This is a genomic window from Modestobacter italicus (genome assembly GCF_000306785.1).
In the GTDB taxonomy this organism is placed as follows: Bacteria; Actinomycetota; Actinomycetes; order Mycobacteriales; family Geodermatophilaceae; genus Modestobacter; species Modestobacter italicus.
Genome location: NC_017955.1, coordinates 4,092,126 through 4,207,468, shown reverse-complemented (window position 1 = coordinate 4,207,468; position 115,343 = coordinate 4,092,126). Strand labels below are relative to the sequence as shown.

The window sequence follows — 115,343 nt, the reverse complement described above, 5'->3', positions numbered from 1 at the left end:
GGGAGGGCCGCTCCGATCGCGAAGGTCGTGCCATGGACACGACCTCCCCTCCTCTCCCGGCCGGCTCACGGCTGACCCGCGCCCTGCACGGCCACTCTCGGCGCGCCCTGCTGGCCGTCCTGCTCTTCGTGCTCGTCGCCGGCGTCCTCGGCGGCCCGGTCGCCGGGTCCCTCGACGCCGACGGCGGCTTCGCACCCGCCGACTCCGACTCGGCCCTCGCCGTCCAGCGCCTCGAGGACGCCTCCGGCCGGACGCCGGACGCCGGGGTCGTCGCCGTCGTCGACACCGGCGACGGTCCGTCGGGCGTGGCCGACGTCGTCACCACCCTCGCCGGGCTCGACGGCGTGGCCGAGGCCGTGCCGGCCGGCGCCGCGCGGGACGGCAGCTCCGAGCTGGTCGTCGCCGTCCTCGATGCGGACGCCGACGACGAGGCCGTCGCCGGGGCCGCGGTCGCGGCGTTCGCGGACGACGACCGGGTGGCCCTCGGTGGCCCCGCCGTCACCGGCCTGCAGATCGGCGAGCGGGTCGGGGAGGACCTCGGCCGCGCCGAGCTGCTGGCCTTCCCGGTGCTCGTCCTGCTGTCCCTGCTGTTCTTCGGCGGCCGGGCCGCGGTGCTGCCGCTGGTGGTCGGCGTGACCACGGTGCTCGGCACGTTCCTGGCGATGGCCGGGATCAACGAGGTCTACGGGTTGAGCGTGTTCGCGCTCAACCTCGTCATCGGCCTGGGGCTGGGCCTGGCCATCGACTACACGCTGTTCCTGCTCAGCCGGTACCGCGAGGAGCTCGACCGGCAGGGGCCGACCCTGGGCGCCGTCGTCACCACGATGCGCACCGCCGGCCGGACCGTCGTCTTCTCGGCGGCCACCGTCGCGGTCGCCCTGGCCACCCTCATCGTCTTCCCGATGGGCTTCCTCAAGTCGATGGGCATCGCGGGCGCGGTCGTCGCCGTCGTGGCCGCCGCCGCCGCGCTGGTCGTCTCACCGGCGGTCTTCGCCCTGTGGGGCCCGAAGCTGGCCCGCCGCCGGCGCCGGGGTGCCGCCTCCGGAGGCGGCTGGTACCGCCTCTCGCACGCCGTGATGGCCCGGCCCGGCGCGGTCGCCGCCGTCACCGCGATCGTGATGCTCGTCCTGGCCGCACCCGCCCTGCGGGCCGAGTGGACCCCGGTCGACAGCAGCGTCGTGCCGACCGACCTCAGCTCCCGCGTGGTGGCCGACACCCTCGAGGCCGACTACGCCGGCGCCGGAACCACCCCGGTGCTCGCCGCCGTCCGGGCCGACGACCCGGGCGCCGCCCGCTCCTTCGCCGACGCGGCCTCGCAGCTGCCCGGCGTCCTGGCCCCCGCCGACGCCGTCGAGGTCGGACCCGGCACCTGGCAGGTCGACCTGGTCGTCGACGGCGGCCCCGAGGGCGACGTCGCCCAGCAGGTCGTCACCGAGGTCCGCGACCTGGCCGCCGACCGGGACGCCGACGTGCTGGTGGGCGGCGCCGCCGCGGAGTTCGTCGACCAGCAGGCCGCCATCGGGGACGCACTCCCGCTCGCCGCAGCGCTGCTCGTGCTGCTCACCGTGCTGGTGCTCTGGCTGATGACCGGCTCGGTGGTGCTGCCGGTCAAGGCGGTCGTGATGAACACCCTCACCGCGGGGGTGGCCCTCGGGGCACTCACCTTCGTCTACCAGGACGGCCGGCTCACCGGCCTGCTCGGCTACACGTCCAACGGCGGCGTCGAGCCGACCAACTTCCTGGTCGCCGCGGCCGTCGTGTTCGCCCTGTCCACCGACTACGGCGTCTTCCTGCTCGGCCGGATCAAGGAGGCCCGGGAGGCCGGTCTGGCCGAGCGCGAGGCGGTCGCGACCGGGCTGGGCCGCACCGGCAGCGTGGTCACCGCCGCCGCGATCCTGCTGGCCGTGGCGATCGGGGCGTTCAGCACCAGCTCGATCTCGTTCATCCAGCAGATCGGGATCGCGACCGCGGTCGGCGTGCTGGTCGACGCGTTCGTCGTCCGCTCGTTCCTCGTGCCGGCGCTGATGGGCCTGCTCGGCAAGTGGAACTGGTGGGCGCCGATGCCGCTGCGCCGGCTGCACGACCGGATCGGGCTCTCCGAGGGCGAGCCGGCCGGCACCGCGGAGGAGTTGCCGCGCGAGCTGGCGAGTACTCCCTGAGGACGACGACCGGCGGTCCCGCCGCCGCTACCGTCGTCGGCGTGACCCGCCTCCCGTCGCTGCCGCCGCGCGTCCTGGACGTCGTGGCGGCAGCGGCGTGCGTGGCCGCCATGGGCGTCGAGCTCGCCCGCAGCACGAAGGCGGAGCCGAGCGTGGCCGCCGTCGTCGCGATCGTGGTCGCCAGCCTCCCGGTGCTGCTGCGCCGCGACCGGCCGGTGCTGGCCATGGTGCTGGCGATGACCACCCTGCTGGGGGTCACCACCACCGCCGAGATCTACCAGACCATCCCGATCCCGGCCGTCCTGTGCGCCTACGCGCTCGCCGACCGGCTGGGCCGGACCGCGGCCCTCTGGACCGGGGCCGCGACGGCGCCGGTGGTGGTGGCGATCCTGCTGACCTACAGCCAGCACTCGATCCTCGACTGGGACACCGCCCGCAACCTCGGGTGGGTGGCGCTGCCCCTCGCCCTCGGCGTCGCCGCCCACGACCGCCGCGCCGCCACCGCCGCGCTCGTCGACCGCGCCGAGTCCGCCGAGCGGAACCGCGAGGAGGAGGCGCTGCGCCGGGTGGGGGAGGAGCGGCTGCGGATCGCCCGGGACGTCCACGACGTCGTCGCGCACGCCATGGTGGCCATCAACGTGCAGGCCGGGGTCGGCGCCCACCTCCTCGACCGGGACCCCGAGCAGGCCCGCGCCACCCTGCGCGACATCAAGCGGGTCAGCGGAGAGGCGCTCGGCGACCTGCGCTCCATGCTCGGCCTGCTCCGGGAGGACGAGCACGACAGCCCCGTCCGGCCGGTGCAGGGCCTCGCCGGGATCGACGACCTGCGCGACGGGCTCGGCTCGGCGGGGATCGACCTCGACGTCCGGATCGACCCCGACGTGTCGACGCTCCCGGTCGCGGTCGGGGCGACCGGTTACCGGATCGTGCAGGAGGCGCTGACCAACGTGCTGCGGCACGCCGGCCCGACGTCGGCGCGGGTGCACGTCAGCCGGGCGGCCGACGTCGTGCTCATCGAGGTCGAGGACGACGGCGGCGCGGCGCCACCGGCCCTCGACGGCACCGGGTCGGGCAGCGGACTGCGCGGCATGCGCGAGCGCGCGGCCGCAGCCGGGGGCTCGCTCGAGGCGGGTCCGCGGCCGGGAGGCGGCTGGCGGGTCGCGGCGTCGCTGCCCGTGTCCGTGCCGGTGAGCACCCCGTGAACGCTGGAGCCGCGCCGCCGGTCCGCGTGCTGCTCGTCGACGACCAGACGCTGGTGCGCGCCGGGTTCCGGGCACTGCTGGACTCCGAGCCCGGCATCGAGGTCGTCGGCGAGGCGGTCGACGGCGACCAGGCCGTGGCGCAGGCCGTGGCGACGGTGCCCGACGTCGTGCTGATGGACGTCCGGATGCCGCGCGTCGACGGCCTGGCGGCCACCGCCCGGATCACCGGCGACGCCCGGCTGAGCCGCACCCGGGTGGTCGTGCTGACGACGTTCGAGCTGGACGAGTACGTCTTCGGCGCGCTGCGGGCCGGGGCCTCGGGCTTCCTGCTCAAGGACATCGAGCCGGTGGCGCTGATCGAGGCGGTCCGGCTGGTGCACGACGGCCAGGCGCTGCTCGCACCGCAGGTGACCCGGCGGCTGATCGAGGCCTACGTCGCCACCGGCCCCGCACCGCCGGTACCGGCACCGCCGCCGGACGCCGCCCGGCTCGCCGACCTGACGCCGCGCGAGCGGGAGGTCCTCGGCCTGGTCGGGCGGGGCATGTCGAACCACGAGATCGCCGAGCACCTGGTGCTCTCGCCGCTCACGGCCAAGACCCACGTGTCCCGGTTGTTCCTCAAGCTGGGCGCGCGCGACCGCGCCCAGCTGGTGGTCACCGCCTACGAGACGGGCGTCGTCAGCGCATGACTGCGGACGATCCACGGCCGGCCGGCGGGCTAGGACGTCTGCGTGCGCACCGCGGCCGCCGGGGGTGAGGTCGTCGGGTGGTGGTCCAGCGCGGTGTCCCTGCCCAGGGCGACGGCCGCGGGCAGCCGCAGGGTGGCGGTGAGCCAGAGCAGCAGGTCGTGCAGCCGGAGCCGGGTCAGCCGGTGCCCGAGCAGCTCGGCTGCGGTGTCCTCGAGCGCACCGAAGGCCGCGGCGTTGGTGCGCAGTTCCCGGTGCACGACGGCGGCGACCCCGCTGTCGCCCTCCACCAGGTGCGGCACCAGCTGCAGCCAGGTGGTGCGGGTGACCAGGGGCACCAGCTCCGGACGGCGGTGGTGCAGGGCGGCGACGACGTAGCGGCCGTGCGGGTCGGGTGGCTCGCCCAGGGCCCGCAGCGCGGCGCCGACGGTGCCCGGCTCACCGAGCACGGAGACCTCGTCGTCCGGCAGGTCCCAGAACGGGAGGCCGGCGGCGCGGGCGGCCATCGCCGCGGCCGCCGGCCCGACGTCGTCCAGGGCCCGGCGCACCGTCTCCCAGGCCCCCGGGTCCAGCCGGCCGTGCAGGCCCTCGGCGACCAGCACGTCGTCGTCCCCGAGCGGGCCGGTCGGCACCGGCCGGCGGTCGAAGCGCTCGAAGCCGAAGGCCGGCACCAGCACCCAGCGCCCCTCCCGCTCGATGGGGGAGCGGTACCGCAGCGGCCGCCGCCCCCGGGCGTAGCCGAGGACGGCGGCGAGCGCGGTGTCCCACGGCAGCGGGTCGGGCCCCGCGCTGGGGAGGACGAACGCCGGCCGGTCGGGGGACATGGGAGGCCTCAGCCCGCGGGGCTGAGGTCCTCGACGTCGAAGCTGGCCATCGTCGCCCCGCCGGTGGCGAAGGTGCCGACGTCGGCGCCCGCGGCCCGGCCGGCCTCGGAGCTCATCCCGGCACCCATCGCCTCGGCGGACTCGAAGTCCAGCTCGGCGACCAGGTAGGGAGCCGGCGTGCTCGGGTCCAGCGAGGCCGCGTGGCCGATGGAGAACCCCTGCAGGCCGGGGATCGCGTGGACCAGCCCGACGTGCACGTCGCGGTAGTGCCGGTCGAACTCGGCCGGGTCGGTCGGCTGGCCGTACTGGACGACGAGACGGTGCACCATGCGGGCTCCTCTGCTCGGTCCGGGCCACGGTGCCCGGCTCCCCGGTGATCGAACCAGGCGCCGGGCCGCCGCGGACGACGTGGGTTCAGCGGTGGCCGATGCCCCCGGGGCCGTGCTCGGCCGGGACCTCCTCGCCCGCGGCCACCGGGCCGGGCGGCGTGCCGTCGCCGAACGGGCTCCCCGCCAGCTCCTCACGGCCGTGCGGGGTCAGCCAGCCCGACGTGTCCGGGCCCATCGGGATGATCTGCGTCGGGTTGATGTCGGCGTGCACCACGTAGTAGTGCTCCTTGATCTGCGGGAAGTCGGTGGTGTCGCCGAAGCCCGGGGTCTGGAACAGGTCGCGGGCGTAGGCCCACAGCACCGGCATCTCGGTCAGCTTCTGCCGGTTGGCCTTGAAGTGGCCGTGGTAGACCGCGTCGAACCGGGCCAGCGTGGTGAACAGCCGGACGTCGGCCTCGGTGATGGTGCCGCCCATCAGGAACCGCTGCGCCGACAGCCGCTCCTCCAGCCAGTCCAGCGCCGTCCACAGCCGGTCGTAGGCCGCGTCGTAGGCGCGCTGGGAGCCGGCGAACCCGCAGCGGTAGACCCCGTTGTTGACCTCGGTGTAGACGCGCTGCATCAACTCGTCCATCTCCTCGCGGAGCTGCTCGGGGTACAGCTCCGGGGCGCCGGGGCGGTGGAACTGGGTCCACTCGGTGGAGAAGTCGAGGGTCATCTGCCGGAAGTCGTTGGTCACGACCGCCTTGGTGGGCAGGTCGACCATCGCCGGCACGGTGATGCCGCGCGGGTACTCCGGGTCGCGGGCGAGGAACGCCTCCTGCAGCCGCTCGTAGCCCAGCACCGGGTCACGGCCGCCGGGGTCGAGGTCGAAGGTCCAGCTGCGCTCGTCGTGCGTGGGCCCGCAGATGCCCATCGAGATCACCGGCTCGAGGCCCAGCAGCCGCCGCACGATCGCGGCGCGGTTGGCCCACGGGCACGCCCGGGCGATCACCAGCCGGTAGCGGTCGGCCTCCACCGGCCAGCCGCTGGAACCGTCGGCGGTGATCCGGTCGGTGATGTAGTTCGAGTCGCGCTGGTACTCCTGGCCCGCCTCGACGTAACCGCTGCCGCTCTGCTCTGTGCTCACGTGCCCACCCTCCACGACGGCGGGACGGCGCGCCGGGTGACCCGTGCGTGAGCGGCGGGGAGCACAGGGTGGCACCCGCTGCCGGGGGCGTGTCGCGAGGGCGCCGCGCCTTCCCGCCCGGCCGCCGGGGCGGAGGCTGGTGCCCTCACCGGATGAGGAGGCCGTCATGGCCCGCAGCGACATCGACGCCCTGAACCAGACCTTCGAGCAGGGGTTGGAGAAGGGCGACGCCGACATGGTGGCCTCGGTCTACGCCCCGGACGCCCGGCTCTTCCCACCCGGCAGCGACGTGGTGGAGGGCTCGGCGATCCGCGACTTCTGGCAGGGGGCGATCGACTCCGGCATGGGCGGCGGGCTGGAGACCGAGTCCCTGGAGGAGCACGGCGACATCGCCGTCGAGCAGGGGCGCTACGTGCTGCGGGCGGCCGGGGACGTCGTCGAGCGCGGCAAGTACGTCGTGGTGCACCGCCAGCAGCCCGACGGCACGTGGCGCTTCGGTCTGGACATCTGGAACTCCAGCGACCCGTCGGCGTCCCCGGCGTGACGCCGCGGGTCGCCTAGCCTGGGTGCATGGCCGCCAACCCCGCCCGCCCTGCCTGGTTCGCCAACGTCGGGGTGCAGCTGCTCGCCGGGGCCGCGGCGGTCTACAACGCCGTGCAGCTGGTCCTGAAGGTGGTCGACGGCCGGTACGGCGACGCCTTCCTGAGCTTCGCCTGGACCGTGCTGTTCGGCTACGTGCTGCTGGAGTCGCTGCGCTTCCGGAAGCTGCAGCGGCAGGAGGAGGCCGCGGCCGGCGACGGCCCCGTGGAGCCCTCGCGCCCGGTCGAACCGACCGACTGACCGGAGCGGGCGCCGCACAGTTCACCTCGCGCCGTCACGGTGTGCTCACTTAGAGTCAGTTAGCCGTTCACAGCAGTTGCGCACGCTGTGCACGGTCCAGCCGACCGAGTCGCCCTCCGAGAGGACCGTTCGTGCCCCTCCCTCCAGGTACCGCCCGCACCGCCGCCCGCCGCGGAGCACTCGGCGTCGCGGCGGTGTCCGCCGCCGTCCTCGCCGCCGTCGCCGTCCCCGCGGTCGCGGCCGCCGCGCCGCCCAGCACGCCGTTCGTCTCCGAGCTCCACTACGACAACACCGGCACCGACGCCGGCGAGTTCGTCGAGGTCCAGGTCCCGGCCGGCACCAGCTCCGCCGGGCTGAGCGTCGTCCTCTACAACGGCGGCAACGGCGCCGTCTACGACACCGACGCGCTGCCGGAGGTGACCGCCCCCGCCGGCGCCCCGGCCGTGGCCGTCGTCGACTACCCGGCCAACGGCGTGCAGAACGGCCCCCCGGACGCGGTCGCCCTCGTCCGCGGCACCGAGGTGCTGGAGTTCCTCTCCTACGAGGGCACGGTCACCGCGTCCGGCGGTCCGGCAGCCGGCCTCACCAGCACCGACATCGGGGTGAGCGAGACCGGCACCGAGCCGGCCGGGCAGTCGCTGTCCCGCACCGTCGGCGCCGACGGCACCAGCACCTGGGCCGGACCCGCGGCCGCCACGAGGGGCGTGGTGAACGGCGGCGGGACCACGACGCCGCCGCCCGCCGCCGACGTCTGCGGCACCCCGGTCACGCACGAGGTGGGCGCCGTCCAGGGCACCGGCGCGACCACGCCGCTGGCCGGCCAGACGGTCACCGTGCGCGGCGTCGTCGTCGGCGACGAGCCCGGCCTGTCCGGCTTCTACCTGCAGGACGCCGACGGTGACGGCGACGCCGCCACCGCCGACGGCGTGTTCGTCTTCAGCCCGGTCGCGGTCGACCTCGGGGACACCGTCGCCGTGACCGGCCAGGCGCTGGAGTTCGGTGGCCAGACGCAGATCACCTCGCGCACCGACGTCGCCGTCTGCGCCGACGGCACCGCGGCCGACCTGCCGGCGCCCGCGCCGCTGGACCTGCCCGCCGACGACACCGCCCGCGAGCGCCTCGAGGGGATGCTCGTCGCACCCGTCGACCCGCTGACCGTCAGCGAGGTCTTCGACCTCACCAGCTACGGCGAGCTGACCCTCTCCGCCGGTGGGGTCCTCGTCCAGCCCACCGAGCTCGCCCGCCCGGGCACACCGGAGGCCGCCGCGGTCGCCGCCGGCAACGCGCTGCGCAGCATCACCCTCGACGACGGCGTCTCCGCCCGGGTCACCGTGGCCACCCGCCCGTACCTGACCCGGGACGCCCCCGTGCGGGTCGGTGACGAGCTGACGTTCACCGAGCCCGTCGTCCTCGGATACGGCTTCGACACCTGGCGGCTGCAGCCTGCTGACGGCTCCGCCGACGGCGTGTTCGCCCCGCAGGACACCCGCACGGCGGCGCCGGAGCCGGTGGGCGGCGACGTCCAGCTGGCCACCTTCAACGTGCTCAACTACTTCCTCACCATCGGCGGCGTGGGCCGCGGCGCCACCAGCGCGGCGGAGTTCGAGCAGCAGGCGGCCAAGGAGGTCGCCGCGATCACCGCGCTGGACGCCGACGTCGTCTCGCTGCTGGAGATCGAGGACACCGACTCCACCGGCCTCACCCCGGGGGACGCCGACACCGCGCTGGCCGACCTGGTGCGCCGGCTGAACGCGGCCGAGGGCGCTGCGGTCTGGTCCTACGTGCCGCTGCCGGCCGAGCTCTACACCGTCGACCGGGACGTCATCCGCAACGGGATCATCTACCGCAACGACGTCGTCCAGCCCGTCGGCGCCCCGGTCGGGCTGGTCGACGAGACGGTCTGGTCCAACGCCCGCGAGCCGCAGGCGCAGACGTTCGTCAAGGACGGTGACGCCTTCACCGTCGTCGCCAACCACCTCAAGTCCAAGAGCACCGGCGACGCGACCGGCGACAACGTCGACGCCGGCGACGGCCAGGGCCAGTGGAACGGCGACCGCGTCCGGCAGGCCCGGTCGCTGGCGGCCTTCACCGACCGGCTGCGCACGCAGACCGGCGACGACGACGTGGTGCTGATGGGCGACTTCAACGCCTACACGCAGGAGGACCCGATCGAGGCGCTGCGCCAGGCCGGGTACACCGACCTCGGGTCGGCCTTCGACGAGGGCCGGTACAGCTACGTGTTCGACGCGCTGTCCGGCTCGCTGGACCACGCGCTGGCCACGGCCGCGCTGGCCGCCAAGGTCACCGACGTCGTGCACTGGGACATCAACTCGGTGGAGTCCTCCGCCTACCAGTACACCGGCGCGGACGACCTGTACGCGCCCGACCCGTACCGCTCCAGTGACCACGACCCGCTGGTCATCGGTCTGGACCTGGAGGAGCGGTGCCAGGGTCTGCTCCCGACGATCCGCGGCACCGACGGCGACGACGTGCTGCGCGGCACCAACGGCGTGGACGTGGTCATGGGGCTGGGTGGCGACGACACCCTCGCCGGCGGCAACGGCGAGGACGTCCTCTGCGGCGGGGCCGGCGAGGACACGCTGACCGGTGACAACGGCGACGACGTGCTGCTCGGCGGGTTCGGCGCCGACCGGCTCGACGGCGCCAACGGGGACGACGTCCTGGTCGGTGGCCCGGGCACGGACGAGCTGGTGCAGGGCCGGGGCGCCGGCTCGGCCGAGCAGGAGGGCGCCGAGTCCTGACCGGCAGCTGAGCGACCAGGCGGCGGCGTCCCGGACCGGGGCGCCGCCGTCTGCGCGTCCGGGTTCAGGCGCGCTCGGCGTCCGGGGCTGGGGTCGCGTCGGCGGTGTCGGGCTCGTCCCGCAGGAACAGGTACCAGTACGACGTCGACACGAAGACGACCGCGCCCACCAGGTTGCCCAGCCCGGCGAAGAGCCAGTTGAGCAACGCGTCGCCCCAGGTCAGGTCCGGGACGCCGGCGAAGATGGCGGCGGGCAGGAAGAACATGTTGGCCACCACGTGGTCGAAGCCCATGGCCACGAACGCCATGATCGGGAAGAAGATCGCCAGGATCTTGCCGGAGACGTTCTTCGCCGCCAGCGACATCCACACCGCCAGGCAGACCAGCCAGTTGCAGCCGATGCCGCGCAGGAAGACCTGCCAGTGCGACTCCACCGTCGCCTTCGCCTGCGCGATCGAGGCCAGCCGGTCGAAGGTCAGCCCGGCGCTGCCCTCGGCCCCCGCGTGGCCGATGACGCCGGTCTGCACGGCGAGGAACCAGGCCACGAAGAGCGCGCCGAGCAGGTTCCCGACCAGCACCAGCGTCAGGTTGCGGACGACGTCGCCGACGCCGACCTTGCCGCGCATCGCGCTCAGCGGGACCAGCATCATGTTGCCGGTCGCCAGGTCGGACCCGGCGATGAGCACGAGCACCAGGCCGAGGGTGAAGGCGGCGCCGAGGAACAGGGTCGGCAGCGTGCCCCAGGTGGCGGGGTCCAGCCCCGAGGAGACGGTGATCGCGACCAGGCCGCCGAACGAGATGTAGGCGCCGGCCAGGAAGGCGCTGACCAGCACCCTGTCCCAGCTGCGGTGGGTCTTCTTGGCACCGGTCGCGACGGCGGCCTGGGCCATCTCCTGCGGTTCGCGGTCGCTCATCAGGGGCTCCTGGGCAGGGGTCCGGGCAGCCGTGGCTGAGCCGCCGGCACCAGGGTTCCCGTCCGCCGCCCGTCCTGCTCGGTGAACCCGCAGGACTGGCGGCCGGACGGCGGCGCCGACACCATCACCGTGCCGTCGCCCCTCAGGAGGTCCTGTGAAGATCGTGGTCGTCGTCGTCCTCGTGGTCGTCGTCCTGGTGCTGATCGGCCGGATGTCGAAGGCCTCGAGCGCGACCAGCCGGCGGGACGGCGGCTCGGGCTACGTCGACGGCGGTGGCTCGGGCACCGGCTGGTCGGACGGCCCGGGGCACGGCGGGTCGGGCCACGGTGGGTCGGACCACGGCGGGTCCGACGGGAGCGGTGGCTCCGACGGCGGCTCCGGGGGTGGCGACGGCGGAGGTGGCGGAGGCGGGAGCAGCGGGGACTGACCCCCCGCTGAGCCGGCCGCCGTCCGGGCGCAAGATGGTTGCCGGCGGCAACGACGTCGCCGCTGAGCTGGAGGTGCCGTGCCCGAGACCCACGCCCCGTTCGACACGAGCGGCACCGAGGTCGGCGCCGACGGGGTCCGCCGGTACCGCGGGCTGCACCGCAACGTCGTCGCCCTGCTCCGGGAGACCGTGCAGCGCTTCCCGGACCGCCAAGCCGTGGTCGAGCTCGACGGGCCGGCGGTCGGCTACGCCGAGCTGTGGGACCGCGCCGCCCGGGTGGCCGGCGGGCTCCGGGACGCCGGGGTGGGCCCCGGTGACCGGGTCGCCGTCCGGCTGGGCAACGGGCTGGACTGGCTGCTCGCCTTCTGGGGCACGCACCTGGCCGGCGGCATCGTCGTCCCGCTGAACACCCGGCTGGCCGAGGCGGAGGTCGAGTTCGTCCTGGCCGACTGCGGCGCCACCCACGTCGTCCGGCCGGGGGAGCCGCTGCCCGACGGGGAGCCCGGCGAGGTCGCCGACGTCGCGCACGGCGACGTGGCGGCGCTGTTCTACACCAGCGGCACGACCGGCCGGCCCAAGGGCGCCATGCTCACCCACGAGAACTTCCTGTCGACCATCGAGAGCGTCATCCGCTGCCGGGAGCTCTCGCGTGACCCCGGTGTCCGGAACGCGACGCTCATCTCGGTGCCGCTGTTCCACGTCACCGGCTGCTGCTCGCAGATGATGACCCAGGTCGCCCTCGGCGGGCTGTCCGTCGTCATGCCGCGGTTCGAGGCGGCGGCGTTCCTGGCGGCCGTGCCGCGCCACGGGATCACCCTGCTCACCAGCGTGCCGACGATCTACGAGCTGGTGCTGCGGCACCCGGCGTTCGCCACGACCGACGTCTCGACCGTGCGCACGCTCAGCTACGGCGGCGCGCCGATCGCCCCGGACCTGGTGCACCGGCTGCTCGAGGCGTTCCCGCAGGCCCGGCTGGGCAACGGGTTCGGGCTGTCGGAGACCTCGGCGCTGGCGACCTTCCTGCCGCACGAGTTCGCCGCCACGCACGCCGACGCGGTCGGCTTCCCGACGCCGGTGAACGACGTGCGGATCGACCGGCCGGACGACGAGACGGGCATCGGCGAGCTGCTGGTGCGCGGACCGAACGTGGTCGCCGGGTACTGGGGCGACCCGGCGCGGACGGCGGAGACCTTCGTCGACGGCTGGCTGCACACCGGCGACATGGCCACGCTCACCGACGGGATCGTGCGCATCGTCGACCGGGCCAAGGACATGATCAACCGCGGCGGGGAGAACGTGTACTCCGTCGAGGTGGAGAACGCGCTGGCCGCGCACCCCGACGTCGTGGAGGTCGCGGTCGTGGGCGTCGCGGACCCGGTGATGGGGGAGAAGGTCGGCGCGGTGGTGCTACCCCGCCCCGGGGTGGGCGCGGCGGAGCTCGTCCCGTCGCTCATCGCCTTCGCCCGCACCCGGCTCGCCGACTTCAAGGTGCCGCAGTTCGTCCGCGTGCTGGAGGCCCCGCTCCCGCGCAACGCCGGCGGCAAGGTGCTCAAGAGCCCGCTGCGCCGCCAGACGGAGTGGACCCCCGTCCCCCGCTGACATCCCCCAAGGCGCGCCTTCGGTGGGAGATCCCCCGGACGGGGGATCCAGTCCGGGACGCCGGCTGTCGATGCGACCGAACGGCCCGTCTCGGGTCGCGGCGTCGAACGAGGGCAGCAGATGAACGAGCACGGCCAGCACCGCAGCGGCAGCACGCCGTCCGTCCGCCGTCCGGAGAGCAGCACCTCCGGGCGGTCCCGCGGCGTGCTCGCCGGGACGCGCAGCTCCCGGCAGCGGGCGGTGGCCGTCGTGGCGACCGCCGCGCTGGGCTTCGGCGGCGCGGCCGCCCCCGAGGGGTTCGCGCTGGCGGCCCCGGCCCTCGCGCCGGCGGCCGACGCCGTGCCGGCCGGTGACGGGCTGACCCGGCTGGTGGTGTCCGCCCCCGCGGGCCGGGTCAGCGACGCCGAGCTCGCCGCGCTGCAGGCGCACGCCGGGGTGGCGACCGTGCAGCGGGTGTTCGACGGCTCGGCGCTGGTCGCGACCCGCGGCCTGGCCCCCGCCGACCTCGCCGGTGTCGTGGCCGGCGGCGACGTGCAGTTCTCCGCCACCGGGACGTTCTCCGGCGGCACCGTCAGCGACCCGTTCTGGGCCCGCTACGGCTACAACCTGGCCAACACCGGCAGCAACGCGCTCAACCAGCCGGCCGTCGCCGGCGCCGACGTCGACGCCCCGACCGGCTGGCGGGCCGGCACCGGCACCGGCATGGTGCTGGCGGTCACCGACAGCGGCATGGACACCAGCCACCCCGACCTGCAGGGCGCGCTGTGGACCAACCCCGACTGCGCCACCGACGCCGACGGCGACGGGCTGGTCGGCGACTGCCACGGCTGGAACTTCTACGGCGCGAACGCCGACGTGGTGAACGCCGGCGGCAACAGCCACGGCACCGGCGTCGCCGGGATCGCCGGTGCCCGCGCCGGCAACGGCGAGGGCTCGGCCGGGGTGGCCCCCGGCGTGCAGATCATGCCGCTGGTGGTCGGCTACGGCTCGTCGGTGGACGTCACCGCCGCGGCCGCGGCGATCCGCTACGCGGTCGACCACGGCGCCGACGTCGTCAACGCCAGCTGGGGCGGCCCGGGGCAGTCCCCGGTGCTGGCCGCCGCGATCGACTACGCCGCCGCCCACGGCGTGCTCGTGGTGGCCGCAGCCGGGAACGACTCCCTGGACCGCGACACCACCCCGACCTACCCGGCCAACTCGACCAGCCCCGCGGTGCTCACCGTCGGGTCCAGCACCGCCGCGGACACCATCAGCTCGTTCTCCGGCTACGGCGCCACGACCGTCGACCTGTTCGCCCCCGGTCAGGCGATCGTGTCCCCGGCGCCGGGTGGCGGCTACGTCGCGATGGACGGCACCTCGATGGCCGCCCCCGAGGTCGCCGCCGCGGTGGCGCTCTACCGGGCGCACTACCCGACCGCCTCCATGGCCCAGCTGCGCCAGCAGCTGCTCGACGACACCCAGCCGGTGGCCGCCTTCGCCCGCCGGTCGGTCAGCGGCGGCCGGCTGTCGCTGACCGCGCTGGGCAACACCGCGGCGGAGGTGCAGTACGGCTTCACCTCGATGGTCGCCGCGGCCGGCCCGGTCGCCCCGAAGGTCGTGGTGAGCGGGTCGACCCCGCCCGGCGGCTACGCCGTCCGCCTCGGCCTGGGCGAGGAGTACGGCAGTGAGCTGTTCGCCGTCTCCGGGCAGCCGATCACGATGAACGGCGTCACCGCCAGCACCGACGACAGCGGCGAGGCGTCCTTCGACCTCGGCCCCCGTGCCAGCGCCGGCCCGCTGGTGCTGTCCCCGACCACCGAGCTGCAGGCGGCGCGGTACGTGCTGACCGTCCAGCTCTACCGCGACGGCGCCCCGGTCGGCCTCCGGTTCGCCGCCCCGCTGCTGGTCGGCCAGCAGGTGGCCCCGACGGTGGCACCGGCACCCACCGGCTCGGCGTCCCCGACCCCGCGGGCGACCACCCCGACCACCCCCACCGCCGCCCCGACGAGCTCCCCGCGGACGACGATCGCGGCGCCGGGCGTGCCGAGCGTGGGTGCCCCCACCGGCCCCGCGACCGGCCCGGCCCCGACGTCCAGCGGCCCCCGCCCGGGGACGACGACCCCGGCCGCGCCGACGGCGGCTCCCCCCACGGCAGGGGTGCCCACGGCGGCAGCACCGACCACCTCCGCGCCGTCGACGACGCGGGCCGCCGGTCCGACGTCCACCCCGACCAGCGCACCGACGTCCGCTCCGACCAGCGCCGCGGCGACCCCGACCCGGGTGGCGACCCCGACGGCCGGCGTCCCGACCGCCAGCACGCCGCCGGCGGCCGGCACGACCGCGCCGACCTCGGCCGGGAGCACCGCCCCGACGTCGCCGGCACCCGGCGGCACCATCACCTACCCGCCCAGCGGGCCGTTCGGGCTGACCTCGATCAGCCCGACCCGGGTGGGCGTCGAGGGCGGCACCCGGGTCACCGTCACCGGCACCGCCATCCCGTCGAACGCCCAGGTGCGCATCGGCCTGACCAGCCCGGCCGTGGTCGCCTCGGTGTCCGCGACGCGGCTGGTGTTCACCACCCCGGCGCTGGTGGCCGGCACCTACGACGTCTACGTGTCGGTCCCCGGTGGCACCCCGACGGTGCTGGCCGGTGGGCTCACCTACCTGCCGTCGGCGAGCGCGCCGACGACCTCGGCGGCCGCGACGACCCCGCGGAGCACGCCGACCGCCGGCGCACCGGCGGCCAGCCCGACCACGGCCGCGCCGACGCCGGCACCGACGGCCGTCCCCGGGCCGCACGGGGAGCGGCTGGTCCGCTCGTCGGTGTTCCGCTCGCTCGCCCCGGCGATCTGGCGGGTGAACTGCACCTCCGCCTGCAGCGGCCTGGCCGTCTGACCGCGCCCCCCTCCACCGGGAGCGTGCTCTCGGTGGAGGGGGCCTTCAGCCGGCCTCCGAGACGGTGATCGCGGCGTTGACCAGCGCCAGGTGGGACAGCGCCTGGGGCAGGTTGCCGAGGAAGTCGCCGGTGGCCGGGTCGAGCATCTCGGCGAGCAGGCCGACGTCGTTGGCCGCCGACATCAGCTCGTCCATCAGGTCGCGCGCCTCGTCGACCCGCCCGCACAGCGTCAGCGCCGACACCATCCAGAACGAGCAGGCCAGGAAGACGCCCTCCTCCTTGTCCGCCCCGCTGTAGCGGTACAGGTGCGGGCCGGCGCCCAGGTCGGCGCGCAGCGCGTCCAGCGTCGAGCTCATCCGCTCGCCCCGGTCGAACCCGCTGATCGCGTGCAGCACGATCGAGGCGTCCAGCTGGTCGCTGCCCGGGTACCAGACGTAGGCGCCGCGCTCGGCGGACCAGCAGTGCTCCTCCACCCAGGAGCGGATCCGCGCCGCCTCGCTGCGCCAGCGGGCGTCGTCCCCCGGGATCTGCCCGGCGTCGGCCAGCTCCACCGCCTTGGTCAGCGCCATCCAGGCGCCGAGCTTGGACGTCGTGTAGTGCCGGGCCTCCGGCAGCTCCCACATCCCGGAGTCCTTGGCCTGCCACCGGTCGCAGGTGAGGTCGGCGACCTGCGCGAGCAGCCGGCCGGTCTCGGCGTCCAGCACGTTCCCGTTCTCCACGTACAGCGACACGATGGCGAACAGGTCGCCGAAGACGCCCAGCTGCAGCTGCGCGGCCGCCTGGTTCCCGCTGACCACCGGGCCGATGCCGCGCCAGCCGGGCACGTCGCGGTGCTCCGCGGCCGGCACCAGCCTGCCGTCGAGGGAGTAGACGACCTGGGGCTCGGGGCCGTGCCGGCGGATCGTGGACAGCAGCCAGCTGATCGCCCCGTGGGTCTCCTCCCGCAGCCCGAACCGGAACAGCGCGGTGAGCGCGTAGGCGGAGTCGCGCACCCAGGCGTAGCGGTAGTCCCAGTTCTTGCCACCGGCCGGGCTCTCCGGCAGCGAGCTGGTGGCCGCGGCGACCATCGACCCGCTGGCCGCGTGGATCAGCTGCTTGAGCAGCAGCGTGCTGCGCCGGACGGCGGTGTCCCAGGGGCCGTCCCAGGAGAAGGCGCCCATCCAGGCGACCCAGTTGTCGATCGTCCGGTCGACACCGGCGTCGACCGCCGCAGCCGGCGGGAGGAACAGCGGCTCCCGCTCGGTGGCCACCACGCCCAGCAGCTGGCGGGAGCCCGGCGTCGTGGTGAAGTCGACGTCGATCCGCCGGTCCCCGACGCGGACGTCGTCCTCGGCGATCGTCCGGACGGCGAGGGTGACCCCGTCGACCCGCAGCACCGGCCCGTGCGTGGTCTGGTGCACCCACGGTGCGACGGTGTTCAGGCAGGTGCCGGGCCGGACGGCGGCGCGCAGCCGCACCGACCCGGTCAGCCCCTCGATCCGGCGGGCCAGCTCCGACCACGGCAGCCGGCCGGCGATCCCGGAGTTCAGCGCGTCGGTGACCCGCACCGACCCGGACTCGGTGGTGAAGGTGGTGGCCAGCACGTTGGTGTGCTCGACGTAGCGCCGCTCGACGGTGAACGGCCCGACCGGGCAGAGCTCGATGCAGCCGCCGTTGTCGGCGTCGAGCAGCGCACCGAACACCGGGGCGCCGTCCATCTCCGGCAGCGGCAGCCAGTCGATCCGGCCGTCCCGGGCGATGAGCGCGACGGTGCGGCCGTCGCCGATCGCGGCGTAGGACCGCAGGTCGGCGTACCCGTCGTCGTCCCGCTCCGCGACGGGCGCCGGGGCGCCGCCCGCACCCCAGTGCAGGTGCGGGCGGCGCGCCACCGACGAGGTCACGGGGTCGGCATCCCACCGTTGACGTTGAGGGTCTCGCCGGTGACGTAGCTGGACTCGGGCGAGGCGAGGAAGACGTAGGCCGGGCCGAGCTCGGCCGGCTGGCCGGCGCGCCCCAGCGGGGTCTCCTGGCCGAACTCCGGCAGCGCCTCGGTGGGCTGGCCGCCGGTGGCCTGCAGCGGGGTCCAGAACGGGCCCGGCGCCACGACGTTGACCCGGATGCCCTTGGGTGCGAGCTGCTGGGCCAGCGCCTTGCTCATGGTGTTGATCGCGGCCTTGGTGGTCGCGTAGTCGACCAGGCCGGGGGCGGGGGAGTAGGCCTGGATCGAGCTGGTGTTGATGATCGTCGAGCCCGGCTGCAGGTGCGGGAGCGCCTCCTGCATGATCCAGAACAGCGCGTAGACGTTGGTCTTGAACGTCGCGTCGAACTGCTCGCTGCTGATGTCCGCGAGGTCGTCGACCCAGGTCTGCTTGCCGGCGACGTTGGCCACGATGTCCAGGCCGCCGAGGGCGTCGACGGCGGTGCGCACCAGGGCGCGGGCGGCGGTCTCGTCGGAGATGTCGGCGGGGGCCAGCACCGCCTTCCGGCCGGCCTCCTCGATCAGGGCGGCGACCTCCTTCGCGTCGGACTCCTCGCTCGGCAGGTAGTTCAGGACGACGTCGGCACCCTCGCGGGCGAACGCGATCGCGGCGGCCCGGCCGATGCCCGAGTCGGCGCCGGTGACCAGCGCCTTGCGGCCGGTCAGCCGGCCGGTGCCGCGGTAGCTCTGCTCACCGTGGTCCGCACCGGGCGTCAGGTCCTCGGCGAGACCGGGGGCGTCCTGGTGCTGCTCGGGGTATCCGTCGGTGCGGTAGAGCGTGGTGGGGTCGCTGAAGGTGAACTGGTCGGCCATGGACACGGTCGTGCCCCACCCGGCCGTGGGCGACACGTGAGGCTGCGGACACCGCCGAGACGGGCGCGAGACGCGGAGTTGACCTGCCGGCAACGAGCCACCGTTGACACACGCCAGATCTCGTTCAACATGATGAACAACCGTTCAGTGACCTGACCTCAGGAGCACCCGTTGACCTACTCCATCCTGGCTCGCGACCCCGAGACCGGGGCCTTCGGCATGGCCGTGCAGTCGCACTTCTTCGGCGTGGGCCGGCTGGTCGGCTGGCTGGAGCCGGGGCTGGGCGGGGTGGCGACGCAGGCCTTCGTCAACGTCGGGCTCGGCCCGAAGGGGCTGGAGCTGCTCCGCTCCGGCTCCGACGCGGAGACCACGCTGGACGCGCTGGTCGCCGGCGACGAGATGCCCGAGTTCCGGCAGGTCGCCGTCGTCGACGCCACCGGCCGGGTCGCGGTGTTCACCGGTGACCGGTGCGTGCCGGCCACCGGCAGCCGGACGGGCGAGCAGGTCGTGGCCCAGGGCAACATGCTGGTCTCCGACGCCGTCTACGATTCGATGATCGACGCCTACGAGCAGAGCACCGCGCCGTTCCCCGAGCGGTTGGTCGCCGCGCTGCGCGCCGCGGAGGACCACGGCGGGGACGCCCGGGGCTCCCAGTCGGCCGCCATCAAGGTGGTGGCCGGGGAGCCCTCGGACGCCCCGTGGGAGCAGACCCTGGTCGACCTGCGGGTCGACGACCACACCGACCCGGTCGGCGAGATCACCCGGCTGCTGGCCCTGCACCGCGCCTACGAGGACCTCGGCGCGGCGATGTTCACCCCCGGCCTGGTCATCGGCGACATCGCCGAGGTCTCCGAGGCCGACCTGGACAGCGCGCTCACCGCGCTGGAGGAGGCCCGGATCAGCCTGGGCGACAACCTCGAGGCCGGCTTCTGGAAGGCCGTCGTCCTCGCCCGGTCCGGGCGCACCGAGGCCGCCGAGGCGCTGTTCGAGGAGGTCTTCGCGGCCGGACCGCACTTCCGGGCCTACCGCAGCTCGGTGGAGCAGGCCGGCTTCCTCGGCGCCGTCCCGGCGGCCGCCGAGTGACGCTCACCGCGGTCCGCCTCCCCGGCCCGGCCGGCACGCTCGCCGGGTGGACGGCGGGCCCTGTTGCACCCACCGGCGCCCCGCTGGTGCTCATCCACCCGATCAACACCCGCGGCCTGGTGTGGGCCGACGTCGCCGAGCTCCTCGCCGCCGACCGCACCGTGCTGATGCCCGACCTGCGCGCGCACGGGGACTCCGACGCCACGGGCGACCTCGGGCTGGACCCGTGGACCGACGACGTCGAGGCGTTCATGGACGCCGCGGGCCTCGACGGTCCCTTCCACGTGGCCGGCGGCTCGCTGGGTGGCTCGCTGGCGGTCTGCCTCGCCGACCGCCGCCGCGGGTCGGTGCTGTCGGTGACCGGGATGGGCAGCGCGCTGCACTTCCCGGACCTCGACCCGGAGGGCAGCACCGCGATGTTCACCGAGCTCGGCGTGGCCGGTGCCTTCCGCGCGGCGTTCAGCGGTCCGGGGACCTTCGGGCCCGGCGTCGACCCCGAGCTGGTCGAGCGCGGCATCGCGCTGGCCAACCCCAACGACGTCGACACCGTCGTCCGGGTCTGGAAGGCCACGGTCACCTCCGACTCGCGGGACCGCGCCGCCGGCCTCGACGTCCCGGCGCTGGTGATCACCGGGGAGCACGACGCCACCTGCACGCCGGCGCTGGGCCTGGAGATGGCCCGCTCGCTCGGTACCGAGCAGGTGATCGTGCCCGGGGTGGGCCACCTGCCGATGCTGGAGCGGCCGCAGCGGATCGCGTTCCTGCTCGGTCGGCTGCTGGCCGAGGCCGAGGCGGCGGGCCGGCCCGGCCAGAGTTGACCGGATGGCAACCGGAGCGCAACGCCCGCGCACTCCGGACGCCGAGGATGGGCACAGCGCGACACCGAACCGACCTGCCAGGGAGAACCGCATGACGCTCATCGCCGGCCGGGAGGCCGCGACCACGACGCTGCCCGGCCACCCGCTGGAGCCGCTGGCGCCCGAGGAGCTGTCGGCCGCGTCCGCGCTGCTCCGCGCCGACGACCGGTTCCCCGCCGACGCCCGGTTCGTCTTCCTCGAGCTCGCCGAGCCCCCGAAGGACGTCGTCGCGACCTGGACGCCGGGCACCGGCTGGGACCGGCGGGCCGCGGCGGTGCTGCGCAGCCCGGGCCTGCGGGCGACGTTCGAGGCCACCGTGTCGCTGAGCGGCGGCGAGGTCGTCTCCTGGCGGCACGTCGAGGGGGTGCAGCCGCCGATGACCGCCGAGGAGTTCATGGCCTGCGAGGACGTCGTCCGGGCCGACCCCGACTGGCAGGCGGCCATGCGCGCCCGCGGCGTCGAGGACTTCTCGCTGGTCATGCTCGACCCGTGGGCGTCGGGCTACACCGGCCCCGACGACCACCCCAGCGGCCGGCGGCTGGCCCGGCCGCTGACGTTCGTGCGCAGCAAGCCCGACGACAACGGCTACGCCCGCCCGGTGGAGGGGCTGGTCGTGACCGTCGACATGGACACGATGACGGTGGTCGACGTCGCCGACCACGGCATCGTGCCGCTGCCCCCGCAGCCGGGGAACTACCTGCCCGAGATGCTCGCCGAGCCGGGCAACGTCGGCGGCTTCCCCGCCGTCCGCGAGCCGATGAAGCCGATCAGCATCACCCAGCCCGAGGGGCCCAGCTTCACCGTCGAGGGGCACGCGGTCGAGTGGGGGCCGTGGCGGCTGCGGATCGGCTTCACCCCGCGCGAGGGCCTGGTGCTGCACGACGTCGGCTACGTCGACAAGGGCGTGCTGCGCCCGGTGCTCTACCGCGCCTCGCTGTCGGAGATGTTCGTGCCCTACGGCGACCCGCGGCCCACCCACTGGAACAAGAACGTGTTCGACGAGGGCGAGTACGGGCTGGGCTGGCTGGCCAACCCGCTGGAGCTCGGCTGCGACTGCCTGGGCGAGATCCGCTACTTCGACGGGTACGTCAACGACCAGGACGGCGAACCGGTGCGGATCGGCAACGCCGTCTGCATGCACGAGGAGGACGCCTCGATCGGGTGGAAGCACACCGACTTCCGCACCGGCCGGGCCGAGGTCCGCCGCAACCGCCGGCTGGTCGTCTCGATGATCGCCACGGTCGGCAACTACGACTACGGCTTCTACTGGAACCTCTACCTCGACGGCTCCATCGAGTTCGAGGTCAAGCTCACCGGGATCCTGTCCACCGGTGCGCTGCCGGTGGGGGAGGACCCGGTCTGGGGAACCACCATCGCGCCCGGGCTCATGGCGCCCAACCACGAGCACTACTTCAGCGTCCGGCTGGACATGGCCGTCGACGGGCCGCGCAACAACCTGTTCGAGGTCGACTCGGTCTCCGACCCCGCCGGCCCGGAGAACCCGTACGGCAACGCCTGGCGCACCCGCAAGCGGCAGTTGACCAGCGAGTCCGAGGCCCAGCGGCTGCCCGACCCGCTGGCCGGCCGGTCCTGGCTGGTCAGCAGCGCCGACACCGAGTCCGCCCTGGGCGCGCGGCCGAGCTACAAGATCGAACCGGGCCCCTACACCGCCCCGCTGTGGCAGCAGGGCTCCGAGCAGGCCGAGCGCGGCGGCTTCGCGACCCGGCAGCTGTGGGCCACGCCGTACGACCCGGCGCAGCGGTTCGCCGCCGGCGACTACGTCGCGCAGAACCCCGGCCCCGACGGCCTGGTCGCCTACACGGCGGACGACCGCTCGCTCGTCGACTCGGACCTGGTGGTCTGGTACACCGTCGGCGCGCACCACGTCGTCCGTCCGGAGGACTGGCCGGTCATGCCGGTGACCAAGGTCGGCTTCCACCTCAAGCCGTTCGGCTTCTTCGACGGCAACCCGATGCTCGACCTGCCGGCCGAGGGCGGCCACTGCGCCCCCACCGTCGCCGGCGGCTGCGGCGACAGCTGCACCTGCGGCCACTGATGGAGGACCCCCGTGCCCCCCACCACTCGCAGGCTCGCGGCGGGACCCTGCACGGGGGCCGGACGTCTCGCTGAGGAAGTAGGCCCGAACGCCAAAGGCGCGCTTTCGGGGGTGCTGCTGACCACCGGGAGCGCGCCTTGGTGGTGTACCCGGGCGCGCTTTCGCGCGATCAAGCGCGCTCTCCGGGCGTCAGCGCTCCCGGGGTGTCAGGTGAGGGCGTCGAGGGACTCGGGGAGCACCTGGCCGCCGTCGACGACGAGGGTCTGGCCGGTGATGTAGCCGGCCTCCTCGGTGGCCAGGAACAGCGCGGCGTTGCCGATGTCGGCGACGGTGCCCAGCCGGCCGAGCGGGATCGACCGGGCCATGCCGGCCAGGTAGTCCTCGCCCATGCCCGCCAGCCCCTCGGTGAGGACGTTGCCGGGCAGCACCGCGTTGACGGTGATCCGGTGCGGGGCCAGCTCGATGGCCGCCGTCCGCAGGAAGCCGAGCTGGGCGGCCTTGCTGGCGCCGTAGTGCGACCAGCCCGGGAAGCCGGTGATCGGCCCGGTGATCGACGAGGTGAGCACCACCCGGCCCCGGCCGCTGGCGGTGAGCGCGGGCAGGCACGCCGTCACCGCGAAGAAGGTGCCCTTCACGTTGACCCCCAGCACCTGGTCGAGGTCGGCCTCGGTCATCTCCGCCAGCGGGCGCTCCGGGAAGATGCCGGCGTTGGCGCACAGCACGTCGATGCCGCCGAACCGGTCGACGGCGACCGCGGCCATCTCCGCGCACCCCTCCGGGCGGGACACGTCCACCGCGACGTGCGTGACGTCCCCGCCGGCGGCGCGCAGCTCGGCGGCGGTCGCGGCCAGCGTGGCCTCGTCGCGGGCCGCCAGCAGCACCCGCGCGCCCGCGCCCGCGAACGCCGCGGCGATGCCCCGGCCGATGCCCTTGCTGCCTCCGGTGACGACGACCGACGACCCGCTCAGTGGTGTGAACACCAGCGCTGTCTAGCCGGGCTGCTAGGCCCCGGTCAACCGTGTGACCAGCGGAAACATCCTCCTCACCCGACCGTTACCGGACGCGCGCACAGCCGACACAACTGCCCGGCACGCTCCCGCTGAGTCCCCGCCCAGAAGGAGTGCCAGATGGCCACCGACAACCTGTCCGCGGTCGCGCCCGCGGACGCCCCGCCCGCCACACCGTCCGGCGGGAGCACGCTCAAGGGCGGCGCGCTCGGCCTGGTCGGCGTGCTGTTCATGGCCGTCGCCAACGCCGCGCCGATCACCGCGATGACCGGCAACCTGCCGATCGCCGTCGGCTCGGGCAACGGCCTGGCCGCGCCGGCCGGGTTCCTGGTGGCCACCGTGGTGCTGACGTTGTTCTCCATCGGGTTCGTCGCGATGGCCCGGCACATCACCACCGCCGGCGGCTTCTACGGCTTCATCTCGCACGGCCTCGGCCCGGTGTGGGGGATGGCCTCGGGCGTGCTGGCCGCCGTCGCCTACGTGGTGTTCGAGGGCTCGCTCATCGGCATCTTCAGCTACTTCGCCAACGACGCCCTCGACCAGTGGTTCGGCTGGGACGTGAACTGGCTGCTCATCGCGGTGGTGGGCATCGCCGTCGTGGGGGTGCTGGGCTACTTCGACATCAGCGTCGCCGCCGTCGTCCTCGGGGTGTTCCTGGTGGGCGAGGTGCTGCTGCTGGGCGCGCTGGCCCTGTCCGTGCTGTTCCAGGGCGGTGGGCCCGACGGGATGGTCTGGTCGGCGCTCAACCCGGTCGACGCGTTCCGCAGCCTGCCCGCCGGCGGTGGCCTGGGCCTGGACGAGGTGGTCGCCGGCAGCGCCGCCATCGGGCTGTTCTTCGCCTTCTGGTCCTGGGTCGGCTTCGAGACGACGGCGACCTACGGCGAGGAGTCGCGCAACCCCAAGAAGATCGTCCCGCGCGCCACGCTGCTGGCCGTGATCGGGCTCGGGCTGTTCTACACCTTCGTCTCGTGGATGGTCATCGCCGGCAACGGCGAGGCCGCGTCCCTGCAGTTCGGCGCCGCCGCCGACGGGATCGGCATGTTCACCGGCCTGGCCGCGGACAACCTCGGCGGCGGCTGGATCGTCGACGTCTACCTGTTCCTCATCGTGTCCGGCTCCTTCGCCTGCGCCCTCGCCTTCCACAACGCCGCGTCCCGGTACCTGTTCGCCATCGGCCGTGAGCTCCCGGCGATGCGCCGGACACTGGGCGCTGCGCACCCCACGCACGGCTCCCCGCACATCGCCTCGCTGGTGCAGAGCGTGATCACCCTGGTCCTCACCGTGGCGTTCTACCTGCTCACCGTCGGCGGCGACGACCCGCTCACCGGCGCCTACGTCTACGAGTACGGGCTGCTCGCGCTCATGGGCACGATGGCGATCCTCATCGTGCAGGCGATCTGCTCGGTGGCCGTCATCTCCTACTTCCACGTGAAGAAGGTGCACCCAGGCAACATCTGGACCACCGGCGTGATCCCGGGGATCGCCTGCCTGGGCATGCTCTACGTGGTCTACCTGCTCTTCTCGAACCTGAGCTTCGCCGGTGGGCTGGCCTCGGGGTCGCCGTTCTTCCACGCGATGCCCTACATCGTCCTGGCGGTGTTCGTGCTCGCCGGGCTCGGCGCGCTCTGGCTGCGCAGCCGTCGCCCGGCGGTCTACGCCGAGATCGGGCGCACCGTGATGGCCGACGAGCACGAGCTGGTCTGATCTGCCCGTGCTGCGACACGACCCCGACCCCCAGGCCGACCCGTCCACGCTCGTCTACAGCTTCGGCGGCGCCCCGCCGGTGCTGCAGCTGCGACCCGGCGAGGTGGTCAGCACCTGGAGGCGGGACTGCTTCGCCGGCCGGGTCGGCTCCACCGCCGACCTGGTCAGCGAGGTCTGCGACCCGCGCCTCCTCAACCCGCAGACCGGGCCCTTCTTCATCGAGGGCGCCGAGCCCGGGGACACCGTGGCGGTGCACTTCCTGAGCATCGAGCCGCGGGAGACCCGGGGCTTCAGCTCGACGGTGCCGTTCTTCGGCTCGCTGACCGCCACCCCGGCGACGGCGATGCTGCACCCGGCGCTGCCCGAGCGGACCTGGGTCTACGAGTTGGACCGCGCCGAGCGGCTGGTGCGCTACCAGGCGCTGGACTCCGCGTTCACCGTCGACCTGCCGCTGGACCCGATGCACGGCACGGTCGGGGTGGCACCGCCGCTGGGGGAGGTGCGTTCCTCGCTCACCCCGGGCAGCTGGGGCGGCAACATGGACACCCCGGAGATGCGCGCGGGCACCACCTGCTACCTGGGCGTCAACGTGCCGGGCGCGCTGCTCAGCCTCGGCGACGGGCACGCGCGGCAGGGCGAGGGGGAGACCTGCGGCGTCGCCGTGGAGTGCGCCATGGACACCGTGTTCAGCGTCGACCTGGTCAAGGGCGCGCCCACGCCCTGGCCGCGGCTGGAGGACGACACCCACCTGATGACGACGGGCTCGGCCCGCCCGCTCGAGGACGCCTTCCGGATCGCGCACACCGAGCTCGTCCGGTGGACGGCGGAGCTGCTCGACCTCTCCGAGCTCGACGCCTACCAGCTGGTGTCCCAGGCGGCGCTGACCCCGGTGGCCAACGTCGTCGACACCAACTACACGGTGGTGGCGAAGCTGCCCAAGTACCTGCTCGGCGGCGCGGTCGCCATGGCCGGCACCCACGCCAAGCTCCGGGCGTCGTCCCGGGCCTAGCCGGTTTCGGCGCGGAACCCTGTGCCGGTTTCGGCGCGGAACCCTGACGACGGACCGGCTGGCGCCGCCCCAGGGGGAGGGCGGGCGCCAGCCGGCGTTCGATCAGCCCGCGGGCTGCAGCAGCGGCGCGGGCAGCTCGTCCCGGACGACGACGCCGTCCTTGGCGACCAGCACCACCCGGGCGACGGCGGTGATGTCGGCCGTCGGGTCGCCGTCGACCAGCAGCAGGTCGGCACGCTTGCCGACCTCGACCGTGCCGACGGCGTGCAGGACGTCGAGGTTCTCCGCCGCGTGCGCGGTGGCGGCGACGATCGCCTGCATCGGCGAGAGGCCGAGGGAGACCATCAGCGCCAGCTCGTCGGCGAGGTCCTCGTGCGGGTTGAAGGGCGTGCCCGCATCGGTGCCCGCGGCGATCTTCATGCCCGAGCGCACCGCGGCCACGAAGCTGTCCCGGCTGTGCTGGAGCTGCTCCTCGGCCTTCTCCACCACCCAGAGCGGCACGCCCCGGGCGACGCCGGCGTCGACGATCCGGGACACCGCGAGCAGCGTCGGTACCAGGAACGCGCCCCGGTCCAGCGCCAGCTCCAGCGTCGGGTCGTCGAGGTGCATGCCGTGCTCGATGGAGTCGATCCCGGCCAGCAGCGCGTTGCGGATGCCGGCGTTGCCGATGGCGTGGGTGGTGACCCGGCGGCCGGAGTTGTGCGCCTCCTGCGCGACGACGGCCAGCTCCTCCGGCAGCAGCGCGATGTTGTTCGGGTCGACGCCCGCGGTGAGGACGCCGCCGGTGGCCATCACCTTGATGAAGTCCGCGCCCTCCTTGATCTCCGCGCGCACCGCCCGGCGGACGGCGTCCACCCCGTCGGCCTCCCGGCCGATGAAGTGCCCGTGCCCGCCGGTCATGGTGATGACCCGCCCGGCCGCGACGACCCGCGGACCGGGGACCAGGCCGTCGTCGATGGCCTTGGCCAGGTCGATGACGATGCCGCTGGCCGCGCCGCAGTCGCGCACCGTCGTGACCCCGGTCTGCAGGGTCAGCTCGGCCATGGTCGCCGCGCGGAGCGTCGACATCGGCACCGTGTCGGCGGCCACCTGCGCGGCGAGGTCGGGGCCGGCGTCGCTGCTGAGGTGGACGTGCGCGTTGATCAGCCCGGGCAGCAGGCTGCGCCCGCCGCCGTGCACGACCGCGTGGTCCGGGACGTCGGGTGCCTGCTCGTCCGGGCCGATCCAGCGGATCCGGCCGCCGTCGGTGAGCACCGCGGTGCCCGGCCGGGACGCCGCCCCGGTGCCGTCGACCAGGGCGACGTCCCGGAAGAGCAGCGGCCCGGCGTCCGTCGTGGTGAGACCGCGCATCAGCCGGCGAGGAAGGCGCGGACGGCGGACACGAACTTCTCGTTCTCCTCGATGTGCGGCATGTGCCCGCTCTCGTCGAAGACGACCAGCGTCGAGTCCGGCAGCAGCTCGTCGATCAGCGTCGACTGGCTCAGCGGGGTCACCCAGTCCTTGGCGCCGGCGAGCACCAGGGTCGGGATCCGCACCTCGGGCAGCAGCGGCCGGACGTCGTACTTGGGGATCTCGTTGGCCATCATGTGGTTGGCGACCTCGTAGGCGCCGACCATCCGGCCCTCGACCTCCTCGATCTCCTGGCCCCAGCGGTCGGGGTGCTTGAAGTACAGCGGCATGCAGACGTCCCACCAGGCGTCGAACGCCTCCTGGGACTGGATCTCCCCGTTGAACAGCGCCGGGATGGCGGCCTGCTGTTCGGGGGTCGCCATCGCCGCGGCCTCGTCCTGGGCGGCGTCCCAGAACTGCATGGACGGCGTGGTGTTGGCCAGCAGCAGCTTGGTCACCGACTCCGGGTACCGGGTGGCGAAGACCTGGGCGACCATCCCGCCGAAGGACTGCCCGAGCAGCAGCACCGGGCCCAGGCCGAGGTACGTGCGCAGCGCCTCGACGTCGTCGGCCATCTGCTCGATCGTGTAGGTGGTCTCGTCGGTGCGGCTGGACCGGCCGTTGCCGCGGTGGTCGATGAAGACCAGCTGGGCCTGCTCGGCCAGCGGGTGCAGCCACGGCCGGAAGTAGGTGTGGTCGCAGCCGGGGCCGCCGTGCAGGACGAACATGACCGGCTTCTCCCGGTACGTCGTCCCCTCCGGGGCGAAGCCGCTGCCCTCGATGTCGAAGAACAGGTCGACCCCGTTGACGTGCGCGTACATGGCGTTCTCCTCGCAGCAGGTGGGCGGTCAGGGCTTGAGGTAGCGGTCGAACCAGTCGGTGAGGGCGGCCAGCCGCTCGGTGCGCCCGAAGAGGTCGGCGATGCCGTAGACGTCGACGTGGAACATCCCCGGCAGCCGGAGCATCTCGGTGGTGCAGCCGGAGAGCGTGAGCGCGTTGTAGAGGACGTCGCCCTGGCCGACCGGGCAGCGCAGGTCGCCCTCGTGCTCGATGACCAGCATCGGGGTGGTGCAGCTGGCGGCGTAGGTGATCGGCGACGTCCGGGCGTACTCGGCCATCTGCGCCGGGCCCTCGCCCGGGCCGTGCCCCAGCCAGCGGCCGACGACCTGCGGGATGTCCGAGCCGACCATCCCGCTCCAGTCGGTCACCGGGCACTCGGCGATGCCGGCGGCGAACCGGTCGCTGTGGGTGAGCAGCCAGGAGGTCATGTACCCGCCGCCGGACAGCCCGAAGGAGCCCAGCCGGTCGGGGTCGGCCAGCCCGAGGCCGATCACGTGGTCCAGCCCGGCCAGGCAGTCCCCGGCGTCGTGGTGGCCCCAGTCGCCGACCAGCGTCTTGGAGAACTCCTCGCCGTAGCCGGACGAGCCGCGGAAGTTCACCTTGAGCACGCCGTAGCCGGCCGAGGTGAGCAGGTGGTCGTCCATCGAGAAGCCGTAGCCGTGCGCGGCGAAGGGGCCGCCGTGCACGTGCAGCACGGTGGCGTAAGGCCCCTGGCCGATGACCGGCTCGAGGTACCAGCCCTCGACGGGAGTGCCGTCCTCGCCCGTGAAGTGCAGCTCGTGGACGGTGAACGGCAGCTCGGCGAGCCAGCCGCGGTCCAGCGTGGAGGCCGGCTGCTCGGTGCCGTCGGCCAGGTCGAGGACGACGAGCGAGGCGGGGTCGGCGAAGGTCGTCCGCGACAGCAGCACCTGCTGGCCGCGGACCGCCAGCGGGGCCACGCACGCGTCCCCGGTCCACAGCGTCGTGTCCGCGCCGTCGGTGGTGCTGATCCGGTGCAGCTCGGTGCGGCCGCCGACCTGCACGTACAGCAGGACGTCGTCATCGTCGTCGACGAGCAGCGCGGGCTGGTGCAGCGCGCTGTTCATCCCGAAGACCATCAGCCCGCCGATCTGCCCGGTGAGCGGCGAGCCCAGCGGGGTGTCGGTCCCGGTCGCCGGGTCGTGCACCACCAGGTCGAGCATGTTGTAGACGTTCCACGGCGTCGTCCGGACGATCCGGCCGTCGGACAGCCACGCCGCCATCGGCGGGTAGACCAGGTACTCGCTGGTCAGCACGGTGGTCACCGGGCCGCCGGTGGCGGGGACGGTGCGCAGCGCGACGGCGGCGGTGTCCGGCTCGGCGGTGGTCTCGTAGAGCAGCCGGCCGCCGTCGGGGGACCACGCGACGTTGGCGACGATGCCGCCGTGGTCGGTGAGCCGGGTCGGGCTGCCGCCGGCGGCCGGCACGGTCCACAGCTCGACGGCGACGTCGTCGACCAGGCCCATGCCGTCCCGCCGCCACACCGGCCGGGTGACCCGGTAGGGCCGCTTCGGGTCGCGCAGCGGGGCGTCGTTGCCGGTGACGGCGATCGTGGCGCCGTCGGGTGACCAGCGGGGGGTGCTCACGCCGCGCGGGAAGTCGGTGAGCACGGTGACCGAGCGGTCGCCGAGGTCGAGGACGGCGAGCTGGCCGTGGCCGTCCTCGTCGTCCTGCACGAAGGCGATCCGGCTGCCGTCGGGGGAGAAGGTGGGGGCGGACTGCGCGCCGTCGGAGGCGCTGAGCAGCTCGGCGGTGCCGCCGAGCTGCTGCAGCCACAGCTGCGGGCGCTCCAGGGTGGTGCTGCCGTCGGCGGTGGTGGCGGCGTAGACCGTCGACCCGCCGTCGGGCGCCAGGTCGGCGGCGACGATCTCGGGCAGGCGAGCCAGGTCGTCGGCGGTGAAGACAGTGCCCATCGGTCGATCTCCTCGGGGAGGGGTGGGTGGTCGCGTCACTCGGAGGAGCCGGCGCGGACGAGCGGGAAGTGGCAGGCGGCGGCCCGGCCGCCCCGGCCGGTCAGCGGGACCAGCGGCGGTGCCTTCTCGATGCACACCGACCGGCCCTCCACGACCCGCGGCCCCTGCGGGCAGCGGGGGTGGAACGCGCAGCCGGCCGGCGGGTCGGCCGGGTCACCGGGGTCGGCGGCCACCACGGGCGGTGGCTCGTTGGTGAACATCGCGCCGCTGGGGTCGGGCACGCTGGCCTGCAGCAGGTCGGTGTAGGGGTGCGCCGGGGCGTGCAGCAGCCCGATGTCGCCCTGCTCCACCAGGCTGCCCAGGTAGAGCACGCTGATCTCGTCGCACATGTACCGGGCGATCGACAGGTCGTGGGTGATGAAGACCAGCGCGAGGTCCTTCTCCCGCTGCAGCGACAGCAGCAGGTTGAGCACCTCCGCCTGCACCGAGGAGTCCAGCGCCGAGGTGACCTCGTCGGCGATGAGCACCTGCGGCTGCACGGCCAGCGCCCGGGCGATGACGATCCGCTGCCGCTGACCGCCGGAGAACTCGTGCGGCAGCCGGTCGGCGGCGTCGCCCTCCAGCGCCACGGTCTCCAGCAGCTCGGTGATCCGGGCCCGGTCGATCCGCCGCAGCGAGCCGCCGGGGTCGATCGCCTCGGCCAGCGCCCGGCCGACGGTCATCCGCGGGTTCAGCGAGGAGTACGGGTCCTGCGGCACGAGCTGGACGCTGCGGCGGGCGGCGCGCAGCTGCCCGCGCGCCATCCGGGCGGTGTCCTGGTCCGCCAGCAGCACCCGGCCCGACAGCGGGGCGAGCTCGCCGACGAGCACCTTGGCCAGCGTCGACTTGCCCGAGCCGGACTCCCCGACGATGCCCATGGTGCGACCGGGGGCCACCGCCAGCGAGACGTCCCGCAGCACCCGGGCCGACCGGGAGCCCGAGCCGTAGCCGGCGCTGACCTGGTCGACCCGGAGCACCGCAGCCGTCGTCGGTCCGGTCAGCTGCGCCGTCACCGGGCCACCGCCAGCTCGTGGTCGACGGCGTGGCAGGCGGCCTGGCCGCCGTCGGGGTCGGGCAGCAGCACGGGGTCCTCCTCGAGGCAGCGCGGCATCGCCAGCGGGCAGCGGGGCGCGAAGGAACAGGCGTTGCCGACCTCGCCCGGCTTGGGCGGCCGGCCGGCGAGCGGCTTCAGCGGTGCGGTGACCCGGTCGGCGTCCTCGCCGGGGGAGGCCGCCAGCAGCGCCTTGGTGTACGGGTGGTGCACCCGGCCGGCGCGCAGGTCGGCGACCGGGACCTCCTCGACGATCCGCCCGGCGTACATGACGCAGACCCGGTCGCAGAGCGCGGAGACGACGTTGATGTCGTGCGAGATGAGCAGCATCGCGGTGCCGCGTTCGGTGTTGATCTGGTGGAGCAACCGCAGCACGTCGGCCTGCACCGTGACGTCGAGCGCGGTGGTCGGTTCGTCGGCGACCAGCAGCCGGGGCTCGGACAGCAGCGCCATCGCGATCATGGCCCGCTGCCGCATGCCGCCGGAGAGCTCGTGCGGGTACTGGTGCATCCGGGCCTCGGGGGAGGAGACCCGCACCTCGCGCAGCCGGTCGACGGCCAGCTTCGCCGCGGCCTTGCGGGAGACGCCCTTGTGCACCCGGAGCACCTCGGTCAGCTGGGTGCCGATGTGCAGCGCCGGGTTGAAGCAGCTCGACGGGTCCTGGAAGACCACGCCGAGGTCGGTGGCCAGCCGGGTGGGCGCAGGCACGTCGGAGCGGTGCATGTCGGTGCCGGCGATCCGCAGCCGGTCGGCCGACCAGCTGAGCGAGGGGCTGAGCAGCCGGGCCAGCGCCATGGCGGTGACGCTCTTGCCCGAACCGGACTCACCGACCAGGCCGACGACCTCGCCCGCGGCGATGTCGAGGGAGACCCCGCGCACCAGCGGTGCGTCGCCGGCGGAGACCTGCAGCTCGCGCAGCGACGCCACCACCTCGCGCTCGCCGTCGGAGGCGACCGCGGTCAGCGGCGCGGTGAGCTGCTTGCCGCGGGAGCGGTTGATCCGGGGCGGCCGCACCGACTGGCGCGGCTCCCAGTACTTGGCCAGGCCGTCGCCGAAGAGCCCGGCACCGAGGCCGGTGAGCAGGATGGCCAGCGCCGGGCCGAGGGACTCCACCGGGTTGACCGACAGGTCGCGCAGGCCGGCGGCGAGCAGCGCGCCCCAGTCGTACTCGGGCTGCTGCACGCCCAGGCCCAGGAAGCTCAGCCCGGACAGCGACACGATGCTGGTGGCGAAGCCGACCGAGGTGAGCACCAGCACGGGGGCGGCGATGTTGGGCAGCACGTGCCGCTGCAGCAGCTTGGTCCGGCTGGTGCCGAGCAGCCGGGAGACCACGACGTACTGCCGGGTGCTCACCGAGTTGGCCAGCGTGTTGGTGAGCCGGGCGAACTGCGGGCAGAACGCCAGGCCGATCGCGACGACCACCGAGCCGACGCCCGGGGTGAAGATGGCGGTGACCGCCAGCGCGATGATGATCGGCGGGTAGGAGACGAGCAGGTCGATCGCCCGGGCGCCGGCGCCGCGGACGAACCGGCCGGCCAGCACCACCCCGGCGCCGAGCAGGATGCCGATCAGGACGGCGATGGCCGTCGCGCCCGCGGCCATCAGCAGGGTGAGCCGGGTGGCCACCAGGGTGCGCAGCAGGATGTCCCGGCCGAGCGCGTCGGTGCCCAGCAGGTGCTCCGCGGAGCTGCCCTGGCGGATGTCCGCGGTCAGCGCGTCGGCCTGCTCGCCCCAGATGATCGGCGCGAAGATCCCCAGCAGCACCATCACCGTGAGCAGGCTCGCGCCGCAGACCAGCATGGCCGGCAGCTTGCGGCGTCGGCGGGGGCTCACGAGGCCCTCCGGGAGAGCACCCGCGGGTCGAGCAGGCCCAGGGTGATGTCGACGGCGAGGTTGATGACCACCGCGATCAGGCCCAGGACGAGGATCACGCCCTGGACGGTGGGGTAGTCGCTGCGCAGGATCGCCTGGACGACGGCGGTCCCCACGCCGCTGATGTTGAAGACGTTCTCGGTGATGACGGTGCCTCCGAGCAGGGCGACCAGCAGCAGGCCACCGAGGGTGAGCGTGCTGGTCACGACGTTGGGCAGGACGTGCCGGACGAGCAGCCGGGCGCGGGAGAGCCGCTTGCTGGTCGCCGTCGTCATGTACTCCTGGTTGAGCACGGCGAGGGTCTCGTTGCGGACCAGCCGGGCCAGCACGGCGGCCGGGGGGAGCCCGACCGCCAGCGCCGGCAGGAACATCGAGTGGAAGCCCGGGCCGCCCTGGACCGGGAACCACTGCAGGCTCAGCGCGAAGACGTAGACCAGCAGCGTGCCGGTGATGTACTCCGGCAGCGCGCCGACCAGCGAGGTCACCGCGGTGAACGGCGAGGTGAACCAGCGGCCGCGGCCGTTGTGGTCCAGCACGCCGGCGGCGATCCCGAACAGGAAGCCGAGCACCAGCACGATGGCCAGCGCGCTCAGCGCCAGCTGCGCGGTGAGCGGCAACCGCTGGGAGATCATCTCGCTCACCGGCTGCTGGTTGACGAAGGAGTTCCCCAGGTCGCCGTGCAGCAGGCCGGAGACGTAGTGCCCGAACTGCACGAAGAACGGGTCGTTGAGCCCCAGCTCGTCCCGGACCTGCTCGACCTGGGCGGGGGTGGCGTTCAGCCCCACGATCAGCCGAGCCGGGTCACCCGGCACGAACCGGACGATCAGGAAGGTCAGCAGCACGATCGCCACCAGGACGGCGGCCACCCCGACGAGCCGGCGGCCGAGGTAGCCGGCCCACAGGGACGCCGCGTGGTGCTTGGCCGGTGCGCTGGTCTCCGGGACCTCGGTGCCCGGCCCGACGGCGGGGGCGGTCGCGGCCGCCCCCGCCGTCGCGTCGGTGGTGCGGACGGCCGTCTCCGGACCGGTCACGCGGAGATCCGGATGGTCGACGGCTGGGTGAAGCCCTTCACCACCGCACCACTGGTACCGCCGGCGAAGAGCACGTGCACCGGGACGGTGGACAGCGGGACGACGTCGAAGTTCTCCATCAGCGCGGACTGGAACTCGGTGGTCGACGCGCAGGCGGCGTCCTCGCTGGTGGCGGTGCCGGCCGCAGCCAGCGCGGTGGCCGCGGCGGCGTTGTCGACCGCGCCCAGGTTCTGGCCGTCCGGCGGGGCGGCGCCGACGAAGAACCCACCGGCGGCGAGCAGGCTGTTGAGCAGGTTGCCGTAGCCCAGGACGGCGACGTCCCAGTCGTTCTCGCCGCTGAAGAAGGCGTCGACGTAGGCGGAGTTGTCCAGGTTCTTCAGCGTCCCGTCGACACCCGCGGCCTCGAGCGCGGAGAGGATGTAGCTGTTGCCGTCACCGCCGGCGAAGACGTTGGCGCCCATCACGGTGAGCTTCTCGCCCTTGAGCACCTCGGCGGCCGCGGCCGCGTCGTACTCGGGGATCAGGTCGCCCAGCGAGGGGTCGGCGCACTGGTAGCTGTCCTGGCCGAGGTTGGTGATCAGGTCACCGGCGCCGTAGCTCTGCACCTCGTTGAGCCCCTCCCGGTTGACCGCCTGGGCGATCGCCTGGCGGACCTTCGGGTCGGTGGTGACCTTGCCCGGCGTCTCGTTGAAGATCAGGAAGGTGTCGGTCTGGTTGGAGATCTCGTTGCTGACGCTGGTGCTGTTCTCGAACCGCGTCCAGGCGTCGGACCCGAAGGCGCCGATCTGCAGCGCGCTGGTCTCCATCAGGTTGGCCCGGGTGTTGTCGTCGGTGATCACCTGCATGACGAGCGTGGTCGGCAGGTCGCCCTCGCCCTGGTCGGCGAACTCCGGACCCCAGGCGTAGTCCTCGCGGCGGGTGAAGGTGTAGCTGGAGCCGGCCACCTGGGTGTCGGCGACGAAGGCGCCGGTGCCGTTGGAGCCGGTCTGCAGCGTGGTCGGGTCGGCGACGCCGGCGGCGCAGACGATGCCGGTGAACGGCGAGGCCAGGCTGGGCAGCAGCGCCGACCAGGGCTTCTCCAGGGTGACCGTGACCTGGTCGGTGCCCGCGGTGGTGACGGTGGCCGGGTTGTCCCCGCCGGTGGTCTGGGACAGGAACGGGTAGCCGGTGGCCGGGTCGAGCAGCCGGGTGAGCGAGCCGGCGACGACCTCGGGGGTGAGCGGGGTGCCGTCGGAGCAGGTGACGTCCGGCTTGAGGGTGAAGGTCGCGCTGTTGGCCGTCGAGCTCCAGTCCGACGCGAGCCCGGCGATCTGGTTGCCGTCGGAGTCGGTGGTGATCAGCGAGTCGTAGAGCGCCCAGGCGACCTGGGCGTCCTGGAAGCCGCTGCCCTTGGCCGGGTCGTAGCTGGTGACCGGGCCGGCGAGGTCCATGTTGACCACGCCGTCGGACACGGCGTCGGGCTCGGCGCTGCCGCCGGAGCCCGAGCCGCCGTCCGACCCGCCGCCGCAGGCGGACAGGGTGAGGGCGGCGGTGGCGGCGAGCGCCACCGCCAGCCGGGTCGAGCGCGGACGGTTTCGTGCCATGAGAGGCTCCTTGCGTCGTCGAGCGGGCAGGCCGCATCACGGGCGCTGCCGCTTGCTCTCGGCGGCGGCGTCCGGGAGGACGGCGGGGGAGTGACCGGGGCGGACTGGGGCCGTGACCAGTGTCGTTCATTTGAGTGAACGACTTGGGGAATAGATTGACGATGCCTCTCCCGCATGTCAACGGATCGTCTGTAACGTTCGTATGACCCGGCGGTGGGACGCGTCCCCGCCGGGTACGGAGGAGGCCATCTCGTGGATGACGGCGCGGCACTCGCCGCCGATGGACGGTCGCTGCGGGCGGCGTTCCCGATCGACCCGGGCGAGGTCGAGGCCGCGATCGGCAACGGCGAGCCGGCCCAGACCACCCCGACCATGCAGGCCGTCGGTGCGCTGGTACGCCGGCTGCGGGACGAGGCGCGGCTGAGCCTGGCCTCGCTGGCCGCCGCGGCGGAGCTGAGCCCGGGGCTGCTCAGCCAGATCGAGCGCGGGATGGGCAACCCCTCGTTCACCACGCTGATCAAGCTGGCCCACGCGCTCGACGTCCCCGTCGGCCGGTTCTTCGTCAGCGAGACCAAGACCGGCGCGCTGGTCCGGGCCGGGGAGCACCCGCGGCTGCTGCTCGCCGAGGACAACCTGGTCTACGAGCTGCTCACCCCGCACATGAACGGCCGGCTCGGCATGATCCGGGCCCGGATCGCGGCGGGCTGGAGCAACGAGGCCGAGCCCTTCCTGCACGAGGGCGAGGAGTGCGTGATGGTCACCCGCGGCGAGCTGTGGATCACCATCGCCGGCGACCAGTACGAGCTCACCGAGGGCGACTCGCTGACCTACGACGCCGGCCTGCCGCACTGGTACCACAACCCCCGCGACCAGGACGCCGAGCTGATCGGGGCGATGTCGCCGCCGTCGTTCTGACGGCTCGGCGCGGGGCGGTCGGCCCCGCCGGGGGCAGGACGTGATGTGGCCCGCGAGCTCGGCCGGTTCATCCGGGGTGCAGCTGCCGACGGGGCCGCCACCTGGTCGGTAGCGGCCCCGTCTTCGTGCACGTGCAGTCAGCTGGCCATCGCCGGCTGCCTGGTCGGCTCGGGCTCGTGGCTGTCCAGTGAGTGTCCCTCGACGTCGACGTCGGGGATGATCTCGTCCAGCCAGCGGGGGATCCACCACGCGGACCTGCCGAGCAGGGACAGCAGGGCCGGCATCAGCACCATCCGGACGATGAAGGCGTCAGCGGCCACACCGACCATCAGGCCGAAGGCGATGGAGGCGCCGACCGCGAAGGAACTGGTCGCGAAGCCGGCGAAGACGACGACCATGATCGATGCAGCGGCGACGAGCACCGGGGCGGACCGCCCGAAGCCCTCGCGGATGGCGGTCCTGGAGTCCACGCCCGTGCGGTACATCTCCTGGATCCGGGAGACGAGGAAGACCTGGTAGTCCATGGCCAGGCCGAACAGGACGCCGACCAGCAGCAGGGGGAGCAGGCTCAGCATCGGGTCGCCCTGCGGGGCGGCGATGAGCGGGTCGAGCCAGCCCCACTGGAACACGGCCACGCTGGCGCCGAAGGACGCGCCGACCGACAGCAGGAACCCCAGCGTGGCGATCACCGGGATCAGCAGTGACCGGAAGAGCACGATCAGCAGGATGATCGAGATGACCACGATCACGATGACGTACTTGATCAGCGCGGACATGAGCTGCGCGTCCTGATCGATCCCGATCGCGGTCTCGCCGGTGACCTCCAGGTGCACACCGGACACGCTGTCGGCGTTGTCGCGGATCTGGTGGACCAGGTCCTCGGTGGAGTCGTCGATCGGCCCGCCGGAGGGGATCACGATGAGGCGGGCGGTGTCACCGTCGGCACTGATCTCTGCCGGGGCCACGCTCTGCACACCGGTGAGTCCGGTGAGCTGGGTCTGGACGGTGGCGGCCTGGGTGGCGACCTGGTCGCCCTCGGCGAGCACGATCAGCGGGCTCTGGATGCCGCCGAACTCATCGACGATGAGGTCGTAGGCCGTGCGTTCGGTCGACGTCGGGTCGGCGCCGCCGGGCACGCTGAACGCGGTCTTCATGCTCAGCAGCGGCACGGCCATCACGATCATCACGAGCACCCCGCCGACCAGGGCGATGAGCGGCCGCTCGACGACGAAGCCGCCCCAGCGGCTCATGATCCCGCGCCGCTGGGACTGCTCCTCGTTCCACAGCTCGCCCCGGGCGATGGCCTTCCGGTGCTTCTTGGACAGGGCGCGCATCCCGAGGAACCGCATCACCGCAGGCAGCAGCGTCAGTGCCAGGAGGACCGCGATGAGGACGCCGAAGGCGCCGGCGAGGCCCATCTGGGTGATGAAGCTCAGGCCCGCGACCATGAAGGCGGCGAGGGCGACGATGACGGTGAGGCCGGCGAAGACGACAGCCGTACCGGCGGTTCCCGTGGCGCGGGCGATGGCGTCATCGACGGTCCGCCCGGCGCGGAGCTCGTTCCGGAACCGGAAGAGGATGAAGAGGCTGTAGTCGATCCCGACGGCCAGGCCGAGCATCGCGGTGAGGACGATGCTGTTCCCGTCGATGGGGGTCAGTGAGCCGTAGGCCAGCACGCCGACGAGCCCGACGCCGACGCCGAACGCCGCGATCAGCAGGTTCACCCCGGCCGTGACCAGGGAGCCGAAGGTCAGGGCCAGCACGAGGAACGCCACGATCACCCCGACGGCCTCGCCGGCTCCCTGCTCCGGAGCCCCGAAGGGGACGAGGTTGCCGCCGAGCTCGGTCCCCAACGTCGGGGGAGCGTTCTCCTGCAGCGCGAGTGCGGCGTCGTAGAACTCGACCTGCTGGTCCTCGGTCAGCTCACCGTAGGTGAGCGTCGCGACGGCGAGGGTGCCGTCGGGGGCGAGGTAGGGGCTGGCCGGATCGAGGGGGTCACTGACCGCCTGCACGCCCGGCAGGTCCTGGGCCTGGGTGATGACCCCGGCGATCTCCTGCGCGACGGCCGGGTCCGTGACGTCACCGGCGGCGGGATGGAACACCAGCTGCAGGTCCGCACCGGTGTCGGGGGCGGCCGGGAACTCCACGTCCAGCCGTTCCAGTGCCAGCGACGCCTGCGACTCGGGGATCGACACCTCTGCGTCGCCCGCAGGATCGCCGCTGCTCCCCACCACGAGGACGCCGATGAACGCGGCGAAGACGACGATCCAGGCACCGACCACCGCCCATCGGAACCGGGCGCTGAGACGCCCCACACGGGACAAGAACGTGGACATGGATTCCTTCTCTGGCTGGGGAGCGGGTCGTCCCCAAGACTTCTGCGGCGTCGCTGCGGTGGAATCGTCTGGCGAGATCGACTTCTCCTGCTGCGTCCGCAGTACGTGCGTCGGCCGGCCCCGGCCAGCTCGGGTGAGACCGGCGCGTCGTGGTCGGTCTGGTCCGATCTGTCGTCGGCGCACGGTCCGGCCGGCTGGTCCTGACCACCGGTGGCCGCATCTCGTGTGGACCCTGTCGGGCTCCCGTCCCGGTCGAGACAGCAGTGGTGTCCGGTCTTCTCGATCACGTGTCGTACTGCGAGCGCAGTAGCCGGACCCGGTCCGCCGGGATGACGACGGGCCGTGGTCCCAGCCGGGAGGCTGTGAGCAGCACTCGGGCCGGTGCGCTCGCGACCGGCGTTCGCCTCGGTCGATCGACGCACCGCGGGTGGCCGGTCCTCGTGACCGCGGCTGCTGCGGACAGGCGGCTCAGGCCGATGACCGCTGCCCGACCGATGGGGAGGACCGGACGCGAGATGCCCGTCGAGCCTGTGCAGGACCACCGCATGGACGGTCCAGGCCAGTGGACCGGTGTGAGGATGACGTGGTGACGAGGTTCCCCGCCCGGCTGCCGGAGCTGCCCGCCCCGCCGCTGTGGATGCGCAGGCCGCGACTGCTGGAGAGGGCCACCCCGGTCGTCATCGCCGCCACCGTGACCGCCGGTGTGGCGACGGCGCCCTCCAGCGCCCACCCGGTGGGTGCGTTGCTGGCGTTGTCGGTGAGCGCTGCGGGGGTGCTCCTGGGCCATCGCCGGCCCGTGGCGGGTCTGGGTCTCCTGGCCGCCGGACCGCTGGTCGCCGGCTTCGTCGGTGTCGACCCCATCGTGATGTGGCAGGTGTCGATGTTCGGAGCGTTCCTGCTCTGCCTGCGCGGGCTGTCCGGGATCTCGTGCGCGGTGGTCATCGGCGCGGCTGACTTCCTGGCCATGGGTGTTGCCGCGGGGACCTTCGGCTTCGACGACCCGATCGCCTGGATCGCCGGCACGACCGCGATCGCCGCCGCCGTCGCCGGCAGCGCGGTCCGCGGTCAGCAGCAGTACTGGGCGGCACTGCAGGAACGCACCCACGAGGCGATCGCCGGACGGGACGCCGCTGTCCAGCGCAGCGTCGCCGAGGAGCGGCTGCGCATCGCCCACGACCTGCACGACACCCTCGGACACGAGATAGCCGTGATGGGCATGCACCTGGGCGCCGCCGAGGTGAACCTGCCGGCCACAGCCGCGGCGGCCCGCGAACACCTGCTCGCAGCGCGCGGCAGCGTGAAGTCGCTGCTGGCGGAGACCCAGGAGATCCTGGAGGTGCTGCACACCGGCTCGGGCGGTGCACCGCCGGGGCCGGTCGCCAGCCACCACGACATCCCTGACCTGGTGGACAAGGTCCGTGCCGCGGGCATGGACGTGGACGCCTGCATCGGCGACCTGTCCCGCGAGCTCCCGCCGCAGACCAGTGCGGCCGCCTACCGGATCACCCAGGAGGCGTTGACCAACGCCCAGAGGTACGGACGCGGGCAGGTGCGGCTGACGATCCAGGCGACCGGATCCGCCGTGACCGTCGAGGCGGTCAACGACGTCGCATCGCCGGCCCCGGACGTCGACCGGGTGGGCCAGGGGCTCATCGGCATGCGGGAGCGGGCCGCCGCTGCCGGCGGGCGGCTCGAGGTGTCGACCGACAGCGGCGTGTTCCGGCTCCGAGCGGCACTGCCCGTCATCGAGGAGGTCCTGCGGTGATCCGCGTGATGCTGGTCGACGACCAGGAGATGATCCGGGTGGGGCTGCGCTCGATCATCGGCGCCCATGCCGACCTGGAGGTGGTGGCCGAGGCCGGTGACGGGCTGGCCGTGCTCCGGCAGGTGGACGACGTCCGGCCCGACGTCGTCCTCATGGACATCCGGATGCCCGGCATCGACGGCGTGGAGGCCACCCGCCGCATCCGGCTCACCCACTCTCCTGAGCAGCTGCGCATCCTGGTGCTCACCACCTTCGACCAGGACGAGAACGTGCTGCGCGCGCTGCGCGCCGGCGCCGACGGGTTCCTCAGCAAGGGCGCCGGACCCACCGAGCTCACCGGGGCGATCCTGGCGGTCGCCGCGGGCAGCCGAGCGCTGTCACCGACCGCGGTCAGCGCCGTGGTCGATCACGTCGTGCAGCAGCGAGCGGTGGACCTGGACCCCGAGCTGACCGCCCGCTTCGCCGACCTCACACCGCGCGAGCGGGAGGTCGTCACCGCGATCGTCTCCGGGCTGGACAACGCCGAGATCGCTGAGCGGTTGTTCCTCTCCCCGTTCACCGTCAAGACCCACGCCAACCGGGCCATGACCAAGGTCGGCGCACGGGACCGCGGCCAACTGGTCGGCATGGCCGTCCGCGCAGGCATCCAGCCCGCCTGATCGGGGCGATGTCGCCGCCGTCGTCCTGACGGCTCAGCGCGGGGCGGTCAGCCCCCGCTGCAGCAGCTGCCCGCGGCCCGGGCCGGCCACGACCGCGCCGCCGGAGACGACGAGCTCGCCGCGGCTGAGCACCTCGCGCGGCCAGCCGGTGACCACCGTGCCGTCGTAGGGGGAGTAGCCGGCCCGGCTCTGCATCCGGCTGCCGTCGACCACCCGCGTCTCGGCCGGGTCCCAGACCACCAGGTCGGCGTCCGAGCCCGGCGCGATCACGCCCTTGCGCGGGTACACGCCGAACAGCCGCGCCGGGTTGGTGGCGGTGAGCTCGACGAACCGGGCCAGCGAGATCCGGCCGGTGAGCACGCCGGCGGAGAACAGCATCGGCCGGACGGTCTCCAGGTCCGCGACCCCGGGGCGCAGCTCGTCGAGCTGGTCGCCGGCGGCGAGCTTCTCCGCCAGCGTCCACGGGGCGTGGTCGGTGGCCACCGTGTCGACGGTGCCGAACCGCAGGCCGGCCCAGAGCGCGTCGACGTCCGCGGCCCGGCGCAGCGGCGGCTGGCCGATGTACTTCGCGCCGTCCTCTGCCTGCAGCAGCTCCTCGGTGAGGTGCAGGTACAGCGGCCGGGTCTCCACGTACACCGGCACGCCGCGGGACCGGGCCGCCGCGCAGGCCGCCAGCGCCCGGGCGCTGGACAGGTGGACGACGTAGACCGGCGTCCCCGAGGTCTCGGCGAAGGCGATCAGCTGGGCGACCGCGGCCTCCTCGGCGGTGTCGGGCCGGCTCTCCCCGTAGGCGCGGAAGTCCGCCCGGCCCTGCTCCGCCAGGTGCGCGGTGGACCACCCGATGAGCTCGGCGTCCTCGCAGTGCACGACGGTCAGGAAGCCCTGCCGCCCGGCCTCGGCCATGAACGCGTAGAAGCGCTGCCGGTGCGCGGAGTACGCGTCGATGACGGTGAACACCTTGATGCTGGTCTGGCCGAGCTCGCGCAGCACGGCCAGTTGCGCCGGGTCGAGGTGCTGCTCGCCGGCGACCACCGGGTGCAGCAGCACGTCGACCAGCGACTGCGCGGCCACGTCGGCGCCCACCCGTCGGACGGCGTCGGTCAGCGACTCGCCCTCCCGCGGGACGGTCATGTTGCCGACCGTGGTGACCCCGCCGGCCGCGGCCGCCCGGGTGCCGCTCTCCCAGTCGTCGGCCCAGGTCGGGGCCCCCTCCGGCCCACCGCCACCGGAGAGGTGCACGTGCGCGTCGACGCCGCCGGGCAGCACCAGGCAGCCGGTGGCGTCGACGACCGTGGCGGCGTCGACCGGCTCGCGGGTGATCGCGGTGACCACCCCGCCGGTGACCGCCACGTCGGCGCGCACCGCGGCGCCCTCGAGCACGACGTCGCCGCCGCGGACGACCAGGTCGGCCTTCATCGATGCGCTCCTGAGGTGGGGCGGGGGGGGGGGGGGGGGGGGGGGGCACAGGCATAGGAAGCTCTGCACCCGGTCTGCGCGCGCGGACCGGGTGCACAGCTTCCTATGCCTGGGTGATCAGGGCACCAGCGAGGCGTAGACGACGACGTTGTCCTGGTAGCTGTCGGCGTCGGTGTCGAAGTCGCCGCCGCAGGTGATCAGCCGCAGCCCCGCCTCGTCGATGTCGCCGTAGACCGACCCGGCCGGGAACTCGTCCTTGGCGTACTGCGCCACCCGGTCGACGGCGAAGGTCGCGGTGCTGCCGTCGGCGCGGTCGACGAGCACCCGGTCGCCGCGGTGCAGCCGGTGCAGGCCCCCGAAGACGCCGGTCTCGCCGTCCCAGTCGACGTGCCCGGCCAGCACCGCCGGTCCGAGCTCGCCGGGCGTCGGGCCGCGGTCGAACCAGCCGGCCGGGTAGGCGCCGGGCGGCACCTCCATCGCGCCGTCCTCGCCGATCCCGAGCGCCATCACCGCGCTGCGCACCCCCAGCTCCGGGATGGTCACCCGCACCGGCGCGCTGCGCGGCAGCGTCACCGGCACGACCGGCGCGGGTATCGCCACCCGCGCGCCGGCCCGCAGCGGCGCGGGTTCCAGGGCGTCGACGTCCACGGTCACCAGCGCGCCGGCGACGGTGACCGGCGCGGACCCGCCCGCCGGCAGCAGGCACACCGCGGCCACCCCCACCGCGGACAGCAGCACCGCCGTCGCCGTCCAGACGCGAGCGGCAAGGGGGCGGCGGGCCGTGCGGCGGGACACCGGGTCAGCCGCGGGACGCCCGGCGGGCGGCCAGCGCGGCGCCACCGGCGGCGGCGAACGCCAGCCCACCGGCGACGTAGGGCAGCGGGCTGCCGCTCCCGCCGGCCACCTGACCGGCCGAGCTGCCGTCGCCCGCGGCGACCCCGCCGGTCGGCTGCACCGCGACCTGGCCGGCGGTGCTCGCGACCGACGTGTAGCCGTAGGCCTCGCAGGCGACGCCGTTGCCGTTGGAGTCCAGCCCGTTCGGGTCGGCCGGGTCCGCGTCGAGGACCACCTGCGCGGCCCCCTGGTTCGGGAAGTCGGCGCAGTCCAGGTCGACGGCCGAGGCGGTGCCGGTGAGGGGCAGCGAGACGGCGGCGGTCAGGACGACGACGGCTGCGGCGCGCGGCAGGCGCATGGGTGCTCCTCGAGGACGGCGGTGAAGCGCCGGACGTTATCGAGACGCCACCGTCCGTGACAGGAGTGACCGGCGTGTCGGGTGGGGACCGCGACCGTGTCGTGACCTCGGTCGGGTCAGCCGTTGCCGCCGCGGCCGTTGCCGCGCCCGTTGCCCCAGCCGTTCCCGTCCCCGTTGCCGTCGCCCGGGAGCTGCTGCTCCGGCTCGGTCTCCTCGGGCTCGGTCTCCGCCGGCTCGGACTCGTCCGCGCCGGGGTCCTCGACGGTCGGGGTCGGCGTCGGGGTGGGCGTCGGTGGCGGGGGCGGCGGGGCGACGGCGTAGCTGACGGTCACCGGGCTGTTGGGGGTGAGCGGGCCGTCCGGGGTGACCCCGGTGACCAGCCCGTCGGCGACGTCGCTGGTCTCCTGGGCGGCCAGCGTGACGACCAGCCCGCGCCCGGTCAGCTCTGCCTGGACGTCGCCCACGGGGCGCCCGACGTAGTCGGTCGAGGTGAGGTCGACCAGCTGCACGGTGGGCTGCGCGGGGGCGCTGGAGGTCGGGGCGCTGCTCGTCGCCGAGGTGGTCGGCGCGGTCGCCGTCCGGTCGTCGTCCCCGCCGCTGGTGAGCATCTGCCACCCGCCGAGGGCGACGGCGGCGACCACGAGCAGTGCGAGCAGCGGCACGAGCAGGCGCCGCCGGCGGGAGTCCTCGCGGTCCTCCTCGGCCGGTTCCGGGCTCCAGTCCTGCGCGGCTTCGCTGCTCCAGGCGCCGCGCGGCTGAGTGGCCGGGAACTCGGCGGTCGGCGCGGCCACCACCGGCATCACGGTGGTGGCGGCCGGGCCGGCGGCGGCGACCGGGCCGGAGAAGCCCCGGCCGGCCATGACCTGGTCGATCGCGTCGCGGAAGGCGGCGCCGTCGGGGAACCGGTCGGCCGGGTCCTTGACCATGGCCGCCTCGACCAGCGCGCGCACCGGCGCGGGGACGTCGTCCGGCAGCGGCTCGGGGTTGTCCCGGATGTGCATCAGCGCGACCTGCACCGAGCTCTCCGCGTCGAAGGCGCGGTGTCCGGAGAGGCACTCGTAGCCGACCACCCCGAGGGCGTAGACGTCGCTGGCCGCGGACGCGCGGTGGCCCTGGGCCTGCTCGGGGGAGAGGTAGTGCGCGGTGCCGATGACCTGGCCGGTGCGGGTGAGCGGCACGCTGGCGGCGGAGACGGCGACGCCGAAGTCGGTGATCTTGACCGAGCCGTCGTTGCCGAGCAGCACGTTGCCCGGTTTGACGTCGCGGTGCACCACGCCGGCGGCGTGCGCGGCGGCCAGCCCGGCGGCGCTCTGCCGCAGGATCGCCAGGGTGCGCTCGGGCGGCAGCCGGCGCTGGCGGCGGAGCAGCGCGGACAGCGACTCGCCGCGCACCAGCTCCATCACCAGGTAGGCCAGGTGCTCTCCGCGCGGGTCGGCCGGGGCGACCTCGCCGTAGTCGAACAGCGTGGCGATGTTCGGGTGCACCAGCCCCGCCGCCAGCTGCGCCTCGGCGCGGAAGCGGGCCAGGAAGGTCGGGTCGCCGGTGTACTCGTCGCGGAGCACCTTCACCGCGACGTCCCGGTTGAGCACCGTGTCGCGGCCCTGCCACACCTGCCCCATGCCACCCGTGGCGATGAGCGCGGTGAGTTCGTAGCGCCCGCCGAGGAGTCGGCCGTTCGGTTCCAACTCAGCTCCCCCCGCTGGTCGACCTCCCCCGGGTGCGGGGCGACGTCCCCCACCATCCCACCAAGCAGCCGGTCGGCACAGGGCCGGGACCACCCCCGATGCCTCCGGGCGCGCCGCGTCGTCCGCCAAAGGCGCGCTCTAGGTGGGACGACGGTCCGCCGAAAGGGCGCTTTCGGTGGGGGTCAGGCGGGGCGGAGGAGGGTGGGGAGCAGCTCGCCGACCGCCGTCCGCAGGCCGTCGGCGGCCGTCGGGTCGCCGGCGAGCTGGCGGAGCAGCGCCTGCTGGAACAGCCCGTCCAGGACGGCGTACAGCGTCGCCGGGCCGGGCAGCGGGGTGCTGCCGGTGAGCTCGGCGTAGCGGCTGACGATCCGCCAGACCATCCGCTCGAGGCTGCGGTCGATCGCGGCCACGTCGTCGCGGAAGCCGGACTCGAACATCGACTGGCCGCGCAGGTCGTACCAGAGCCGGTGCAGCGCGGCGTCCTCGACGAGGGTCTCGCCGAGCTTGCCCAGGAACCCCGCCGCCAGCTCCTCGGCCGTCGCGGCGGTGGCGACCACGGTGTCGTACCGGGTGACGCACTGCGCGTTGTACTCCCGCACGCAGTGGGTGATCAGGTCGACCTTGTCGCGGAAGTAGTAGTGCAGGACGCCGTGCGAGAACTCCGAGTTCTGCGCGATCTCGCGCAGGCTGGTGCGCGCGTAGCCCAGCTCGGACAGCGTCTTCAGCGCGGCGGCGGCCAGCTCGCTGCGACGGGCGGCCACCTTGTCGGCCGGCGGGACGGCGGCGGCGCGGCGCGGCGACCGCGCGGGCGCCCGGGTCTCGACGTCGGTCATGCGCACCTCCTCGTCCGGTCTGCCTCCGGATCGTAACCGCTGGCCGGGCCGGTGTCTGGACGGTCGTCCAACGTTCTCTTGACAGTCGTCAAGACGGGTGAGCAGCATGACCGGCATCACATCCCCGGCCCGGCCGGGCAGCGGGACGGGGTTCAGCGACGAGCACCCAGGAGAAGCGATGTCGGCATTCGACCTGCACGGCCGGAGAGCACTGGTCACCGGAGGAGCACAGGGGCTGGGGCAGGGGATGGCCGAGGCGTTGGCCGCCGCGGGCGCCGCCGTCGTCATCGGCGACGTGAACGACGAGCTGGGCCGGGAGACCGCCCAGCTGATCGGTAAGACCGGCGCCACCACCGGGTTCGTGCACCTCGACGTCACCGACGAGTCCAGCTGGGCGGCCGCGGTGACGGCGACCGTGGCCGAGCTCGGCGGCCTCGACGTCCTGGTCAACAACGCCGGGGTGGAGATCACCTCGCTCGTCGTCGACATCGACCCGCGCGACCTGCGCCGGATGCTCGAGGTCAACGTCGTCGGCACCGCGCTGGGCATGAAGCACGGGCTGCGCGCCATGCGGCCGGGCGGTGAGGCGGGAGCCGGGGGCGCGATCGTCAACGTCTCCAGCGTCGCGGCCACCATCGCCTTCCCCGGCATCGCCGGGTACTCCGGCACCAAGTCCGCCGTCGACCGGATGACCCGGATCGCCGCCGCGGAGGCCGGCCGGCTGGGCTACGGGGTGCGGGTCAACTGCATCTACCCGGGGCTGGTGCCGACGGCGATGGGCATGCAGCTCGCCGTCGACTGCGCCGAGCTGGGGCTGTTCGAGAGCCCGGAGGCCGCGGTGGGCGCGGTCGTCGGCCTGACGCCGTCCGGTCGGCTGGGCGAGGTGGCCGACATGGCCGACGCCGTCGTCTTCCTCGCCTCCGACGCCGCCCGCTTCGTCAACGGCACCGGCCTCTCGGTGGACGGGGGCATGGGCTCATGAGCACCAAGCCCGTCGTCGTCTACGGCGCCTCCGGCTACACCGGCCGGCTGATCTGCGAGTACCTGCGCGAGCTCAACGTGCCCTTCGTCGCCGCCGGCCGGGACAAGGACCGCTGCCAGGACGTGGTCGGCCGGATCCCGGGCATCGAGACCGCCGACCACGACATCGTCGAGGTGGAGCACACCGTCGAGGCGCTGACCGAGCTGTTCGCCGGCGCGAGCGTCGTCTGCAACACCGTCGGCCCGTTCATCAAGTACGGGCCGGAGGTGGTCGAGGCGTGCCTGGCCACCGGCGTCCACTACCTGGACACCACCGGCGAGCAGGACTGGGTGCTCGACGCCCAGCAGCGGTGGGGCGCGGCGTTCGCCGAGAAGGGGCTGCTGCTCTCGCCCGGGATCGCGCAGATGTACACGACCGGTGAGATCGCGGCGAACATCGCGCTGGAGACCCCGGGCCTGGACACCCTCGACGTCCTGGTGCTGTGGAAGGGGTTCCCGACCAACGCCTCCACCGAGACGATCTTCACCATCCTCAAGGCCGACTGGTTCCACCTGACGGAGAACCAGTACGTCAAGCTCGACCCCTTGTCCAAGTGGGACGTGGTCGTCCCGGGCCAGCACGAGCTCGGGTTGACCGTGCCGTGGGGCGGTACCTCGCACCCGGTGTGGTTCAAGGACGACCCGCGGGTGGCCAACGTGAAGGTCCAGGGCGGGGTGCTCAACCGGCCGGTGATGGAGGCGGTCGTCGCGACCACCGCGATGGTGGAGAGCGACATCAAGACGCTGCCGCGCGACCAGTGGGACGACAAGCTCGCCGAGATCGCGAAGGCCTGGTCGTCGGGGATGCCACCGCGGGAGAACCCGCGGCTGAACACCTCCGTCGACTCGGTGCACGCCTCCGGGCCGCTGGGCCGCAAGCACGTGGTCATCCACGGCAACTCCAACTACAAGCAGACCGGGCTGATGCAGGCGTGGGCGGCGATGTCGCTGCTGCAGCAGCCGCCGCGGCGGGCCGGCTTCGCGTCGGGCTGCCAGGCGTTCGGGCACCGGCAACTGCTCGGGGTGCTGCGCCAGTTCGGTCTCGTGCTCGACCCGGTGGTGACCGAGCACCGATGAGCCTCACCGCCTACCTCGACAAGGGCGTGTCCCTGGGGGCGGAGGCGCCCTGCCTGACCATGGCCGGGCAGTCGCTGTCCTACGGCGAGGTGCAGGCGTTCTCCTGGTCGGTCGCCCGGGCGCTGGCGCGCTCGGGCGTCCGGCCCGGCGACGCGGTCGCCGTGCTGAGCGGCAACGACCCGACCGCGTTCGCCTGCGTCTTCGGCATCGCCCGCGCCGGCGCGGTGTGGTGCCCGGTCAACCCGCGCAACGAGGCGGCGGAGAACCAGGCGCTGCTGGACCTGTTCGGCTGCACGGCGCTGCTCTACCGGGCCTCGTACGCCCCGCTGGTCGAGGCGATCCGCGGCTCGCTGCCGGCGCTGACCACGCTGGTCTGCCTCGACGGCGGCACGGCCGACCCGTCGCTGGCCGAGTGGCTCGCCGGTGCCGACGGTGTCGTCGAGGACGTCGCACCGCCGGACGACGTCGTCGCGCTGGTCGGCACCGGCGGGACGACGGGGCGCCCCAAGGGCGTGCGGCTGACCGACCGCAACCTGGAGACGATGTCGGCGATCACGCTGATGAGCTACCCGTTCGACGGCCGCCCGGTGTACCTGGCGCTGGCGCCGCTGACCCACGCCGCCGGGGTGCTGTGCTTCCCGGTGATGGCCCTCGGCGGGGAGATCGTGGTGATGCCGGCGCCCGACCTCGGCGAGTTCCTCGCGCTGGTCGAGCGCCACCGGGTGACCCACACGTTCCTGCCGCCGACGCTGGTCTACATGCTGCTGGACCGGCCCGAGCTGGACACCACGGACCTCGGCTCGCTGCAGTGCCTCTGGTACGGCGCGGCACCCATGTCGGCCGACCGACTGGCCGAGGCGGTCACCCGGATCGGGCCGGTGCTCGGGCAGCTGTTCGGGCAGTCCGAGGCGCCGATGATGATCTCGACGATGACCCCGGCCGACCACCTGCACGCCGACGGCAGCCTGGCCCGGGAGCGGTTCGGCTCGGCCGGGCGGCCGGCACCGCTGGTCACCGTGGCGGTGATGGACGACGAGGGCCGGCTGCTGCCCACCGGCGAGCGCGGCGAGGTCGTCGTCCGCAGCTCGCTGGTGATGGCCGGCTACCACCGCGACCCGGCGGCCACCGCCGAGGCGTCCCGGTTCGGCTGGCACCACACCGGCGACATCGGCTACCTGGACGCCGATGGCTGGCTGTTCCTGGTCGACCGCGCCAAGGACATGATCATCTCCGGCGGCTTCAACGTGTACTCGGCGGAGGTCGAGCAGGCGCTGATGGCCCACCCGGCCGTGCAGGACTGCGCGGTGGTCGGGCTGCCGGACCCGAAGTGGGGGGAGCGCGTCGTCGCCGTCGTCCAGGTCCGGCAGTCCGCGGACGTCGACCCGGCCGAGGTGCGTGCGTTCGTGAAGGCGCGGATCGGCGGGGTGAAGGCGCCCAAGGAGGTGCTGGTGTGGGACGACCTGCCCCGGTCGAAGGTGGGCAAGGTGGTCAAGCCGGAGATCCGCGCCCAGCTGCTGGGGGCCTGAGGCCACCGGCCGGCGTGCCGCGCGCGCCGGCCGGCCGGGCGGTCAGGCCATCTCGGGCACCCGCAGGTGCGCGACCGCCAGGTCGAACTCCGCGACCTCGGTGATCCGGGCGCCCGTCGCGGCGGCGAAGTCGTCGCGCAGCGCGGTGCCCATCTGGCGGGCGCGCATCATCGCGTCCCGGCTCTCGTAGGTGACCGCGGCCGAGGCCCGCCCGGTCATCCGGTCGACCATCAGGCTGACGCTGCAGAAGCCGGGCAGCTCCTCCATCCGCGGCAGCAGGCTCATCCGGAACGCGTCGACCATGCCGTCCACCTTCGACGGGTCGGCCTCGGTCCAGATGACCCGGGCGCAGGCGTCCGGGCCGGCCGGGTGCACCCGGTGCAGCGCGGCGATCTCCCACTCCTGGACGTCGACCTCCTCGGCGCGCAGCATCTCGGCGGCCTTGCTGCGCGAGTCGCGGACGCTCTCCGCGCTGGCCCGCATCGCCTCCTCGGTGGCCCAGGCGGCGGTGATGATGCAGCGGCCGGCCTCCCGGTCGGCGAGCATCGACATCCCGACGCAGCCGCTCATGTTCTGCAGCATCGGCCAGACGGCGTCCCGCACGTACTCGATGCCGTCGTCGACGGCACCCGGGTCGCCGCGCACGGTGGTGGTCCTGGCGAACATGCCAGTGCTCCTCCCTGGCGGTGCCCCGGCGGCATCGCCGCGCATCGAACTGTCCTCGCGCAACGCCGTCCGGCGGGTCCGTGCGGTCTGCCGCGAGACGAGCACGGCGAGTGCGGACCCTCCGCACACCCCCGCACACCCCCCGCCGCGCCAACCGCCGAAGGCGCGCCTTCGGTGGACGGTCAGCTCGTGGCGAGCAGGGTGGCGAAGACGATGACGTTGTCCTCGTAGTTGCCGGTGTCCTCGTCGAAGGTCCCGCCGCAGGTGATCAGCCGCAGCCCGGCGTAGGGGACGTCGCCGTAGACCTCGTCGGTGGGGAAGCCGTCCTTCTCGTGCTCCTCGACGCGGTCGACGGCGAAGGTGGCGGTGCTGCCGTCCTCGCGCTGGACGACCACCTGGTCGCCGGGGAGCAGCTCACGCAGGCCGTAGAAGGCGCCGGGTTCCCCGCCCCAGTCGACGTGCCCGGCGAGGACGGCGGGCCCGAGTTCACCGGGTGTGGGACTGCGGTCGTACCAGCCGACCGGGTAGGCACCCGGCGGGACCTCCATCGAGCCGTCGCGCTCGAGCCCGAGCTCCATGACCTTGGACGTGACGCCGAGGGCAGGGATGCGGACCTTGATCGGCGCGCTCGCGGGCAGCTGCAGGACGGGCGCGGTGCTCGACCCGCCGGCCGGGACGGCCACCGGCGCGACGGCAGCGACGACCGGGACGTCGAGCCGGGCAGGTGCCGGCCGGTCGGAGGGGGCGAGGACGACGGCGGTGACCCCGGCGACGGCCAGGACGGCGCTCACCCCGGTCCACGCCCTGGCGGCGACCGGCCAGCTGGGCCGGGACCGGTCGTAGCGGGTGACGCGCGGGTAGCTGGTCAGGTCGACGCCGAGCAGGTCCGCCGATGGGGGTGGTGCCAGGGGTGGGGGATAGACGCCCTCGATGCGCACCGGGCCGACCGCCCGGGTCCCGTGGGGACCCGGGCGGTCGGCCCGAGGTGCGCGGTGCTGCACGCCCGTGTCGGTCAGGCGGCGGAGCGGGTGCGGCGTGCGGCGAGCGCAGCGCCACCGGCACCGGCGAACGCCAGGCCACCGAGGACGTAGGGCAGCGCGCCGGCGTCGGTGGAGGAGCTGCCGTCACCGGCCGCGACGGCGCCCACGGGACGGGTGGAGACCTGCCCAGTGGTCGCGCTGGTGGGGGCCGTCGTGCTGACGGGCGCCGGTGCACCGGCGGCGGCGTAGTCGAAATCCTCGCAAGCGACGCCGTTGTCGTTGGCGTCGAGTCCGTTGGGGTCGCTCGGATTCGCGACCAGGTCGGCCTGGGCCGCTGACTGGGTGGGGAAGTCCTTGCAGTCGAGGTCGGCGGCGCTGGCGGTGCCGGACATGCCGAAGGAAAGGGCGGCGGCGAAGAGCACGCCCGCTGCGGCGGTGCTGCGGAGACGCATGGTCACTCCTGGAAAGAGATCGTGGTGTGTGACCTGAGTCTCGGCAAAGAGCCCACCCGATCCACCCGGAACGGCCGGGCGTGTTCCGATACAAACCCATCGCCCAACTGTCAGGAGTTGGCCTCAACCTCCGCCCAGCACGCGCCTGTGGGGGTCGACGTCCCCATCGAGAGCGCGCCTTTGGTGGCAGGTCAGGGGGTGAGGAGGTGCTCGATGCGGGCGCAGGCGGTGAGCAGGGCGGCGTCCGCGCCGGTGCGGCCGATCAGCTGGACGGCGTAGGGCAGGCCGTCGTCGGTGCGCCCGGCCGGGAGGGCGACGGCGGGCTGGCCGGAGACGTTGAACGGTCCGGTGAACAGCCCCTCGACCTCGCCCTCGGGAGTGTCGATCGGCGGCGTCGTCTCCGGCGCGACGTAGGGCGCGGCCGGCCCGAGCAGCACGTCGACGCCGTCGAGCAGCGCCTCGGCTGCGGGCAGCAGCTCGGTCCGGCGGGCCAGCGCGGCGTCCCGGGCGGCGGGGTCGGCGTCCCGGGCGGCCTCGAACAGCCGCAGCGTCTCCGGGCCGTACCAGCCGGGCTCGCCGGCGACCCGCTCGCCGTGCACCGCCCAGGCCTCGGGCAGCAGGATCGGCACCAACAGGTCGCCGAGCTCGGTCAGCACGTCGTCCCGGACGTCGACCAGCTCGGCACCTGCCTCGGCGAGCCGGTCCAGCAGCGCGCCGGTGCGCTTGGCGAGCTCCGGCTCCAGCGCCGGGTGGGCCAGCTGACCGATCAGGACGCCGATCCGCAGCCCGCGCACCGGTGCCGGGTCGTCGGCCGCTACTGCCATCGACGGCTGGTCGGCGATCACCGCGAGCACCCGGGCTGCGTCGCGGACGGTCGCCGCCAGCACGCCGACGTGGTCCAGGGTCGGCGACAACGGGGTCACGCCGTCGACCGGTACCAGCCCGGAGCTCGGCTTGACCCCGACGACGCCGCAGTAGTGCGCCGGCAGCCGGATCGACCCGCCGGTGTCGGTGCCCAGCGCCGCCGGGACGACCCCCGCGCCGACGAGCGCGGCCGACCCGCCGCTCGAGCCGCCGGCGGTGCGGTCGGGTCGCACCGGGTTGAGCGCCTCGGGGAGGTCGGGGTGCGGTGCGCCGGCGGCGTACTCGAGCAGCGACGAGGTGGCGACGACGTCCGCTGCCGCGGCGCGCAACCGGGCGACGACCGGGGCGTCGTGCGCGGCGGGGGAGCCGCCCATCGCGCTGGGGTTGCCGTCGCCGCGGACGGAGCCGGCGACGTCGATCATGTCCTTGACCGCGACCGGCGTGCCGAGCAGCGGCCCCTCGGCCGCGCGCGGCGGCGCCGGCAGCACCTGGACGACCGCGCGCAGCGGGCGGCCGAGCCGCTCCAGGCCCTCGTAGGCGGCGAGCAGGGTGAGGTTCGCCAGCTGTGGCGTCCGTTCGCCGTCCGCGATCGACTGCTGCAGCGCCGTGATCGCGTCGGCCAGCCGGGGGAGCGCCGGTGCCAGGTCCGGCCAGCGCGGATCGGCGAGGACGTCGTCCGTGCTCAGCCCGGTGACGGCGGCGACGGCCTGGACGAGCGGGTCGGACGGCGACATGGCCGCGACCCTAACCAGCGCCGGAGGTGCGTCCTCGGCGGATGCGGTCAGGAGGTGGTGATCGTCGCCAGCCCCTCGGCCGACCAGGCGGTGACGAGGGCGTGGTCACCCGACAGCGCGACGGTCAACGGGTCGGCGAGACGTGCGGCGGCGGCGCAGTGGACGGCATCGAACCCGCGGAGCGCGTGCCGCCGAGCCAGCTCGGCTGCCGAGCTCACCAGGTCGTCGTCGACATCGAGGAGGTCGAACTGGGGCCACAGCTGATCGAGCCCTCGGATGCTCGCGTCGTGCTCCTCGGGTCCCAGGCGGCCCAACCGAGCCGCGCGGGCCAGCGCCGCGGCGGCCTCGACGTACGTCAGCCTGGTCGTCACCAGGGTGGCCGCGGAGTCCCAGGTCCGCCGGCAGATGGGCCCGCCCGGTTCGTCGTCCACCAGGAGAGGGATGACCGCGGACGTGTCGAAGTAAGCGATCATCCTCGCTCGTCGGCGACCAGCTCGGTGACCGGGCCCGTGGCGCGCACGGGCTGCGGTCGGGAGCGGACCGGCTGCGCCGCAGGCCGGACGACGCCTTCCGCGATCAGCTCGTCGAGGACGGTGGACGCGTCGACCGGCACGATCCGGGCGATGGGTCGCCCGTGATCAGTGACAGTGACGGTCGTGCCTGCCCGGACGGCGGCGAGGTGCCGGCTCAGCCCGTCACGCAGCTGCTTGATCCCGATGGCAGGCATGACCACGTCCTCGATTGTCGCCACTTCTGGGCATCGAGAGTAGCCACCTGTGGCGACGGCTGTACAGGGCCGCGGGTCAGGCGGCCTGGAACGAGCGCTTCGACAGCCCCATCGAGTAGCCGTTGATCGCGGTGGCGACCGGCGCCTCGGGGTCGCTGGCCGCACCAAGGGTGACGAACAGCGGCGTGAAGTGCTCGACCGTCGGGTGCGCGTAGGGCATGCCGGGGGCTGCCGACCGGAAGCGGGCGAGCTCGTCGACGTCCCCGCGAGAGAGCGCGTCGGCGGCCCAGGCGTCGAAGTCCCGCGACCACTCGGGGACGACGTTGCCGGTGAACATCTCCCGGGTCAGGAACGGCAGCCCGTGGGTCATGAACCCGCTGCCGATGACCAGCACGCCGTGCTCGCGCAGGGTGCGCAGCCGCCGGCCGAGGTCGAGCAGCATCGAGGCGTCGTGGGTCGGCATGGACAGCTGCAGCACCGGGACGTCGGCGTCGGGGTACATCACCTTCAGCGGCACCCACGCGCCGTGGTCCAGGCCGCGGCTGCGGTGCTCGTGCAGCTCCTCGCCGTCCGGCAGCACCGACATGACCAGCCGCGCGAGGTCCGTGGCCGGCGGGGTGTCGTAGCGCATCCGGTAGTACACCGGCGCGAAGCCGCCGAAGTCGTAGACCAGCTCGGTGCCGGCCTGGGTGCTGCTGATCGACAGCGGCGCGGACTCCCAGTGCGCGCTGACGATCAGGATCGCCCGCGGCTTGGGCAGCGACCGCGCCCAGGTGTGCAGCTCGGTCATCCAGGCGGCGTCCTCGAAGGTCGGCGGGGCGCCGTGGCTGAGGTACAGGCTCGGCAGCGCGCCGTCCTCCGGCGTCCAGACCTGCTGGGGCGCGACGGCCTCGAGCTGGGCGTGGCGCTGCAGGTGCGTGCTGAACGGGTGCGCGGCCATGGCAGGACCCTACGCCTTGTGCATGAAGATTCAAGTACCAGAGGTGAGGAGTTCCACCCCGTTCTCGTCGTGAGACTCCGGCTGCCGTCGGCTAGACAGTGGGCATGACCGACGTGAACGTGTCCGATGCCGGCTGGCTCTCCCGTGAGGAGATGGACGCCGCCCGCGAGCGGCTGCCGATCCTCTACGTCGACGCCGTCCCGGTGCGGGTGGACGACCACGGCGTCGTCACCTCCGTCGGCCTGCTGCTGCGGATCGGGCAGGACGGCCAGGTCAAGCGGGCGCTGGTGTCCGGCCGGGTGCTCTACCACGAGCGGGTCCGCTCGGCGCTGCTCCGGCACCTGGAGAAGGACCTCGGCCCGCTCGCGCTGCCCCGGGTCCCGTCGGCGCCGCAGCCGTTCACCATCGCCGAGTACTTCCCGACCCCGGGCGTGACGCCGTTCCACGACCCGCGCCAGCACGCGGTGTCGCTGGCCTACGTCGTCCCGGTCGAGGGCGACTGCGCTCCCCAGCAGGACGCGCTCGAGCTCACCTGGTTCTCCCCGGACGACGTCCGGGACCCGGCGGTGCTCGCCGAGCTCGCCAACGGTCAGAGCACCCTCCTGCTGCAGGCCCTCGCCCACCTCGGCGTCTGACGACCACCGAAGGCGCGCTCTCGGCGGGACGTACTCCCACCGAGAGCGCGCCTTTGGCGCGAAGGGGGCGTGACGTCGGCGACGGGCGGCGCCAGGGGGTACCGATCCGGGGCTGGACGACCGATACCGGATCTGAACAGACCTGGGAGAGGACGTCGTCTGCATGAGGGCCCGCAACAGATCCGTCGGTGACCGCCTGGCCGTGCTCGCCGGAGCACGGCTGGACGTGCTCTCGGTCGCCCCGGGCTCACGCGCCAAGTACGTGGCGCTCGGTGGTGTGCTGCTCAGCACGGGTGGGCTGGCGGCGGTGTCCGCGGCCTTCGCCGTGCACATGGCCCTCGGTGCGCCGTGGCTGCTGGCCAGCGTGATCGGCCTCGGTTGGGGCCTGGTGATCGTCAACCTGGACCGGATGCTGCTGGTCGGTATGGGCCACGACGCCTCGGTGTTCCGCAACGTCGCGATGGCGGTGCCGCGGATCGCGCTGGGCGTGCTGCTCGGCACGGTCATCTCGATGCCGCTGACGCTGCAGGTGTTCAACAAGGAGATCGACGCGACGATCGTGACGCTGCAGGCCGAGGCGGCCGACCGGTTCACCGCCGAGCTGGACGCCGACGCCCGGTACGCGCAGATCCCCGACCTGCAGCAGAAGATCGCCGAGGAGCAGGCCGTGCTGGCCGGCGGCGGGCAGACCGACTCGAATGCCGACCCGCGGGTCACCGCGGCGCAGGCCGACCGGGACGCCAAGCAGCAGGCCTACGACGCCGCGCTGGCCAGCTACGGCCAGCTGCAGGCGAAGGCGCAGTGCGAGCTCGACGGCACCTGCGGCTCCGGCGACCCCGGCGAGGGCGACGCCTACGTCTCCGCCGCCGCGGCCGCCGCGCAGCAGGCCACCGTCCGGGACGCCGCCAAGGACGAGCTGGACGCCGCCGACGCCGCGCTCCTCGCCGCCCGGACGACGGCCGGCGCGGACGCCGCCAGCAACGGCGCCCGCAGCGTCGCGATGGCGCAGGCCGACCTCGCCACCGACCAGGCCGAGCTGGCCCGGCTGACCGCGCTGCGCACCGCCGAGCAGGACGCGTTCGCCGCGCAGAACTCCCAGGCCGACGGCCTGCTCGCCCGGCTGGAGGCGATGGACCGGCTCGCCGAGGACCGGCCGGCGGCCGGCACCGCGCACGTGATGCTGTTCCTGCTCTTCCTGTCGGTGGAGCTGCTGCCGGTGCTGATGAAGACGCTGCTCAACTTCGGTGAGCCCAACGCCTACGAGGTGCTGGAGAAGCTGCGCGACGAGGAGGACGTCGAGGCGGAGAAGATCCGCCGCGAGGGACGCCAGCGCGCGGTCCAGGCCCGCGCCGACCTGGTGGTCGCCGCCGAGACCGACCGGATGGCCCGGGAGATCCTGGACCGGGAGATCGCCGCCCGCGAGGAGGCCGAGCGCCGGGAGGCCCGCCGGCAGGCCCGTCGGGGCCGGTTCACCCGGGTCCTGCGCAACGTCGTCGGCGCCGACCGGCCGGTCCCCTCGGCCACCGAGGTCGCCGAGCCCACGCTGGACACCGGTGAGCTCGAGGCGCTCATGACCGCCCCGTCCGCCGTCCGGCCGTGGCCGCTGCCGGCCCCGCGCCCGGCTGCCGAGCTCTTCACCCCGGTGGAGACCCGCGACCGCTGACCCACCCCGGACCGCACCGGCCCCGACCCTGGCATCCCGCCCGGGTCGGGGCCGGTCGGCGTTCACCCCTCCGGGGGAGAGCAGTTTGCGCGATCTGGTTGTGCGGCATCCACCTGAGGTGACAACCGCCGCCGGTCCAGCCCAGGGCCGCATCCCGGAGGACTCGATCGCCGAGCTCCTCGACCGCTGGACGCGGCCCGCCCTCTCCCTCGCCCGGCGCATCGTCGTCGACGACCGGCTGGCCGAGGAGGTCGTCCAGGAGGCGTTCGTCGCCTACTGGCGCCACCCCGGCGCGTACCAGGCCGGCCGGGGGTCGTTCGGCACCTGGTTCCTGGCCCTGGTGCACCACAAGGCGGTGGACGCCGTCCGGCACGAGGCGTCGCACCGCCGGAGGTCCGCCGCGCTGGCCGTGCGGGACGGGCACGCGATCGGGACGGACGTCGCCGAGGTGGTGGCCGACCGGCTGGCCGACGCCCGGGTGCGCACGGCGCTGGACGCGCTGCCGGCCCCCCAGCGCGAAGCGCTCGTGCTGGCCTACTGGGGCGGGTCCACGCAGACCGAGATCGCGGCCCGGACCGGCACGCCGCTCGGCACGGTCAAGACCCGGATGCTGCTGGGCATGCGCCGGCTGCACGACGCGCTCACCGTGACCGGCGTACCGGCCTGACGGACGGCGACGGGCCGCCTGAGCCGGTCAAGCTCCCGGGATTAACCCCGCCGCCTCCACCGTCTCGTACAACGTCTGCATGAGCGGCCCGATCTGGTCGTTCGAGCCCTCGACGGAGCTGTTCAGGGCGAAGGCGATGATCAGCCCCGACTCCGGGAAGAAGGCGTGCACGGCGCGGAAGCCGAGCGTCTGACCCTCGTAGAACCAGAACGTGCCGAGCTGCGGGGTCGAGAGCTGGGCGATGCCCAGGCCGAACCCCTGCGGGTCGGTCGCCGACGTGCTGGCGATGGGCTGGCCGGTCGTCGTCGAGACGAGGCTCTCCAGCTCGGCCTGCTGCTGCGGAGGCAGCAGCCGGCCGCTGTAGAGCGCGCGTTCCCACCGGGTCATGTCGCTGGTGGTGCTGATGATGGCGCCGGCGGAGCGCGCCCAGGACAGCGTGTCCCGGCTGACGTCCTGGCCCAGCAGCCCCGGCAGCGGGAAGTCGGGGTTGAAGAGGTAGCCGGCGGGTTCGCGGTCGGTCACCCACGCCGGGTAGACGTCGGGGCGGTAGTGCAGGTCCCGCAGGCCCAGCGGCTCGATGATGCGGCGGTACAGCTGCTCGGCGTAGCTGCGCCCGGCCGCCCGCTCGATGATCATCTCGGCGAGGACGTAGTTCGTGTTCGAGTAGCTGTAGCCCGACGTCGCCGGGGCGTCGACCACGTAGCCGACCAGCTGCTCCGGGGAGAAGGAGCGGTGCGGGTCGGCGGCGTAGTCGGCGTACCAGGCCGGCTGGTCGTCGTAGGTCGGGATGCCGCTGGTCATGCTGAGCAGCCGCCGGATGGTCACGTCCCGCCACTGCGGGTACTGCGGCAGCCACTGCCCAAGGGTGTCGTCGATGGACAGCCGGTGCTGCGCCTCCAGCTGCAGCACCAGCACGGCGGTGAACGCCTTGGTGTTGCTGCCGATCTGCCACACCGCGTCCGCTCGCACGGGCACGGAGCCGCCGAAGGTCGTCGTCCCGGTGGTCACGTCGATCGTCGACCGGCGGCCGGGCAGGCTGACGCTGACGCCGGCGGCGGAGACGTGCTCCGCCGCGCCGCGCTCCTGCAGGTAGGCGTCGAGGTCGGCGCGCAGCTGCGCGGCGACGCCGGTGGACGGCGCGGGGTGCGCGGCGGCGGTCCCGGCCAGCGGGGCCACGAGGCCCGTGAGGGCGAGCAGCGCGGCGAGCAGGGCGCGGGTGGTCAGGGAACGTGCTCGGTGTTCGGCCAAGGCGGGCTCCAGCCAGCGACATCAGAGGTTGTCGAGCGGGTGGCCCACCGTTCCGCGGGCGCAGCGACCTGTGGCGCCCGGGGATCGCGGTGCGGAGGCGCAGGCGGCGCGTCCCTACGCCCTGGTGATGTCGTCGTCGTGCGGTGCCACGCTGACGGCATGAGCAGTCCCGTGGAGGTGACCGCGCTGGCGATCAACGTGACGGTGCCGGCGGAGCTGCGCTGGACCGACGTCCGGCGCGGCGAGGAGTTCCTGCTGAGCACGCTCAACGTGCGGCTGCTGCCGGACGGGCACCTGGCGGCGAAGGCCTACGGGCGGCCGACCGCGGGCGGGCGGGGCACGTATGTCTCGTTCCCGGTGCCGGACCGTCCGGAGCTGGCGGCTCTGGTGTCCGCGGCGGCTGGTCGGGCTGGGGAGCTGTGGGCTGCGCACCGCGGCCTCGGCTGACGGCGGCCGAACTCGTAGCTCGACGAGCCAGAGCGGACTAGCTTCCGCGGCGACGGCACTCCGCCGTCCGTGGCCGGGAGGCAGCCGTGACCCGCACCCCGCAGGAGATCTTCGCCCACCACGCGAGCGCCCTGATGGCCGGTGACGTCGACGGGATTGTCGCCGACTACGCCGAGGACGCCGTGCTCATCACCCCGGCCGGGGCCGTCCGCGGCCGGGACGGCGTCCGGAAGGCGTTCGAGGAGATCCTCGCCGACCTGCCCGACGCGAGCTGGGACGTGCCGACGCAGGTCTTCGAGGACGACGTCCTCTTCATCGAGTGGTCGGCCGTCGCCAAGGACAGCCGGGTGACCGACGGCGTGGACACCTTCGTCTTCACCGGCGACGCCATCCGGGTGCAGACGGTCCGGTTCACGCTGCAGCGGACGGGCTGACTCCCGCGACCGGTCAGGCGGTGACGCGGCGGCCGTGCAGGTGGCCGTCGAGGCCGAAGTAGATCTTGCCGGTGGCGGCGCCGTCGCAGACCTCGCAGGTCGCCTCGGGGCGCTCGCCGGACTCGTCGAGCCGCTTGCGCAACCGGCGGGCCGTCGTCTCGCCGTCCACCAGGTCCTGCAACCAGGTCTGCAGCTCGCCCTCGTCCGTCGGGGCGACCTCGGGCGACCTCTTCTGGAACCTCACGGTGTTGTTGTCGGCAGGTGGGGCGGGTGGATCGCCGGGAACCGGGGCCGATCGATCCGCGGCGCCCCACCTGTCCCGTGCGTCACTCGCGTTCAGACGTTCGGGGCTGCTCGTGACCAGGTCAGCCGGCGTCCGCGGGACTGGCGCGCAACCACATCTGGCGGACCTCGGTCAGCGCCTGTGCGGCGGGGACCCGGATCAACCCCTGGTGGGCTCTAGCGGTTCTCGGCGCGTAGCCGGTCGAGGGGCCGGACCATGCGCTGCTCCCGGGCGAGGTCGAGGAGTCGGTCCTCGTCGCAGCGGGGGAGCAGCACCCTGATCGCCGCCCGGCACTCCTCCGGCATCCCCCCGAGCTCGGGACGCTTGGTCAGGTCCAGCACCGTCTGTTCCGCCGTCGTGACCAGTGCCGGGCCGAGATCGGTCGGGAGGAGCGCCGCGTCGAGCTTGTCGACGTCGCGAGCGACGAAGACGATCGTGGCCGCCTCCCTGTCGGCGGCCCGGATGGGAGCGTGCTGGCGGGGAGCCGCGACGAAGGCCTGGCCGATGGCTCGCGGTAGTGCCCCCAGCAGGCGCGCCGCGGTCAGGTGCATGAGCACCGGGACGCGCTCGCCGAAGACGGCGGTGGCGACACCTGCGGCCAGAGCCTCCAGGGTCGGCACCCAGGTGGGGTCCTGGTCGTCAGGAACCGTGTAGTAGAGGCCGGGTCCTGCCTTCCGCACCAGGTTCTGACGGGTGAGGCGGTGCACCTGGACGTTGGGCTGCGTGTAGACGTCGGCCAGGTCCTGCGGACGGAAGGTCCGCAACGGCGCACGCGTGATCGCGGCAGGCAATCCGGTCATGACGACTCCCTCCTACCCGCTCGCGTCCATGTTGCTATCTGGAAAGTTATCTGCCAGATAACTATTCGGCTAGTAACAGCTCCTTCTTGAGCGGGGGCGCGCAATCCACTGGGCAACCCGTCCCCGCCTCCGTGCCATGCCGACGCCGGCACTCAGGGGTCGGGGATGATCAGGACATGCCGCTGCCTGGGGTGCCGCTGGAGAAGCTGGGTTTCCTGACGATCGGGTTGTTCGACGGGGACGACCCGGGCGCGGGTCACGAGTCGACGCTGCAGGTGATCGAGCTGGGCGAGCGGCTCGGCTTCGACAGCGCCTGGTTGCGGCACCGGCACCTGCAGTACGGGATCAGCTCGCCGGTCGCCGTCCTGGCCGCGGCGACGCAGCGGACGTCGCGGATCTCGCTCGGGACGGCGGTGACCCCGCTGGCGTGGGAGAACCCGCTGCGGCTGGCCGAGGACCTGGCCACGGTCGACGTCCTGTCCGGCGGCCGGCTGAACCCGGGCGTCAGCGTCGGGCAGCCGATGCACTGGGACGACGTCAAGGCCGCGCTGTACCCGGACACCGCCGACGTCGAGGACTTCAGCTACGAGCGGGTGGCCCGGCTGCGGCGGCTGATCGCGGGGGAACCGGCGTCGTCCTTCCGCGGCAAGGAGGGCGTGGTCGAGGAGTGGTCGGACCGGGTGCAGCCGCACGCGCCCGGCCTGGCCGACCGGCTCTGGTACGGCGGGGCGTCGCTGAAGTCGGCCCAGTGGGCGGGGGAGCAGGGGATGAACTTCCTGACCTCCAGCGTGCTGAAGGCCGACACGGACGAGGACTTCGCGACCCAGCAGGCGACCCAGGTGCAGGCGTTCAAGGCAGCGAACCCGGCCGGCCGGGTGTCGCAGGGGCTGGTCGTCATCCCGACCGACTCGGCGTCGGACGCCCAGCGGGAGAAGTACCAGGCCTACGTCGACGCCCGCACGCCGCGGACGACGTCGCCGCAGGGCCCGGCGCGGATGATGTTCGCCGTCGACCTGATCGGGACGTCGGAGCAGATCGCCGAGCGGCTGTACGCCCACGCCGGCTTCCGCGAGGTCAGCGAGGTGGTGTTCGCGCTGCCGTTCAGCTTCGAGCACGAGGACTACGTGCAGATCCTCACCGACACGGCCCAGCACCTCGGCCCCGCGCTGGGCTGGTCGCCGACCGCCTGAGCACCCGGAGGGGGGACCCGAGCATGAGCCCCTCCGCCCGGCCGGTCACGACCGCACGACGGCGGTCCCGATCGTCTTCGTCGGGAAGCCCAGCGTCTGCACGACCGTGGAGACCCCGGCGTTCGCGGCGCCGGCCACCACCACGACCACGTCCTCCGGGGTGCGCAGCACGGTCACCAGCTCGTCGTCCGGCACGTGGGTGAGGTCTGAGGCCGCCGCCTCGTCGAACGCCGCGGGTCCAGGCGACTGGAAGACCGCCGTGGACTCACCCCGGCCGGCGGCGCGCAGCGCGCCCGCCGTCCGCCCGCTGTGCTCGGCCAGGTACTCCCGGACGTCCTGCTTGGAGAATCCCTGCCTGGCCAGCAGCTGCGCGTGCTCCGGCCCGATGACCACCCCGACCCGGCGGAACCGGCGGGTCATCGGCCCGATCCGGCCGCAGGTGTCGGCGATGTCGTTGAGCACCGACCGGGCGTCACCGACGTTGCGGTTGTCGACGTGCTCGGTGCTACGGGTGTGCAGCGCCGACACGGTGCTGACGCCGGCCTCGTGCCCGAGGGTGACCGACAGCGACTCCCAGGGGCTCTCCTCCTCGTTCTCCGCGATGCACATCGAGAACTTGCCGGGGAAGCCCTGGGTGGCCTGGTCGAGCTCGTGCGGCCGGATGCCATAGGCGTTCATGATGATCAGCCGCAGCGCCCGGCCGACCGTGGCGTTGGCCCGGAAGCCCGGCCCGAACACGTTGCCCTTGGCGTTGAAGCCGAGCTCGGTGCGGACCGGGCCGTTGACGATGAGCAGCGGACCGCCACCGGTGGTGCTCTGCCACCCGCCCAGGCCCGGCCAGCCCTCGTCGACCGTCGCCTCGAGCGCGGCCAGGACGACCGGGAAGTGCTCGGGCTTGCAGCCGGCCATCGCCGCGTTGATCGCGGCGGCCTGCACGGTGCACCCGCGCTTGACCTGCTTCATCGTCCAGATGACGTCGGTCGGCGAGCGGTCGGTGTGCTCCAGGAACCGGTTGACCAGGCTCGGGATCGGCGGGACGACGGGCAGGCCGTCGGTCCAGCCGTTCTCGTGGCACTGCTCGATCGCGGCGACGAGGTCCTCGGGGGTGAGGGCGGTCTGTTGTTCGGTCACGGGGCCTCTCCGCGCAGGATGTTCATCACCTGCGGTGCCGCCAGCTTCGCGACCGCGGCGATGCCGTCGGCGTCCAGGCTGCTCACCGGGTGGGGGACGACGGCGTACCGGTAGTCGGGTGCGCCCTGGATGATCGCCATGGCGTCGGCGCTCATCGTCAGTGCGTCGGTGCAGATCGCTGCGGAAGGGATTCCGCGCTTCTCCATCAGGATGACGTCGGCCACACTGGCCGCGCTGCAGCTGCCCTAATCACCGACCGCTTCGAGGACCAGGTCGCAGTCCCGGGCGATCTCGTCGAGCAGCGCGTCGTCCGCCGGCCAGGTGGCGGGCACCGTCTTCCAGGTCACCGAGGACGGCGCCAGCTCCGGCCCGACGATCGCGAAGACCGCCTCCAGCAGCTCGCGGGCGTTGTGCTTGCCGTTGTCCATCAGCACCAGGCGCTTGCCGCGGAGGTCGGCGGGCCGGTCGGCGAGCAGCACCGCCGCACCCTCGGCCTGCACGGTCGGGTCCAGCATCTCGAAGCCCACGGGCATGTCTGCTCCTCGGTCGCAGTGGTCCACGTCACGCTATGCGTCGGCGTGCGACAGCACACGCCCTCGTCCCGTGGGGCGGAAGAACCCACTCGGAGACGGCGGGGAGCGTCAGCGCGGTGGTCGAGCCTGCGGACGCGAGGAGCGCCACCGGGATGGCTGCGAGGTCCCTCCACCGGCCGCCTGATCACCGGCGCGGCTGTGGCCAGAACCGCCGGGGCATCAGCTGCCGCACCGACCGGCCGTCGGAGACGTGGAAGCTGCACCCCTGGTCGAGCCCCCGCGTCACGGCCTCCTCGAGCAGCTCGCACCACTCCTCGTCCATCTCTGAGGGGTCCTCGGCCAGCGGCCCGGGTCGCTCCAGGGTCAGGGTCAGGTGCAGAGCGTCCCGGTCGCAGCGCTCGGCTATGGCGATGGCGTCGTGCAGGGTCAGGAGCCCGCTGCCGAGCGCGGACGTGTCGTGCTCGGCCAGTTCGTCGATCGGGATGAGGGTGGGCACCATGGTTCCGTCGGGGCGCAGCCAGGCCAGCCACAGCGTGGCCTCCTGCGGCCGGCCGGGCGTCAGCAGCTCGGCCCACCGCTGGGTGAGCTCACCGTCGTCGGTCACCGGCGAGGTCGGGGCGGGGGGTGCGGTCGTCATGCCCCGACCGTGGCAGAGGACGCGTGTCGCTCGCTGCCGTTGTCCACAGGTCCGGCACCTCGGCTGCGGGACGCTCGTGCTCTGCTGCCTCCAGGGCAGCAGAGCACGAGCACGCGGCCTGACACCCACGGGGCGGGTCAGGGACGGCGGAGGGCGGCGGCGCCGGCGAGCACCAGCTGCCCGCTGACCAGCGCCAGCCCGAGCCACATCAGCGACGACGGCCCGGCGCCGTGCAGGTGCTCGCCCGAGCCCAGCAGCTGGACGTGCAGCACCAGCATCGCTGCGTCCACCCCGGCGGTCACCCGCCACACCGAGCCCGTCGGCGACCGCCACAGGTGCCAGGCGCAGGGCAGGCAGGCCGCCGCCATGGCGACCATCGTCACCGAGCCGAGCGACCCGCCGTCCAGCAGGAGCAGGTGGACGAGCGCCGAGCACAGCGCCAGCACGGCGGCTGCCCGGCCGAGGGCGAGCGCCCCCGACCGGACAGCGATGGCGGACGCCGTCACACCGGCTCGGGGACGGCGTGCACCAGCTCGGCGATCTCCCGCTTCACCGCGTTGAACGCCGGTGAGGTGACGTCCCGGTCGGCGAGCTCCACCGGCACGATGCGGCTGATGTGGCCGGGTACGCCGTGCGAGGCGCCGCCGGTCATCACCACCACCCGGTCGGCCAGGAAGACAGCCTCCTCGATCGAGTGCGTCACGAACACGACCGTCGTCCGGGTGTCGACGTGGATGCGCTTGAGCTCGGCTTGCAGGTCCGACCGGGTGAGCGCGTCGAGGGCGCCGAACGGCTCGTCCATCAGCAGCAGCGACGGGTCGTTGGCCAGCACCCGGGCGATCGCCACCCGCTGCTGCATCCCGCCGGACAGCTGCGAGGGGTACTTGCCGGCGAACCGGGTCAGCCCGACCGCGGCGATGAACCGGTCGGTGACCGCGGCGACCTCGGCTTTCGGCAGCTTCTTGCGGGCCGGGCCGTAGGCGACGTTCTCCCGCACCGACAGCCACGGGAACAGGCCGTAGTCCTGGAAGACGACGCCGCGGTCGGGGCCGGGCCCGGTGACCGGCGTCCCACCGACCTCGACGACGCCGGCCGAGGGCCGCTCGAAGCCGGCCAGGATGCGCAGCAGCGTGCTCTTCCCACAGCCGCTCGCGCCGACCACGGCGACGAACTCACCGGAGGCGATGGTCAGGTCGACGTCGGCCATCGCGGTGACGGCGCCGGCGTAGGTCTTGGTCAGCCCGGCGATCCGGACGTCGGCCGTGCGGCCAGCAGTGAGCTGCTCCATGGTCGGGCTCCTACTTGATCAGCGGGCGGTCGCGGAACAGGACGCGGAAGACCAGCATCAGCAGCCGGTCGGAGAGGAACCCGGCGACGGCGATGCAGATCATCCCGACGACGATCTGGTCGGTCTGGACGACGTCGCGGGCCAGGAAGATGGTCGAGCCCAGCCCGGTCGGCACGCCGGTGGTCTCGCTCAGCACGAGGATCACCCAGGAGAGCCCCAGGCCGACCCGCATGCCGTTGACGATGGCCGGGGCCGCGGCCGGCAGCACCACCAGCAGCAGCGTGCCGACGCCGGAGGTGCCGAGCATCCGGGCGGCCTCCAGCAGCCGCTCGGGCACCTGCCGGGCGCCGCTGATCGTGCCGAGCACGATCGGGAAGAACGCCGACAGCGTGATCAGGAAGATCGAGGCCTGGTCGCCGTAGCCGATGAGCAGCGCGACCAGCGGCACCCAGGCGGTCGCCGGGATCGGCCGGAACAGGTTGATCATCGGGTCGAACAGGGCGTGCGCGGTGGTGAAGCGGCCCATGAGCACCCCGAGCGGGACGGCGACCAGCGTGGCCAGTGCGAAGCCGGAGAGCACCCGCAGCGCGCTGGCCGGGAGGTCCTCCCAGAGCAGGTTGCTGAAGGCGTCGTCCCGGGTGCCGAACGCGTAGTTCGCCAGCCCGCGGGCGACGTCGGCGGGGTAGGGGAGGAAGCCCATCCGGATGCCGAAGGGCAGCTCCCAGGCGTTCTCCCGGCCGACGTGCCACAGCAGCAGGAACAGCAGCGGCACGGGCAGGCCCAGCAGGACGGTGCGCAGCTGGCCGCGCCCTCTGCGAGGCGGAGGTGCGGTGGCGGTGGGGGTCGCGGCCTCGACCGGGACGGTGGCGGTGGTCATGGGGCGTTCCTCCCGGGAGGGGGCGCCGGCGCGGTCCGCGCCGGCGCCCCGGTGGAGATCAGGACTCGGGGGCGAAGGACGCGTCGACGAGCTCGTCGGCGGTCGGGGCGGTCTCGATCAGCCCGAGGTCGACCATCGCGCCGGCGAGCGCCTCGACCTGGCCCTGGTACTCCTCGCTCAGGTCGGCGCGCAGCCAGAAGTTCTCCAGCGCCGACTCCAGGACGGCCTGGTCACCACCGAACTCCTGGACCATCTCCGGGAGCCACTCGTCGATGTTGTCGGTCATGTACTCGGTGGTGGCGGCGTGCGTGTCGACGACCTTCTGCACCAGCTCCGGGTCGTCGGTCACCATCGAGCCGGTGGTGACCAGGCCGATGTTCACCTTGCCGATCGGGGTGTCGTACGGGTCGGTGATGGCGTGGCCGCCGGCGGCGGTGGCCAGCGAGACGGCGATCTCGGTGCCGAAGAACGCGTCGACCGAGCCGCTGTTGAACGCCGAGGCCATCTCCGGCGGCGGGACGGCGACCAGCTCGAGGCTGCTCGGGTCGACGTCGTTCTCGGCGAGGATCAGCCGCATCGCCACCTCGGGCGCGCTGCCCTGGATGTAGCCGACCTTCTTGCCGGCCAGGTCGGCGACGCTCTGGATGTCGTCGCCGCCGATGAAGCCGGACCCGCCGTCGGCGGCGGAGGCGACGATCGTCAGGTCGCGGTCCTGCGAGATGCCGGAGATGGTCGCGGTGATGCCGGTGATCGCGAAGTCGACCGTGCCGGAGGAGACCGCGTCGGTCAGCGCCGGGGTGCTGTCCAGGGTGACGACCTCGAACTCGACTCCGTCCACGGCGTGGTCCTCGTAGAGGAACGGCGCGTAGAAGTGCGGCTGGCCGCGCAGCGTGCCGACGGTGACCGTCTGCGTCTCGCCGCTGCCCCCGGATGCCTCCGCGGAGTCGGAGTCGGAGCCGCAGGCGGCGAGGGAGAGGACGACGGTGGCGACGGCGCTGCCGGCGATCGCGCGGCGGACGGCGGAGGGGCTCAACGGGTCTCCTCTGAGGGCGGCGCCAGCGCGGGGTGCGCTGGTGGCCTGCACTCAACGGCCCGTCTGAGCGCTGCCCGTGTCCGCGCTGTAACGACCCCGTGAAGTGACCTCCGCGTGACCTGACGTCAGCACGGCGACCGGGCTCGTGCCCTCCGTCCTCGCCACGCTCGTGCTCTGCTGCCCCCACGGCAGCAGAGCACGATCACCCGGCCGGCCACCGCCGACGGGGCAGCAGCAGGTGGGCGATGCGTCCGTCACCGACATGCAGGCTGCAGTCGATGCCGTCCCGTCCGCGGACGATCGACTCAATCGCTGCGCACCAGGCGTCGTCGTCGGCGGTGGCGGGCCCGGGCCGCTCCAGGCACATGGCCAGGTGCAGGTCGGCCGGGTGGAGGCCCTCGGACTCGGCCACGACGGAGTGCAGCTCGTGGACATTGCCGATCGCCACCCGGTCGGGTTCGACCGGGAGCTCCTCGACTGGGATCAACAGCGGGACCATCGTGCCGTCGGTGCGGAGCCAGGCGAGGAAGAGCCGGCGCTGGGACGGCGAACCGTCGAGGTGCAGCAGGGTGCGCCAGCGCTCGGTGAGCTCGGCATCGCTGGTGACGGGGATGCTGGGGTGCGGGAGGGTCGTCATGGCGGGGGACTCTGCTGCACATCGGCCGTCCGCTGCTGGCTCTGTCCACAGGAGCGGCTGGGTACTCGCCTCGACTGGCGCTCCGTTGCTACTGCATTGCTACCCCAGGTAGCATCCCGGTATGAAGCTGAGCGTCAGCTTGCCCGACGACGATGTGGCCCTCCTCGACGAGTACGCCCGCACCGCCGGTCTGCGGGGGCGGTCCGCGGTGATCCAGCACGCGCTGCGACTGCTCCGCCAGGTCGAGCTCGAGCAGGACTACGCCGCGGCGTGGGAGGAATGGGAAGCCTCCGGCGAGCAGTCGACATGGGACACCACCGCGGGAGACGGCCTGATCGATGCGCCGCGGTGAGGTCCGGCTCGTCGACCTGGAGCCCGTCCGGGGCAGCGAGGCGAGCAAGCGGCGGCCGGCCGTGCTGGTGAGCAACGACCGCGCCAACGCCACGGCCGCGAGGCTGGGGCGCGGCGTGGTGACGGTCGTGCCGGTGACCAGCAACGTGTCACGGGTGTTCGCCTTTCAGACACTGCTCCCGGCAGACCGGACAGGGCTGACCGCCGACTCCAAGGCCCAGGCGGAGCAGGTTCGGGCGGTGGCCGTCGAGCGGGTCGGTGCTGTGCTGGGCCAGGTGCCCGTGGACCTGATGAGCGAGTTGGACGAGGCGCTGCGGGTCCATCTACAGCTCTAGGCGCTGGGCTCAGCGCGGCGCCGCGCCAGCGTCGGTTCCGGCACGCCCGCCGTTGAGCCGCAGCCGCCAGCACAGCAGGGCCAGGTCGAGCGCGGTGCGGATCTCGCGCTGCTCCAGGTCGACCCCGCCCAGCAACTGCGAGATGCGCTCGACCCGCCCGTACAGCGTCTGCCGCCGCACGCCCAGCATGTCCGCGGCCCGGCTCTTGCTCATCCCGGCGACGAACAGGGTGTCCAGGGTCATCACCAGGCCGGCGCCGGTGCGGGCGTCGTGCTGCAGCAGCGGGCCCAGCTGCGCCAGGGTGAACCGCTCCAGCGCCGCGTCGTCGACCATGGTGAGCAGCAGCTGGTAGAGCGCGACGTCCTCCGACAGCACCAGGTCCGACGCCGTCGCCATCCGCACCGCGAGGTCGGAGGTGTCCACCGCCGACTGCAGCGACCCGGCGAGCGCGGGGACGTCGTCGACCAGCGGACCGGCGCACACCAGCACCCCGCCCATCGCACCCAGCCGGGCGTTGAGGTCGGCGGTGAGCGCTGCCAGCAGCCGGCGCGCGCCCGCGCGGGGCACCGCGGCGCCGAGCAGCACGTGCCCGTCCCGCTCGGCCACCATCGTCGCGGGCAGGTGGCGGGCCGAGCGCTCCTGCACCGTCTGCAGCCAGCCGGGCAGCGCCGACCGGTGCGATCGCGGCCGCACCACGCAGCCGATCACCGCGTGCCCGGGCCGGACGACGAACCCGACGCCCAGCGCCCGCGACGCCAGGTCACCGGACGACGAGTACCGGCCCGTGATCAGGTCGGTGAGCAGCTGGGCGGCGGACAGCCGCCGGCTGCTGGTGCCCGACGGAGACCGCTGCACCTCCAGCGCGACGAGCGGTCCGGCCGCCTCCATCGTGGCCCGGGTGCGCGGGCCGGCCGGCCCGAGAAGGGCGAGCCGGCCCCAGACCCGCCCGCCGACCAGGACGTCCACGCCGTCTCCGGCTCCGGCGTCCGCCGACCCGGCGACCAGCTCGCCGTCGGCGGTGACCAGGCTGGCCGGCTGGCCGCTCAGCTGCGCGCAGGCGCCGACCAGCCCGATGACGCCGGGGCTCTCGGCCATCGCCTGCAGCAGCCGGTTGCGCTGCTCGGCGACCTCCCGCAATGCGGTGACCTCCTGCTCGAGGATCGCGGCGTGAGCGGCCTCGGTCACCTCGATGAAGGGCACCACGCCGTGCAGCAGCACCACCGGCAGCCCCACCCGCGCGGCCTCGTCGAGCAGCGCGGGCGGTGCGGTCGGGAAGCTGCGCCCCAGCTCCAGCAGCAGCGCGGTCAACCCCACCCGGGCGAGGGCGGCGGCGTAGGCCCGGTGCGCCTCCGGCGGCAGCGCGACCAGCCCGAGCCCGGTGGTGAGCAGCGCCTCGCCACCCTTGAGCAGCGGCGCGATGTCCTGGATCTCGCTGGTGTGCACCCAGCGGACGACGCGGTCGTCGATCCCGTCCCGGTGCCCGGCCAGCTCCGGGCGGGCGCCCTGCACCGCCGGCAGCGCCAGCAGGTCGCGGAGGGTGAACGGCACGCGCGCACCGTACAGACCGTCCACAGTTAACCGGCCGTTGATGACGCGGCGTCTCTTGGGAGCGGCCCGGCGCGGGCCTAGCGTCCTCGCCAGCCGACCGCCCGGGTCGCCACAGTGAGGGAGGGCCCCATGTCCTCGAGGTCCAGCACGGTCTCGATGTCCAGCACGGAGCAGACCACCGGCCGACGGCGGCGGGGACGCCAGGCGCGGCCGGGGCTGGTCGCGGGCCTGGCGGTGTCCGCCCTGGTGCTGGCCGCCTGCGGCGGCACCACCGGCGAGGAGGACACGAGCTCGTCGTCCTCGGGCGACGACGACACCATCTCGGTATTCGGCGCGTTCGCGACGCCGCTGGAGGAGCCCTGGGACGGCGCCATCCACGCGGCGCTGACCTCGGTCGCCGACGACGGCGAGATCGAGTACCAGCACGTCGACGACCTGGGCACCGCCGACGAGATGGAGCGCGCGCTGCGCGACATCATCGCCACCGAGGACCCGGACATCATCATCGGCGACGCGTTCGCGGCGGAGGAGGCGGTGCGCGAGGTCGCCGCGGAGTTCCCCGACACGGCGTTCGCCTTCGGCTCCGGCGGCACCGAGCAGGCCCCCAACTTCAGCGTCTTCGACAACTGGCTGCAGGACCCGGCGTACCTCTCCGGGATGCTGGCCGGCGGGCTGACCAAGACCGGCACCATCGGCGTCGTCGGCGCGATGCCCATCCCCGAGGTCAACCGGATCGTCAACGCGTTCACCGCCGGCGCGCAGGAGACCAACCCGTCGGCGACGGTCACCGTCTCCTTCATCAACTCCTTCTTCGACCCCGCGACGGCCAAGCAGGCCGCCGAGGCGGCCGTCGCCGGCGGCGCCGACGTGCTGTTCGCCGAGCGGGACGGCGTCATCGCCGCAGCCGAGGAGAAGGGCCTGCCGGTGTTCGGGATGATGGTCGACCAGCAGGAGCAGGCCCCCGAGCACGTCGTCTCCTCGCTGGTCTGGGACATGCGCCCGACGATCGAGGCGGTCGTGGCCGCGGTCGCCGACGGCAGCTACGAGGCCTCGAACCTGGCCGAGTACTCGTTCATGAAGAACGGCGGCAGCTCGCTGGCCCCGATCAACACCGGCACGGCCTTTCCGATCCCCGCCGAGCTGATCGCCGCGGTCGAGGAGCGGCAGGCGGCGATCATGGACGGCAGCTTCGAGACGCCGGTGAACGAGGACGAGCCGGCCGGCTCCACCACGGTCGGGGAGTGACCCCGGCGGCCGTGGCCCGGGACGTGTCGGCGTCCCGGGCCACCCCGCTGGTCGAGCTGCGGGGCATCACCAAGCGGTTCGGGTCGCTGCTGGCCAACGACGCGATCGACCTGTCCGTCGACGCCGGCCAGGTGCTGGCCCTGCTCGGGGAGAACGGCGCGGGCAAGAGCACGCTGACCCGCATCCTCTACGGGCTCAGCCGGGCCGACGCCGGGGAGATCCTGATCGCCGGGGAGCCGGTGACGATGACCTCGCCGGCCGACGCGCTCGCCGCCGGGATCGGCATGGTCACCCAGGAGTTCACCCTGGTCGGCCCGATGACGGTCACCGAGAACCTGATGCTGGCCGGCTCCCCGCTGGGCCGCATCGACCGCAAGGCCGCCCGCGCCCGGGTGCTGGCGGCGTCCGAGCGGCTGGGCGTGCCGGTCGACCCGGACGCCGTCGTCGAGCGGCTGTCGGTGGGGGAGCGGCAGCGGGTGGAGATCCTCAAGGCGCTGCTCGGCGACTGCCGGCTGCTGGTGCTCGACGAGCCCACCGCGGTGCTGGTCCCGGCCGACGTCGACCTGCTGTTCGCCTCGATCCGGCGGCTGACCGCCGAGGGCATGGCGGTCGTGTTCATCTCGCACAAGCTGCACGAGGTGGTCGACCTCGCCGACCGGATCGGCATCCTGCGCCGCGGCAAGCTGGTCGCCGACCTGCCCGCCGAGGGCCTGGACCCGGTCGCGATCGCCGCGCTGATGGTGGGCGCGACAGAGTCGTCCGTCGAGACGGCGCTGACCGACCGCGTCGACGAGGAGGCCCTGGCCACCGCCGTCGGCCTGGACGGCGCACCGTCGGCCCCGGCCGCTCCGGCGCCGACCGGCGACCGCCCGGCCGCCCTGCAGGTCCGCGGGCTCACCCAGGCCGGCGACCCCCGGCCGCGGGTGGACGACGTCTCGCTGACCGTGCGCGCCGGCGAGATCGTCGGCGTCGCCGGGGTCTCCGGCAACGGCCAGACCGAGCTGGTCGCCCTGCTGTGCGGCACCACCCCGCCCACCGCCGGCACGGTGCACGTCGGCGACACCGAGGTCACCGGCCTGGACGTCGCCGCGCGGCTGCGCGCCGGGCTGGGCCGGCTGACCGAGGACCGGCGGGGCAGCGTGGTGCTGGGCATGAGCGTGGAGCAGAACCTGGTGCTGGAGGACCTGGACCGGTTCCGCACCGGGCCCTTCCTCAGCCGCCGCCGGGTCCGGGCGCACGCCGAGGCGCTGATCGAGCGGTTCGACATCCGGGCCGCCCCCGGCGACCCGATCCGGTCGCTGTCCGGCGGCAACATGCAGAAGGTGCTGCTGGCCCGGGCCATCGAGCGCGATCCCACCGTGCTGGTCGCCTCCCAGCCCACCCGCGGCCTGGACGTCGGCGCCTGCCAGTACGTCTACGCCCAGCTGCGCGCGCTGCGGGACGCCGGCAGCGGGGTGCTGCTGGTGTCCGAGGACCTCGACGAGCTGATCGGCATCGCCGACCGCATCGTCGTCCTGTCCGGTGGCCGGCTGGTCGGCGAGGTCGCCGCGGCCGACGCCACCCGCGAGGCGCTGGGCGTGCTGATGACCGGCTCGAGGGAGCACGCGGCATGAGGTTCGTGCTGCGCGGCCGCGAGCCCCGCTGGCTGGCCGCCGCGGCGGTCGGTCTCGCCATCGTGGCCACCTTGGCGCTGACCGCCGGGCCGATCCGGCTGGCCGGTGCGGCGCCGGTGTCGGCGTTCGAGCGGTACGTGATCAGCCCGCTGACCACTGCCAACGGCATCGCCGAGGTGCTGCTGGCGGCGACCCCGCTGATCTTCACCGGCCTGGCCGTGGCCATCGCCTTCCGGGTCGGCTACTACAACATCGGCGCCGAGGGCCAGTTCCTGGCCGGCGCGATGGCGACCACCGCGGTGGCCCTCGCCCTGCCCGACCTGCCGGCCGGCGCGGCGCTGCCGCTGGCGCTGATCGGTGGCGCGCTGGGTGGGGTGGCGTGGGCGTTCCTGCCGGCGTTGCTGCGCCGACGGGCCGGCATCGACGAGGTCGTGACCACCCTGCTGCTCAACCCGGTCGCGGTGCTGCTGCTGCAGGGGCTGCTGAACGGGCCGTGGCGCAACCCGGAGACCGGCTTCCCGGACTCGGCGACCTTCGGCGAGGGCTACGGGCTGCCCGCGCTGTTCGGCAGCCGGGTGCACGCCGGGCTGCTGATCGGCCTGGTGCTGGTCGTGGTCACCGCCGTCGTGCTGCGGGCCACCCCGCTGGGCGTGCGGCTGCGCGCGGCCGGGCAGTCGCCGGCGGCGGCAGAGTTCTCCGGCGTCCGGGTGGGGCTGCTGCAGTGGCGCAGCGCGCTGGTCTCCGGCGCGCTGGCCGGGCTCGGCGGGGCGTCCCAGGTGCTCGGCGTGCAGCACCAGCTGACCGGCAGCCTGGCCGCCGGCTACGGCTACACCGGCGTCGTCGTCGCCACGCTGGGCGGATTGTCCGCGTTCGGCGTGCTGGCCGTCGCGCTGCTGCTGGGCGACGTCCAGGTCGGGGCGCAGGGCGCCTCGATCGCGCTGCAGCTGCCCAGCCAGATGGGCGGGGTGCTCACCTCGGTGCTGCTGCTGACCGTGGTGGCGGCGCTGTCGGTGCGGCACTACCGGCTGGTCCGGCGAACACCTAGGTCCCCGCAACCGGTGAGGGGCTGAGCCGTGGACTTCCCCGTGATCGCGGTGCTCGCCGCGACCCTGACCATCGCCACCCCGCTGGTGTTCGGCGCGCTCGGCGCGCTGCTCGGCGAGCGGACCGGCGTCCTCAACCTCGGCATCGAGGGCACCCTGTACGCCGGTGCGTTCGTCGGCTTCTACGTCGCGGCGCGCACCGGCTCGCTGGCCGTGGCCACGCTGGCGGCGGTGGTCGCCGGCGCGCTCGCCGGGGCGCTGATGGCGCTGCTGACGGTGACGCTCGGGGTCAACCAGCACGTCGCCGGCATCGGCACGACGCTGCTGCTCGTCGCGGCCTGCGACTTCTCCAACCGGCAGCTGTTCGGCGGCGGCCAGCAGACGGTGACCGAGAAGTTCGACCGGTGGTTCGCCGGGAGCGGCATCCCCGCGCAGTACCCGATGACGTTCGTGGCCTTCCTGGTGCTGGCCCCGGCGGTGTGGTGGGTGCTCCGGTCGACCGGGGCGGGCCTGCGGCTGACCGCGGTGGGGGAGAACCCGGAGGCCGCGGACACCGCCGGCATCTCGGTGGCCCGCACCCGGTGGACGGCGCTGGTCGTCGGCGGGGCGCTGATGGCGCTCGGCGGGTCGTTCCTCACCCTGTCGCTGCTGGGCACCTTCACCCTGGACATCGTCAGCGGGCGGGGGTGGATCTGCATCGCCCTGGTCATCTTCGGCCGCTGGAAGGTCGTGCCGGTGGTGCTCGGCGCGCTGCTGTTCGGCCTGTTCGACGCCCTGCAGCTGCAGCTGGCCATCACCCCCGCGTTCGGCTCGGTGCCCAACGAGCTGCTGATCGCACTGCCCTACCTCGTCGTCATCGCCGCGCTGGCCGTCCGCGGCCGCGGGGTGCGCTACCCGGGGTCGTACCTGACCGCGTACCGCCGGGCCTGAACCCCTCGACTCCTGGAGGTCTGCCATGTCGTCCACACCCGCGGAGCTGCTCGCCCACGCCGTCGCCGAGGCCCGCAAGGGCCGCGACGAGGGCGGGGTGCCGATCGGTGCCGCGCTCGTCGTCGACGGGGAGGTGGTCGCGGTCGGGCACAACCGGCGGGTGCAGCTGGACAGCGCCATCCGGCACGGCGAGACCGACTGCCTGGAGAACGCCGGCCGGCTGCCCGCGTCGGTCTACGCCCGGGCCACGATGGTGACCACGCTGTCGCCGTGCGACATGTGCACGGGGGCGATCCTGCTGTACAAGATCCCGCACGTGGTGATCGGGGAGAACCGCACCTTCTATGGCGGGGAGGACCTGCTGCGCGCCCGCGGGGTGGACGTCACGGTGCTGGACGACCCTGAGTGCATCGCGCTGATGGAGGACTTCATCGCCCGCGAGCCCGGCCTGTGGAACGAGGACATCGGCGAGCCCTGAGGTCAGGCGGCGTCATCCCGCTTGCGCTCGTTCTGTGCGTGCCGCCGGCGGACCTCGACCCGCGCCAGCACGAAAGCGACCACCACCGGGACGACGTACTTGGCCTTAGACAGCTACCGAGGCCACGCGGGCAGCTCCGGCAAACCAAGTCGGGCCGGGGGATGTGCGGCAAGGGCAGGGCAACGACGCGACCACGGCCTTGGACGGTCGCGGGTGGCACGCCGTAGAGGGGAAGTGCCCAGACTGTGTCCACAGTCGTTCACGAGGCCCAGATGGTCTGCACTGTGAGCGATAGTTGAGCCTAAACGATCACCACGTGGGCCCTGCGTCGAATAGCAAGCTTTGGCCACGCGTTTGAAGTATCTGACCCGGACGGCGGCTTCTGAGTCAGTCACCACCCTGCTCCGACTGTCCCGGTAGGGGCAGCCGTAGCCGCAGCAGCTGCTAAGCAGGGTAGCTCTGGTCGCCACTCTGTAGTGGATTGCCCCGCGCATGACACTGATCCTCGCCTGATCGCGGCTCCGACGTCTTGGACGGGCGCGCTCTGTGTTAGCCCATGGGGACTTAGCGGCCCCGCCTCTCGGCTGGCGAGCCGCACGAGGCATAGCGTGAGGCTGTGGCTATCGAGTTAAACGACCGCGGTCCCGACTTCGAGCCCCGGGCGCTCGCGATGGCGCGGGCTATCTATGATCCGTCGGGCATACAAGGTGCGGTCAACGTGCTGGGTCAGGAGCGAGACGCTGTCTTCATCTCGGATCGCTCTATCGTCGCCTTTGAGTTCACCACTCGGGGTGATAAAGAAAAGGTGCGGAAAGATGCGGAGAAGTTGCGGGACTTGCTTCGGCACCTCTCCGGACAGGCGGAGCATCGTCTGAAGTCGACCCAAGGCCTCGTGGTGACCATGCGTGAGCCTTCAGCTGACCAACGAGATGCGGTTGCTAAGGTTGCGGCGGCGGCCGCGATGCAACTGCAGATAATTAGCTATGTGACGCTTCAAAAGAGTTTGATCGACAGTGAGGCATATATAGCGCTCCGGCTTCAGGCTCCTTTTGGAAGCGCTTCGTTCGGGACGCCTCCCCAACTGACGGGATACGCCCGTGGGCGCGCCCGGGCAGATCAGCCGAATTACGTTGAACCCCGTTTCGTAGACGTGGCTGATGGTCGATCCGTCGGTGCGGTCCGTTTGGATGAGTTGGTCGACGCGTTGGCCGCAGGTGGTCGTCTCACGGTGAGTGCCGACTACGGATCGGGAAAAAGCGAAGCACTGCGGCAAGCATTCGCCCGTTTGCGAAGTCGGTTCTTTAAACGACCCGACGCGGAGCGTATCCCCGTACATCTGAATTTGCGGGATTTTTATGGCTTGAGGACGCCGCGTGAGGTTCTCCGTCGGCACGCTGAGGAGATTGGTTTCCAGAACGAAGACAGTCTCGTTGCCGCTTGGCGCTCGGGCAACTGCACCCTCCTGTTAGATGGCTTCGACGAGCTAATTCCAGCGCGCTGGGTCGGCGGGGCTCGAGACCTGAAACAGGTTCGATGGTCGGCGTTGGAGCCGGTCCGCCGACTCATTCAAGAGACGCCCGACGTTTCAGGCATCGTCGCCGCAGGACGCGCTCAGTATTTCAACGACGCAGACGAACTGTTGAAGTCTCTCGGCTTGCAGGGTGGCCGACACTTCGCACTATTGGACTTCAATACTGATCAGGCCTCCGAGCTCTTGGGGCGTGACGCTGCCGATCTTCCCGAGTGGTTGCCGCCCCGCCCATTGTTGCTGCGCTTCCTGGCCGACAATGGTCTGCTGTCGGCCGCTGGCGAGCCAAACACTGAGCGTAATAGTGCCTGGCATGCCATTCTCGATCTTGTCGCGGAAAGAGAGGCGCAGCGGGTGGGATCCCTGACGCCGACCACGATTCGGACTTTGATTGCTAGGGTCGCCACCACTACCAAGGCTAGCGCCGACCCCAATGGCGCTGTCTCCGTCACGGATATGCGCGGAGTCTTCCGCGAGGTATGTGGTTATGAGGCTGATGAAGAGGGGTTGCAGCTACTCCTTCGCCTCCCTGGTCTCGCCTCTGCAGAGGGCGGAGAGGCGGAGAGCCGGCGCTTCATTGATCTCGACTTAGCGGACGCGAGCTACGGGCTAGATTTGTCTGGCTTTCTCATGGCTCCCTACGGAGCTCATCCTCTTGCCGGACCGGTGGCGTGGACCAGTGCTTCAGGTGATCTCTCCGCTGGGGTGGCTGCGGTCGAGCTTGCGGACCGTGGTTTCGGGGGAGGCTCGCTATTGGGGGCGTTGTCAAAGCGGCTCGATCATGCGTTGTTTGATGCAGTGCTGCTTGACACCGTGCGAACCGTCGACTACATGGGTCTCGATTCTGGGACCGAGCTGACTCCCTTCTTCTCTGAACTATTGATCCGATCACTCGACCTCTCGGGGGATGCCAAGGTCCTGGCGACGGCAACCTTCTCGGATTGTGTGATCGAGTCCGTGTCCGTAGACTCATTGACATACGACGTCTTTCCCAAATTTCAGAATTGCATCATCGGCAGGGTGGACGGCTGGGTGGATATGCCGGAAATCCTTGCCGGCAACTTCGCCGGGACTGAGATCGGTCACTTTGTTGCGCGCCTGACCACGACGGACGCGCTTGTGGACCTAGACCTGGCCGTCGAGGACAGGGTAGCTCTCCTGATTTTGAAGAAAGTTTACCTTCAGCCCGGAAGTGGGCGCATGATTGCGGCGCTCTATCGAGGTATGCCGTTGACCGACCGTGGGGCCGTGTCCCCAGTTACAGCCCAGCTCGTGGCGGCCGGATTGCTCGGTCGAGTCACAGGTCGCGGCCGCGATCTTGTCGTGCCAATCAAGGCGCATCGAAAAGCGGTTACGGAGATGCTAAGCGATCCCCAGCTGTTTACGTTGTCAGGTGCTGTGGCGATGGTGACTGGTCAGTGAGGGCAGGCGGCGACATGGGCCCTACTCGTTGCTACGCCCGGTGGAGTTGTCGGAGGTGGGCCTCATCGTAAATTTCGCGCTCGGCCTGCCCGCCATCCGCCTGAGAGCGGGGTCCGGAATGAGCGGCTTCGTTTCAAGATGGCCGCCTCAGCCGTCTTGAGAGTGTGGACGCGTCAAGCGAGCGACATCGGTGAGCTTAGGCCGGGGCCAGAATTGAGACCACCTCAATTGAGATCACAGACTTGGCCTTGGCCGGCAGTCCCGTGGCTATCCGGATAGCTCCTAGGACTTCACTGGGATGCGCCGGCGGCGTGCACGCGAATCGCGTCATCCGCGCAGCGAAGGAGTTTGCCGCCGCGCTGGCTCCGGATGACGCCGCGCTGCAGACGGACTGCTGTCATCGCCGGTTTCACCACTGCGGGGGGAGGAGGGCGGGACATACCGTGGCACACCGTCCGGCGACCGCTCGCCTGCGTCAGGCCGGCACGGGCTCCCGCTTGCAATTGGAGAGGGCGGCCGTGCGCGCTGACAGGACGTGGGCAATGCCGGCGGCAACGACGAAGGCCGCGGTGAGCGCGGGGAACACTAGTGCGGTGGACGCGCCGAGCCGGTCAACGACGGCGCCGGTGACCGCGGAGGAGACCGCTTGGCCGACGACGACGGCGGAGCCGAGCATCGTCATGGTGGTCGCCGAGCGACCGGCCGGGCTGAGCTGCGCGGCGAGGCTGTACTGGCTGACGAGGGTAGGGCCGATGCCGCAGCCGAGGACCGCCAGGGCGATGACGATGGTCAGCTCGGACCGGGCGGTGGCGTAGAGGACCGCAGCGGCGAGCATCAGCGCGCCGAAGACCAGCCAGCGGGTGCGCAGGCTGAACCGGGCGGGGAACGCAGCGGAGCCAAGGGCGAGCGCGGCCGACCCGATGCCCATGACGCCGTAGAGCAGGCCGGCCCGGTCACCGTCGCCGTCGACGGCGAGGAAGCCGGTGAGTGAGGTGAGGGTGGCGCCGAAGAAGAGGCCGACGCCGAGCGCGCCGGCGACAACGGTGAGCAGCGGATAGCGGGCGAGCTCCCGGGCGGGGGCTTGCTGGCGCTTGTCGTCCCGCGTGCCGGGGTCGAGCCGGCCGGTGGGGTGCAGGGCGAAGCGGGTGACGAAGACGAAGGTCAGCGCGGAGGCGCCGGCGATGGCCAGCCAGGGCGCGATGGCGGTGGCGAGGAGCCCCACGAGGAAGGGGCCGACGATGAACACGGTCTCGTCGGCGGCCGACTCGTAGGCCATGGTCGAGCTGAGCACCTGTTCGCGGTCCGCGGGGCGGATCTTCCGCCTGATGAGGGCGACCAGCCGGGTGCGGGACATCGGCGCGATCTGCGGCGCGGAGGCGCCGATGAGCACCGACATCGCGAGCAGCACGAGGTCCGGGGTGGCGCTCTTGACGACGAGGACGAACGCCCCGAGCAGGACGGCGTTGACCAGGCCGACCGGGACGAGGACCCGGCGCTGGCCCAGCCGGTCGGCGGCGGCGCCGAGAAGCGGACCGGCGAGGGCGGTGCCGATGCCGGCGGCGGCGGAGTTGAGCCCGCCGAGGGTGACCGAGCCGCGCTCGGCGACGACGAGGGTGAGGACGCCGACGGTCATCATCGCGAAGGGGAGACGGGCGATGAAGGCGAGCGGGAAGTAGGACGGCCCGGCGTGCCGGATGAGCTCGTAGCTCGATGAGCGCGTGTGGAACATGACCTCTGCTGGCGGATCAGGCGTGCCGCCTTGCTCCAACAGCAGGTAGTTGCACACGAACTGGTTCAGGACGTAACACCACCGTAACCGATGCGGTCCGAGCCGGTCGGACCTCGGCCGGGCGGTGGGGCGGCGTCCCCATCGGAAGGGGGAGACGCCAGCCGGGACTACCCGTTCAAACGCAACGTGCCCACGGACGAGCGTTGCCGCCGTGCAACCCGTCGTGCGAGACGAGACTGCTCGTACGCGGTGCGCTGCTTGCGGTTGGCCAACAGCGCGTCCGCCGCGCGGCGAGCCGTGTCGAGGTCGAGCGGGTCGCCCGCAGCCCCCGCGACTTAGACTGCCGGATCGGTGAAGCCGGTGATGGTCACGTCGTCGTACTGGACGACGGGGGGCATGAAAGGCGCCCCGGGGCCGGTGAACAGGAGGACAGGTCTCACCGCCAGGTCGACGCCCCGGCTGCGGAGCAGCCGCTGCACCCGCTGCGCACCGTCCCGCGCCTGTGACACCTTGCCGGCGAGGTCGGGGACCTTGGCGAGGTCCTGGCGCCGGGAGAACGAACTCTTGACCTCGATCGCCAGGCAGCCGTCCGACGTCAGGACGACGTGGTCGACGTTCACGTGCTCGAACGAGACGTCGCTGATCACGCCATAGATCCCAGGGATCCGACGGAGATTCGTGCCGATGCTGCGCTCGACCAGTCGGCCGAGGCGTGGGTGGAAGCTCCCGTCGACGACGGACAGGAAGACGACTGTCGAGACGGCGATGGCACCGAGGTAGACGCCGAGGACGAGGCCCAGGAGCAGAGGGGAGTGGCGCACCGTCACGCACATCCCGAGGGCGGACGCAGCCAGCGCCACCAGGATGACGGCGAGGTCCTTCCAGCGGCTGCGCAGCAGCGTCTTTCGGCGGGTCCGCAGGTCGGTGTCGAGCCAGGAGACGCGCTCGTGACGGCGACGGTCCACCGGTAGCCGAAGTGCGCCGTAGCGACGTCGATCGCGAAGGGAGCCCACGCTGTCTCTTCGGTCGCGTGCGCGTGAAGCCGGACCAGCGGACCGAGCTTGTCACCCGAGGGAGACGAGGTGGAGTGCAGCCACGGCCTCGCGGCCGATCAGTTGCGGCAGACCGCGAAGTGCCCTCCGAGCGCCCCGAGGCGGAGATAGTCGATGCGCCGATCCGCGAGTTCGCGCAGGGATACTAGGGTGACGTCGTCGGCGGATGACCGCCCACGGCAAGACGTGCGCTGTGTCCGTCGAATCATGCGCGACGCGTTGCGCGTGTGTGCGAAAATCAATTGCGACGCCGGAATTCTGTCTGCGCATTTGTTTGGCGCAGTCGAGGACGGTTTGCCAGTTTTGCACATAGGTCGATAAACGCGAGGTGGCGTACCACTGTTTGGAGGACCAGTGCCCGAGATTGACTTCCAGCCCGACAAGCGCACCATCGAAGAACTCTTTGTAGGTGCCGACTATTACGTCATTCCGCGATTTCAGCGACCGTATAGTTGGGATGCGTCGAACCTCGACGATTTCTGGCGGGATGTCGTTTATGACAACGATATTGGTTACTTTATCGGGCCGATGGTTGCCTGGCGAGAGCCGAGCAGTCCGATACGTCGCCTGGTGGACGGTCAGCAGCGGATAACCACGATCTCCATACTTTTTGCAGTCCTCCGTGATCAGTTCTCGGCACTGGGAGAGCGAAACCTTGCGGAGGGCGTGCACAGATATCTTGAGAAAGCGAACCGGAATAACGAACGCCAATTTACGCTTCAAACTGAAGTGGCATCACCGTTCCTCGGCCAGGCGATATTCAGATACCCCCCCCGACCCCACAGTCCAGCCAGCCACCGAGGAAGAGGTGGCTCTCTCTAAGGCGCTCGATGCCCTGGCCCGCCGCGTGGCAGAAGAGGTTGATAAGCGACAGAGCCCTCTCGATTGGCTACTTGAGCTTCGGGACCGGCTTCTTGGGCTGCGCGTAATCTGGATCGAGCACAGTAATGAAGATGACGCTTACGTGATCTTCGAGACTTTGAATAGTCGCGGTAAGGACCTAGAGGTCGTCGATCTGCTGAAGAACCACCTTCTAAATCGCTTGCGTGGTACTGGGAACTCGGCGGCAGACACCTCCCGCACTAAGTGGGACAAGATGCGCAATGAACTTGAGGCGAGCGATACCCGAAGGCGTGTCGATCCGAACCGATTCATCTTGCACTGGTGGCTGTCACAGGAAGACTATGTGGCAGAGCGAAAATTGTTCCCAGAGGGAGTCAAAAAGAAGATCAAGTCGAAGGCTCAGGCGCGCACGCATCTCGACTCGCTCGTCCGTGATGCCCCGCTGTATCGCGCAGTCATCGAGCCGACTTCCAGAATATGGCCCATGGAAGAGATTCCGGCGCGTCGCAGTCTCGAGGCTCTTGCCGTATTCGGGATCGTGCAGCCCGCTCCGCTGCTTCTCTCAATTATGCGAGCCCGGACGGACTCGACAAAACTCGGCGCCGCGCAATTGATCAAGACGCTGCAGGTGGTGGAGCGGTTCCACTTTCAGCATACTATTGTCAGCCAACTGCGCAGTAGTGGTGGCGTGTCAGAGATGTATGCCAAGGCTGCCCGTGAACTTCACGCAGCCGGCTCGGACCAGCAAGCGAGGGCGGACGTTCTCAAGGAGATCCGCGGGAAACTCATCGCGCGGAGGCCTGATCGGGAGCAGTTCATTCTGTCCTTCGAAGAACGATTCTTTTTCACAAATGAGCATACGCGCGACAGCAAGCTAGTCCGCTACGTGCTTGAGGCCTTCCTTCGTGAGGCGTCTCCTGCAACTGCGACGAATGATCTGGCGATTGAGCACATTATGCCCCAGTCGGAACTCCGCCGGGGTGCGGCTTTCGAGACGGTGGCGTCGTTGGGGAACCTGCTGCTCGTCAATCAGGCTCTCAACGAGAAACTCGGATCCAAGGCATTCGCGGAGAAGAAGAGGATTCTCGCCGATGAGGGATCCTCGTACGACATTGGCGGCGTGCTCGACGTAGAGGAATGGACGGGGGCGCAGGTCGTAATGCGTACTCGTCTCCTCGCTGAGCGAGCCTACGACCAGATCTGGAAGCTGCCTCTGTAGACGCCCCTGTTGGGTGGCGCGTTCCCTCCTGGTTGGGGCTGGTAATGGGTTGCTCCAGCCGTGATACTGAACGCTTTAGTACCTCAATCGCGGTCGTAGCGAATACGATATAGCGCGGCCGCGACCTCTAGGTCGCGCCCCGCAATCAGGTTAGCGGGGTTGAATACCGATTTCAGGACGAGGTTGAAGTGTGTAGAGCTTCGACGACCTGGCGGGCGAGGGGCGGCGGCACGCTGTTGCCGAGCTGCGCCTGTGCGGAGTTGCGGCTCCCAACGAGGTGGAAGTCGTCAGGGTAGCCGAACAGCCGCTTCATCTCTGCCACGCGCAGCCGGCGGTTTTCCCAGTGGAAGGGGCCGACGTATGGGCCGGGCTGTGCCTGGATTGTCGGAGCGGGGCGTTCCGGGTCGAGCTTGAGGAGGAAGGACCAGAACCGGCTGCGCCACTTGAACAGCGGGTCGGGGTGCCCACGCTCCGCCGTGTAGAAGAGATAGTTGTCCCCGGGAGGGACGCCCGGGAGCAGGTGGCCGAATTGGCCGCCGACGATCTCGCTCGGCTCCGGCTCGGTGATGAGCCCGGCCAGCGCCTTACCCGCCGAGACGTGGGGGAGCCCTTCGGCGGAGCCGGTCGAGCGGCGCTCCCACTTGCCGGTGTGCGTGGGTTCAGGTAGCAGTGGCGTCTTTCGACGGCTCTTCGGTGCACCAACGATGATCAACCGCGGGCGAGCCTGCGGGACGCCGTAGTCGGCGGCGTTGAGCACACGCCAGGTGAAGGTGTACCCGGCGTCGTCGATCTCTCGGAGCAGCCGGTCGAATGCCGGCCGAGACGCCTTGTTGTTGTAGGTGAGTGCGTACACGTTCTCCAGGACAAACAGTCGCGGCTTCGCCTCCGCGAGCACCCGGGTGTAGGCCTGAAGAAGTGAGGCGTCCGGGTCCAGGCCCGCGCGCTTCCAGTCGAGCCAGAACCCGCTCTTACTGAAGGGGGTGCATGGGGGGCCACCGATAAGTAGGTCTGGGCGTTCGCGGCCAGTCAAGCCGGCCGCACGGAGGATGTCGCGGGTCGGTACGTCAAGGATGTCGCGTCGGATGACAGGTGCGCCGAGGTGCGAGAAGTTCTTCTCGTGCGAGTCGGCTGCGTCCTGATTCAACTCGACGGCGGCGCGGACCTCGTAGTTGGCTTGCTCGACCCCAACGTCGAGGCCGCCGCATCCGGAGAACAGGCTGATGGCAACACCGTGGCTCACGGCATTGAGGGTGCCATGCGCCTACGACAGAACAGCTCAGGCGCGCTCCGCTCGGTCGGTGGGGTGCGCCGCACGCAGTGTCTCCAGCTCCGCTCGTTGCTCTGCTACCAGCCGTTCGTAGATCCGCTGCACCCCAGGGCTCGTGCGGAAGGGGAACCTGCGCCAGAAGCGGTAGAAGTCCTCAGCGGTGGCGAACTCTCCGCGGCCGGCGCGAAGATCATCGAGGCCGTCGACAGCACCGATGTACTCCCGCGTCGTCGACGACCGCTTCGAGCTCCCGACGCGCCACGGCTCCTGGATGATCACTTCGAGGTCGGCTACGCGGCTTGCGGAATCGGTGAGCGTGTAGATGACGATCACGTCAGCGTGGCTGCGGTAGTCGTCGAACGGTCGGAAAGTCCCCGGCCAGTGCAGCGTGGGGTGCCGAAAGTAGGTGTTCCCGGTGTAAAGCGTGATGCGACTCTGCGTGCGCTCGGTGGTGCCCGGGCGAGCTGCAGCCGACCGCCGGGCTCGCTGGGCCACCTTGACGTCGATAGCGTGCCAAGCCCCGCCGAAGGCGCGCCCGCCCACTTCAAGATCAGGATAGCCACGTTCGCTGCCCCGCTGGTATTCCGCATCGGGAAGCAGCTGCAGTCGCGCGAGGAGAAAATCCACGATGTCGACTTCGATCACGTTGGCGAGCGCCGCCGGTTCTTTCGGCAGCGGCAGCAGATGCCCGCCCGCGGCCAGGCGCGCCTCGAGTTCTTCAGCGTTCGACGCCACGAGCGGCCACGTGCTTGCCGGACCCTCACGGCGAAGAGCGCCGGCCACATTAAACTCATAGGTTGCGCACTGAGCTCGGAACCACGCAAGAATGTCATGCGGCACAGAGACACCGTACGTGAGGCCGTCGTTGCCCACTGGTACGCCTCGCCGGGGGCTATGCGGTCCGGGGATGAGGTCTCGCGCCTGCTTCGCGTGCCCGGGGCGTGCGTGCGTTGGGGTTGGCGACTAGGGCAGGGGGGCATGTGATAGCGACACGGCGCTTGCGGCCGGCAACCTCCTGCTGCGCGACTGGGTGAGACGTGACCGCGGCGACGCGATGGACAGCCCTAAGGCGAGATCGGTAGGGAGCCCTCCAGCGATCGGTGTAAAGCTGCCTGCGTGGCGCCATCCCATGAGGCAGCTCGCGCGGGTCGTCCCCGCTCATCTCGGAGAGTTCCCCGTAGCAACCGGGCAGAGTCGTCGAGAGCGAGCAGTTCCGTCGTCCGAGCGAAGATGCAGGCTCAACAGGCTCGAGACACTGCGCCTGAGCTAGCGGTGCGCAAGCTGCTTCATGCCGCGGGCCTCCGGTACCGAGTCGACAGCCCACCGCTCCGGACCATGCGCCGCCGAGCAGATCTGGTGTTCGGGCCTGCGCGAGTCGCGGTCTTCATCGACGGATGCTTCTGGCACAACTGCCCCCTGCACGGCAACATGCCCCGCGCGAATACCGACTACTGGATGCCCAAGCTCAAGCGGAACCGAGAGCGCGACGCTGACACGGACCGTCAGTTGCGGGCGGCCGGCTGGCTCGTCATCCGGGCATGGGAGCACGAGGATCCAACTGAAGTCGCAGCACGGGTGATCGAGGCGGTGCATGAGCGACGCGTCGCAGTCCGGGGGAAGAGGCATGGGAGCCTGCCGGTATGACGGCCATTGGCGTGCCCTTCGCGGATCTTCGGTTCGCCGACCTCCAACTCGACCAGGTCTACCGGGCTGGCACGGCAGGTCATGCTGGCGATGACCCCCTAGCGGTGCTGCTGCCGGTCGGAAATCAAGGGGGGTTTCGCTATGCCGGGTCTCCTGCTCAGGGGACAGTCCGCTTGGTCGTCCTCTACACGTCAGGCGTAAACCCAGACTGGCCGGACGTCCTTGACCCAACGACTGGCTCATTCACCTACTACGGCGACAACAGGCAGCCCGGTCGTGACTTGCACGACACGCCCCGACGCGGGAACGGGATCTTGCGGGCTGCTTTCGACGGAGCTCACGGTGGCACGGTCGGGCGGGCGACAGTCCCGCCGTTCCTACTGTTCGAGCGCGCATCTACGACTAGCAGGGCAGTCCGCTTTCGCGGCCTCCTCGCGCCGGGTTCGCCTTCGGCGCCGCCGGATGAGCATCTTTCGGCCATCTGGCGTAGTCGCGAGGGCCTGCGATTCCAGAATTACCGGGCGCTCTTCACCGTGCTCGATGAGCGTACGGTCACTCGGGCATGGCTCGAAGAACTGCTCGGGCCAGGCCCACTCAAGACCACCGGTCCGGGGTCACCGCCGGCTTGGCGCAACTGGGTGGAAGGCGATGTCTACAAATCTCTGGTCGCCCCTCCAACAACTCAGCATCGCAGCCGTAGCGAGCAGGAACCCACGACTCCAGGCGACTCGGAGTTGCTGCGAATCCTTTGGAGCTACTTCGCCGAGCGACCAATCGACTTTGAAGCGTGTGCTGCTGAGCTGTTCCGACTCTCGGCTGCTTCGGCCGTCGAAGTCATCGACGTAACTCGACCCAGCCGCGATGGGGGCCGTGACGCGGTGGGTCTGTACGCGATTGGTCCAAAGGCCGACCGAGTCCGGCTCGACTTCGCGCTTGAGGCCAAGTGCTACCAGCCCGGCAACTCCGTCGGCGTCCGCGAAGTGGCCCGGCTCATCAGCAGACTCAAGCATCGGCAGTTCGGTGTGCTCGTCACGACTTCGCACGTCCACGAGCAGGCTTATAAGGAAGTGCGCGAAGACGGCCATCCCGTCGTCATCCTGGCCGGAGTCGACCTGGTGAACATCCTGAAGAAAGCAGATCTCACCACGCCTGGCCGGCTCACAGATTGGCTCACCGGGAGCTTCCCAGCGAACCCCACGGCGCAGATCCGTTAGTGGCGGCCAGCCGCGTCCATACGACTCCAGGGCGCCTTACGAGATCGTAGGTGTGAGTGATCATCGAGATACCGTGGCCTCGCTCGGCCATCTCCTTGTGCGCGGCGATAACACGCTGGCTCGAAGTCCCCTCGCGGAAGCTCTCGAGAGGATGAACGACGAGCAGAGTGCTGCCAAAGTCGTCCTCGATCAGCGGCAGGCCGCCGGCCGAGTGGACCACGCCGCCGAAGTTCGCGGCAAAGGTGTCGGCAAGTTGGGCGGCCAGCTGGTCCAGCTTGTCCAGGCTGACGGGCTGACCCTCCGCAGCGTCGAGGAGGTCGAGGGCGAGCCGCCAGTCAAGCAGAGGGTGGTAAGCGGCGTTCGTGTGGTCGCGTAGGCACCGGTAGCAACTGCTATCGCAGCCAGCCCCAGTACGAGCATGCTCCGCGTATTCGACTGCCAGCTGACGCGCGGTAGACAGCAAGGGCCCCGCGTCCTGCCCAAGATGGGTTGCGTATCCAGCGCCATTCTCAAGGCTGTCTGCGAGAAACGCCGCTCCACTGACAGCGTCGTTGCCCTTCCCAGGTCGCGGGAAGACGCCCACCTTGAACTCGCCGACCCCCACGTCGAGAAGCTTGCTCGCCGCGTTGCGGAGCAGGAAGCCGAACGAGAGCCACGCGGCCCGTGCCGACGTCCGCATCGGGTTGAGATCGAGCCCGTCTGGCACTGACCGAAGCCCGGCGAGCAAGGCGTCAGTTCGGGACCAGGCGCCCAGGGCGATCGGGGTCACGCCGCTGTGGTCCCCGACCGGCTTCGGCAGTCCAAGCTCCTTGCGACGTTCGTCGTCGGCAAGCAAGTCCAAAGAAAGGAGCCCGTCCTGGGCCGCGACGCTGGTGAAGCGGAAGTCCGCGCCGGCCGAGTCGTTTACCACCAGAACGTCTGCCTTGCCGAAACGGAGGTCCAGCTCGTGGTGTCCACGTACCTCTAGTTCACCGGCGTTCTCTAGCGACAGGCGTGCATGGCCCGCTCGAGGAGTGAACTCGTACGTGCCGTCGTAGTCAGCGGGCCTCTGATAGCTGGTCCTGAAGCCCTCGGGCTCGCCGACTTCGACCACCCGGTAGACGCCGTCATCGCTCGCCGGCGTTCGGCAAGTAGGGCACGCTGAAGGAGTGCCCGAGGGGTCGACCGCACCACAGGCGCGACAGAGCCCCACCTTGGCGATGGGACCGCGGGGATCGCCGATCGGCACCCAACGCGTCCCGCGCCGGACGTACTCGACGAGGCCCACAGGCACGTAGACCGACTTGTCTTTCACGATCTCGCTCCCTGGCGCGAACTCGCTGATCGCAATGTCGAGCTGCCGGCTGATCGTGCCATCGGGCTCGCGTCCATGCGGCTGTTCGTGATACAGCGTGCGCTCGCGAGTCGGGAAACCGAACATCGGCAGCTCGCCGGCCTCGGCAAGACGCTGTGCGAGCGCAGAGTTGCCGGTGTCCGCGTGGGCGATCCTGTCGACCGCGGCTGGCAGTTCCGTCACCGCCCAGCTCATCAGCTCGGCGCGGCGTGCTTGCAGGGGTGGCGCAGCATGTTGCAACAGCACATCGAGAATGTGCTCAGCCTCGGGCGCATTGGCCTTCAGCCAGGACACGACGTGCTGCTGCACTGCCGGCCAGGCGGCGACATCTCCAAACTGACCGTGGGCATTGCTCCCAGGGGCGAAGCCCGGTGAGTCCTCGCGAGCGGCGAGGAAGGCTCGCCGAAGGAACTCAGCGGCCATCGCTCGCTTGAGGATGTCCGGCCTGGCGAGGTCGACGTATGGAGCCGGGGGCGGGTCTCCCGTGATCTGCTCCGGGTGGGCAAAGTAGTGCTCGTCGTGGCTGCGAGTCCCACGACAGACCGTCATGGCGACCGAGAGCCTGTCGTTTCGTCGACCGGCGCGACCGACGCGCTGCTGATAGTTGAAGCGCATCGGCGGCATGTTCGCGAGGACCACCGCTCGCAGACCGCCGATATCGACGCCGGCCTCCATGGTCGTCGTGACGCTGAGCACATCGATTGCACTGGTCTGGGGGACCTCCTCGTCGAGGAAGACGTTCTGGAAGCGAGCTTGTCGCGCCTGACCGTCGTTGGTGTCGGTCTGGCCAGTCAGCTCTTCCACCCGGAGCGGGAACGGTTCACCCGCATCCCGTGCCAGCCATGCGTAGTAGTCAGCTGCCTCGATGCTCGTGTCGGAGCCCGCCAGTCGTCGTTCCTCGGCGGGGCCGAGGAGCCCTCGGCACTGCGTGCACCGTCCACCGGACGGCTGCAGGTGCCTCCTTCGGCAGCGTGTGCATCGCCACTGTGTGGCGCCGGCGGGTCGCAGCCGCACGCGTGTGCTGTCGAGCAAGTTCTTGTCGCCGACTCCGAGGGCGCGACGAACCGCTTGTATGAGTTCGTCCGTCATGCCGCGGTCGCCTTCCGCGATGACTCCCAGGTACTCGCGGGCATTGCGCGGCAGCTGGTCACGACCGTTCTTTTCCTGTTCGGGAAAAAGTCGGCGCAGGCCCATGAGGCGTACGACGCTGTCGCACACCTCTTGGAAGGTCGTCGACGACATGCCAGTCGGAGCACTGCTTTCCACTGGACTGGTCGCCCGGGCGAGGCCTAGTGCCTCGACGTCCCTACCCGTGCTGGAGAAGACGCTCCTCTGCACTTCCTCGAGCAGGGCTCCGTGAACTCGGTCCGATAGGGCCTGTTGTGCGGGGGTGAGGAGGTTGGTGGGTCGGCGTGCCGGCGGCGTCGCCTTCCAGTCGTAGAGGTCCGTCCACGCAGCGGCGTCATAGCTCTGCAAGCTGGGGGCCGGTCCGCCTGGGTGGACCCCAAGCGAGAGCAGCAGCGGTTCAACCAGGTTCGCGAGTTCCGCCAGGGTGTAGCCCCGGCTGCGGAGTTCCTCCAAACGACTCGCGATCGTCGATTCGTCGTCCGCTTGAGGCTTTCCCATGCCGACACGGCGGACCGCGTCGGCCAGCGCCTTGTCGGCCTGCGAGACGGCGTCCCATGCACTCTGGGCGTCGGCCCCGGCGTCCGGGTTCGACCAGTACTCCGCCGCCTTCTGTGGGTCTATATCGACGGGCCTGTCGAGCACGGCGACGACCAGCTGGCGGACGAGGTCCTGGTAGTGCGACTTCTCCAGGCCGGCGGCGATCCGTGCCGCATCTTGACGGCTGTCGGAGAAGACGACGAGCTTGCGTTCGTCGCCGAGATCGCGCATGAGGACGTCGGACAGGAGCTGGTTCACCTTCTCGAAACCGGTACCCATCGTCCGGATCGGGGAGCGGTTCCGCTTGGGGTCCTCGGCCTTCAGCCAGTTCAGCTTCAGCTCGCGGTCGTCGCCGCAGTGCGGGCACTTGTTCGGGAATGCAGGCAGGCGGCTGGGGTCGCCGTTCTTTCCGGCCGTCACGTAGTACCCCCAGCCGTTCCCGCTGCTCCCTGGTTCGGGAGCAGCGACCTCACCGGTGTGGACGTTCAGGTGGCGTCGGGCCATGCCCATCTCGTAGGGGGTGCGCGTCCACTTGCTGGTGAGCGGCTTCTGAGTTGGGTCCGATGTGGGCCAGAAGAGGGTGTAATTCGCGGCATTGCGCGCCAGCGCAGCACGCTCGGGAAGTTCTTCCAGGTCGGTGACGGTAGACACGAGGTACTGGCTTTGGTCGGCGACCGGTGATCGGTACCCGCCGAGGAAGAGCTCGCCGCAAGTCTGGCAGTAGAGGAGTTCCAGGACGCGCGCTCCACAGTCGCATCGATACCGGGGCTGTGCGTAGAGGCGTCCGATCGGGCGCTGCCGTGGTGCCTTGTCGTCTTGTTCTCGTGTTGACACGAGCGCGCAGGCCGGATCGGCACACGCCCACAGGCCGTTGAGGTTTCGGAAGAACAAATGCATCCGGAGCCGCGTCCCGTCGGGGTCCGCATCCATGCAGGCCAGGAGGTCATTCATCGCCTCCCGCTGGTCCTGCGGGGCCAATCCGGGGAAGAGTCGGGAAGCCCAGTCAGCGAAGCTGCGTGCCCGGAGTCGGCCCTCGTCCTGGCCGGCGTTGAACATGGCCGCCTGCACTCCGAGCCGTCGAGTGAGGCCGGAGGGCAGCTGACCGTCCATGAGGGCTTCGCGCGCCTCTGCAAGCGCTGGAGCGGCCCCATCTACGGACCCCGTGCCGGCCGGGCGGGCAAGAGCGCCGGGAACGACGGCGAACCGGTCCTGAGGCTGGCCGAAGAACTGCTCCAGGAAGGCCATGTCGCGGGCGCGCCCGGCTTCGAGTGAGGCGGAGGCGGCGAGCACCGACAGCTGCTCGGGGCGCTCGTGCAGACCAAGGCGGTCCAAGAGCTTGCGCAAGAGGTAGGCGACTTCGGTGCCTGACGTGCCGCGGTAGGAGTGCAGCTCGTCGACGACGAGGGTGAATACGTGATCAGGGCTGGCGTCGAGCCAGGCGCGGGTCGCCGCCAGCATGTCCTCTTCGCGGTCCCGCATGAGGACGACGTTCAGCATGCTGTAGTTGGTGATGAGGATGTCCGGGGGTGCATCGTGCATGTCCCAGCGCGACCGCATCTCCGCGCCGTCAAGCCGGGGGAGGAAGTAGGCGTCGTCTTCCCGGACCGGAAGGCCAGCGCGCTGCTCGGCTTCAATCCGTGCCCTCAGCCGTCGACCGCGCTCGTCCAGCTTCCGGAGGACAGCCCGAAGTTCTGTCGTGCTGGAGTTGCTCCGGACGGCAGATACGGGTGTCCGGCCCGTGTACCGACCGAAGTAGAACCGGTTTCCCCTTCGGGTGCTGTCCAGCCACCGGCGCGCGGCGGGACCGTCAAGGGCCCGGCGAAGTCGCACGAGCTGGTCCTCAACAAGGGCGTTCATCGGATACAGGACGAGCGCCCGGATGGCTGCGGGCCGGCTGGGGCTCCCCGCCCGCTGTGGCTCCCATCCTTGAGGGCCGGTCCACCACGAACCACCATCGCGCGGGGGAGAACTCCAGGATGCGGATTCGCGAACAAGACGCGCCAGGACCGGCAAGAGGAAGGCCTCCGTCTTGCCCGAGCCCGTGCCCGAGGTAACGACGGTGTGGCGGCCGCTCAGTGCTTCTTGCAGCGCCCGCTCCTGGTGGGCGAACAGCCGGTCGCGCCCGGCCAAGAGGCCGGCGGCAGCCAAGCCAGCGAGTTCAGGCACCCCGGCGCGCTGGCAGCTTGCCGCGAGGTCGGCATCGGCCAGGACGTAGTCAGGGAGCAGCTCAAGGAACGGCTCCTGGAACAGAGCACTCTGGCCGCGCAGGAGTTCTCTTCGCTCGCGCATGATTGCTTCGTCGCGAAGCCCGTACGCAGTGTCGTAGTACCGCAGGAAGGTGTCGGTCAGGTCGTGACTCAGGGCTTCGACGCTCAAGGCTCTTTCCGTAGTCACTTCTGCTGCAACCTTCCCTGAGGGGGCGACGACGCCTGCGTCGAGCGGCGTGGGACTGGGGGCGCGAATGCTCCCGGTCTCGGGGCCGGGGGGCCGAGCTGCTGGAGAGGTTGATCCAGCAAACCCGCGAGCCGCTCCGCGAACGGCACGTCGATGTTCGCGTACCGCAGGAGCGCCAGTGGGCGGACACGCTCGACGCCAGCCGGGACCTCGACTTTTTCCAGCTGGGGCAGCAGTCCGCTGCGCAGCGTGGCGGCCCGGTCGTACAGGGAGGGCAGGCGCATCCTGGGGGGCACGAGAAGGCTGTGGCGGGCGGCGTCGTACCGAAGGACATGCCGTTCCGTCCGGCGCAGCTCAGCCCACACGACCGCTCCTCGCTCTGCCTCGAAGACCCTGCCGGGACTGTGTCGATAGAAGTAGCGGGGTGAGTCATAGAGTCGAACTTCGTAGGCCCCCGCCTCACCGGGGTCCGCGTCGAGGTCGACGAACAGCGGCCGACCCGGCAAGTCGGTCATCTTCGCCGGAGCGATGCCCCCGGGGATGTCCTCTCTCCTCCCGGGGCGCAGAAGCCCGTTCAGATCAGGGACGAGCCCCAGAAGCTGGTCGGCGACGCGGTCGACGAAGGAGATGCCTAGCTTCGAGCACAGTTCCTTAACGTCCTTCAGGGCAGGGACCTGAAGCAGGCGCAATGCGGGGGCGCCGCGCTGGGGAACCGGCAGGTCGAATACCACGTTCGATGAAAGTTCCCGTAGCCGCGGATCTGGATCCTCGACGATGTTGTCGAGTCGGCGGACGAGGGCTGCAGGCCTGGCGCCACAGAGGAGCGCGAAACCTCCGCCGTCCGTCAGCGTGCTCACGACGGGAGGAGCGACGTGCCATCGTCGCTTCAGCCAATCCACCTCTACGTGTCCGAGGGCTTGCAGGGACTGCAGCGCCCAGGTCCACCGCTCCTGGAGCGGACGGGCTTCGGGGCTTCCCGAGTCTGGGTCAGCCGCTTCATCGCGGAGCCAATCGTGGGCCTCCCGGAATGCGGTCAACGAGCCGGAACCGCGTTCGGAGCACCACCGCAGCAGGAGGTCATGGTCAACGCTCACGGCTGCCGTCCAATAGTTGAGCGGCGGTACTGGCCCGCCGAGCCAGCAGCAGACAACCAGGCCCGCCAGGCCGACATGTCCTGAGGCGCGACTTCGGCGAGTTCAAGATGCCGTGAAGCTTGCTGCCAGATCTCCGCGCCGAAATCGGGCGCGCGAACTGCAGTGTCACGGCCGGCACGCGCGGAGACGTCCGAGATATCGGTGACCGTCGCCCGTCGGCCTGCTGGCACGTAGAGCAACCAGCGTGGCGCGAAGGAAAGGCCGACAATGGTCGACTCAAGGTCAGCGTCGCGCGAATACAGCGGTGGCTCGACGGCCGTGAGCCAGGGCGGCGCGACCGGCCGGAGTCGAGCGGCCTGCCCAGGAGCCCCGAGCACGTAGTAGCACCCGCCAACCCGCAGTTGGTGTGGGCGCGGAAGAAGCGGCAGGCTGCCTTCGGTCGTGCTTAGCCGGGCGCCGCACAGGGTGACGGTGATGCATGCGTCGGTGGGGGACGTCGGTGACCCGTGGCTGGCGCCGGCCGCCCGGGCTCTCGCCAGGAAGGTTTGTTCGACGGGCTGTCGCTCGACCGTGAGCCGAGCGTCGCCGTGGCCCGCGTGGTCCACCACCTCGTCGAGGAGAGTGAGTCGCATCGTGCGCCCGGCGACGCTCAGTTCGTGATCGCCGGAGTGAAGCCCAAGGGACCGCAGCCGCAGGCGATTGTCGTCGGGCCACGGCAGCTCGGCGCCGTCCAGCCGCAGCACTCGGCCTGCTTGCGCATCTAGAATTTCCGGCAGGATCACGTCAGGAGGGCCGTCGGTCAGCCAGAGCTTCCGTAGGCGATCGACGGGGAGCCCCCCGGTCAACTGGGCCAATTCCGTTCGGCCAGGGACGAGGGCTGAGAGGTGAACCGGGACCTGTGCCAGTCGCGTTGGGTGAAAACGGTGATACGCGCACCAGCCCGCCGGCAGTCGGATGCGGGGCAGCCGCATGGCCCCGCCCCCCAGATCCGTCATCGCGCGCTCGGCTTCCGGGGCGACTTGATCGCGGACGATGATCACGTGTTCCTGGTCGAGTGACGCGGCGGCCACCTCAACCCACATCCCCAGCTCGCCGTTGGAGGCGAGCACGTGGATGTCCGTACTAAGGAGTCGCATCTGGATATCGATCGCCACCGAGACGGGGTCCTGCTCCGACGGAGAGAGTGATGCTCGAATAGGGCGACCAGCTAGGGCCGTGTCCGGATCACCGGGCACCACGAACAGCTCGTCTCGCGCTCCGATGTAGACCTCGTCCGCACCGACCTTCAGACCACGATTCTCCAGTCCGTGGGCCGCCCGGGAGACGAGCCGAAGCTGCCCTCGTGAGCTGTAGTAGCCGAGCAGAAGGGGAAGCGTGGTCCGTCCGCGCTCGTCACGCGGACGCCCATCCCAGGAAATCAGGGCTTGGTGGAGTGCTGCCCCGAGCATTTCCGCGAAGTTCGATTGCGCACGGACGTCGTCATGGATCCGAGACGCTCTGCGCCTCGATCCCCACCGCAGGTAGCTCGCGAGCAGTGCGTCGGGGGTGATGTCCTCGCCTGGGACGGCGCCGATGAGCTGGAAGAACTCTGGCAGTCGGGACCGCTCCGCCGATGTCAGCACGACCTGCGACATAGCCCAGCCCACGTTCGACAGGTGACGGGGAGCGCGTGCCGTCGAGAGCCCTCGAGAGCCCTCGAGGTGGTCGTCCAGCCATTCCTTCAGGAAGGTCCAGAGCATTCGGATGTCGCTGTCGAACCCGGGCGGTTGGGCACCGGCCAGAAGTCCCAGGAGCTGTCGGAGTGGACGGTAGTAGGCCCGCTCGTGCAGCACGCGGCCGTCTTCTTCCCTGCCGGCCCCCGACGCGGCTAGCACGGTCACTGCGAGCACGGCCACCCACGGCGGGTTCCCGACGCTCCCCTCTCGGCGCCACTGGATGGCTTGTCGCACCCATGGGTCCAGGGGCTGGCTGTGCTTGACGCGAGCCCTGACGGCCCTCAGCAAGTCACTGAGCGAATCGGGCAGTCCCCAGCCGTGGGCTTCTGCGATCAGTGAGGGGACTGCTGGATCGCACGAGAGGTATGCCGGTTGACCAGCGAACTCAGGCCTAAAGAACCAGTCGCAGAGCGCCTCGCTCCACTGTCTATCGTCTGGCAACCGCCAACCTCCGCCCCGTTGCCAGGGAACTTATGCGTTCCCAGGCGCAAATCGCACGCACTTCCCCCACATGGCGTGAAGACGGTGCATCGGGAGCCACCCGCTCCTTGGTGTCACTGACGGTGTCGGGTCGCCCACTGTGGGACGGCCGCCAGTTACCGTGCCAGTGGCGCTCCCGTTGGGGGGCCGATCAAGGGAGTAGCTGGTGGCACCGCGCGATGGGATGAACGCGGCTGGACGGCGGGCGCTGAGGGGCGGGCTGCTGGGGGCAGCTGGGCTCTGCGGTGTGGTGGCCGGGACCCCGGCAGACGCTTGGGACGCAGCGTGATCACCGGTGAGCTGAAGAGCCAGATCGACAGAGTCTGGGACGCCTTCTGGTCCGGAGGCATCTCCAACCCCCTCGAGGTCATCGAACAGATCACCTACTTGCTCTTCATCCGTCGGCTTGACGACCTGCAGACCCTGCAGGAGCGGAAGGCGAACCGCACTGGCAAGCCGATCGAGGACCCGATCTTCCAGCCCGGCGAGGCGGATCTGCGCTGGTCCCGGTTCAAGGACTTCGAGCCCGGGGTCATGCACCAGGTGATCGGTGAGGGCGTCTTCCCGTTCCTGCGTCGACTCGGCGGCGATGGGTCCACCTACTCCGAGCACATGAAGGACGCCCGGTTCACTATCCCGACACCGGCGCTGCTCTCCCGTGTCGTCGACATGCTCGACGACGTCCCTATGCATGACCGCGACACCAACGGCGACCTCTACGAGTACATGCTCAGCAAGATCGCCAGCGCGGGTCAGAACGGCCAGTTCCGGACGCCGCGGCACATCATCCAGCTGATGGTGGCCATGACTGCCCCGCAGCCGTCGGACGAGATCTGCGACCCGGCCTGCGGCACCGCCGGCTTCCTCGTGGCCGCTTCCGAGTACGTGCGTGGCGAGCACCCCACGGTCATGACCGACGACCGGCAGCGACAGCACTATCACCGCAGCATGTTCCACGGCTACGACTTCGACTCAACGATGCTCCGCATCGGCAGCATGAACATGCTGCTGCACGGGGTCGAGCAGCCCGACATCCGCTACCGCGACTCCCTTTCGGAGGGCGCGACGGGCGAGGAGGGCGTCTACTCCCTGATTCTCGCGAATCCCCCCTTCGCTGGCAGCCTCGACTACGAGTCCACGTCGAAGGACCTGCAGCGGGTCGTCAAGACCAAGAAGACGGAACTGCTTTTCCTGGCGCTGTTCCTGCGGCTGCTCAAGCCCGGTGGGCGGGCTGCCGTCATCGTCCCTGACGGGGTGCTTTTCGGGTCATCCACTGCGCACAAGGCCCTCCGCCGGGCTCTCGTTGAGGACCAGAAGCTTGACGCCGTGGTCAAGCTGCCGTCGGGGGTGTTCAGGCCGTACGCGGGCGTGTCGACCGCGATCCTGCTGTTTACGAAGACCAACAGCGGCGGCACCGATAATGTCTGGTTTTACGACGTGCAGGCCGACGGCTTCAGTCTTGACGACAAACGCATTCCGACCGAAATGAATGACCTTCCGGATGTGCTTGCGCGTTGGTGGGAGCGGGGCGGTGGCGAACTGCATCGTGGGCGCACCGAACAGAGCTTCTGTGTGCCCAAATCGGACATTGTCGCCCAGGCGTACGATCTCTCGCTCAACCGCTACAAGGAGACGGTCCACGACGAGGTCGAGCATCAGGCGCCACTTGAGATGATTGCCGACCTCGAGAAGTTGGAAGTTGAGATTGCGCGAGGCCTTGCAGAACTGAAGGCAATGCTGTCATGACGGTACGTCGTGTGCGCGTCGGGGAGATTGCTGAACAGATCCGTGGCGTCACGTTTGCGAAGGCGGACTCGTCCCCAGGGTCAACTCCGGGGTACTTGCCTGTTCTGCGGGCCGGGAACATTCAAGATGGGCGCCTAGACTTTACGGACTTGCTGTACGTGCCTGCCAGTTATGTGCGCGACAAGCAGAAGGTAAAGAGAAACGACATCGTCATCGCCGCTTCCAGTGGAAGTCTGGAAGTCGTTGGGAAGGCTGCGCGCAGCCTCTTCGACTTCGAAGGAGGATTTGGGGCTTTCTGCAAGGTCTTGCGCCCCACTGCCGACGTGCACCCTTCGTACTTTGCTCACTACTTCCAGACTCGAGCTTATAGAAAAAAGGTGACTTCCCTCGCTGAGGGTGTCAACATAAACAACTTGAAGAATGAGCACCTGGATGACTTGATCATACCGCTACCACCATTCGAGGAGCAGCGCCGTATCGCGACCATCCTGGATCAAGCGAGCGCCGTGTGTGAAAAGCGTGGGGCGACCCTCGCCATCCTCGCTGACATGAGGCGGTCTCTGTATTCGGTCATGTTCAGAAGTTGCGCGTCCTGGCCAGTGGTGCGATTGGGTTCCCTGATCAGTGACAGCCGCCTGGGCCTCGTTAGGTCTGCATCCGAACAGGGAGGTGACTTACCCTACGAGTACGTGAAGATGGACGCGATAACACGCGATGGGGACCTCGCGCTGTCATCGCCGACCAGAGTGGCAGCCAATGCAGATGAAGTCGAGCGATGCTCTGTTGAGGACGGCGACCTGCTGTTCAATACCCGCAACACCCGGGAACTCGTGGGAAAAAGTGTTGTCTACCGGGGACGCTCGCGGCTGTTCAATAACAACCTGTTGCGTTTGCGATTTACTGATGCAGTCCTATCGGACTATGTGCACGGTTTCCTGTGGTCTTCAGACGGACGCCGACAGTTGGATTCGAGGAAGTCTGGGACCACAAGCGTCTTCGCTGTCTACGCGAAAAACCTGGCGACGATAGAACTGCCTGTGGCGCCGCTTAGTCTGCAGCGCGAGTATGCGAATAGGCTCCGTCTGGTCAGGGAGCATGTGGACCGCGCTCTGGCGCACAGACAAGCGCTCGACTCTGTCTTTGCCTCGCTTCATGATCAGGCTTTCTCGGGGCGGCTCTAAATGCCTGACTTTAGCCGCTGTCGTACCAGGATGGGGCCGTGAGCAACTTCTACTTCGTGAAGGAAGAATGGCCTTCCATTCACGCCGACTGCACGCGGGCCGAAGGCCATCTCGGCTCTGATCCTCGATCGGCCTGCTTCTACGCTCGTCGTGCGGCAGAGCAGCTTGTCGGGCTCATCTATGACGTTGACGGGTTGACCACCCCATACAGGGACGACCTCGCGGCCCGAGTCAACGAGCCGGCCTTCCAGCGCCGGGTCGGCGTCGGCATCGGCCAGAAGCTGAATCTGATCCGCAAGCTCGGCAACCGGGCAGTCCATGACACGCAACCCATCCCGGCCCGAGCCGCCGTGGACGTTCTCCGCGAGTTGCACCACGTGGTGGTGTGGACGGCCTTCCGCTACTCCACCAACCCGGCGGCGGTGCCAACCGGTGCTGTCTTCGACCCGAAGCTCGCCGGCAGTCAGGCCCCGCTGAGCCGGGCCGACGTCGTCAAGCTGGCGGAGAAGTTCCACCAGCAGGACGAGGCCCACGCCCGCGCGCTGAAGGAGCGCGACGAGGTCGCCGCGGCGAAGGACGCCGAGATCGAAGAGCTGCGCCAGCAGATCAAGGCCGTGCAGGCCGCGAACACGCTGACCGACACGCACGACTACTCCGAAGCTCAGACTCGCGATCTCATCATCGACGAGCTCCTCCGCGAGGCGGGCTGGCAGCTCACCGCTACCCGGGACCGCGAGTTCGAGGTCACCGGCATGCCCAACGCCGAGGGCAAGGGCTACGTCGACTACGTGCTGTGGGGGAGCGACGGGCTGCCGCTGGCGGTGGTGGAGGCGAAGAAGACCACCGTCGAGCCCGCCGTGGGTCAGCAGCAGGCCAAGCTGTACGCCGACAGCCTCAAGAAGATGACGGGCCGCCGGCCGGTGATCTTCTACACCAACGGCTACCAGACCTGGCTGTGGGACGACGCCGCCGGCTACCCGCCGCGTCGGGTCGAGGGCTTCTTCGCCGCCGACGAGCTCGAACTCATGGTGCACCGCCGCACCGGCCGTCTGCCGCTGGCAGACGCGTCCATCGACAAGACCATCGTCGGCCGGCACTACCAACAGCGCGCGATCCGGACAGTGGGGGAGACGTTCGCCGCCAAGCAGCGGGCCGCGCTGCTCGTGATGGCCACCGGGTCCGGCAAGACCCGGACGGTCATCGCGTTGGTCGATCAACTCATGAAGGCGGGCTGGGTCAAGCGGGTGCTGTTCCTCGCCGACCGCACCGCCCTGGTCAACCAGGCCGTCGGGGCGTTCAAGGCGCACCTGCCGAACGCGACCACGGTCAACCTGGTGACCGAGAAGGTCGCCGATGGCCGGGTGTACGTCTCGACGTACCCGACGATGATGAACCTAATCAACGAGACCGATGGCGGCCTCCGGCTGTTCGGGCCCGGCTACTTCGACCTGATCGTGATCGACGAGGCCCACCGGTCGGTCTACCAGAAGTACCGGGCGATCTTTTCCTGGTTCGGCTCCCTGCTGGTCGGCCTCACCGCCACTCCGAAGGACGAAGTCGACCGCAACACCTACACGCTGTTCAACCTCGAGGACGGGGTGCCCACCGACGCCTACAGCCTCGATGAGGCCGTTGCCGAGGGCTACCTCGTGCCCCCCGTGGCGGTGTCGGTGCCCACGAAGTTCCTCCGCGAGGGCATCCGCTACAACGAGCTCAGCGAGCAGGAGAAGGACGACTGGGACTCCATCGAGTGGAGCGAGGACGGCGACGTCCCAGACGCCGTCACGGCCGAGGAACTCAACAAGTTCCTCTTCAACGCCGACACCGTCGACAAGGTCCTCGCCACCCTCATGCAGAACGGCCACAAGGTCGCCGGCGGCGACCGGCTCGGCAAGACCATCATCTTCGCCAAGAACCAGGCCCACGCCGAGTTCATCCAGAAGCGCTTCGACGCCAACTACCCCGAGTACGCCGGTCACTTCGCCCGCGTCATCACCCACTCGGTGACCTACGCCCAGAGCCTCATCGACGACTTCTCGAGCAAGGAGAAGGCGCCTCACATCGCGATCTCCGTCGACATGCTCGATACCGGCATCGACGTCCCCGAGGTTGTCAACCTGGTCTTCTTCAAGCTGGTGCGCGCCAAGAGCAAGTTCTGGCAGATGATCGGCCGCGGCACCCGCCTGTGCCCTGACCTCTACGGGCCGGGCGAGGACAAGAAGAACTTCTACGTCTTCGACTTCTGCGGCAACCTCGAATTCTTTAGCCAGGACCTGCCCGACTCCGGCGGCTCGCTGCAGAAGTCGCTCGCCGAGCGGCTGTTCGAGGCACGCCTGGGACTGCTCGCCGCACTGGACCAGACCGGCGCCGGCGCCGACTCCGGCGGCCAGACCGAGGTCGGCCAGGGTGAGGTCAGCGAACGCGGCCTGCGCGTGGACGCGGCCTGGACGCTGCACGAGGTGGTGGTCGGCATGAACGTCGACAACTTCCTGGTCCGCCCGGCCCGGCAGTGGGTCGAGACGTACTCCAACTGGGATGCCTGGCATCAGCTAACCCCGGAGAAGGCCGGCGACATCGCGCACCACCTCGCTGGCCTGCCCTCCACCAAGCGGGACGACGACGAGGACGCCAAGCGCTTCGACCTGATCCTGCTGCGGCTGCAGCTCGCCCAGCTCGATGGCGATGCCATCCAGTTCGAGCGGCTACGCACGCAGGTCCAGGACATCGCCGCCGCCCTGCTCGGTCAGACCGCGATCCCCTCGGTCAAGGCTCAGGAGCAGCTGCTCGAGGAGCTCTCCGGCGACGAGTGGTGGGTCGACGTCACCCTCCCGATGCTCGAGCTCGCCCGGCGCCGAATCCGCGGGCTCGTGCGCTTCGTGGAGAAGTCCCGGCGCGCAGTCGTCTACTCCAACTTCGCGGACGAGCTCGGCGAGAGCAGCATCGTCGAACTGCCCGGCGTCACCCCCGGAACGAACTGGGAGCGGTTCCGCGCGAAGGCTCGCGCCTACCTCCGCGACCACGATGACCACCTGGCCCTGCAGCGGCTCCGCCGCAACCTCCAGCTCACCCCGGAGGACCTGGCGTCCCTGGAGGCGATGCTGGTGACGTCCGGCGCCGGCAGCGAGGCCGACATCGCCCGCGCCCGCGAGGAGTCCCACGGGCTCGGGCTGTTCATCCGCTCCCTGGTCGGCCTCGACCGCGAGGCCGCGACCGCCGCGTTCGACCGCTACCTGTCCGACGGCGCGTACTCGGCCAACCAGATCCGGTTCGTCCAGCTCATCGTCGAGCACCTGACCGCCAACGGGGCGATGGAGGTGGAGCGGCTCTACGAGTCGCCGTTCATCGACAGCGCACCGCACGGCCCGGACTCGATCTTCACCGAGGATGAGGTCGACGGGATCGTGACCGTTCTCCACCAGGTCAGAGACCGTGCTCTTCCAGACGCCACGGTTGCGTGACGGCACGGATGACGAGGTACTTCACCCCAGAACCAGGAGGCGCGTTTTGATGGTCGTGCAGCAGGCCGAGAGGATCGCCGCCGAGGTCGCAGAGTGACCAACGCGCCGCGTGGTCAGATGGTGGACCTGGATGGCTGGGACTTCGGCGATGTGGTCGCTGTCGTCGACCAGCCAGAGGCCTTTCCCGCGCCCGAACCCACCTGGCAGAAGGTAGCGGTAGAGGCTTTTGTGGCAGGACTGAGCGCTGGGTTCGTAGTGCCCCTCGTTTCACTGGCATGGAAGGGTTTGCGCTCGGGAGGGTCGTCACCGCATGTTGCGTTGATCGCCCTTGAGGATGCCCGGCAACTCATGAAGCGCGATCTACTCTTCTTCCCGGAGAGTGGGCCGAACGTCGGTGACGTGTACGCCCGTCACCCGCTGCGGCGCCGCGACTACATGCCTTACGCCGGCTTCCACCGCCTTGTGCTGAACGAGAAGTCGATCGAGGCGACCAGGTACCTGCTGTCGCTGGGCGCACGGGACGTCGAGATCACCTGGCGCGAGTCGATCGGCAAGGCAGCGAAGGCTGAGGGCGGGATCGGACTGCCTAACGTCGAGGATGTCTCACTGACGATGGGGCTGGGCCGCGATGACAGCGGCAAGCTCGCCATCCGCATCGCCGGTGCCGGTAAGGCGAAGCCACTGCTCGACGACCTGATCTGGCCTGACCGGGATCCGATGTTCAAGCTGATGCGTACCGCAGCCGATGCCGGGGCCGAACAGTTCCACTTCGGCATCAAGACGGAGCAGTCGACGTCGGTGAACGCCGGCGCGGCTCTGCAGCTGCAGGATCTCGGATTCAGCCTCGGCGGCGAGTACAAGCGCTGGGAGGACCTCGCGTTCACGGTGGACGCGACGTTCGCCCCCGCCCAGTGACGGCGCTGCCTCCGGCGCCGGCAGCGCCCGTCGAAGTTGTGCAGGGATGGCGAGAGCGCCGCGCGACGGTAGCCGAAGAGTGGCGGGCGCTCAGCGCTGCCGATCGGGCGCGCGACGCTGCCGTGGTGACGCAGTGGAAGGTCCGCCTGGGAGAGCTGCAGGAAAGGCAGCGGAATCTCGTGCAGGCGGGCTGCTGGCGGGGCGGCCCGCGGACGCTGCTCGCGGCCCTCGTTCAGCAATACCGGGAACTGGCGATGACCGCCGGGCTTGCCTGGCTGCTGCGCTCGGATGGCCACCACGGCCTCGGCCCCGCTGTGCTCGACGGGCTGCTCGAGTACCTCGCGATCGACGGCTCCGGTACAGAGGCCGGCGTGCGGGTGGCGCTGGAGGAGCAGCGGGACGAGACCCGCGCCGACCTCGTCGTCTACGGCGGCGACTGGACGATCGTGGTGGAGGCCAAGACCTTCGCCGTCGAGCAGGACCGTCAGCTGGACCGCCTGTACGCGCACTGGCAGGTCGAGCCGGCGCCGTGCTTCGTCTTCCTCACCCGCGGCCAGCGGCTGCCGACCACCGCCGTGGACAGCCGGGGCCGGTGGCGAGCACTCACCTGGGAGCAGGTCGCCGGTATCGCCCGCACGGCCGCCACCTTGATCACCGGGGTGGCACCCGGCGTCCACGACTACATCGCCACCCTGGAGGCCTACCACCGTGTCTGACCCGATCATCTCTGCGCGCGAAGACGCCGACGCGAAGGCGTGGTTCTACCTCGATCACCGGCACGACATCGAGACCTGGGCCGCTCTGCGCACAGAAGGCCGCCAGCTCCTGGACAAGCACCTCGTCGGCGTCGTGACCCAGCTGGAAGAACTCGCCGAGGAACTCGACGCCGAGCTGGAGACCAACGATCTGGACTCCGGCTCCTGGCCCAGAGGTGGCCTGCGCCGTCCGATCTGGCAGCACAACGGAACCGCGGATGTCAGCGTCGTCATCCAGTGGGAGCGTGCCCGCCTACTTGCCACGGGCTCCAACGAGTGGCCCTACGTCGCCGTGCGACTTCCCGCCGACACGGCCGACGAGGAACGCCGTCGGCAGATCAGCGAGGCCATGCGACCGGTGCGGGCGCAGCTCAAGGGCTCGTCGGGTCGGACCTTCCCGTTCTGGCGATACGTGCAGTCGCCGCCGGGTGCGTCGCTGGACCCGTCGGCACTTGTCCTGCAGGTCCTCGCTAGCTTCCGAGAGCTCTGGGACCTGGCTGCCCCGGCGTTGGACCGGCTGCACCACGGCTGAGCCGCGGTTGGCGGCGCCCGCGCGGGAGGAGCGGCGCATTCCGTCTAGCTGCTGTTAGGGACTCCTCGCCATGCCACGATGCGCGCGTGACAGAACAAGACCCAACCGGTCAGCTTTGGTCCTTGGATGAATACATCGTCGCGGCCGACCTCTACTTGAGGCGCGGGCATAGCTCAGGTGCTCGCGACCCCGAGGTCGAGCAGCTTGCCAAGCTCACCAGGCGTACTACGGGGTCGATCAGTCGCCGGCTTGGTAATTTCCAAGGGACGCTCCACCCCGGAACAGGACTCAAGCCGGTAACCGGCGAAGCGCTCGCGGTCTTCAGGGCCATGGCGGCCGACCGCCAGGTGCGCGAGCGGCTGGCCGCCGAGGCCCGAGAGCGGCTGCTAGCCGGCCTACCTCCCGGCGTCATGCAGGTCCCCGGTAGCTCGGTCACCAGGCTTGTCGACACGGAGCAGATGCGCATCACCGAGACAGAAGTGACGCTGTCGGAGGTTACTCGGATCGTCGTCCGCGCCGAGGCGCAACTCGTGACTCGCTACCTCGCCTGGCTCGCGAAGAAGGGACGGGACATGAGCAGCGTGCTCCTGCCCTCCGAATCAGGTGCGCTACGTGTCGATCTCTTCGACCCCGCGCAGAACCTCCTCATCGAGGCGAAAGCCAAGAGTTCGCGGGAGTACATCCGATATGCAATCGGTCAGTTGATGGACTATCGGCGACGGATTTCTCCACCTCCGAGCCTTGCGGTCCTCCTGCCGGAAGCCCCCGCAAGGGATATGTTGGAGCTGCTTAGCCAACTTCACATATCGGTGATCTTTGAATCAGGGTCGCGATTTGTGGATCCAACGTTTACGTGACTCGCGTGGTGAGGGCCGACCACGTGTTGGCGGAAAGTCCGAAGGCTCCCAATCGGGGGGAGGCGTTGATTCTCAAACGGGGGGACGCAGGTCGATCGGTGTCACCGTCATTGCGTCTCCTAGCGCTGCGAGCAGGTCCTCCTGGCGCGGCTGACCGAGTGCCAGCCGGTAGTGGACGAGGTCGCGCTTCAGCGCCCTCGCTCGCGCGCCGTCCTTGCTCAAGGGGAATGGAAGCAAGTGCCGCTCGACCGCATATCGGCCTGGAAATACCCAGTAGGGGCAGAAGTCGCCGAGTGCCGGCAGGGTGCCCTTCGCTGCGTCGTAGGCCGCCTTCCACGGGTCCGGCTCGTCGCTCCGGAGGACGTCTTCGCGGTGGCTGGAAGCCAGATTGCGGCGCACGGCATGCCCCCCGAAGCGGTTGACTCGTCCCTCGCGCTGCTCAAAGTCGATCGGATTCGAGGGCGTGTTCCAGTGCACGACCGAGTGGCACCACCAGTGGAAGTCGATTCCCTCCTGGCCGACGCTTGTGCTGGTCAGCACGAATGGCCAGAAGGGGCTGTTGAACGCCGCGCGAATCTCCGGCAAACGGACGTCCTCGGCCTGCCCCCGGGCCGTCCCATAGCGGAGGGCGAACCGGCTACTGAACGGAATGCCCTCGTCCGGGTCATCCGGGTCGAACGCCTTGTACGGCGACGGCCGCATCGACAAGGTCGCTACGGCCGTACGAGCAAGGTCTCGCAGCGTTGAGCCGGTAAGCCGGTCTTCTCCTGATGTGCTGCGCAGGTGGTGCAGGTACTCGTCCAGCACAGCCTGAAGGTTGCCGGCCCGGCAGTAGGCCAGCACCGCCTGCCAGTAGTGCAGATCGGGGTAGAGGCGCTCCAAAAGCAGCGTGCTCTCGGTCCGGTTGAACAGCGAACGTAGACCGTTGGCCAGCACCGCCGCGGCCGACCACAGGGCTTCTTCGTCGACATCATCGTCGGCCGTCACTAGGCGGTTGAGAGCGAGCCAGGCCGCATTTCCAGGGCTGAAGGCGGCCAGATGAGCGAGGTCGGGTGAGGGGTGACGCGAGGATGCCGCAGAGAGTGCTTCATGCACGTGTGCGGCAAGCCGGGCGCTGTGGTGCTGGCCGTGCTCGTCATCATCTGGCCGCTCCTCTTCTTGGAGGCTTCCGCTCAGTACGTTCGCAGCCCCTTGGCGCGCCCCAGAGGGAATCGACCCAGGCCACGCGAAGAAGTCGCTGATCACGTCGGTGGATTTTCCGGAGCTGTCCGTCGTCGCCGCGTTCCGCAACCGCTGTAGGACCCATGCTTCGGCGTCCGTCGCCTCAAGTAACCTAGCCGGCGAGCTACGCGCCGCCTCCAAGAGATCAGCTACGCGTGCTAGTTCGGGGTGCGGCCAGAAGAGGGCGAGAGTGCTCATCGCGCCCGGCCGACCTTGCTCCATGCGGTAGTCCAACAACGTTGCGAGCCGCCCGCGCGCCGTCGCGGTGTTCTCGGTCAGTTTGCTGGATCCCTCGGCGAGTAGCCGGTTCGCCTCGTAGCTCAGGAGGCTTGCGATGGCCGTGGGGGTGGCTGACCATGACGAGAAGACCAGCTGCTTGGTGATGCGATCGGCGAAGGGCTGGGCGTAAGGGCCGTCTGGGCCGATGTAGGGCATTGACGGAGGGATCCACAGCAGTTGCCACCAACTGTCACCGACGGTCCGTGCGGCGAGAGCCCGCAATCGGGCGTTGCCCATGTCGGAGGGCTCGTAGCGAGTCAGTCCGGAGGGATTTAGCCGGGACACTCGCGCCAGAGCGGCGTTCAGGGCCTCATCTTGACTGTTCTGCTTGAGCCGGCTTTTGAGTCGCTCACCGACTTGGTAGCCCTCGAGGAAGTTGACGAAGTACGGCGCCGACTTCCAGTACTCGACCTGCACCTGCCCGTCGACGGCTCGGGCAAGGTCGCGCAAGCCGACATAGTCGACAAGGTCAGCGGCCGTCACGCCGGTTGCCGGTGTGGAGACCTCGATGCGCGCCCCGTCCACAGTGGGTCGCTCCGTACGGCACATGAACTGCAGCAGGAGCTTGCGCAGCTCGTTGGCGACTTGCCGGACGTCCTGTCCGGCGAGAAGCTGGCCCCGGTGCTGGGCAAGCGCACCGCGAACGCTCGCCAGCCACGCCTCGTCGTTTGCCGACAAAAATTCCAGGGTCGTCATGAAGTCGGTGTAGTGGTCGGTCCCCGCATCGTCTTCTTCGGCGAGCGTGAAGGCCTTGTAGGGAGTCGCCGATAGCAGGAGCGTGCGCGCCTGGTCCCAGTTGAAGAGATGGTGCGCGAGCTCGGCTGCTTCGCTCTTCCCGCCCGTTTGATTTAGTGCGAGAAGGTGCCGGAATCGCTGGAACTCATCGAGAATGATCAGGTCTGGCTCGAGGGCATGGACGCTCGCGCGAGCAAGATGGTCGCGAAGCTCGCCGGTAATCACGCGAGTGCGTTCGCGTTGTTCCTCCGTCAGGTGGCGCTTCTGGCCGATATCGACGATGAGTCGTTCAAGTTGGGCAAGTGGAGGGCTCCCCTGTAGGGACGTCGCGAAGGCGTTGACGATCGTCTGGTCCAAGTCGAGGGCTCGGTACCGCTCAATCTCTCCGCGGAAGCGATCCAACGTATGCACCCCGCCCTGCAGGGCCCGGTGCAGGGCGGTCCGCTCGTATCCGGAGACTTCGAGCATCCGTTCCACGAGAACCGCGAGCAGAGCCCGCTCCTCGGCCTTGCCGGTGCGCCAACCCTTCTCGAACGACGTGGCAGGGGTGAACGCAATCAGGTTGATGGCCTTCCCGTAGCGCTCGGCCCCGCTGTTCAAATCGTGTGAGTGGGCCGCAAGCATGGTGAGACGAGTCCTGAACTCGACCCTGTCGCTGCCGACGACATTGAGCCGGGCCAGGTTCTGCGCTGCGATGTCACTGTTGGAGCACACGTAGACGACATCGATGCGCTCGGTGTGGTCATCGCGCAGTAGCCGTTCAACGGTCTCCGCGATGACGCCCCTGGCGACAACGCTCTTGCCGAGGCCAGTCTCGTCCGCGACGAGGAAGCGACGGGTGGGCGTGGGGCCGTCATAGAACCGGTTCACGACGTGCCGCACCGTCTGTCGCTGGAAGTCCTTGAGCCGGGCGAGATGTGGCGCCGCCGTGAAGGCCTCGGTCATGTCCGGGCCCCCATCAGGCCGCGAGCCTCCTGGATAGTCGCCCAAACGTCGGCGAAGCCTTCCGGCATCACCGCTCGACCTGCCTCGGTCCGTCCGAGCCGGTCAACGATGCGCTCAAGGTCATCGAGAACTGACGGCTCGTCGGCCAGGGCGCGGGCCAGGAGTTCGAAGACTCCCTGAGCGGCCGTCGATGCCCAAGAGCCGGTACTGCTGCCGGCCGCGGGTGCTTGCGCCAGTTGCCCGGTCAGACTTAGCAGCAGGAGGACGAAGCGCAGGAACTTCTCAGGCGTGTCCACCTGCCTGGCGAGGACAGCATCCAGTCGGTCCTCAGGATCCCCAATGAGCCCCGCGGGAATGACGCTCGACTCCGCGACATCCCCCTCTCGCAGAGTGGCGACTAGGAATGGGGTGATGTCGGCTAGCTCCACCCTTGTGAACGTCTCGTCCGCCTCCTGCCCCGGTTGCGGTCTGACCGCCTCCCCGCGTCGGCTGAGCAGCTCCATAGAGAGGTCATGCGCCCAATCGGACAGCGGCTTGCCGGACCGGAGGCGGAGGTCGTAGGTCGTCTCAGCCGGCTGCCCAATCTGCATCGTCCACGGAAGCTCGGCCAGCTGTCGCAGGCGACTGCGCAGGACAGCGCGCTGCTTCTCCTCCGGGTCCTCGGGCCGCGTCTGCGGGGTGTAGTCCTCGAGCAGGGCGCCGAGGCCGGTGTCGCTCGAGAGGTACGAGTCAACGCTGTACTTGGCTGCGCCAAGAACAAGCTCGACCACGAACTCCACGTTGCCATCAAAGGCGGCGCGGGTCGCGTTCGCCGAACCGATGAACAGATGCGTCAGGCGCGCACGCTCCACGGCGACGATCTTTGCGTGGAGTCCACCGAGTTCGCCTGCGGCTCGCTCGTCCTCAAACTCCGCCAGGACACTGACCACTTTGGGATGGAGGTCGTTCGGCAGCTCGGGCAGCCGGTCGAGGTGCTCTGGCCTACTGACGAGGAACCCGCCGTCCCTGGTCTGGGGGGCCACGATCGCAAGCCCTTCCTCGTCGACGAACGGGGAGACGACGAGGCGGCGGTAGCCCGAGTAGTCGGGCGGCGTGGCGCGCCTGCTGACGCCGAGCGCGTGGAACGCGATCTCCTTGACGTCGTCAGGAAGCTCCCAGACCGCACGGCGAATCTCAGCCGCGAAGGCTTCAATCCGCTGCTGGCGCTCGTCCGGTAGCCGCGTGGTGCACAGGCGGGGGAGAGCGCTGATCAGGTCGCTGAGCGGCTGATTGCCCGCCTCGCGACGGGGACCCGGCCCGCCGTCAAGGGAGATCACCGCGTCCCAGCTGCGGTCGCCAGTGAGGTTTCTCGTCATGCAGACAAGGCGATACGAGACATTCTTCTCGACGTCCTGGAACTTGATCAGCCAGAGCTTTGGATGGAAGAGGTGGCCAGCCCGCGAGGCAGTCACCGGGTGCAGGACCGGCTCCAGGAACGCGAGCACATCGCTCGCCTGCGGTGGCACGGCGGCCTGCCCGGCCTGATAGAAGACGTCGATGCGATCTGCGGTGCTGCGTACGGCCTCCATGACACCGATTGGATCCGGAACGGAGCCGAGGTCGCGAGAGGCGAAACTGAGAGGTACAGCGAGGGCCGTAGCGAGGTCGACGGTGAACGTCGTCCCCACCGCCTGGACAAGCTCGGCGCCCACCGGTGGCCTGAGCAGGTCGCTCAGGATCGCCCGGACGTCAGGGGGTAGCACGCGACAACCCATCCACCACGTCGCCCACCAGCTGCTGAACATTGCTCCAGCGGTAAGTCAATGGTCGCGTCCCCGAGGCTCCTGACCAACCACGCAGAAGCTTCTCGTTGATCAAGCGCGACTGGGTCTTCTTTACTGCCCGCTCGCGCGCACACACCAGGGACATTGCCGACCCGTCATCCGGAGATGCCCCTTGCCGAAGGAGCTCGACCCAGTCCTCGAAGAACCGTCGGGTCGCCCAGCTGACGTTGGGATTTTTCGCCTTGACCCTGCTCCACATGTCGGGCAGATCCCAGTCACTTAGCGTCGTCGCCTCCTCCTTGACTCGGTCGATCCAGCCCGTGATCTCGTCGCTGTAGCGATCCACCGGATTCGGGACCGTGTCGTAGCCCGCGCTGTCGTACTTCTTCGCGAGCGCCAAGTTGTACGACAGCGCGGCTCCGTGGACGCAGAGCGAGAAGAGCCTGGCGTGTTGGCGAAGCGCGGTCAGATCTGGGTCGTTAGTCGGGACGTCCCAAGCGTGTTCCAGCTGAAGCCAGTCGCTTGCCTGCCCTGTCAGAAGCACCTCGAGCAGCGACCCCCGGCTACCACGGACGAGATGGTCCTTCACCCAGACGGCCTCGTCGAAGGAGAGGTCCAAAGTTGAGGCGGTCTCAGGGAAGCCCTCGGGTGGCGGAGGCACGTCCCACATGTGCGGGGCCCGCTCCACGAGTTCGTCGGCTTCCTGGTGTGGTGCGCGCTGATCGCACTCGTCGGCGAGGCCGCCAACCAGAACGCCGTATTGGCCGAGGGCCGACCAGTAGAGCGTGGACGGAAGCGTCTTGAGCTTGGTCAGCACCTGGCGGCCGATTAGGCCGTCGGTGGCGCCGGCGTCGTTCAGGGCAACGATGAGGCGCCGTTCGTTCTGGCTTGCCCGCCGTTCAAGATCCTCGGCATCCCGGGCCGCCTTGGCGGCCGATCGGTAACACCACGGGATGAGGAGCAGATATCTCGCGCGGGTGTGCAGCGTGGACGTGCCCGGGAAGAGCAGATCGCTGAACGCGTCCCGGACCTGACCGATGCCGAGTTCGTCGCGGCTCTCCGTCTGAGCGAAGAGATTGATCACCTCGCGCATTCGGCGCTGCTCTTCCCGGCTGGAATCGAGCCAGGCGATGGTGCTCGGCATGAAATCGGTCTCCGCTTCCGTCAGCGCTCATCAGGAGAAGGCATCTAGCGGTACTGACGGTCCTACGCTTGGAATGTCGACGTCTTCACATCCTCGGGCAGCGCCACGACCGGCACGCTCGTGGGGCTTCTCGCTGCACCGCGCCCTGTCGAGGTGGGCCGCCATACGCCCGGCAGCGCCTCCATCGGTCCGCGACGCGGGAACACTCCCGGGGTGGGGCTTCTGCTGCAGCCTTGGTGCCTGGCGTCGAATACTCGCTGGTGCGGGCTGTCAATCAGTGCGCACGGTCGCAACTGCCGCGTCCGGGGACGAGATGGACCCGATGCCTGTCTCCTCGCCCACCAGGGCGGTCAACCGCTTCACGAAAGCATCGCCGCGGTGTGTAAGCGATGAGTCCCGGAGCGCGAACGTGCGGACATCCGGCTTCTCAACAGGCCCGTGCTGGATCCGGAGGTCAAACCCGTCGTCCCGATCGCTGTCGGGAACCTTGGCCACAGTCCGCACCGAGGTCCACGGGAGCTCCTGGTCGACATCGCCGTCACTGAGGAAATTGCCCTCGCGAACGATCAGAATGCGGCTGCTCGTGAACACGAGGTAGCGCTCCAGCTCCCGCCAGCCACCGGACTTCGTCACCGCCACCAGCGTCTCGCCCTCTCGGAGGATCCAGCGGAGCCGCGAGGTGACCGCCTTCAAAGGGTTGAGGGGAAGGAGGGTGAATTCCACCGGGGCCGGTGGGGGATCGGCCTGGTAGGCGCCGTGATGGCCGGCGAGTGCGCCCAGCTGGGTCGCGACGTAGCCGGCCGCCGCGCGCACCGCTTCTCGATTCCGGACACCCGGGAAGAGCTTCTTCCAGGCGGATCCCGTGCCCTCCTCCAGCATGCGCAGCAGCCGGTAGACGTCCTCGAGAAGAGGGAAGGCCACGGCTCGCACCTCCGCATCCCTTCGCTGGGCCCCCGCGATCACCCTTTCGAGAAGAGCAGCGTCCTGAGGATCTTCTGCCGCAGTCCGGTGGAGGTAGCCCGCGCGCAGCGCCTGGTAGCGGAGCCACGCACTGTGCGCCATCAGCAGCGTCTGCGCCTCCTGCGTGACGCTCCTGGCGTTCGTGTCGAGCCACGTGCGGCGGGCCGGCGAGGTCTCCAGTGCGGTGAGCTCCTCGTGATGCCGCCGCGCGGCCCGCAAAGACAGCTCCAGCAGCTCGCGCAGCTTCGTCTCGCTGGCCTGTGCCTGCGCTTGACCCCAGATGCTGGGCGTCACCTCCCCCAGCGCGTTAGCGTGGCCGAACTCCTCGGCGATCGCATCGAAGTGCGACTTGGCGCTCGCCCACCGCTCGTCCTCGACCGCCTGCAGCAGCGACCGGGTGAGGGCGATGTTCTCCTCCACCAGCGCGGAGATCTCAGCGAGCTGCATCTGGATGGCCATGATTGCCGCCGCCGGACCGGCGGACGCCGCGACCGAGGTGGCACCCTGGGCGCCGGCCGGAGCCCAGCGCACCGAGTGTGCGAACTGATTGCCGTCCTTCAGCGTGCCGAGGTTCCAGCCGTCCTTGGTGAACGGCTTAGCCCCCGCCTTCAAGGCCGCCATGGTCTCCGGGGAAAGACGAACCAGGCCCCGGGCCGAATTGATGCCGTGGGCTACCTGGGCGGCCAGGCTTGCGCCCCCCACCGCCATGGCCGCCACGTCGGCTGCCTTCGACTTTGCCGCACCGGGGTCGAAGGTCAGCGGCACGACGTGGGTGCCGAGGACGGACAGGTCCCCGCTGGCAAGGTAGACGCCGGGCACGGAGGTCTCGACTAGTGCCACGGCGGCGGGATCTTCACCGCCATCCATGGCGTCCTCTCCCGGACTGGCGCCCCATATGTCGACGTGCCCACCCATGTGTCCCCCGTTGTCCGCTCGACTCTCCGGCAGAACTGTAAGCACGACTCATGCCCGTCGATTGGAACCCCGCCGAGGATCAGAACAGCCTTTGACCGGGGAGGCTTGTCAGTGCCCGTGCCACAGCGGGTTCCTCACCGGGGACGTAGGCCGCTAGCGCGCTGCGAGCTGCAATCGACGGAACCGGCGAATGAGCAGTCTCACACCTTCACTCGGTACAGCGCAGCGGTAAAGCTGTCGTTCCATAGTCCGAGGTGCGGCCACCGCTCGGCGACGGCGGCCGTCGCCTCCTCAGGCGAGACGCCCTCCGTCCGGCGGAGCCACGCCCGCAGCACCAGCCCGGTGCGAGACGCTCCGCCGTGACAGTGCACGAGCACCGGCCGGCCCTCCGCGCGCAGTGCCGCGATGTCGTCGAGCACGTCGGCCAGCACGGCGTCCACCTCGCTGTTCGCGTCGTCGTCGGTCAGGTACGCGTACCGCTGCACCTCATGACCGAACGGCTCACCGGTGCGGGACAGCGAGACGACGGCGAAGTCCCGGG

The 115,343-nt window shown here is 71.0% G+C and carries 95 protein-coding genes and 1 pseudogene (1 of these 96 only partly in view); 45 read left to right on the top strand and 51 right to left on the bottom strand.

Features of this window, described 5'->3' with window-relative positions; translation table 11 throughout:
• The first annotated feature begins 32 nt into the window (after positions 1–32).
• Genes MODMU_RS19955 through MODMU_RS19945 form a run of 3 tightly spaced genes read left to right on the top strand, consistent with a single transcriptional unit; the run spans position 33 to position 4,050 of the window.
• Complete coding sequence (locus tag MODMU_RS19955) at positions 33–2,159, top strand: MMPL family transporter (RefSeq protein ID WP_014742190.1); 2,127 nt, start codon at positions 33–35, stop codon at positions 2,157–2,159.
• A gap of 41 nt (positions 2,160–2,200) precedes the next feature.
• Complete coding sequence (locus tag MODMU_RS19950) at positions 2,201–3,361, top strand: sensor histidine kinase (RefSeq protein ID WP_014742189.1); 1,161 nt, start codon at positions 2,201–2,203, stop codon at positions 3,359–3,361.
• Positions 3,358–4,050 (top strand): response regulator transcription factor, encoded by a 693-nt coding sequence (locus MODMU_RS19945; protein WP_014742188.1) that lies wholly within the window; start codon positions 3,358–3,360, stop codon positions 4,048–4,050. The genes MODMU_RS19950 and MODMU_RS19945 overlap by 4 nt, the downstream gene beginning before the upstream one ends.
• Positions 4,051–4,079: 29 nt before the next feature.
• Here MODMU_RS19945 and MODMU_RS19940 read toward each other — a convergent pair whose 3' ends face one another.
• From MODMU_RS19940 to MODMU_RS19930, 3 genes are all read right to left on the bottom strand, one after another.
• Entirely contained in the window at positions 4,080–4,871 is a 792-nt protein-coding gene (locus MODMU_RS19940; protein WP_014742187.1) for a hypothetical protein, read from the bottom strand.
• Positions 4,872–4,879: 8 nt separating this feature from the next.
• A complete protein-coding gene (locus tag MODMU_RS19935; protein ID WP_014742186.1) occupies positions 4,880–5,200 on the bottom strand; it encodes an EthD family reductase in 321 nt (106 codons plus the stop codon).
• A gap of 85 nt (positions 5,201–5,285) precedes the next feature.
• A complete protein-coding gene (locus MODMU_RS19930) occupies positions 5,286–6,326 on the bottom strand; it encodes a glutathione S-transferase family protein (protein WP_014742185.1) in 1,041 nt (346 codons plus the stop codon).
• Between the two features lie 166 nt (positions 6,327–6,492).
• Here MODMU_RS19930 and MODMU_RS19925 point away from each other — a divergent pair, with 166 nt between their 5' ends.
• The 3 genes from MODMU_RS19925 (at position 6,493) to MODMU_RS30135 (ending at position 9,928) form a co-directional block, all read left to right on the top strand.
• Entirely contained in the window at positions 6,493–6,870 is a 378-nt protein-coding gene (locus tag MODMU_RS19925; RefSeq protein ID WP_014742184.1) for a YybH family protein, read from the top strand.
• A 26-nt stretch (positions 6,871–6,896) separates the two neighbouring features.
• Positions 6,897–7,166: a hypothetical protein gene (locus MODMU_RS19920; RefSeq protein ID WP_014742183.1), complete on the top strand. Its 270-nt coding sequence runs from the start codon at positions 6,897–6,899 to the stop codon at positions 7,164–7,166.
• A 131-nt stretch (positions 7,167–7,297) separates the two neighbouring features.
• Positions 7,298–9,928, top strand: a complete 2,631-nt coding sequence (locus tag MODMU_RS30135) for an ExeM/NucH family extracellular endonuclease (protein ID WP_083869885.1) — start codon at positions 7,298–7,300, stop codon at positions 9,926–9,928.
• 64 nt (positions 9,929–9,992) lie between these two features.
• Here the strand turns inward: MODMU_RS30135 and MODMU_RS19910 are convergent, their stop codons facing one another.
• Entirely contained in the window at positions 9,993–10,841 is an 849-nt protein-coding gene (locus MODMU_RS19910; protein ID WP_014742180.1) for a formate/nitrite transporter family protein, read from the bottom strand.
• A 154-nt stretch (positions 10,842–10,995) separates the two neighbouring features.
• Here MODMU_RS19910 and MODMU_RS28160 point away from each other — a divergent pair, with 154 nt between their 5' ends.
• From MODMU_RS28160 to MODMU_RS27280, 3 genes are all read left to right on the top strand, one after another.
• Positions 10,996–11,268: a hypothetical protein gene (locus MODMU_RS28160; RefSeq protein ID WP_014742179.1), complete on the top strand. Its 273-nt coding sequence runs from the start codon at positions 10,996–10,998 to the stop codon at positions 11,266–11,268.
• Between the two features lie 78 nt (positions 11,269–11,346).
• Positions 11,347–12,867 carry a class I adenylate-forming enzyme family protein gene (locus MODMU_RS19900; protein WP_014742178.1) on the top strand — a complete coding sequence of 507 codons (1,521 nt, stop codon included), beginning with the start codon at positions 11,347–11,349 and terminating at the stop codon, positions 12,865–12,867.
• Positions 12,868–12,987: 120 nt separating this feature from the next.
• Positions 12,988–15,741, top strand: coding sequence for a S8 family serine peptidase (locus MODMU_RS27280; RefSeq protein WP_014742177.1), 2,754 nt, complete (start codon positions 12,988–12,990; stop codon positions 15,739–15,741).
• 45 nt (positions 15,742–15,786) lie between these two features.
• On the opposite strand, the gene MODMU_RS19890 is transcribed toward MODMU_RS27280, so the two are convergent.
• Both MODMU_RS19890 and MODMU_RS19885 read right to left on the bottom strand, forming a co-directional pair.
• On the bottom strand, positions 15,787–17,622 hold the full coding sequence (locus MODMU_RS19890; protein WP_014742176.1) for a glycoside hydrolase family 15 protein: 1,836 nt from the start codon (positions 17,620–17,622) through the stop codon (positions 15,787–15,789).
• Positions 17,619–18,512: a glucose 1-dehydrogenase gene (locus MODMU_RS19885; protein ID WP_014742175.1), complete on the bottom strand. Its 894-nt coding sequence runs from the start codon at positions 18,510–18,512 to the stop codon at positions 17,619–17,621. Before MODMU_RS19885 ends, MODMU_RS19890 begins: the two co-directional genes overlap by 4 nt.
• Positions 18,513–18,683: 171 nt before the next feature.
• Here MODMU_RS19885 and MODMU_RS19880 point away from each other — a divergent pair, with 171 nt between their 5' ends.
• From MODMU_RS19880 to MODMU_RS19870, 3 genes are all read left to right on the top strand, one after another.
• Positions 18,684–19,595 carry a DUF1028 domain-containing protein gene (locus tag MODMU_RS19880; protein WP_014742174.1) on the top strand — a complete coding sequence of 304 codons (912 nt, stop codon included), beginning with the start codon at positions 18,684–18,686 and terminating at the stop codon, positions 19,593–19,595.
• A complete protein-coding gene (locus tag MODMU_RS19875) occupies positions 19,592–20,413 on the top strand; it encodes an alpha/beta fold hydrolase (RefSeq protein ID WP_014742173.1) in 822 nt (273 codons plus the stop codon). Before MODMU_RS19880 ends, MODMU_RS19875 begins: the two co-directional genes overlap by 4 nt.
• 91 nt (positions 20,414–20,504) lie before the next feature.
• Positions 20,505–22,508, top strand: coding sequence for a primary-amine oxidase (locus MODMU_RS19870; RefSeq protein ID WP_014742172.1), 2,004 nt, complete (start codon positions 20,505–20,507; stop codon positions 22,506–22,508).
• Positions 22,509–22,714: 206 nt separating this feature from the next.
• Here MODMU_RS19870 and fabG read toward each other — a convergent pair whose 3' ends face one another.
• Positions 22,715–23,488 carry a 3-oxoacyl-ACP reductase FabG gene (fabG, locus tag MODMU_RS19865; RefSeq protein ID WP_014742171.1) on the bottom strand — a complete coding sequence of 258 codons (774 nt, stop codon included), beginning with the start codon at positions 23,486–23,488 and terminating at the stop codon, positions 22,715–22,717.
• 147 nt (positions 23,489–23,635) lie between these two features.
• On the opposite strand from fabG, the gene MODMU_RS19860 reads away from it, so the two are divergent.
• Positions 23,636–25,219 (top strand): APC family permease, encoded by a 1,584-nt coding sequence (locus MODMU_RS19860; RefSeq protein ID WP_014742170.1) that lies wholly within the window; start codon positions 23,636–23,638, stop codon positions 25,217–25,219.
• A gap of 7 nt (positions 25,220–25,226) precedes the next feature.
• Positions 25,227–26,228: an acetamidase/formamidase family protein gene (locus tag MODMU_RS19855; protein ID WP_014742169.1), complete on the top strand. Its 1,002-nt coding sequence runs from the start codon at positions 25,227–25,229 to the stop codon at positions 26,226–26,228.
• Positions 26,229–26,330: 102 nt separating this feature from the next.
• Here the strand turns inward: MODMU_RS19855 and MODMU_RS19850 are convergent, their stop codons facing one another.
• From MODMU_RS19850 to MODMU_RS19820, 7 genes are read right to left on the bottom strand one after another with little or no spacing between them, the layout of a single operon-like run.
• Positions 26,331–27,578 (bottom strand): metal-dependent hydrolase family protein, encoded by a 1,248-nt coding sequence (locus tag MODMU_RS19850; protein WP_014742168.1) that lies wholly within the window; start codon positions 27,576–27,578, stop codon positions 26,331–26,333.
• A complete protein-coding gene (locus tag MODMU_RS19845; RefSeq protein WP_014742167.1) occupies positions 27,578–28,438 on the bottom strand; it encodes an alpha/beta fold hydrolase in 861 nt (286 codons plus the stop codon). Before MODMU_RS19845 ends, MODMU_RS19850 begins: the two co-directional genes overlap by 1 nt.
• Before the next feature lie 27 nt (positions 28,439–28,465).
• A complete protein-coding gene (locus MODMU_RS19840; RefSeq protein WP_014742166.1) occupies positions 28,466–30,388 on the bottom strand; it encodes a S9 family peptidase in 1,923 nt (640 codons plus the stop codon).
• 35 nt (positions 30,389–30,423) lie between these two features.
• Entirely contained in the window at positions 30,424–31,440 is a 1,017-nt protein-coding gene (locus MODMU_RS19835) for an ABC transporter ATP-binding protein (RefSeq protein WP_014742165.1), read from the bottom strand.
• Positions 31,437–33,311 carry a dipeptide/oligopeptide/nickel ABC transporter permease/ATP-binding protein gene (locus MODMU_RS19830; RefSeq protein ID WP_197537357.1) on the bottom strand — a complete coding sequence of 625 codons (1,875 nt, stop codon included), beginning with the start codon at positions 33,309–33,311 and terminating at the stop codon, positions 31,437–31,439. Before MODMU_RS19830 ends, MODMU_RS19835 begins: the two co-directional genes overlap by 4 nt.
• Entirely contained in the window at positions 33,308–34,381 is a 1,074-nt protein-coding gene (locus MODMU_RS19825; protein ID WP_014742163.1) for an ABC transporter permease, read from the bottom strand. Before MODMU_RS19825 ends, MODMU_RS19830 begins: the two co-directional genes overlap by 4 nt.
• On the bottom strand, positions 34,378–35,964 hold the full coding sequence (locus MODMU_RS19820; protein WP_014742162.1) for an ABC transporter substrate-binding protein: 1,587 nt from the start codon (positions 35,962–35,964) through the stop codon (positions 34,378–34,380). Before MODMU_RS19820 ends, MODMU_RS19825 begins: the two co-directional genes overlap by 4 nt.
• Before the next feature lie 252 nt (positions 35,965–36,216).
• Between MODMU_RS19820 and MODMU_RS19815 the strand changes: the two genes are divergently transcribed.
• Complete coding sequence (locus MODMU_RS19815) at positions 36,217–36,879, top strand: helix-turn-helix domain-containing protein (protein ID WP_014742161.1); 663 nt, start codon at positions 36,217–36,219, stop codon at positions 36,877–36,879.
• Between the two features lie 137 nt (positions 36,880–37,016).
• Here the strand turns inward: MODMU_RS19815 and MODMU_RS19810 are convergent, their stop codons facing one another.
• Positions 37,017–39,215, bottom strand: coding sequence for an MMPL family transporter (locus tag MODMU_RS19810; RefSeq protein ID WP_014742160.1), 2,199 nt, complete (start codon positions 39,213–39,215; stop codon positions 37,017–37,019).
• Positions 39,216–39,801: 586 nt separating this feature from the next.
• Between MODMU_RS19810 and MODMU_RS19800 the strand changes: the two genes are divergently transcribed.
• Both MODMU_RS19800 and MODMU_RS19795 read left to right on the top strand, forming a co-directional pair.
• Positions 39,802–40,980: a sensor histidine kinase gene (locus tag MODMU_RS19800; protein WP_014742159.1), complete on the top strand. Its 1,179-nt coding sequence runs from the start codon at positions 39,802–39,804 to the stop codon at positions 40,978–40,980.
• Positions 40,977–41,639, top strand: a complete 663-nt coding sequence (locus tag MODMU_RS19795; RefSeq protein ID WP_014742158.1) for a response regulator — start codon at positions 40,977–40,979, stop codon at positions 41,637–41,639. The genes MODMU_RS19800 and MODMU_RS19795 overlap by 4 nt, the downstream gene beginning before the upstream one ends.
• A gap of 33 nt (positions 41,640–41,672) precedes the next feature.
• Here MODMU_RS19795 and MODMU_RS19790 read toward each other — a convergent pair whose 3' ends face one another.
• The 5 genes from MODMU_RS19790 to MODMU_RS19770 all read right to left on the bottom strand — a co-directional run bounded on the left by MODMU_RS19790 (position 41,673) and on the right by MODMU_RS19770 (position 46,765).
• Positions 41,673–43,055 carry a dihydroorotase gene (locus MODMU_RS19790; RefSeq protein ID WP_014742157.1) on the bottom strand — a complete coding sequence of 461 codons (1,383 nt, stop codon included), beginning with the start codon at positions 43,053–43,055 and terminating at the stop codon, positions 41,673–41,675.
• A 117-nt stretch (positions 43,056–43,172) separates the two neighbouring features.
• Positions 43,173–43,850 carry a class F sortase gene (locus tag MODMU_RS19785; RefSeq protein ID WP_197537356.1) on the bottom strand — a complete coding sequence of 226 codons (678 nt, stop codon included), beginning with the start codon at positions 43,848–43,850 and terminating at the stop codon, positions 43,173–43,175.
• Between the two features lie 4 nt (positions 43,851–43,854).
• Positions 43,855–44,247: an excalibur calcium-binding domain-containing protein gene (locus tag MODMU_RS27275; protein WP_014742155.1), complete on the bottom strand. Its 393-nt coding sequence runs from the start codon at positions 44,245–44,247 to the stop codon at positions 43,855–43,857.
• A 116-nt stretch (positions 44,248–44,363) separates the two neighbouring features.
• Positions 44,364–45,932, bottom strand: a complete 1,569-nt coding sequence (locus tag MODMU_RS19775) for a protein kinase domain-containing protein (RefSeq protein WP_014742154.1) — start codon at positions 45,930–45,932, stop codon at positions 44,364–44,366.
• A 182-nt stretch (positions 45,933–46,114) separates the two neighbouring features.
• Positions 46,115–46,765, bottom strand: coding sequence for a TetR/AcrR family transcriptional regulator (locus tag MODMU_RS19770; RefSeq protein WP_014742153.1), 651 nt, complete (start codon positions 46,763–46,765; stop codon positions 46,115–46,117).
• A gap of 178 nt (positions 46,766–46,943) precedes the next feature.
• Here MODMU_RS19770 and MODMU_RS19765 point away from each other — a divergent pair, with 178 nt between their 5' ends.
• Genes MODMU_RS19765 through MODMU_RS19755 form a run of 3 tightly spaced genes read left to right on the top strand, consistent with a single transcriptional unit; the run spans position 46,944 to position 50,388 of the window.
• Positions 46,944–47,747 carry an SDR family NAD(P)-dependent oxidoreductase gene (locus tag MODMU_RS19765; RefSeq protein WP_014742152.1) on the top strand — a complete coding sequence of 268 codons (804 nt, stop codon included), beginning with the start codon at positions 46,944–46,946 and terminating at the stop codon, positions 47,745–47,747.
• Positions 47,744–48,862: a DUF5938 domain-containing protein gene (locus MODMU_RS19760; RefSeq protein ID WP_014742151.1), complete on the top strand. Its 1,119-nt coding sequence runs from the start codon at positions 47,744–47,746 to the stop codon at positions 48,860–48,862. Before MODMU_RS19765 ends, MODMU_RS19760 begins: the two co-directional genes overlap by 4 nt.
• Entirely contained in the window at positions 48,859–50,388 is a 1,530-nt protein-coding gene (locus MODMU_RS19755; protein ID WP_014742150.1) for an AMP-binding protein, read from the top strand. Before MODMU_RS19760 ends, MODMU_RS19755 begins: the two co-directional genes overlap by 4 nt.
• Positions 50,389–50,430: 42 nt before the next feature.
• Here the strand turns inward: MODMU_RS19755 and MODMU_RS19750 are convergent, their stop codons facing one another.
• From MODMU_RS19750 to MODMU_RS19720, 7 genes are all read right to left on the bottom strand, one after another.
• The gene (locus MODMU_RS19750) at positions 50,431–51,054 is read right to left on the bottom strand and encodes an antibiotic biosynthesis monooxygenase (RefSeq protein WP_014742149.1); all 624 of its coding nucleotides are present in this window, start codon (positions 51,052–51,054) and stop codon (positions 50,431–50,433) included.
• Positions 51,055–51,236: 182 nt separating this feature from the next.
• Positions 51,237–51,992 (bottom strand): class F sortase, encoded by a 756-nt coding sequence (locus MODMU_RS19745; RefSeq protein WP_014742148.1) that lies wholly within the window; start codon positions 51,990–51,992, stop codon positions 51,237–51,239.
• 74 nt (positions 51,993–52,066) lie between these two features.
• On the bottom strand, positions 52,067–52,486 hold the full coding sequence (locus MODMU_RS19740) for a hypothetical protein (protein ID WP_041795479.1): 420 nt from the start codon (positions 52,484–52,486) through the stop codon (positions 52,067–52,069).
• A 191-nt stretch (positions 52,487–52,677) separates the two neighbouring features.
• The gene (locus MODMU_RS19735) at positions 52,678–54,084 is read right to left on the bottom strand and encodes an amidase (protein WP_014742146.1); all 1,407 of its coding nucleotides are present in this window, start codon (positions 54,082–54,084) and stop codon (positions 52,678–52,680) included.
• A 47-nt stretch (positions 54,085–54,131) separates the two neighbouring features.
• The gene (locus MODMU_RS19730; protein WP_014742145.1) at positions 54,132–54,557 is read right to left on the bottom strand and encodes a type II toxin-antitoxin system VapC family toxin; all 426 of its coding nucleotides are present in this window, start codon (positions 54,555–54,557) and stop codon (positions 54,132–54,134) included.
• The gene (locus MODMU_RS19725; RefSeq protein WP_041795478.1) at positions 54,554–54,811 is read right to left on the bottom strand and encodes a type II toxin-antitoxin system Phd/YefM family antitoxin; all 258 of its coding nucleotides are present in this window, start codon (positions 54,809–54,811) and stop codon (positions 54,554–54,556) included. Before MODMU_RS19725 ends, MODMU_RS19730 begins: the two co-directional genes overlap by 4 nt.
• 76 nt (positions 54,812–54,887) lie before the next feature.
• Positions 54,888–55,751: a dioxygenase family protein gene (locus tag MODMU_RS19720; protein ID WP_014742143.1), complete on the bottom strand. Its 864-nt coding sequence runs from the start codon at positions 55,749–55,751 to the stop codon at positions 54,888–54,890.
• A 104-nt stretch (positions 55,752–55,855) separates the two neighbouring features.
• On the opposite strand from MODMU_RS19720, the gene MODMU_RS19715 reads away from it, so the two are divergent.
• The 3 genes from MODMU_RS19715 (at position 55,856) to MODMU_RS19705 (ending at position 58,716) form a co-directional block, all read left to right on the top strand.
• The gene (locus MODMU_RS19715) at positions 55,856–56,386 is read left to right on the top strand and encodes an NUDIX hydrolase family protein (RefSeq protein WP_014742142.1); all 531 of its coding nucleotides are present in this window, start codon (positions 55,856–55,858) and stop codon (positions 56,384–56,386) included.
• A 163-nt stretch (positions 56,387–56,549) separates the two neighbouring features.
• Positions 56,550–58,049: a DUF4407 domain-containing protein gene (locus MODMU_RS19710; protein WP_014742141.1), complete on the top strand. Its 1,500-nt coding sequence runs from the start codon at positions 56,550–56,552 to the stop codon at positions 58,047–58,049.
• A 118-nt stretch (positions 58,050–58,167) separates the two neighbouring features.
• Entirely contained in the window at positions 58,168–58,716 is a 549-nt protein-coding gene (locus MODMU_RS19705) for a sigma-70 family RNA polymerase sigma factor (protein ID WP_051144041.1), read from the top strand.
• 27 nt (positions 58,717–58,743) lie between these two features.
• On the opposite strand, the gene MODMU_RS19700 is transcribed toward MODMU_RS19705, so the two are convergent.
• Positions 58,744–59,964, bottom strand: a complete 1,221-nt coding sequence (locus MODMU_RS19700) for a serine hydrolase domain-containing protein (RefSeq protein ID WP_014742139.1) — start codon at positions 59,962–59,964, stop codon at positions 58,744–58,746.
• Positions 59,965–60,123: 159 nt separating this feature from the next.
• Here MODMU_RS19700 and MODMU_RS19695 point away from each other — a divergent pair, with 159 nt between their 5' ends.
• Both MODMU_RS19695 and MODMU_RS19690 read left to right on the top strand, forming a co-directional pair.
• Complete coding sequence (locus MODMU_RS19695) at positions 60,124–60,411, top strand: hypothetical protein (protein WP_041795477.1); 288 nt, start codon at positions 60,124–60,126, stop codon at positions 60,409–60,411.
• 86 nt (positions 60,412–60,497) lie between these two features.
• A complete protein-coding gene (locus MODMU_RS19690; RefSeq protein ID WP_014742137.1) occupies positions 60,498–60,845 on the top strand; it encodes a nuclear transport factor 2 family protein in 348 nt (115 codons plus the stop codon).
• Positions 60,846–60,858: 13 nt separating this feature from the next.
• Here MODMU_RS19690 and MODMU_RS19685 read toward each other — a convergent pair whose 3' ends face one another.
• Entirely contained in the window at positions 60,859–61,089 is a 231-nt protein-coding gene (locus MODMU_RS19685; protein ID WP_014742136.1) for a hypothetical protein, read from the bottom strand.
• A gap of 215 nt (positions 61,090–61,304) precedes the next feature.
• A complete protein-coding gene (locus MODMU_RS19680; RefSeq protein WP_014742135.1) occupies positions 61,305–61,928 on the bottom strand; it encodes a type IV toxin-antitoxin system AbiEi family antitoxin domain-containing protein in 624 nt (207 codons plus the stop codon).
• A gap of 176 nt (positions 61,929–62,104) precedes the next feature.
• Here MODMU_RS19680 and MODMU_RS19675 point away from each other — a divergent pair, with 176 nt between their 5' ends.
• A complete protein-coding gene (locus MODMU_RS19675; protein WP_014742134.1) occupies positions 62,105–63,118 on the top strand; it encodes an LLM class flavin-dependent oxidoreductase in 1,014 nt (337 codons plus the stop codon).
• 45 nt (positions 63,119–63,163) lie between these two features.
• On the opposite strand, the gene MODMU_RS19670 is transcribed toward MODMU_RS19675, so the two are convergent.
• The 8 genes and pseudogenes from MODMU_RS19670 to MODMU_RS19635 form a co-directional block, all read right to left on the bottom strand.
• Positions 63,164–64,249, bottom strand: a complete 1,086-nt coding sequence (locus tag MODMU_RS19670; protein WP_014742133.1) for a hypothetical protein — start codon at positions 64,247–64,249, stop codon at positions 63,164–63,166.
• Positions 64,246–64,764: pseudogene (locus MODMU_RS30380) on the bottom strand (UGSC family (seleno)protein). The gene MODMU_RS19670 and the pseudogene MODMU_RS30380 overlap by 4 nt, the downstream one beginning before the upstream one ends.
• Positions 64,765–64,966: 202 nt before the next feature.
• Positions 64,967–65,419: a hypothetical protein gene (locus MODMU_RS19660; RefSeq protein WP_014742130.1), complete on the bottom strand. Its 453-nt coding sequence runs from the start codon at positions 65,417–65,419 to the stop codon at positions 64,967–64,969.
• 137 nt (positions 65,420–65,556) lie between these two features.
• On the bottom strand, positions 65,557–65,925 hold the full coding sequence (locus tag MODMU_RS19655) for a hypothetical protein (RefSeq protein WP_051144040.1): 369 nt from the start codon (positions 65,923–65,925) through the stop codon (positions 65,557–65,559).
• The gene (locus tag MODMU_RS19650; protein ID WP_014742128.1) at positions 65,922–66,707 is read right to left on the bottom strand and encodes an ABC transporter ATP-binding protein; all 786 of its coding nucleotides are present in this window, start codon (positions 66,705–66,707) and stop codon (positions 65,922–65,924) included. The genes MODMU_RS19655 and MODMU_RS19650 overlap by 4 nt, the downstream gene beginning before the upstream one ends.
• A gap of 10 nt (positions 66,708–66,717) precedes the next feature.
• Positions 66,718–67,584, bottom strand: coding sequence for an ABC transporter permease (locus MODMU_RS19645; protein ID WP_014742127.1), 867 nt, complete (start codon positions 67,582–67,584; stop codon positions 66,718–66,720).
• A 58-nt stretch (positions 67,585–67,642) separates the two neighbouring features.
• On the bottom strand, positions 67,643–68,617 hold the full coding sequence (locus MODMU_RS19640; protein ID WP_014742126.1) for an ABC transporter substrate-binding protein: 975 nt from the start codon (positions 68,615–68,617) through the stop codon (positions 67,643–67,645).
• A gap of 202 nt (positions 68,618–68,819) precedes the next feature.
• Positions 68,820–69,254 carry a hypothetical protein gene (locus MODMU_RS19635; protein WP_014742125.1) on the bottom strand — a complete coding sequence of 145 codons (435 nt, stop codon included), beginning with the start codon at positions 69,252–69,254 and terminating at the stop codon, positions 68,820–68,822.
• 121 nt (positions 69,255–69,375) lie between these two features.
• On the opposite strand from MODMU_RS19635, the gene MODMU_RS19630 reads away from it, so the two are divergent.
• Both MODMU_RS19630 and MODMU_RS19625 read left to right on the top strand, forming a co-directional pair.
• Complete coding sequence (locus MODMU_RS19630) at positions 69,376–69,606, top strand: ribbon-helix-helix domain-containing protein (RefSeq protein WP_014742124.1); 231 nt, start codon at positions 69,376–69,378, stop codon at positions 69,604–69,606.
• Positions 69,593–69,940, top strand: a complete 348-nt coding sequence (locus MODMU_RS19625) for a type II toxin-antitoxin system PemK/MazF family toxin (RefSeq protein ID WP_014742123.1) — start codon at positions 69,593–69,595, stop codon at positions 69,938–69,940. Before MODMU_RS19630 ends, MODMU_RS19625 begins: the two co-directional genes overlap by 14 nt.
• A 9-nt stretch (positions 69,941–69,949) precedes the next feature.
• Here the strand turns inward: MODMU_RS19625 and MODMU_RS19620 are convergent, their stop codons facing one another.
• Positions 69,950–71,488, bottom strand: coding sequence for a PucR family transcriptional regulator (locus MODMU_RS19620; RefSeq protein WP_014742122.1), 1,539 nt, complete (start codon positions 71,486–71,488; stop codon positions 69,950–69,952).
• A gap of 129 nt (positions 71,489–71,617) precedes the next feature.
• Here MODMU_RS19620 and MODMU_RS19615 point away from each other — a divergent pair, with 129 nt between their 5' ends.
• The 6 genes from MODMU_RS19615 to MODMU_RS28700 all read left to right on the top strand — a co-directional run bounded on the left by MODMU_RS19615 (position 71,618) and on the right by MODMU_RS28700 (position 79,747).
• Positions 71,618–72,733 carry a BMP family protein gene (locus tag MODMU_RS19615; protein WP_014742120.1) on the top strand — a complete coding sequence of 372 codons (1,116 nt, stop codon included), beginning with the start codon at positions 71,618–71,620 and terminating at the stop codon, positions 72,731–72,733.
• Positions 72,730–74,346: an ABC transporter ATP-binding protein gene (locus MODMU_RS19610; protein ID WP_014742119.1), complete on the top strand. Its 1,617-nt coding sequence runs from the start codon at positions 72,730–72,732 to the stop codon at positions 74,344–74,346. The genes MODMU_RS19615 and MODMU_RS19610 overlap by 4 nt, the downstream gene beginning before the upstream one ends.
• The gene (locus tag MODMU_RS19605) at positions 74,343–75,416 is read left to right on the top strand and encodes an ABC transporter permease (protein ID WP_014742118.1); all 1,074 of its coding nucleotides are present in this window, start codon (positions 74,343–74,345) and stop codon (positions 75,414–75,416) included. The genes MODMU_RS19610 and MODMU_RS19605 overlap by 4 nt, the downstream gene beginning before the upstream one ends.
• A gap of 3 nt (positions 75,417–75,419) precedes the next feature.
• Entirely contained in the window at positions 75,420–76,319 is a 900-nt protein-coding gene (locus MODMU_RS19600) for an ABC transporter permease (RefSeq protein ID WP_014742117.1), read from the top strand.
• A 25-nt stretch (positions 76,320–76,344) separates the two neighbouring features.
• Positions 76,345–76,797 (top strand): nucleoside deaminase, encoded by a 453-nt coding sequence (locus tag MODMU_RS19595; RefSeq protein WP_014742116.1) that lies wholly within the window; start codon positions 76,345–76,347, stop codon positions 76,795–76,797.
• A gap of 718 nt (positions 76,798–77,515) precedes the next feature.
• Entirely contained in the window at positions 77,516–79,747 is a 2,232-nt protein-coding gene (locus tag MODMU_RS28700) for an NACHT domain-containing protein (RefSeq protein ID WP_166503556.1), read from the top strand.
• Positions 79,748–80,222: 475 nt separating this feature from the next.
• Here MODMU_RS28700 and MODMU_RS19585 read toward each other — a convergent pair whose 3' ends face one another.
• The gene (locus MODMU_RS19585) at positions 80,223–81,476 is read right to left on the bottom strand and encodes an MFS transporter (protein WP_051144037.1); all 1,254 of its coding nucleotides are present in this window, start codon (positions 81,474–81,476) and stop codon (positions 80,223–80,225) included.
• Positions 81,477–81,811: 335 nt separating this feature from the next.
• Positions 81,812–82,441, bottom strand: a complete 630-nt coding sequence (locus MODMU_RS19580; RefSeq protein ID WP_041795471.1) for a nuclease-related domain-containing protein — start codon at positions 82,439–82,441, stop codon at positions 81,812–81,814.
• Positions 82,442–82,882: 441 nt separating this feature from the next.
• On the opposite strand from MODMU_RS19580, the gene MODMU_RS29770 reads away from it, so the two are divergent.
• Entirely contained in the window at positions 82,883–83,350 is a 468-nt protein-coding gene (locus MODMU_RS29770) for a DUF262 domain-containing protein (RefSeq protein ID WP_269454037.1), read from the top strand.
• Positions 83,337–84,590, top strand: coding sequence for a DUF262 domain-containing protein (locus MODMU_RS30130; RefSeq protein WP_331437086.1), 1,254 nt, complete (start codon positions 83,337–83,339; stop codon positions 84,588–84,590). Before MODMU_RS29770 ends, MODMU_RS30130 begins: the two co-directional genes overlap by 14 nt.
• A gap of 172 nt (positions 84,591–84,762) precedes the next feature.
• On the opposite strand, the gene MODMU_RS19570 is transcribed toward MODMU_RS30130, so the two are convergent.
• Both MODMU_RS19570 and MODMU_RS19565 read right to left on the bottom strand, forming a co-directional pair.
• Positions 84,763–85,830, bottom strand: a complete 1,068-nt coding sequence (locus MODMU_RS19570; protein ID WP_014742108.1) for a DNA cytosine methyltransferase — start codon at positions 85,828–85,830, stop codon at positions 84,763–84,765.
• A 36-nt stretch (positions 85,831–85,866) separates the two neighbouring features.
• Positions 85,867–86,592: a type II restriction endonuclease gene (locus MODMU_RS19565; protein WP_197537355.1), complete on the bottom strand. Its 726-nt coding sequence runs from the start codon at positions 86,590–86,592 to the stop codon at positions 85,867–85,869.
• A gap of 495 nt (positions 86,593–87,087) precedes the next feature.
• Here MODMU_RS19565 and MODMU_RS30125 point away from each other — a divergent pair, with 495 nt between their 5' ends.
• Together MODMU_RS30125 and MODMU_RS27915 are read left to right on the top strand one after the other, a co-directional pair.
• Entirely contained in the window at positions 87,088–87,501 is a 414-nt protein-coding gene (locus tag MODMU_RS30125) for a very short patch repair endonuclease (protein ID WP_041795468.1), read from the top strand.
• Positions 87,498–88,715 carry a restriction endonuclease gene (locus MODMU_RS27915; RefSeq protein WP_014742105.1) on the top strand — a complete coding sequence of 406 codons (1,218 nt, stop codon included), beginning with the start codon at positions 87,498–87,500 and terminating at the stop codon, positions 88,713–88,715. Before MODMU_RS30125 ends, MODMU_RS27915 begins: the two co-directional genes overlap by 4 nt.
• On the opposite strand, the gene MODMU_RS19550 is transcribed toward MODMU_RS27915, so the two are convergent.
• The 3 genes from MODMU_RS19550 to MODMU_RS19540 form a co-directional block, all read right to left on the bottom strand.
• Positions 88,672–94,089, bottom strand: a complete 5,418-nt coding sequence (locus MODMU_RS19550) for a DEAD/DEAH box helicase (RefSeq protein WP_014742104.1) — start codon at positions 94,087–94,089, stop codon at positions 88,672–88,674. The genes MODMU_RS27915 and MODMU_RS19550 overlap by 44 nt on opposite strands.
• Positions 94,090–94,103: 14 nt before the next feature.
• Positions 94,104–94,964 (bottom strand): hypothetical protein, encoded by an 861-nt coding sequence (locus MODMU_RS19545; RefSeq protein WP_166503553.1) that lies wholly within the window; start codon positions 94,962–94,964, stop codon positions 94,104–94,106.
• Between the two features lie 233 nt (positions 94,965–95,197).
• Positions 95,198–97,090: a hypothetical protein gene (locus tag MODMU_RS19540; RefSeq protein ID WP_041795465.1), complete on the bottom strand. Its 1,893-nt coding sequence runs from the start codon at positions 97,088–97,090 to the stop codon at positions 95,198–95,200.
• Positions 97,091–97,681: 591 nt separating this feature from the next.
• Between MODMU_RS19540 and MODMU_RS19535 the strand changes: the two genes are divergently transcribed.
• The 7 genes from MODMU_RS19535 to MODMU_RS27255 all read left to right on the top strand — a co-directional run bounded on the left by MODMU_RS19535 (position 97,682) and on the right by MODMU_RS27255 (position 106,840).
• Positions 97,682–99,142 carry a type I restriction-modification system subunit M gene (locus tag MODMU_RS19535; RefSeq protein ID WP_014742101.1) on the top strand — a complete coding sequence of 487 codons (1,461 nt, stop codon included), beginning with the start codon at positions 97,682–97,684 and terminating at the stop codon, positions 99,140–99,142.
• Positions 99,139–100,323, top strand: coding sequence for a restriction endonuclease subunit S (locus tag MODMU_RS27910; protein WP_014742100.1), 1,185 nt, complete (start codon positions 99,139–99,141; stop codon positions 100,321–100,323). Before MODMU_RS19535 ends, MODMU_RS27910 begins: the two co-directional genes overlap by 4 nt.
• A 38-nt stretch (positions 100,324–100,361) precedes the next feature.
• On the top strand, positions 100,362–103,781 hold the full coding sequence (locus tag MODMU_RS19530; RefSeq protein ID WP_014742099.1) for a DEAD/DEAH box helicase family protein: 3,420 nt from the start codon (positions 100,362–100,364) through the stop codon (positions 103,779–103,781).
• Positions 103,782–103,874: 93 nt separating this feature from the next.
• Positions 103,875–104,696, top strand: coding sequence for a hypothetical protein (locus tag MODMU_RS19525; RefSeq protein WP_014742098.1), 822 nt, complete (start codon positions 103,875–103,877; stop codon positions 104,694–104,696).
• Between the two features lie 125 nt (positions 104,697–104,821).
• A complete protein-coding gene (locus MODMU_RS27260; RefSeq protein ID WP_166503551.1) occupies positions 104,822–105,412 on the top strand; it encodes a PD-(D/E)XK nuclease family protein in 591 nt (196 codons plus the stop codon).
• Complete coding sequence (locus tag MODMU_RS19515) at positions 105,405–105,983, top strand: hypothetical protein (RefSeq protein WP_041795463.1); 579 nt, start codon at positions 105,405–105,407, stop codon at positions 105,981–105,983. The genes MODMU_RS27260 and MODMU_RS19515 overlap by 8 nt, the downstream gene beginning before the upstream one ends.
• A 122-nt stretch (positions 105,984–106,105) precedes the next feature.
• Positions 106,106–106,840 carry a hypothetical protein gene (locus MODMU_RS27255; RefSeq protein WP_166503550.1) on the top strand — a complete coding sequence of 245 codons (735 nt, stop codon included), beginning with the start codon at positions 106,106–106,108 and terminating at the stop codon, positions 106,838–106,840.
• Positions 106,841–106,912: 72 nt separating this feature from the next.
• Here the strand turns inward: MODMU_RS27255 and MODMU_RS19505 are convergent, their stop codons facing one another.
• The 5 genes from MODMU_RS19505 to MODMU_RS19485 all read right to left on the bottom strand — a co-directional run.
• The gene (locus tag MODMU_RS19505) at positions 106,913–110,020 is read right to left on the bottom strand and encodes a helicase C-terminal domain-containing protein (RefSeq protein WP_041795460.1); all 3,108 of its coding nucleotides are present in this window, start codon (positions 110,018–110,020) and stop codon (positions 106,913–106,915) included.
• Positions 110,017–111,588: a phospholipase D family protein gene (locus MODMU_RS19500; protein WP_166503549.1), complete on the bottom strand. Its 1,572-nt coding sequence runs from the start codon at positions 111,586–111,588 to the stop codon at positions 110,017–110,019. The genes MODMU_RS19505 and MODMU_RS19500 overlap by 4 nt, the downstream gene beginning before the upstream one ends.
• 160 nt (positions 111,589–111,748) lie before the next feature.
• Positions 111,749–112,927: a DUF6361 family protein gene (locus MODMU_RS19495; RefSeq protein ID WP_014742092.1), complete on the bottom strand. Its 1,179-nt coding sequence runs from the start codon at positions 112,925–112,927 to the stop codon at positions 111,749–111,751.
• A gap of 270 nt (positions 112,928–113,197) precedes the next feature.
• Positions 113,198–114,706 (bottom strand): hypothetical protein, encoded by a 1,509-nt coding sequence (locus MODMU_RS19490; RefSeq protein WP_166503548.1) that lies wholly within the window; start codon positions 114,704–114,706, stop codon positions 113,198–113,200.
• Between the two features lie 296 nt (positions 114,707–115,002).
• On the bottom strand, positions 115,003–115,343 hold the end of the coding sequence (locus tag MODMU_RS19485) for an ADP-ribosylglycohydrolase family protein (protein WP_014742090.1). The gene runs 1,054 nt beyond the window's last position; 341 of the gene's 1,395 nt are visible here — the last part of the coding sequence; its start codon lies off the right edge, out of view; its stop codon occupies positions 115,003–115,005.

Coding starts and splice junctions, on each gene's coding strand:
- MODMU_RS19955 (WP_014742190.1), top strand. CDS start 33: ATGGACACGACCTCCCCTCCTCTCCCGGCCGGCTCACGGCTGACCCGC.
- MODMU_RS19940 (WP_014742187.1), bottom strand. CDS start 4,871: ATGTCCCCCGACCGGCCGGCGTTCGTCCTCCCCAGCGCGGGGCCCGAC.
- MODMU_RS19935 (WP_014742186.1), bottom strand. CDS start 5,200: ATGGTGCACCGTCTCGTCGTCCAGTACGGCCAGCCGACCGACCCGGCC.
- MODMU_RS19925 (WP_014742184.1), top strand. CDS start 6,493: ATGGCCCGCAGCGACATCGACGCCCTGAACCAGACCTTCGAGCAGGGG.
- MODMU_RS19920 (WP_014742183.1), top strand. CDS start 6,897: ATGGCCGCCAACCCCGCCCGCCCTGCCTGGTTCGCCAACGTCGGGGTG.
- MODMU_RS19910 (WP_014742180.1), bottom strand. CDS start 10,841: ATGAGCGACCGCGAACCGCAGGAGATGGCCCAGGCCGCCGTCGCGACC.
- MODMU_RS27280 (WP_014742177.1), top strand. CDS start 12,988: ATGAACGAGCACGGCCAGCACCGCAGCGGCAGCACGCCGTCCGTCCGC.
- MODMU_RS19885 (WP_014742175.1), bottom strand. CDS start 18,512: ATGGCCGACCAGTTCACCTTCAGCGACCCCACCACGCTCTACCGCACC.
- MODMU_RS19870 (WP_014742172.1), top strand. CDS start 20,505: ATGACGCTCATCGCCGGCCGGGAGGCCGCGACCACGACGCTGCCCGGC.
- MODMU_RS19860 (WP_014742170.1), top strand. CDS start 23,636: ATGGCCACCGACAACCTGTCCGCGGTCGCGCCCGCGGACGCCCCGCCC.
- MODMU_RS19850 (WP_014742168.1), bottom strand. CDS start 27,578: ATGCGCGGTCTCACCACGACGGACGCCGGGCCGCTGCTCTTCCGGGAC.
- MODMU_RS19845 (WP_014742167.1), bottom strand. CDS start 28,438: ATGTACGCGCACGTCAACGGGGTCGACCTGTTCTTCGACATCGAGGGC.
- MODMU_RS19840 (WP_014742166.1), bottom strand. CDS start 30,388: ATGGGCACTGTCTTCACCGCCGACGACCTGGCTCGCCTGCCCGAGATC.
- MODMU_RS19820 (WP_014742162.1), bottom strand. CDS start 35,964: ATGGCACGAAACCGTCCGCGCTCGACCCGGCTGGCGGTGGCGCTCGCC.
- MODMU_RS19810 (WP_014742160.1), bottom strand. CDS start 39,215: ATGTCCACGTTCTTGTCCCGTGTGGGGCGTCTCAGCGCCCGGTTCCGA.
- MODMU_RS19790 (WP_014742157.1), bottom strand. CDS start 43,055: ATGAAGGCCGACCTGGTCGTCCGCGGCGGCGACGTCGTGCTCGAGGGC.
- MODMU_RS27275 (WP_014742155.1), bottom strand. CDS start 44,247: ATGCGCCTGCCGCGCGCCGCAGCCGTCGTCGTCCTGACCGCCGCCGTC.
- MODMU_RS19770 (WP_014742153.1), bottom strand. CDS start 46,765: ATGACCGACGTCGAGACCCGGGCGCCCGCGCGGTCGCCGCGCCGCGCC.
- MODMU_RS19765 (WP_014742152.1), top strand. CDS start 46,944: ATGTCGGCATTCGACCTGCACGGCCGGAGAGCACTGGTCACCGGAGGA.
- MODMU_RS19760 (WP_014742151.1), top strand. CDS start 47,744: ATGAGCACCAAGCCCGTCGTCGTCTACGGCGCCTCCGGCTACACCGGC.
- MODMU_RS19755 (WP_014742150.1), top strand. CDS start 48,859: ATGAGCCTCACCGCCTACCTCGACAAGGGCGTGTCCCTGGGGGCGGAG.
- MODMU_RS19750 (WP_014742149.1), bottom strand. CDS start 51,054: ATGTTCGCCAGGACCACCACCGTGCGCGGCGACCCGGGTGCCGTCGAC.
- MODMU_RS19740 (WP_041795479.1), bottom strand. CDS start 52,486: ATGCGTCTCCGCAGCACCGCCGCAGCGGGCGTGCTCTTCGCCGCCGCC.
- MODMU_RS19735 (WP_014742146.1), bottom strand. CDS start 54,084: ATGTCGCCGTCCGACCCGCTCGTCCAGGCCGTCGCCGCCGTCACCGGG.
- MODMU_RS19730 (WP_014742145.1), bottom strand. CDS start 54,557: ATGATCGCTTACTTCGACACGTCCGCGGTCATCCCTCTCCTGGTGGAC.
- MODMU_RS19725 (WP_041795478.1), bottom strand. CDS start 54,811: ATGCCTGCCATCGGGATCAAGCAGCTGCGTGACGGGCTGAGCCGGCAC.
- MODMU_RS19720 (WP_014742143.1), bottom strand. CDS start 55,751: ATGGCCGCGCACCCGTTCAGCACGCACCTGCAGCGCCACGCCCAGCTC.
- MODMU_RS19715 (WP_014742142.1), top strand. CDS start 55,856: ATGACCGACGTGAACGTGTCCGATGCCGGCTGGCTCTCCCGTGAGGAG.
- MODMU_RS19710 (WP_014742141.1), top strand. CDS start 56,550: ATGAGGGCCCGCAACAGATCCGTCGGTGACCGCCTGGCCGTGCTCGCC.
- MODMU_RS19695 (WP_041795477.1), top strand. CDS start 60,124: ATGAGCAGTCCCGTGGAGGTGACCGCGCTGGCGATCAACGTGACGGTG.
- MODMU_RS19680 (WP_014742135.1), bottom strand. CDS start 61,928: ATGACCGGATTGCCTGCCGCGATCACGCGTGCGCCGTTGCGGACCTTC.
- MODMU_RS19675 (WP_014742134.1), top strand. CDS start 62,105: ATGCCGCTGCCTGGGGTGCCGCTGGAGAAGCTGGGTTTCCTGACGATC.
- MODMU_RS19660 (WP_014742130.1), bottom strand. CDS start 65,419: ATGACGACCGCACCCCCCGCCCCGACCTCGCCGGTGACCGACGACGGT.
- MODMU_RS19650 (WP_014742128.1), bottom strand. CDS start 66,707: ATGGAGCAGCTCACTGCTGGCCGCACGGCCGACGTCCGGATCGCCGGG.
- MODMU_RS19645 (WP_014742127.1), bottom strand. CDS start 67,584: ATGACCACCGCCACCGTCCCGGTCGAGGCCGCGACCCCCACCGCCACC.
- MODMU_RS19635 (WP_014742125.1), bottom strand. CDS start 69,254: ATGACGACCCTCCCGCACCCCAGCATCCCCGTCACCAGCGATGCCGAG.
- MODMU_RS19630 (WP_014742124.1), top strand. CDS start 69,376: ATGAAGCTGAGCGTCAGCTTGCCCGACGACGATGTGGCCCTCCTCGAC.
- MODMU_RS19625 (WP_014742123.1), top strand. CDS start 69,593: ATGCGCCGCGGTGAGGTCCGGCTCGTCGACCTGGAGCCCGTCCGGGGC.
- MODMU_RS19615 (WP_014742120.1), top strand. CDS start 71,618: ATGTCCTCGAGGTCCAGCACGGTCTCGATGTCCAGCACGGAGCAGACC.
- MODMU_RS19605 (WP_014742118.1), top strand. CDS start 74,343: ATGAGGTTCGTGCTGCGCGGCCGCGAGCCCCGCTGGCTGGCCGCCGCG.
- MODMU_RS19595 (WP_014742116.1), top strand. CDS start 76,345: ATGTCGTCCACACCCGCGGAGCTGCTCGCCCACGCCGTCGCCGAGGCC.
- MODMU_RS19585 (WP_051144037.1), bottom strand. CDS start 81,476: ATGTTCCACACGCGCTCATCGAGCTACGAGCTCATCCGGCACGCCGGG.
- MODMU_RS30125 (WP_041795468.1), top strand. CDS start 87,088: ATGCAGGCTCAACAGGCTCGAGACACTGCGCCTGAGCTAGCGGTGCGC.
- MODMU_RS27915 (WP_014742105.1), top strand. CDS start 87,498: ATGACGGCCATTGGCGTGCCCTTCGCGGATCTTCGGTTCGCCGACCTC.
- MODMU_RS27910 (WP_014742100.1), top strand. CDS start 99,139: ATGACGGTACGTCGTGTGCGCGTCGGGGAGATTGCTGAACAGATCCGT.
- MODMU_RS19505 (WP_041795460.1), bottom strand. CDS start 110,020: ATGACCGAGGCCTTCACGGCGGCGCCACATCTCGCCCGGCTCAAGGAC.
- MODMU_RS19500 (WP_166503549.1), bottom strand. CDS start 111,588: ATGGAGGCCGTACGCAGCACCGCAGATCGCATCGACGTCTTCTATCAG.
- MODMU_RS19495 (WP_014742092.1), bottom strand. CDS start 112,927: ATGCCGAGCACCATCGCCTGGCTCGATTCCAGCCGGGAAGAGCAGCGC.